This window comes from Nocardiopsis mwathae (assembly GCF_014201195.1).
GTDB classification, from domain to species: Bacteria; Actinomycetota; Actinomycetes; order Streptosporangiales; family Streptosporangiaceae; genus Nocardiopsis_C; species Nocardiopsis_C mwathae.
The window spans coordinates 3,102,095-3,217,437 of sequence record NZ_JACHDS010000001.1; the positions used below are offsets into that span (position 1 = coordinate 3,102,095).

At 72.5% G+C, this 115,343-nt stretch carries 80 protein-coding genes, 8 tRNA genes and 2 pseudogenes (2 of these 90 running past the window's edge); 46 read left to right on the top strand and 44 right to left on the bottom strand.

From position 1 onward, the window contains the following. The 4 genes from HNR23_RS13415 to HNR23_RS13430 form a co-directional block, all read left to right on the top strand. Nucleotides 1-645, top strand: the 3' portion of a protein-coding gene (locus HNR23_RS13415; protein WP_184075910.1) for an AAA family ATPase. Its footprint begins 2,373 nt before the window's first position; only the last 645 of its 3,018 coding nucleotides appear in the window; its start codon lies beyond the left edge, outside the window; the stop codon is at nt 643-645. Between the two features lie 139 nt (nt 646-784). Further along, entirely contained in the window at nt 785-1,396 is a 612-nt protein-coding gene (locus HNR23_RS13420) for a DUF4352 domain-containing protein (protein ID WP_184075911.1), read from the top strand. A 987-nt stretch (nt 1,397-2,383) separates the two neighbouring features. Beyond that, nucleotides 2,384-3,019 carry an AAA family ATPase gene (locus HNR23_RS13425; protein ID WP_343070551.1) on the top strand — a complete coding sequence of 212 codons (636 nt, stop codon included), beginning with the start codon at nt 2,384-2,386 and terminating at the stop codon, nt 3,017-3,019. Nucleotides 3,020-3,031: 12 nt separating this feature from the next. Then, nucleotides 3,032-3,451, top strand: coding sequence for a hypothetical protein (locus HNR23_RS13430; RefSeq protein WP_184075913.1), 420 nt, complete (start codon nt 3,032-3,034; stop codon nt 3,449-3,451). A gap of 132 nt (nt 3,452-3,583) precedes the next feature. Here the strand turns inward: HNR23_RS13430 and HNR23_RS13435 are convergent, their stop codons facing one another. From HNR23_RS13435 to HNR23_RS13455, 5 genes and pseudogenes are all read right to left on the bottom strand, one after another. Continuing rightward, nucleotides 3,584-4,501, bottom strand: coding sequence for a TIGR03621 family F420-dependent LLM class oxidoreductase (locus HNR23_RS13435; RefSeq protein ID WP_184075914.1), 918 nt, complete (start codon nt 4,499-4,501; stop codon nt 3,584-3,586). Between the two features lie 165 nt (nt 4,502-4,666). Then, complete coding sequence (locus tag HNR23_RS13440; RefSeq protein WP_184075915.1) at nt 4,667-6,715, bottom strand: cytochrome c oxidase assembly protein; 2,049 nt, start codon at nt 6,713-6,715, stop codon at nt 4,667-4,669. 291 nt (nt 6,716-7,006) lie between these two features. Next, a complete protein-coding gene (locus HNR23_RS13445) occupies nt 7,007-7,903 on the bottom strand; it encodes an ATP-binding cassette domain-containing protein (RefSeq protein ID WP_184075916.1) in 897 nt (298 codons plus the stop codon). Between the two features lie 64 nt (nt 7,904-7,967). Then, nucleotides 7,968-8,750, bottom strand: a pseudogene (locus HNR23_RS27635) (ABC transporter transmembrane domain-containing protein); the annotation flags it as partial. Then, on the bottom strand, nt 8,750-10,615 hold the full coding sequence (locus tag HNR23_RS13455) for an ABC transporter ATP-binding protein (protein ID WP_184075917.1): 1,866 nt from the start codon (nt 10,613-10,615) through the stop codon (nt 8,750-8,752). The gene HNR23_RS13455 and the pseudogene HNR23_RS27635, both read right to left, overlap by 1 nt. A 996-nt stretch (nt 10,616-11,611) precedes the next feature. Here HNR23_RS13455 and HNR23_RS13460 point away from each other — a divergent pair. Continuing rightward, nucleotides 11,612-12,913 (top strand): amidohydrolase family protein, encoded by a 1,302-nt coding sequence (locus tag HNR23_RS13460; RefSeq protein WP_184075918.1) that lies wholly within the window; start codon nt 11,612-11,614, stop codon nt 12,911-12,913. A 126-nt stretch (nt 12,914-13,039) separates the two neighbouring features. Further along, nucleotides 13,040-14,158 carry an alanine dehydrogenase gene (gene ald, locus HNR23_RS13465; RefSeq protein WP_184075919.1) on the top strand — a complete coding sequence of 373 codons (1,119 nt, stop codon included), beginning with the start codon at nt 13,040-13,042 and terminating at the stop codon, nt 14,156-14,158. Nucleotides 14,159-14,317: 159 nt separating this feature from the next. Here the strand turns inward: ald and HNR23_RS13470 are convergent, their stop codons facing one another. Continuing rightward, nucleotides 14,318-15,421: an IS630 family transposase gene (locus tag HNR23_RS13470; protein WP_184075920.1), complete on the bottom strand. Its 1,104-nt coding sequence runs from the start codon at nt 15,419-15,421 to the stop codon at nt 14,318-14,320. A gap of 263 nt (nt 15,422-15,684) precedes the next feature. Here HNR23_RS13470 and HNR23_RS13475 point away from each other — a divergent pair, with 263 nt between their 5' ends. Together HNR23_RS13475 and HNR23_RS13480 are read left to right on the top strand one after the other, a co-directional pair. Then, nucleotides 15,685-16,407, top strand: coding sequence for a class I SAM-dependent methyltransferase (locus HNR23_RS13475; protein ID WP_343070552.1), 723 nt, complete (start codon nt 15,685-15,687; stop codon nt 16,405-16,407). Nucleotides 16,408-16,538: 131 nt separating this feature from the next. Further along, the gene (locus HNR23_RS13480) at nt 16,539-17,702 is read left to right on the top strand and encodes an enolase C-terminal domain-like protein (protein ID WP_184075921.1); all 1,164 of its coding nucleotides are present in this window, start codon (nt 16,539-16,541) and stop codon (nt 17,700-17,702) included. Between the two features lie 197 nt (nt 17,703-17,899). Here HNR23_RS13480 and HNR23_RS13485 read toward each other — a convergent pair. Further along, nucleotides 17,900-18,325: pseudogene (locus HNR23_RS13485) on the bottom strand (Uma2 family endonuclease); the annotation flags it as partial. 211 nt (nt 18,326-18,536) lie between these two features. Between HNR23_RS13485 and HNR23_RS13490 the strand changes: the two are divergent. From HNR23_RS13490 to HNR23_RS13500, 3 genes are all read left to right on the top strand, one after another. Continuing rightward, complete coding sequence (locus tag HNR23_RS13490; protein ID WP_184075922.1) at nt 18,537-20,762, top strand: phosphodiester glycosidase family protein; 2,226 nt, start codon at nt 18,537-18,539, stop codon at nt 20,760-20,762. Between the two features lie 136 nt (nt 20,763-20,898). Further along, complete coding sequence (locus HNR23_RS13495; RefSeq protein WP_184075923.1) at nt 20,899-21,354, top strand: MaoC family dehydratase; 456 nt, start codon at nt 20,899-20,901, stop codon at nt 21,352-21,354. Nucleotides 21,355-21,696: 342 nt separating this feature from the next. Further along, on the top strand, nt 21,697-23,697 hold the full coding sequence (locus HNR23_RS13500) for an NAD(P)-binding protein (protein ID WP_246421739.1): 2,001 nt from the start codon (nt 21,697-21,699) through the stop codon (nt 23,695-23,697). Nucleotides 23,698-23,840: 143 nt separating this feature from the next. On the opposite strand, the gene HNR23_RS13505 is transcribed toward HNR23_RS13500, so the two are convergent. Further along, entirely contained in the window at nt 23,841-24,890 is a 1,050-nt protein-coding gene (locus HNR23_RS13505) for a class I SAM-dependent methyltransferase (RefSeq protein WP_184075924.1), read from the bottom strand. A 442-nt stretch (nt 24,891-25,332) separates the two neighbouring features. Between HNR23_RS13505 and HNR23_RS13510 the strand changes: the two genes are divergently transcribed. The 4 genes from HNR23_RS13510 (at nt 25,333) to HNR23_RS13525 (ending at nt 33,454) form a co-directional block, all read left to right on the top strand. Further along, the gene (locus HNR23_RS13510) at nt 25,333-27,132 is read left to right on the top strand and encodes a DUF2397 domain-containing protein (RefSeq protein ID WP_184075925.1); all 1,800 of its coding nucleotides are present in this window, start codon (nt 25,333-25,335) and stop codon (nt 27,130-27,132) included. Then, nucleotides 27,129-28,454, top strand: a complete 1,326-nt coding sequence (locus tag HNR23_RS13515) for a TIGR02678 family protein (RefSeq protein WP_184075926.1) — start codon at nt 27,129-27,131, stop codon at nt 28,452-28,454. The genes HNR23_RS13510 and HNR23_RS13515 overlap by 4 nt, the downstream gene beginning before the upstream one ends. A 43-nt stretch (nt 28,455-28,497) precedes the next feature. Beyond that, nucleotides 28,498-32,676 carry a TIGR02680 family protein gene (locus tag HNR23_RS13520; protein WP_184075927.1) on the top strand — a complete coding sequence of 1,393 codons (4,179 nt, stop codon included), beginning with the start codon at nt 28,498-28,500 and terminating at the stop codon, nt 32,674-32,676. A 160-nt stretch (nt 32,677-32,836) separates the two neighbouring features. Next, entirely contained in the window at nt 32,837-33,454 is a 618-nt protein-coding gene (locus HNR23_RS13525; RefSeq protein ID WP_184075928.1) for a superoxide dismutase, read from the top strand. 103 nt (nt 33,455-33,557) lie between these two features. Here the strand turns inward: HNR23_RS13525 and HNR23_RS13530 are convergent, their stop codons facing one another. After that, the gene (locus HNR23_RS13530; protein WP_184075929.1) at nt 33,558-34,232 is read right to left on the bottom strand and encodes an HAD hydrolase-like protein; all 675 of its coding nucleotides are present in this window, start codon (nt 34,230-34,232) and stop codon (nt 33,558-33,560) included. A 163-nt stretch (nt 34,233-34,395) separates the two neighbouring features. On the opposite strand from HNR23_RS13530, the gene HNR23_RS13535 reads away from it, so the two are divergent. Continuing rightward, the gene (locus HNR23_RS13535) at nt 34,396-36,396 is read left to right on the top strand and encodes a Xaa-Pro dipeptidyl-peptidase (protein ID WP_184075930.1); all 2,001 of its coding nucleotides are present in this window, start codon (nt 34,396-34,398) and stop codon (nt 36,394-36,396) included. Nucleotides 36,397-36,442: 46 nt separating this feature from the next. Here the strand turns inward: HNR23_RS13535 and HNR23_RS13540 are convergent, their stop codons facing one another. Further along, nucleotides 36,443-37,072, bottom strand: a complete 630-nt coding sequence (locus HNR23_RS13540) for a DUF4126 domain-containing protein (RefSeq protein WP_184075931.1) — start codon at nt 37,070-37,072, stop codon at nt 36,443-36,445. 129 nt (nt 37,073-37,201) lie between these two features. After that, the gene (locus HNR23_RS13545; protein WP_184075932.1) at nt 37,202-37,456 is read right to left on the bottom strand and encodes a DUF2630 family protein; all 255 of its coding nucleotides are present in this window, start codon (nt 37,454-37,456) and stop codon (nt 37,202-37,204) included. A gap of 277 nt (nt 37,457-37,733) precedes the next feature. Here HNR23_RS13545 and HNR23_RS13550 point away from each other — a divergent pair, with 277 nt between their 5' ends. Beyond that, nucleotides 37,734-38,021 carry a metal-sensitive transcriptional regulator gene (locus HNR23_RS13550; protein WP_184080287.1) on the top strand — a complete coding sequence of 96 codons (288 nt, stop codon included), beginning with the start codon at nt 37,734-37,736 and terminating at the stop codon, nt 38,019-38,021. Between the two features lie 98 nt (nt 38,022-38,119). Beyond that, nucleotides 38,120-38,326, top strand: coding sequence for a heavy-metal-associated domain-containing protein (locus HNR23_RS13555; RefSeq protein ID WP_184075933.1), 207 nt, complete (start codon nt 38,120-38,122; stop codon nt 38,324-38,326). 57 nt (nt 38,327-38,383) lie between these two features. On the opposite strand, the gene HNR23_RS13560 is transcribed toward HNR23_RS13555, so the two are convergent. After that, nucleotides 38,384-39,751 (bottom strand): NAD(P)/FAD-dependent oxidoreductase, encoded by a 1,368-nt coding sequence (locus HNR23_RS13560; protein ID WP_184075934.1) that lies wholly within the window; start codon nt 39,749-39,751, stop codon nt 38,384-38,386. 293 nt (nt 39,752-40,044) lie between these two features. On the opposite strand from HNR23_RS13560, the gene HNR23_RS13565 reads away from it, so the two are divergent. Continuing rightward, complete coding sequence (locus tag HNR23_RS13565) at nt 40,045-40,281, top strand: hypothetical protein (protein WP_184075935.1); 237 nt, start codon at nt 40,045-40,047, stop codon at nt 40,279-40,281. Nucleotides 40,282-40,293: 12 nt separating this feature from the next. On the opposite strand, the gene HNR23_RS13570 is transcribed toward HNR23_RS13565, so the two are convergent. Next, complete coding sequence (locus HNR23_RS13570; protein WP_184075936.1) at nt 40,294-40,866, bottom strand: SACE_7040 family transcriptional regulator; 573 nt, start codon at nt 40,864-40,866, stop codon at nt 40,294-40,296. 133 nt (nt 40,867-40,999) lie between these two features. Between HNR23_RS13570 and HNR23_RS13575 the strand changes: the two genes are divergently transcribed. The 3 genes from HNR23_RS13575 to HNR23_RS13585 are packed head-to-tail and all read left to right on the top strand — an operon-like array spanning nt 41,000 to nt 46,064. After that, entirely contained in the window at nt 41,000-42,625 is a 1,626-nt protein-coding gene (locus HNR23_RS13575; protein ID WP_221308111.1) for a carboxyl transferase domain-containing protein, read from the top strand. A 23-nt stretch (nt 42,626-42,648) separates the two neighbouring features. Next, nucleotides 42,649-44,895, top strand: a complete 2,247-nt coding sequence (locus tag HNR23_RS13580; RefSeq protein ID WP_184075937.1) for an ATP-binding protein — start codon at nt 42,649-42,651, stop codon at nt 44,893-44,895. Further along, nucleotides 44,892-46,064 (top strand): acyl-CoA dehydrogenase family protein, encoded by a 1,173-nt coding sequence (locus tag HNR23_RS13585; protein ID WP_184075938.1) that lies wholly within the window; start codon nt 44,892-44,894, stop codon nt 46,062-46,064. Before HNR23_RS13580 ends, HNR23_RS13585 begins: the two co-directional genes overlap by 4 nt. Nucleotides 46,065-46,138: 74 nt before the next feature. Here HNR23_RS13585 and HNR23_RS13590 read toward each other — a convergent pair whose 3' ends face one another. The 3 genes from HNR23_RS13590 to HNR23_RS13600 form a co-directional block, all read right to left on the bottom strand. Further along, nucleotides 46,139-46,912, bottom strand: coding sequence for a class I SAM-dependent methyltransferase (locus HNR23_RS13590; protein WP_184075939.1), 774 nt, complete (start codon nt 46,910-46,912; stop codon nt 46,139-46,141). Nucleotides 46,913-47,078: 166 nt separating this feature from the next. Next, the gene (locus HNR23_RS13595) at nt 47,079-47,981 is read right to left on the bottom strand and encodes an SDR family oxidoreductase (protein WP_184080291.1); all 903 of its coding nucleotides are present in this window, start codon (nt 47,979-47,981) and stop codon (nt 47,079-47,081) included. Between the two features lie 32 nt (nt 47,982-48,013). Continuing rightward, nucleotides 48,014-48,820 carry an SDR family oxidoreductase gene (locus HNR23_RS13600; RefSeq protein WP_343070553.1) on the bottom strand — a complete coding sequence of 269 codons (807 nt, stop codon included), beginning with the start codon at nt 48,818-48,820 and terminating at the stop codon, nt 48,014-48,016. A 132-nt stretch (nt 48,821-48,952) separates the two neighbouring features. Between HNR23_RS13600 and HNR23_RS13605 the strand changes: the two genes are divergently transcribed. From HNR23_RS13605 to HNR23_RS13620, 4 genes are all read left to right on the top strand, one after another. Next, nucleotides 48,953-49,768, top strand: coding sequence for an enoyl-CoA hydratase family protein (locus HNR23_RS13605; RefSeq protein ID WP_184075941.1), 816 nt, complete (start codon nt 48,953-48,955; stop codon nt 49,766-49,768). A gap of 47 nt (nt 49,769-49,815) precedes the next feature. Beyond that, nucleotides 49,816-50,661 carry a CoA transferase subunit A gene (locus HNR23_RS13610; protein WP_184080292.1) on the top strand — a complete coding sequence of 282 codons (846 nt, stop codon included), beginning with the start codon at nt 49,816-49,818 and terminating at the stop codon, nt 50,659-50,661. Between the two features lie 68 nt (nt 50,662-50,729). Further along, the gene (locus HNR23_RS13615) at nt 50,730-51,446 is read left to right on the top strand and encodes a CoA-transferase subunit beta (RefSeq protein ID WP_184075942.1); all 717 of its coding nucleotides are present in this window, start codon (nt 50,730-50,732) and stop codon (nt 51,444-51,446) included. Next, nucleotides 51,443-52,543, top strand: coding sequence for a nitronate monooxygenase (locus HNR23_RS13620; protein WP_184075943.1), 1,101 nt, complete (start codon nt 51,443-51,445; stop codon nt 52,541-52,543). The genes HNR23_RS13615 and HNR23_RS13620 overlap by 4 nt, the downstream gene beginning before the upstream one ends. A 972-nt stretch (nt 52,544-53,515) precedes the next feature. Here the strand turns inward: HNR23_RS13620 and HNR23_RS13625 are convergent. From HNR23_RS13625 to HNR23_RS13645, 5 genes are all read right to left on the bottom strand, one after another. Further along, complete coding sequence (locus HNR23_RS13625; RefSeq protein WP_184075944.1) at nt 53,516-54,670, bottom strand: acetyl-CoA C-acetyltransferase; 1,155 nt, start codon at nt 54,668-54,670, stop codon at nt 53,516-53,518. 141 nt (nt 54,671-54,811) lie between these two features. Further along, the gene (locus tag HNR23_RS13630) at nt 54,812-55,435 is read right to left on the bottom strand and encodes a TetR/AcrR family transcriptional regulator (protein WP_184075945.1); all 624 of its coding nucleotides are present in this window, start codon (nt 55,433-55,435) and stop codon (nt 54,812-54,814) included. Nucleotides 55,436-55,442: 7 nt separating this feature from the next. Continuing rightward, the gene (locus HNR23_RS13635) at nt 55,443-56,246 is read right to left on the bottom strand and encodes an SDR family oxidoreductase (RefSeq protein WP_184075946.1); all 804 of its coding nucleotides are present in this window, start codon (nt 56,244-56,246) and stop codon (nt 55,443-55,445) included. A gap of 60 nt (nt 56,247-56,306) precedes the next feature. Beyond that, nucleotides 56,307-56,492: a DUF397 domain-containing protein gene (locus HNR23_RS13640; protein WP_343070555.1), complete on the bottom strand. Its 186-nt coding sequence runs from the start codon at nt 56,490-56,492 to the stop codon at nt 56,307-56,309. Next, on the bottom strand, nt 56,492-57,286 hold the full coding sequence (locus HNR23_RS13645; protein ID WP_184075948.1) for a helix-turn-helix domain-containing protein: 795 nt from the start codon (nt 57,284-57,286) through the stop codon (nt 56,492-56,494). Before HNR23_RS13645 ends, HNR23_RS13640 begins: the two co-directional genes overlap by 1 nt. 235 nt (nt 57,287-57,521) lie before the next feature. On the opposite strand from HNR23_RS13645, the gene HNR23_RS13650 reads away from it, so the two are divergent. After that, complete coding sequence (locus HNR23_RS13650; protein WP_184075949.1) at nt 57,522-57,794, top strand: hypothetical protein; 273 nt, start codon at nt 57,522-57,524, stop codon at nt 57,792-57,794. A 139-nt stretch (nt 57,795-57,933) separates the two neighbouring features. On the opposite strand, the gene thrS is transcribed toward HNR23_RS13650, so the two are convergent. Next, nucleotides 57,934-59,907: a threonine--tRNA ligase gene (gene thrS, locus HNR23_RS13655; protein ID WP_184075950.1), complete on the bottom strand. Its 1,974-nt coding sequence runs from the start codon at nt 59,905-59,907 to the stop codon at nt 57,934-57,936. Between the two features lie 288 nt (nt 59,908-60,195). On the opposite strand from thrS, the gene HNR23_RS13660 reads away from it, so the two are divergent. Further along, nucleotides 60,196-61,404, top strand: a complete 1,209-nt coding sequence (locus HNR23_RS13660) for an FAD-dependent monooxygenase (protein ID WP_184075951.1) — start codon at nt 60,196-60,198, stop codon at nt 61,402-61,404. Between the two features lie 104 nt (nt 61,405-61,508). Here HNR23_RS13660 and HNR23_RS13665 read toward each other — a convergent pair whose 3' ends face one another. After that, nucleotides 61,509-61,679, bottom strand: a complete 171-nt coding sequence (locus HNR23_RS13665; protein WP_184075952.1) for a hypothetical protein — start codon at nt 61,677-61,679, stop codon at nt 61,509-61,511. Here HNR23_RS13665 and HNR23_RS13670 point away from each other — a divergent pair. Next, a complete protein-coding gene (locus tag HNR23_RS13670; RefSeq protein WP_394353774.1) occupies nt 61,672-61,929 on the top strand; it encodes a PGPGW domain-containing protein in 258 nt (85 codons plus the stop codon). The genes HNR23_RS13665 and HNR23_RS13670 overlap by 8 nt on opposite strands. Before the next feature lie 272 nt (nt 61,930-62,201). Here the strand turns inward: HNR23_RS13670 and HNR23_RS13675 are convergent. Then, nucleotides 62,202-62,275, bottom strand: a tRNA-Val gene (locus HNR23_RS13675). A gap of 446 nt (nt 62,276-62,721) precedes the next feature. Between HNR23_RS13675 and HNR23_RS13680 the strand changes: the two genes are divergently transcribed. Next, complete coding sequence (locus tag HNR23_RS13680; RefSeq protein ID WP_184075953.1) at nt 62,722-63,141, top strand: SsgA family sporulation/cell division regulator; 420 nt, start codon at nt 62,722-62,724, stop codon at nt 63,139-63,141. A 284-nt stretch (nt 63,142-63,425) separates the two neighbouring features. On the opposite strand, the gene HNR23_RS13685 is transcribed toward HNR23_RS13680, so the two are convergent. Next, nucleotides 63,426-64,268, bottom strand: a complete 843-nt coding sequence (locus HNR23_RS13685) for an aminotransferase class IV (protein WP_184075954.1) — start codon at nt 64,266-64,268, stop codon at nt 63,426-63,428. A gap of 420 nt (nt 64,269-64,688) precedes the next feature. On the opposite strand from HNR23_RS13685, the gene HNR23_RS13690 reads away from it, so the two are divergent. From HNR23_RS13690 to HNR23_RS13710, 5 genes are all read left to right on the top strand, one after another. Further along, complete coding sequence (locus HNR23_RS13690) at nt 64,689-65,120, top strand: roadblock/LC7 domain-containing protein (RefSeq protein ID WP_184075955.1); 432 nt, start codon at nt 64,689-64,691, stop codon at nt 65,118-65,120. A gap of 184 nt (nt 65,121-65,304) precedes the next feature. Beyond that, nucleotides 65,305-65,377, top strand: a tRNA-Gly gene (locus HNR23_RS13695). 44 nt (nt 65,378-65,421) lie between these two features. Next, nucleotides 65,422-65,494, top strand: a tRNA-Gly gene (locus HNR23_RS13700). 45 nt (nt 65,495-65,539) lie between these two features. Then, nucleotides 65,540-65,614, top strand: a tRNA-Cys gene (locus tag HNR23_RS13705). Nucleotides 65,615-65,626: 12 nt separating this feature from the next. After that, nucleotides 65,627-65,700, top strand: a tRNA-Val gene (locus tag HNR23_RS13710). Between the two features lie 98 nt (nt 65,701-65,798). On the opposite strand, the gene HNR23_RS13715 is transcribed toward HNR23_RS13710, so the two are convergent. After that, the gene (locus tag HNR23_RS13715) at nt 65,799-67,265 is read right to left on the bottom strand and encodes a potassium/proton antiporter (RefSeq protein WP_184075956.1); all 1,467 of its coding nucleotides are present in this window, start codon (nt 67,263-67,265) and stop codon (nt 65,799-65,801) included. A gap of 108 nt (nt 67,266-67,373) precedes the next feature. On the opposite strand from HNR23_RS13715, the gene HNR23_RS13720 reads away from it, so the two are divergent. Further along, a complete protein-coding gene (locus HNR23_RS13720; RefSeq protein WP_343070556.1) occupies nt 67,374-68,150 on the top strand; it encodes a universal stress protein in 777 nt (258 codons plus the stop codon). A 79-nt stretch (nt 68,151-68,229) separates the two neighbouring features. Next, complete coding sequence (locus HNR23_RS13725) at nt 68,230-69,057, top strand: alpha/beta fold hydrolase (protein ID WP_184075957.1); 828 nt, start codon at nt 68,230-68,232, stop codon at nt 69,055-69,057. Nucleotides 69,058-69,190: 133 nt separating this feature from the next. On the opposite strand, the gene HNR23_RS13730 is transcribed toward HNR23_RS13725, so the two are convergent. Next, nucleotides 69,191-69,562 (bottom strand): FKBP-type peptidyl-prolyl cis-trans isomerase, encoded by a 372-nt coding sequence (locus tag HNR23_RS13730; RefSeq protein ID WP_184075958.1) that lies wholly within the window; start codon nt 69,560-69,562, stop codon nt 69,191-69,193. Between the two features lie 129 nt (nt 69,563-69,691). Continuing rightward, nucleotides 69,692-70,885: a mannose-6-phosphate isomerase, class I gene (manA, locus tag HNR23_RS13735; protein WP_184080295.1), complete on the bottom strand. Its 1,194-nt coding sequence runs from the start codon at nt 70,883-70,885 to the stop codon at nt 69,692-69,694. Nucleotides 70,886-71,317: 432 nt separating this feature from the next. On the opposite strand from manA, the gene HNR23_RS13740 reads away from it, so the two are divergent. After that, nucleotides 71,318-72,691 carry a GntT/GntP/DsdX family permease gene (locus HNR23_RS13740; RefSeq protein ID WP_184075959.1) on the top strand — a complete coding sequence of 458 codons (1,374 nt, stop codon included), beginning with the start codon at nt 71,318-71,320 and terminating at the stop codon, nt 72,689-72,691. Here HNR23_RS13740 and HNR23_RS13745 read toward each other — a convergent pair. Continuing rightward, nucleotides 72,675-73,415, bottom strand: a complete 741-nt coding sequence (locus HNR23_RS13745; RefSeq protein WP_184075960.1) for a FadR/GntR family transcriptional regulator — start codon at nt 73,413-73,415, stop codon at nt 72,675-72,677. The two genes, HNR23_RS13740 and HNR23_RS13745, sit on opposite strands and share 17 nt — an antisense overlap. Nucleotides 73,416-73,553: 138 nt before the next feature. Here HNR23_RS13745 and HNR23_RS13750 point away from each other — a divergent pair, with 138 nt between their 5' ends. Then, the gene (locus tag HNR23_RS13750; protein WP_184075961.1) at nt 73,554-74,078 is read left to right on the top strand and encodes a gluconokinase, GntK/IdnK-type; all 525 of its coding nucleotides are present in this window, start codon (nt 73,554-73,556) and stop codon (nt 74,076-74,078) included. A 57-nt stretch (nt 74,079-74,135) separates the two neighbouring features. Here the strand turns inward: HNR23_RS13750 and HNR23_RS13755 are convergent, their stop codons facing one another. From HNR23_RS13755 to HNR23_RS13785, 7 genes are all read right to left on the bottom strand, one after another. Then, nucleotides 74,136-74,885, bottom strand: a complete 750-nt coding sequence (locus HNR23_RS13755; RefSeq protein ID WP_184075962.1) for an IclR family transcriptional regulator domain-containing protein — start codon at nt 74,883-74,885, stop codon at nt 74,136-74,138. A 217-nt stretch (nt 74,886-75,102) separates the two neighbouring features. Continuing rightward, nucleotides 75,103-75,798, bottom strand: coding sequence for a sarcosine oxidase subunit gamma (locus HNR23_RS13760; RefSeq protein WP_343070557.1), 696 nt, complete (start codon nt 75,796-75,798; stop codon nt 75,103-75,105). After that, the gene (locus HNR23_RS13765; protein ID WP_184075963.1) at nt 75,788-78,751 is read right to left on the bottom strand and encodes an FAD-dependent oxidoreductase; all 2,964 of its coding nucleotides are present in this window, start codon (nt 78,749-78,751) and stop codon (nt 75,788-75,790) included. The genes HNR23_RS13760 and HNR23_RS13765 overlap by 11 nt, the downstream gene beginning before the upstream one ends. After that, complete coding sequence (locus tag HNR23_RS13770) at nt 78,748-79,098, bottom strand: sarcosine oxidase subunit delta (RefSeq protein WP_184075964.1); 351 nt, start codon at nt 79,096-79,098, stop codon at nt 78,748-78,750. The genes HNR23_RS13765 and HNR23_RS13770 overlap by 4 nt, the downstream gene beginning before the upstream one ends. Nucleotides 79,099-79,206: 108 nt before the next feature. Further along, a complete protein-coding gene (locus HNR23_RS13775) occupies nt 79,207-80,409 on the bottom strand; it encodes a sarcosine oxidase subunit beta family protein (protein ID WP_184075965.1) in 1,203 nt (400 codons plus the stop codon). After that, nucleotides 80,406-82,889 carry a GcvT family protein gene (locus HNR23_RS13780; protein WP_184075966.1) on the bottom strand — a complete coding sequence of 828 codons (2,484 nt, stop codon included), beginning with the start codon at nt 82,887-82,889 and terminating at the stop codon, nt 80,406-80,408. The genes HNR23_RS13775 and HNR23_RS13780 overlap by 4 nt, the downstream gene beginning before the upstream one ends. 345 nt (nt 82,890-83,234) lie before the next feature. Continuing rightward, nucleotides 83,235-84,440 (bottom strand): glycine cleavage T C-terminal barrel domain-containing protein, encoded by a 1,206-nt coding sequence (locus HNR23_RS13785; protein ID WP_184075967.1) that lies wholly within the window; start codon nt 84,438-84,440, stop codon nt 83,235-83,237. A gap of 226 nt (nt 84,441-84,666) precedes the next feature. Between HNR23_RS13785 and HNR23_RS13790 the strand changes: the two genes are divergently transcribed. Beyond that, a complete protein-coding gene (locus HNR23_RS13790) occupies nt 84,667-85,044 on the top strand; it encodes a methylenetetrahydrofolate reductase C-terminal domain-containing protein (protein ID WP_184075968.1) in 378 nt (125 codons plus the stop codon). Nucleotides 85,045-85,184: 140 nt separating this feature from the next. Further along, nucleotides 85,185-86,123: a methylenetetrahydrofolate reductase gene (locus tag HNR23_RS13795; protein WP_184075969.1), complete on the top strand. Its 939-nt coding sequence runs from the start codon at nt 85,185-85,187 to the stop codon at nt 86,121-86,123. Between the two features lie 364 nt (nt 86,124-86,487). On the opposite strand, the gene HNR23_RS13800 is transcribed toward HNR23_RS13795, so the two are convergent. Next, nucleotides 86,488-87,039: a TetR family transcriptional regulator gene (locus HNR23_RS13800; protein WP_184075970.1), complete on the bottom strand. Its 552-nt coding sequence runs from the start codon at nt 87,037-87,039 to the stop codon at nt 86,488-86,490. A gap of 186 nt (nt 87,040-87,225) precedes the next feature. On the opposite strand from HNR23_RS13800, the gene HNR23_RS13805 reads away from it, so the two are divergent. After that, nucleotides 87,226-88,836 (top strand): MFS transporter, encoded by a 1,611-nt coding sequence (locus tag HNR23_RS13805; protein WP_184075971.1) that lies wholly within the window; start codon nt 87,226-87,228, stop codon nt 88,834-88,836. 266 nt (nt 88,837-89,102) lie between these two features. On the opposite strand, the gene HNR23_RS13810 is transcribed toward HNR23_RS13805, so the two are convergent. Further along, on the bottom strand, nt 89,103-90,311 hold the full coding sequence (locus HNR23_RS13810; RefSeq protein WP_184075972.1) for a molybdopterin molybdotransferase MoeA: 1,209 nt from the start codon (nt 90,309-90,311) through the stop codon (nt 89,103-89,105). A 234-nt stretch (nt 90,312-90,545) separates the two neighbouring features. Here HNR23_RS13810 and HNR23_RS13815 point away from each other — a divergent pair. From HNR23_RS13815 to HNR23_RS13830, 4 genes are all read left to right on the top strand, one after another. Then, nucleotides 90,546-90,618: transfer RNA gene (locus HNR23_RS13815), tRNA-Gly, on the top strand. 40 nt (nt 90,619-90,658) lie between these two features. Beyond that, nucleotides 90,659-90,732, top strand: a tRNA-Cys gene (locus HNR23_RS13820). A gap of 11 nt (nt 90,733-90,743) precedes the next feature. Next, nucleotides 90,744-90,820, top strand: a tRNA-Val gene (locus HNR23_RS13825). A 159-nt stretch (nt 90,821-90,979) separates the two neighbouring features. Then, on the top strand, nt 90,980-91,348 hold the full coding sequence (locus tag HNR23_RS13830; RefSeq protein WP_184075973.1) for a hypothetical protein: 369 nt from the start codon (nt 90,980-90,982) through the stop codon (nt 91,346-91,348). Nucleotides 91,349-91,384: 36 nt separating this feature from the next. Here the strand turns inward: HNR23_RS13830 and HNR23_RS13835 are convergent, their stop codons facing one another. From HNR23_RS13835 to HNR23_RS13860, 6 genes are all read right to left on the bottom strand, one after another. Beyond that, nucleotides 91,385-91,999, bottom strand: a complete 615-nt coding sequence (locus tag HNR23_RS13835; protein ID WP_184075974.1) for a hypothetical protein — start codon at nt 91,997-91,999, stop codon at nt 91,385-91,387. Nucleotides 92,000-92,089: 90 nt separating this feature from the next. Then, on the bottom strand, nt 92,090-98,410 hold the full coding sequence (locus tag HNR23_RS13840) for a type I polyketide synthase (RefSeq protein ID WP_184075975.1): 6,321 nt from the start codon (nt 98,408-98,410) through the stop codon (nt 92,090-92,092). Between the two features lie 83 nt (nt 98,411-98,493). Continuing rightward, entirely contained in the window at nt 98,494-101,811 is a 3,318-nt protein-coding gene (locus HNR23_RS13845; protein WP_184075976.1) for a type I polyketide synthase, read from the bottom strand. Between the two features lie 6 nt (nt 101,812-101,817). Further along, a complete protein-coding gene (locus HNR23_RS13850) occupies nt 101,818-111,240 on the bottom strand; it encodes a type I polyketide synthase (RefSeq protein ID WP_221308113.1) in 9,423 nt (3,140 codons plus the stop codon). Nucleotides 111,241-111,868: 628 nt separating this feature from the next. Beyond that, nucleotides 111,869-113,125 (bottom strand): styrene monooxygenase/indole monooxygenase family protein, encoded by a 1,257-nt coding sequence (locus HNR23_RS13855; protein WP_184075978.1) that lies wholly within the window; start codon nt 113,123-113,125, stop codon nt 111,869-111,871. A 716-nt stretch (nt 113,126-113,841) separates the two neighbouring features. Beyond that, nucleotides 113,842-115,343, bottom strand: the 3' portion of a protein-coding gene (locus HNR23_RS13860) for an endonuclease/exonuclease/phosphatase family protein (protein ID WP_184075979.1). 28 nt of this gene lie beyond the right edge of the window; only the last 1,502 of its 1,530 coding nucleotides appear in the window; the start codon falls outside the window, past its right edge; the stop codon is at nt 113,842-113,844.

Below are 115,343 nucleotides of genomic sequence, written 5' to 3' on the forward strand. Positions count from 1 at the left end.
CTCGCGCGGCGCGCCGCACGCCTGAGTGACCTGCGCACCGAGCTGGACCGCGGCCTATCCGGCTCCCGCCCGGCCCGGCACCGGCACGCGGTCGCCGAGGGGCTGGCCCGGCTGGCCGCCGGGACGTCCCAGGACAACCGGGAGAGCGTGCGGCTGTCGGCCTACGTGCTGGCGGCGCGGCTGGAGCGGGTGGTGGCCGCGGCCAACGACCGGTTGGCCACCATGTCGGGCGGCCGCTACGAACTCCGCCACACCGTCGACAAGTCCGCGGCCGACGGCCGCAAGCGCAACACCGGCGGCCTCGGCCTGCGCGTCCTCGACGCCTGGACCGGACAGGAACGCGACCCGGCGACCCTCTCCGGCGGCGAGACCTTCATCGCCTCCCTGGCGCTGGCCCTGGGCCTGGGCGACGTGGCGGCACAGGAGGCGGGCGGCGCCGACATCGACACCCTCTTCGTCGACGAGGGCTTCGGCAGCCTCGACGAGGACACCCTGGAAGAGGTCATGGAAGTCCTCGACTCGCTCCGCGACGGCGGCCGCGCCGTCGGCGTCGTCAGCCACGTCGCCGACCTGCGCGCCCGAATCACCACCCGCCTCAGGGTCGTCAAGTCCGCCACCGGCTCACACGTGGAACAGACGGGCTAAAGCACTCTTCGGCCCGACTGGTACGCGCTGGTCGAGGCCAGGGTCCCCGAGATGACCTCCGTAAGCCTCATGCGGCTCACCCCTCACACTGGGAACGATGGTGTTAACACGTGTGAGCCGACACCAAGGGAGGCTCGCCATGAAGAACACGTGGATCGTTGTCGCCATCGTCGCGGTCTTGTGCCTCGGCGTCGGGTTCGCCGCGGGCTGGTACTCCTTTCACTTCTACCTCGCCAAGAGTCTCCAGTCCGCCATCGAGGAGATCGACCCGGGAATGACCGATAAGGACTTCCTCCCCGACGACACCCACCCAGAGTCGGAGCCGAAACCCGAACCACGGCCGGAGGGCCCACCGAAGCCGGATTCGTCATCGGACGGCGTGTTCGACTACACCGTGACCGATGCCAAGCGCAGCGGCTCCTACAAGGACGATCCCTTCGGCACCAGCTACCATGCGACAGGCGAGTTCGTCATCCTGTCCGTCTCGGCGGACAACGTCAGCAACGCTCCCTCATCCCCCGCGGTCCGCACGGGCGAAGTCACCGGGTATGACGCGGACGGCAGGTCCTACACACCGTTCACGGAGCACTTCCCGTACATCGACGAGGTGAATCCCGGGATCAGCACGACATACCCGGTGGTGTTCGACGTCCCGAAGGGCACGGACATCGTGGTGCTCGAACTGTCGGCATACCAGGCACCGAGTATCGCGATCATCGACGCGAAGGCGAACGATCGAGTAAGTGGATGAGGCGTCTCACGGATTGGAGAAGCGACCCACGCGCCACCCTTTCCTACCCGATCCCGACTCGACACCTCGATGCGCGTCCCGACCTCGATGCCGCCGCCGGAATTCGAACCGTTCTCCCGAGATCATCGGAGGTAGGGGGTGGGAAAGCGCTGTCCGGTGGGTTTTCGGGTCCGGTGGGCGGTTGGGGGCGGGTGGACCGGTGGCTTCGGACCGGCCGGAAGTCCGGGGTTCCGCTTCGCGTGCAGCGGTTTCCGTGATCCGAGAACCCAGGGGCCTCCCCGAAGATGATCATGGTCTCGCATCTCATGGCGCCCGGTTCGCCCGATTTTTTCCCAGGGTCATCGAGGAAGACCCTTCGGGCCCACCCAGATCCCCAGATCCGGCCGCCCCTCACCCGCACACACCCGGCCATCGCCCAAGGAGAGCGCTCTCCCGCCCCCTCCTCCGTTGATCTCGGAGATATTGGGGTGAAAACCGCGCGCGAGGCCCCAATATCTCCGAGATCAACGAAGGTCAGGGCATCGGACCGCGTGGGGCGGGGGCGGCCGGGGGACACGTGGGGCGCCCTGCCCCTCCCCCTCGTCGCTGCCTCCCGGTACGGGGCGGGGGCCGAACTGCGGCGCCGGCTCCCGCCGTCGGCCCGGCCACGCGCCCACCCGCACGGCGACCGACCACCCCGATCCCCTACCTCCCTCGTCGCCGCTGCTCGTCTCCACAGGACACCCCGCACGAGATCGCGGACAGGGCTGCCCAGCGGACCTATGCCCGGCCCCTCGCGCGCCCGTGGTCGACAGGGCAGAGCCGCGGGCCGCTTCGGGCCTCGAAGAACCGCCCCGATGCGGACCGAGTGCACTGCTCGTTCTCACCCGCGTCTCGCCCGGCCTTTACGGCATTCCTATCCCCGCTGTGCACAACTTGCGCATGGCCATCATCGCTGTTCCGCCAGGTCCGCAAAGTCCGCCAGGTCCGCAAGGCGCGGCTCCCGGGGTGTCCACCGTGTGGCGGGGCGTTCCCCGTGTCGGGCCGCTTCGCTATCCGGAGCGTTCGCTGATCGTGCTGGGCGGCGTGCCCGGCGCGGGGAAGAGCACGTTGCTCCGCCGGCTCTATGGGCTGGAGGGCACCGAGACCCGCACGTCGGTCACACACGACGGCGTGCGGATCGTCGATTCGCAAGCGTCGCGCAACCGCCTCACTCCGTGGCTGCGACGGGTTCCCTATCCCGCGTGGCGGTGGGCGGTGCACCTGCTGCACGTCGCCCGCGTTCTCCTCGCTCTGCGCATGGGCGGTCCGGTCATCGTGCACGAGACGGCCACCCGAGGTCCGGTCCGGTGGCTGCTGGGGTGGTACTGCCGGCTGGTCGGCGTGGGCGTGCACCTGGTGCTCATCGACGTCTCACCCGATGAGGCGCTGAGCGGGCAGGAGGCGCGGCGGCGGCGGGTCAGTGCGCGCAGCAACCGGGCGCACACGCGGCGCTGGCGGCGGTTGCTCGCGGCGTGTGCGCGCGGGCCGGGGGCGGCGGTGCCCGGAGCGGTGTCGCTGGTGCTGGTGGACCGCGAGGGTGTGGCGCGGCTCAGCGGGATCGAGTTCACTGCGGCGCTGGTCGGGACCCCCCGCCGGGAGTGACAGAATGTCGGAGTGAATTCGCTGGTCAACATCGCTGTGTTCGGAGTCGTCGGGGCCGTCATGATGGCGGCTCTCATCGGGTTGCTGCTGGTCATCGGCGGTCGGGGCAAAGGGCGCGGGCCGCAGGCCGTGTTCGGGACGGTGTCGGTGGTCCTGCTCATCGCCGTTCCGGCTCTCGCGGCGGCGAATCTTCTGGGGACCGTTCCCGAAGCCGGCTTCGGCCAGGCGTTCCTCGTCGCGTTCGGGGTCGCGCTGGTCATCGGCGCCGTCAATATCGCCCTCTTGCCGGTGGTCGCGCGCCGCGCCGCCGCCGCGCAGGGCGAGGAGCTGGCCCCGGGCCTGCGCCTCTCCCCCGCACTGGCCGGCGGCGGGCTGCTGGTCTGCGCCGTGCTCGGGCTGATCGGGGCCGGGATCGGTACGCTGTTCGGCTGAACGGCTGAACGGCTGAACGGCTGAACGGCGGGACGGCGGGACGGCGGGACGGCTGAACGGCGGGACGCCGCGGCCGGACAGGCGGGCCGGGCGATCAGGTCGGCAGGCAGGCGTCGGGCGCTTCGCCGCAGGTCAGGTGGGTGCGGTCTCGCCGGTGAGTTCCCGGACGATCGGGATGACCTGCGCGAGGGTGTCGCGGTGGGGACCGTGGGTCGCGATGTAGCTGAAGCCGAACCGCTCGCGGTTGGCGATGAGCTCGCGGGCGATCTCCTCGACGGTTCCGACGAGCGCGTAGGGGCTGTCCAGGATCTCCGCGGCGGTCCGGGCACCGGGCGTGTCCAAGGTTCGGGCCAGTTCGTCGGCGGTCCGTTCGGCGTCGTCGGTGATGTGTACCGCCTGGACCAGCACGTTGGATTCGATGTCGTCCGCCCGAGGACCGGCCTGTTCGGCGACGAACTCGACGCGCCGCAGCGTCTCCTCGGTGTCGGCCACCCGGAACGTTCCCATCTTCCTGCCCGGAATCTGGGTGAGGCCGCCGTATCCGACGATGTCGGCGTGGCGGGCCGCCACGGCGAGGGTGCGCTCGCCGTGCGCCCCGATCAGCAGGGGCGGGCGGGGTGCCTGCAGGGGCCGCGGGCGCTCTCCCCCATCGGCGGAGAAGAGCCGGTCGAGCTCCTCCACGCTCCGTTCGAGCCGCGCGACGCGCTCGGCGTGCGGGCGCCATTCCATGCCCGCGGTGTCGAACTCCCACTTCATGTGGCCGCACCCCAGCCCGAGCTCCAGGCGCCCGCCGGAGAGGAGGTCCACGGTGGCGGCCTCGCGGGCGAGCATGTGGGGGTTCCAGAACTCGCTGTTGATGACGAGGGTGCCGACCCGCAGGCGTGTGGTGACCGCGGCGGCGGTCGCCAGCATGGCGAACGGGGCGGCGGAATAGAGGTGGTCGGGCGCGAGGACCGTGTCGAAGCCGAGGTCCTCGCTGGAACGGCAGAAGGCCGCCCAGTCCTCCACCTTCAACCGGCCGAAGTTCACACCGAAGCGAAAATTCCTCATGGGCCGCAGCCAACCGGAGTCCGCGGCTCATGACCAGTCGGTTTCGCCCTGAGCATGCGGATTCTGCTGCGGGCAGACGGGAACACGCGCGGTGCCGCGGGTCGGGCACGCGCGTCGGCCCGTCCCGGGCGGGTCGCCCGGGACGGGCCGGCCGCGATGGTCCGTCTAGCCCTGCTCCTTGGCGCGCTCGTTGAGGCGCTGCAGGTAGGCGTTGTAGGCGTCCATGTCGGCGTCGTCAGAGCCGTCGCGCTTGCTGTGCCGCTCACGGCGGCGCTCGGTGCGCTCCTCGTCCCGTGCCCACTGCACCATCATCGCCATGGTCACCAGCAGCGTGGGGATCTCACCCACGGCCCAGGCGATGCCGCCGCCCATGTACTGGTCGTCGACCTGCCCGTCGCTCCACGGCACGTCGAACTGGCCGTAGTAGTCCATGGCCAGCGGTTCGGACTGCATCATGATCGAGATGCCGAAGAACGCGTGCATGCCCATCGTGAGCAGCAGCAGAACGAAGCGCAGCAGGTAGGGGACCTTGCGGGGGGCCGGGTCCACGCCGACGACGATCCAGTAGAAGAGGAAGCCCGCCAGCAGGAAGTGCACGTTCATGAACAGGTGGCCCAGGTGGTCGCTCATGAGCTGTGGGAACAGCGGGGTGAAGTAGAGCGCGTAGGGGCTGATCACGAAGATGGACGTGGCCACCGCGGGGTGCGTGATGACCTTGGAGTACCGGCTGTTCAGGAACGCGTTGAGCCACTCGCGCGGGCCGCGGTCGCCGCGCCGCTCGGCCGGCTTCAGGGCGCGCAGGGCCAGCGTGACCGGTGCGCCGAGCACGAGCAGGATCGGGGTCAGCATGGACAGCACCATGTGCTGGATCATGTGCATGCTGAACAGCACCATGGCGTAGGTGCCGAGGCCGCTGAGCAGGGCCACGACGATCGTCAGCAGGCCGGCCGCCCAGGCGAGGCTGCGGGTCCAGGGCCAGTCGTCGCCGCGCCGCCGCAGGCGGACCACACCGGCCGCGTAGAGGCCGCCGAGGACCACCACGACCAGGACGAAGAACAGGTCGGGTCGCCAGAGCGTGAGCAGGGTGTCCAGGCTGATCGGCGGCGGCATGGGGAAACCGAGCAGGGCGAAGACCGGGTCCACCTCGGACTCGCGCGGGGGCGGCGGGGCGGTCCGGCTCAGCGCCACCGACAGGCCCATGACGGCCGCCATGATGGCGATCTCGACTCCGGCCAGGCGGGAGAAGAGGGCGCGGCCGCCGTTCTCGGCGATCCGGGGCACGGTCGCGCGGCGGTGCCACCACCCGATCGCGCCGAGCACGGCGAACAGGCCGACCTTGGTGAGGATCATCAGCCCGTAGGCGGTGGTGAAGAGCTCGGAGAGGCTGTAGAGGCGGCTGATCGCGCTGGCCAGGCCGCCGATGGCGACGCCGATGTAGGCCCACAGGGCCATGCGGCTGAACCGGGTGACGGCGGTGGGTACGTGCTCGGCGTCGGAGCGCAGTCCGTGGAAGGTGACGGCGGTGATTCCGCCGACCCACACCGCGACGGCGAGGACGTGCACGGCCAGGCCGGTCACGGCCAGCTCGTGGGCGCCGGCGGAGGACGAGTGGCCGGTGAGCGCCGGCGGCACGAGACCGGCGAGGGAGACCGCGACCAGGGCGAAGGCCCCGGTGGACGTGAGGACGGTGCGGCCGAACAGCGCGACGGCCGTTGCCAGCAGGATGACGAACATCAGGCCGATTCCCTGCGGGACCGACCCGGCGTAGCTGGTGAGCTCGTTGCCGAGGACCTCGCCGGGTGGCAGCCCCAGCAGGTCGGAGAGTTGGAAGACCAGCGTGGCGGCGGCGGCGACCGCCCAGATCAGGGCCGACCAGGAGGCCGCCCGCACGTATCCCTGGGCCTTCCCGCCCAGCATGCCCTTGGTGGCGGGAAGCAGGAACACCGCCAGGATCAGCAGCCCGACGGTGAGCGCCGCGGAGAGGTCCATGGTGATCTTGGACAGCGGCAGCCCCCAGCGCGTGAGCGCGCCCGGGTCGGGGAGCCCGGGGATGACCTGGGCGGTGACCGATCCTCCGGCGACCAGGGCGATGAGGAGGGCGATCAGGCAGGAGGCGACGGCGGCGACGGCGATGATCAGAGCCGTGTCGGCGCCGTTCGGCTGACGGTCCTTGCTCGGGGAACTACTGGTCTCGTGTGTGCCAGGGGGAGCCACGCGTGCCACTCCGTCGTGGTCGGGATCGCTGTTCTTTGCTGCTCGTGTGGTGGTGGCGCAGGACCGCGACCGCGAGGGCCGCGCCGGTGAGGAGACCGACGCCGCTCCACACCCACGAGGCGAGCCCCGCGGCGGTGTGGGCGGTGATGAGGCCGCTCAGTCCCAACACGGACACCACCTCGCCCTAGGGTACGCGTACTACTACAACGTGTCGGACATACCCGGCGTGCACGCCGTAGGGCGACGTGCGTACCGCGGGCACACCCCGATGATCCTGCATCCCCTGCGTTCCTAGACGGGAGGTTCCGCCAGGGCCGCGGGGCCCGCCTCCTCGATGACGCGCCCGGCGCGGACGACCAGGATCCGATCGGCCTTGCGCAGGGTCGGCGGCCGGTGGGAGACGATGATCGTCGTACGCCCGGTGGTGAGGGAGTCCAGGCCCTCCAGGATCCGGGCCTCGGTCAGCGGGTCGATGCCGGCCGTGGCCTCATCCAGGATCAGGACCGGCGCTTCCTGCAGGAACACCCGGGCCAGGGCGACGAGTCGACGCTGCCCCGGGGAGAGGTTGCGCCCGCCCTCGTCGACCGGGGTGTCCAAGCCTTGGGGCAGGCGGTCCGGCCAGTCGCCGTCCGCCACCGCACGGGCGGCCGCCTCGACCTCCGCGCGCCCGGCGCCCGGTCGCCCCCGGCCGATGTTGTCGGCGACGGTCCCGGAGAACAGGATGGGGGTCTGGGTGACCACCCCCAGGCAGCGCCGGTACTCCACCAGATCCAGGGTGCGCACGTCCTGCCCGTCGAACAGGACGCTGCCGTGCTGGAACTCGTAGGCGCGCGTGATGAGCCGGACCAGGCTGGACTTCCCGGCGCCCGTGGGCCCTACCAGCGCCACGGTCTCGCCCGCACCGATCCTGAGGCCGGCCCCGTCGAGTACCGGCCGCTCGGCGTCGTACCCGAACCGGACGTCGCGGAGTTCGATCTCGCCGCGCGTTCGGGTGCGGGACAGGGGACGGTGGTCGACCTGGCGTACCGAGGGTTCCCTGTCGATCAGCGCGAACACCCGCTCGCCCGCGGCCAGTCCCTGCTGCATCTGGCTCCAGAATGACGCGATGCCGGTGAGCGGCGACCAGAACAGCGCCAGGGCCTCCAGAAACAGCACCCACTCGCCCACCGTGACGCGGTCGGCGGCCACGCTGTGCCCCCCCCACGAAGACGACGGCGACGATGCCCAGCCCGGTCAACGAGATCAGCAGCGGAAAAATACCGCTGAACAGGCGGTTGAGCCGCACACTGGCCCGGAACCACCGGTGGTTGACTTCGTGGAGCCCGCTGAGCACGGCGCGCCGCCGACCATAGTTGCGCGTCACAGCGATGCCGCGAAGGGACTCTTGCACATACCCGTTGACATCGGCCAGCGCTCGCTGCTGCCCCCGCGAGGCGCTGCGGGCCGCGCGGCGGAACGCGAGGCTCACCACGACGATGACCGCCGCCACGAGCATGGTCAGCAAGGCCAGGGCAATGTTCATCACGAACAGGACCGCCATGAGGATCAGGATCATGAGAACCTGGCCCAGCAGGGTGAGCACGAGGGTGATGAGCGTCGCGAACGCCTGGGTGTCGTTGGTGACCCTGCTGACCACCACGCCGGTGGTCCGGGTGTCGAAGAAGGCCATGTCCTGCCGGATGGCGGCGTTGAACGCGTGCTGCCGCAGCTGGAGCACGACGTCGCCGACGAGCACCCCGGTGATGCGTTCCTGCAGGTAGGTGAAGATCCAGGCGATGACGCCCGTGATCAGCAGGGCACCGACCAGTAGGGCCACCAGGCTGTTTCCGTGCGCGTCCACGACCGAGTCAACGGTGTGGGCGAGCAGTACGGGCACTGCGCTGCCCGCGATCGCGGCGATGACCACGGCGGCCGTCACGAATGCCACCATGCGCCCCTTACCCCGGAAGTACGGGGTGATCCTTCGGGCCAGCTCCCTGTCGCTGTAGCGACGGTCGTAGTCGTCCGACTCGATGCCGTCGAGTAGGTGCGCCATCAGTGGGCCTCCTCCTGCGGGCACACCGCGCCATTGGCGGTCGGCCGCTGCCGGTCCTGGTACGGGGCGAAGATCCGGCGGTAGACGGCGCAGTTCCGGATGAGCTGGTCGTGAGTGCCCTGGCCGACGATCCGTCCGGCGTCCAGCACGAGGATGTGGTCGGCGGCACGGATGCGCGACAGCCGCGGGGTGACGAGGAACGTGGTGCGTCCGGCCGCTGCCTGGCGCATCGCGAGCTGCAGCTCGCGTTCGGTGCCGCTGTCGATCGCGCTGGTCGCGTCGTCCAGGGCGAGAATGCGCGGGTCGGCGGCGATGGCGCGGGCGATGGCCAGGCGCTGGCGCTGTCCGCCGGAGAGGTTGACCCCGCGTTCACCGACCACGGTGTCGTACCCGTGCTCGGTCGCCGCGATGAAGTCGTGCGCCTGGGCGGTGCGGGCCGCGGCCTCCAGCCGCTCCCGGTCGATCTCACCGTCCACCCCGAGGCTCAGGTTCTCGGCGATGGTCCGGGAGAAGAGCGTCACATCCTGCTCGATCATCGCGATCTGGGAGCGCAGGACCTCGGTGTCCCATTCGGCGGTGTCGACGCCGTCGACGAGGATCCGCCCGGTGTCGGGCGTGTAGGTGCGGTTCAGCAGGTGGAGCAGGGTGGACTTGCCGCTGCCCGTGGCACCCACCACGGCCACGGTCTGCCCAGGGGCGACTCGGAAGGAGACGTCGCGCAGGACCGGTCGCCCCGGGTCGTAGGAGAAGGTGACGTCCTCCATCGCGACCGCGCCCTCGATGCGCGCGGCGTACGAGCCGCCCTCGTGCTCCTCGCCGCTGCGGTCGTCGACGATCTCCATGATGCGCCGTGCGCCCGCCAGCCCCAGGTGGATGAGTCCCAAGCTGAAGGAGGCGAGCTGGGTGGGTGCGCGCAGGGTGCCCATGAGCCCCAGGACGGCCACGAGCTCGCCGATGGTGATGGCGCCCTCGCGGAGCAGGATCACCGAGTGCACGAGCGCACCCGCCGTGGCCAGGGAGAGGAGCAGGGGGAGGAACGACAGCGCCTGTGTGCGGGCCTGGCGCACCGCTGCGTCGCGGTAGGCGCGGGCCAGCTCGGTGAACCGGGTCCGCTCCTGATCGGCTGAGCCGGTCGACTCGACGACCTCCATGCCGGCGACGCTCTCACTGGCGTGCGCCGTCATGTCACCGAACCGCTCCCGGGTGAGGTCGGAGACGGGTTCCAGCCGTCGGCCGTGCTCGGCCAGCGCCACGGCGAACAGCACGACGAAGACGACCGGTGACAGCAGCAGCCGGGGCTCGATGATAGCGATGACGATGAGCGGCATGAGGATGTTGAGGCCCAGGTCGACGGCCATGTCGAACCCGGGTGACACCATCAGGTTCAGGGCCTCGGCGTCACCGGTGGACCGGGCGGACAGGTCGCCGGTCCGGCGCCGGTTGAAGTAACCCTGGCGCTTGCCGAGCAGGCTGGAGAAGACCTGGGCACGGGCGTCGCGTTCCAGGCCACTGGCGAAGGTCTCCAGGCAGTAGGTCGAGGCGATACCGCCTACGCCCCGGACCAGGACGATGGCCAGCAGGACGGCGACCACGGTGTGGAAGGCGGAGAAGTCAGGCCCCGTGCCGCCTTCGTTGATGATCGCGTCGAAGGCGAGTCCGGTGACGAGCGGGATCGCCGCGGTCAGTGCCTGCCAGACGATACTGCCACCGAGGTGGAGGGCGATGTACCGTCGGAAGGGCCACATCCGTCCGGCCAGCCAGCGCGGGACGCCGTCCCGGCCTGTGCCGCCGTTGCGGGGCCGATCGGCGTGGTCCGGTTCCGTTCGGTGGGGGTCCGCCCGGTTCGGGACGGGCTCGGCGGTCATGGGCTCCTCGTCTTCTTCCGGATTTCGTTCCGCGGACGGTTATCAGGGCGGGTTCCGACCTGTTCGGAGAATCCGTACAGCGCGGGAGGCGACCGGCCGAAAGAAGGATCCGATGGAATTCTTCGGATTCCTTTCTCTCGGGGGCCGCTCCACCTGTGGATTCCCGTTCGACCACATGCCGGACGATGCCCCCATAGGCGATCCTGGCCGCGCTGACCAGCAGGGACGAAACAGCTGGACCTCTGTTCGGCCAACGAGGTCCGGCCGGAGGGGGGCCGCCGGGGGCAGAGACGACGTGAATCATCGACACGCTCCGACGCCCACCGGCCCCACCGGATTCCGTTTTTCGCCGTACGGATCGGGAGTTTTTTCCGGGGCGCGCGGTTTTTCCTTCCGGCAGAATGGAAGGTACGTGTTTTTCGGGGAAAACGAAAGCCCCGGCGTCGAGCCGGAGCCGACCGCCCTGCGGCAGGCCGCGCCGACGGCGAGCCATGAGCCCGGGTCACCCTCGGCACATCGGCGCCGGGCCGTCAGGGGCGTGGCGGGTGTCGCGGAGTGCCGCAGGCGGGTCCGCAGGAACCGGGCCGCGCCTCGTGTCCACCGCACCGGGGCACGACCGGCGCCCTTTTCTTCGCCCGTCCTGCACGAGTATCCGGTTTTCTCCCCGCACGGCGCTCCATTAAGGCCATAATCAGGGTCCGCACCGGAAATCTCCGGCGAAGGCCTGGATGACTCGGAGTGGAAAGCGGACCTCACGGGTCACCGCATGATGTGGACAACGGCGCACGTCGGGGAGGGCGCACTGCCGAACGGCCGCGCGAGGACACGGGCCCGCGTTCACACGTGTGGACCGATCACGGCGTGCGGCGATCGGCGGATCCGCTCTCGGCGGGCACCCTGGCCGCAATTCTCTCGAATCGAAATCGGCATAGCGACAATTTCCACTCTTTCGGCACCTTTTCGCGACTGGGACACCGAACTACGGAGGGGACCCCAATGCCCCAGATCGACACCGTCATCCGCTCGCGCCGAGTGGTCACCCCCGAGGGGGTGCGGGCGGCGGCCGTCGGCATCAGCAGCGGGCGCATCGCCGCGCTGCTGGGCTACGACGCCCGTACCGACGTGCGGCACGAGATCGACCTGGGGCCGGTCGCGCTGCTACCCGGATGCGTCGACCTCGACGTCGCGGTCCAGTCGCCCGGCCAGCCGCTGCGCGCGGGCTACGAGCACACCACCGCGGCCGCCGTACGCGCCGGCGTGACCAGCATCGTCGTCACACCGGCGCCGGGCCGCCCGGCCATCACCGGGGTGTCGGCACTCAAGACCCACATGGCCGCGGCGGCCGCAACCGAGGTGAACGTGGCGTTCCTCGGCGGGATCACGCCCCGCAGCACCCCCGCCGACCTGGCCGACCTCCGTGGGGCCGGGGTGGTGGGCTTCCACTGTTCGCTGTCCGACGGCGGGGCTCCGGACATCTCGGCCGTGGACGAGGCCCTGCTCCGCAAGACCATGGTCGAGGTGGCCGCGATGGAGGCACCGCTGCTGGTCCACGCCGAGGACGCGGGCGAGCTGGCCGCGTCGCGCCGGTCGGGCCACCCGGGCGGCGGCCCGGCGGCCCCGCGGCCGCCCCGGGCCGAGCGGCGCGGCCTGGAGCGCGTCATCGCCGCCGCCCGCGTGACCGGAACCCGCACGCACATCTCCCCGTTCACCGCCGCCGAGTGCGCCGCGCTGCTGGCCGCCGCACGTGCCATCGGTGTCGCGGTCAGCGCGCACACCTGCCCGCACTATCTGTGCCTGCCCGCCGAGACGGTCCCGGCCGACTCCCCCGCCTTCCGGTGCCGGCCGCCGCTGCGCTCGGGCGCCAACCGCAACGCTCTGTGGAGCGCGCTGCTGACCGACGGCGACTCGGCGATCAGCACGATCGGCTCCGGCCACCGTCCCGGGACCGGGGTGGCGGCGATCCCGTGGACGCTGCCCGCGCTGTGGACCGCGGCGTCCCGGCGCGGCCGCGGCTTGGCCGACCTCGTCCGCTGGACCGCCACGGGCCCGGCGGAGGTGGCGGGTATGCGCTGGAAGGGCCAGATCGCGGCGGGGTATGACGCGGACCTGGTGGCGTTCGACACCGATGCCGAGCAGACCGTCCCCGTCGCCGACATCGGCCCCTACGCCGGGCGCCTCCTCACGGGCCGGGTGGAGCGGACCTGGGTCGCGGGGCGCACCGTGTTTCCGCGCTCCGCGCGCGAGGCGGGCGCCCGCCGAAATTCCCTCGGCGCCGCTGCGCTGCACGTCAACACGTGAGTCGACCCCGGCCACGCATTACACACTGTCAACAATATTTCGAATCGCTATCCATGTTGGAGATGGTTCGCCAACGTCGGACAGGTCACAGTGAGGGGGTAGCAATGACCACGCTAGGAGGACCAAGTGCGCGTCGGCGTGCCCCGCGAGATCAAGAACCACGAGTACCGAGTGGCCATCACCCCGGCCGGCGTCCACGAGCTGGTCACCCGCGGCCATGAGGTGGTCATCGAACGCGACGCCGGACTCGGCTCGTCCATCACCGACGAGGAGTTCACCGCCGCCGGAGCGCGGATCCTCGACAGCGCGGACGCCGTGTGGGCCGAGGGCGAGCTGATCCTGAAGGTCAAGGAGCCCATCGCCGAGGAGTACCACCGGATGCGGGAGGGCCAGACGCTCTTCACCTACCTGCACCTGGCCGCCTCCCGCGAGTGCACCGACGCGCTGCTGGAGCGCAAGGTCACCGGTATCGCCTATGAGACCGTGCAGCTGCGCGACGGCTCGCTGCCCCTGCTCGCCCCGATGTCGGAGGTCGCCGGGCGGCTGGCCCCCCAGGTCGGCGCCGCCACCCTGCAGCGCCCGAACGGCGGACGCGGCGTGCTGATGGGCGGGGTCCCGGGCGTGCGTCCGGCCAAGGTCACGGTCATCGGTGCCGGCGTGTCCGGAATGAACGCCACCCAGATCGCGGTGGGCATGGGCGCCGAGGTCACTCTGCTCGACCTGAACGTCGCCAAGCTGCGCCACGCCGACGAGCTCTACCAGGGCCGTGTGAAGACCGTCTCGTCCAACTCCCTGGAGCTGGAGCAGGCGGTTCTGGAGTCCGACATGGTCATCGGCGCGGTGCTGATCCCCGGCGCCAAGGCCCCCAAGCTCATCTCCAACGAGCTGGTCTCCCGGATGAAGCCGGGTGCGGTGCTGGTCGACATCGCCATCGACCAGGGCGGCTGCTTCGCCGACTCCCGTCCGACCACGCACGCCGACCCGACGTTCGCGGTGCACGACACCGTCTTCTACTGCGTCGCCAACATGCCGGGCGCCGTCCCCAACACCTCCACCTATGCGCTCACCAAGGACACGCTGCGCTACACCGTGGCGCTGGCGGGCAAGGGCTGGAAGCAGGCGCTGAACGACGACCCGGCGCTGGCCCTGGGTCTGAACACCTTCGACGGCGAGCTCACCAACGAGGCCGTTGCGGAGGCGCACGGCCTCAAGTCCCGCACGATCTCCGAGGTGCTGTCGGCCTAGGGCGTGTTTGGCGGATGCTTTCCTCCTGAGCGAGCGGCCGTCCGGGGCGGCGCTCGCAAGCCGCTGCACGAAGTCAATCCAGGTCGGCTTTGCGAGTGGAGTGGCGCAGCGAGCGTCGTTCCGGTGGCCGCGAGCCGGAAATGATCCGTCAAACACGCCCTAGTGTCGTGATTGGTTAGTTCGTTTGTTGATTTGTTGGCAGTAGAAGGCAAGGCTGTCGAGGATCTCCTCGGCGGTCTTGGTCCACACATATGGGCGGGGGTCCTCGTTCCAGGACGCGGCCCAGGCGCGGATGTCCTTTTCCAGGGCTTGGACGCTGCGGTGGGTGCCGCGGCGGATCAGCCGCTCGGTGATCTCGGCGAACCAGCGTTCGACCAGGTTCAGCCAGGACGAGCCGGTCGGGATGAAGTGGAGGTGGAACCGGGGGTGGCGCAGCAGCCACCTGCGGATCTCGGGTGTCTTGTGCGTTGCGTAGTTGTCCAGGACCAGGTGTACCTGCAGCTCGGCAGGGACCTCGCGGTCGATCTTGGCCAGGAACTTCTTGAACTCCGTGGCGCGGTGCCGGCGGTGGATGGAGGTGATCACCCGGCCGGTGGCGGTGTCCAGGGCTGCGAACAGGCTGGTCACTCCCGCGCGCACATAGTCATGGGTCGCGCGCTCGGGTGTGCCGGGCATCATCGGCAGGACCGGCTGGGTGCGGTTGAGGGCCTGGATCTGGGATTTCTCGTCCACGCACAGCGCGACCGCCCGTTCGGGAGGGTCCAGGTACAGGCCGACCACGTCGCGGACCTTGTCGATGAAGAACGGGTCGGTGGAGAGCTTGAACGACTCGGTGCGGTGGGGTTGCAGGCCGAAGGCGTTCCAGATCCGCCAGACCGCGTTCTGGGTGAGGCCGGTGTGCTTGGCCATGGAGCGTGTGGACCAGTGGGTGCCGTGGGCGGGCCTGGTCTCCAGGGTCGCGGCCACGACCGCCTCGACCTGGGCGTCGGTGACGGTGCGCGGCCGGCCCGGCCGTGGTTCGTCGGTCAGGCCCTCCAAGCGGTGCTCGGCGAAGCGCTGCCGCCACTTGGTCACCGTGGGCGCCGACACCCCCAGCTCGCGCCGCACTTGGGCGTTGGACATGCCCTGGGCGCAGGCGAGCACGATCCGCGCCCGCAGGGCCAGGTCCTGGGCGGTCTTGCGGCGTCTGACCCACCGCTGGAGCTCGGTGCGCTCGTCCTCGGACAGGTCCAGCGGTGGCGGTTTCGGTCCGGGAAGACTCATCCCACAACCATAAACGAACTAACCAATCAGGACACTAGCGTGCGCCCGGGGGTCGGCGCGGACGCGCCGACCCCCGGCACCGCGCGTACCGAGGAAACGCGGGTGGGGTGCGGGGAGGCCGGTCTCCCGGTACCCCACCCGCGCTTCCTCGCCTTTCCTCGGCTCAAGGTCTCCGCCCACTTCGGGGTTCCCCGCCCGCCCGGCCGTGTTCCGCCGCTACCGGGCCGTCACCGGTTCACCCGCGCCGCCGCGGGGGAAGGCTCGTGGATATCGAACCGGTCGCCCTGGGCGACGGCAGCCGTTCAGCGGAGAGTGGGGCGGGTAGCGCGATGGAGGAACGGGACACCGGGCGCCCGGACCCCGGCCGTGGGGAGCGGAAGAAGCACGGGGAGCGCAAGGAGCTGTGGACGGGCGAGATCCCCACCCGCAACCCTTTCGCCCGCCCCCAGGGGTTGCTCGGGACGCTGGCCGGATGGATCCTGGCGAGGGCCAACCGCCGGGCACAGGGGGAGGTGATGGACCTCCTCGACGTTCCGGAGGGGGCACACGTCCTGGAGGTCGGGCACGGCCCCGGTGTCCTCATCCAACTGCTCGCCGCCCGTCCCGATGTCACCGTGACGGGGGTGGACCCCTCCATCGAGATGGTGCGCATGGCGCAGCGGCGCAACGCGGCTGCGGTCCGGGAGGGCCGGGTGCGCATCCGCATCGGCGGCGCCGACTCGACCTGCATGGACAACGCGTCGGTGGACCTCGTGGTGTCGGTGAACACCGTGGCGCTGTGGCCCCGTCTCGACGAGGGCGTCGCCGAGTTCCACCGGGTGCTGCGGCCCGGAGGGCGCGCCGTCATCACCTGGCACTGGACCCCCGAGCGCTTCCGGCTGGCCCCGGACCAGTACGACGCGGTGGAGTCCGCGCTCCGGCACCGCTTCGGCACGGTCAAGCGGGAGCCGCTGCCCTCCTCCGTCGTGTTCATCGCCACCCGCTGAGGCCCGGAGCCGCCGGTGAGCCGCGCCCACCGGCGACATCCGAGGTGGTCGGGGTGGAGAAGACGGGATACCTTCGAGTGGAGGGCCATCCCCTCGACTGACTCCCGGATGCTTTTGGAGGCGGGGCGCGCGTGGCACGCACGGAACCGGCAACGGTCACACGGATCGCGAGCATCGACGCGACGCTGGTCCGGCTACCGCTGGCGCCCCCCAGATCGGAGGCCCGCACGGCCGAGGGCAGACCGCGCCGCGCCCCGCACGCGCTGGTCCGGGTGACCGACGACAACGGGCTGAGCGGCTGGGGAGAGATCCCGGCCGTCGGCCCCGACCGATGGCGGGCCTTGGTCGACGGCTTCGCCCCCGCGCTGCTGCGGCACTCCTGGATGCGTCCGACCGAGGCACCACTGGCCTGGGTGGACCTGCCGCACGCCCCGGAGGTGGCGTCCGGGCTCGATGTGGCCTGCTGGGACCTGTGGAGCCGGCAGCGCGGCACGCCCCTGTCCCACGCGCTGGGCGGCGACCGCACGGCGATCACGGCGGGCGTCACCCTCGGCCGCAGACCCTCGCCGGAGTCGCTGGTCCTGGAGGTCAACCGGCAGGTCGGCGCCGGGTTCCGCCGCATCCGCCTGGAGATCGAACCGGGCTGGGACCTGGAGCCGGTGCGGGCCGTTCAGGAGAGCTTCCCGTTCCTGGTGCTCCAGGTGACGGGGCGAGGACGCTACACCGAGGTCCCCGCCGACCTGGACGCCCTGCGCGCCCTGGACGACTACGGCCTGCTCACCATCGAGCAGCCCTTCGCCGCCGACGACCTGGCCGCGCACGCCCGGCTCCGCCGCGAACTGCGCACCCCGATCGCACTGGACACGTCGGTCGACTCGCTGGAGACGCTCGATGACGCCATCCGCCTGGAAGCGGCGAACGCCCTCAACCTCCGGGTCGCCCGCATGGGCGGGCTGACCCCGGCCCGACGCGCCCACGACCGCGCGGCCGACGCGGGGTGGGACGTGTGGTGCGGCGCCGACGGCGAATCCGGTGTCGGCCGCGCGGCCATCGTCGCGCTGGCCTCCCTACCGGGCATCAGCCTGCCCAGCGAGATGCCGGGCGCCGGCGGCCTGCACGCCCGCGACGTCGTGGTGCCGCCGGTGCGCGCACACGACGGCATCACCCCGATCCCGCTGACCCAGCCGGGCCTCGGCCACGACATCGACCCTCGCGCCCTGCGCGCGCTGGCGGTCCGATCGGTCACCCTCGACCACCAGGGCTCCCGACCGGCCGACGCGCAGAGCCTGGCCTGAAAAGACCAGGCCGGGAAACCTCGGCTCCCGCCGGCGATGGCCTGCTTCCATGGACCGTCGGCGATGAGCCAGTGCGGCACGAGCTTCACTGGGAACGGGAACTCGGTCTCAAAGAGGCTTTCTCCGAAGACCTGGCAGATTTCCCTGTACATCCCGTCCCTGATCCGCAGTTCATTGATCTCGATCTTGTCCGCCAAAGCATTGATGATCCAGTAGGACTCAACACCGAACTTCTCGTATTCCACGCGCTTGGCGATCATGTCGCGCGAGACACTCGACGGTGAGATGACCTCGATCGCGAGCAGCGGAGGCGCCGTGAAGTAGGGCTCTTCGTAGTCCTCCGTGCGGAATACGGACAGATCGGGAATCCGGTGGTGGGTTCTGTCGCCGTGAAAGTTCACCCCCGCACCCTGATAGACCTCGTAGCCATCGGGTGCGAGGTTCCCCACGTACAGGTGGAGCCGCTGCTCGACCCGCGCATGTCGAGCGGTCGGTGCGGGAGACACGTCAAGCCTCCCGTCGACCAGCTCGTAGCGTCTCCCGTCGTCGGGCATGCGCTGCAGGTCCTCCACGGTCAGGGGACGCCGCTGCGGCTCCGGGCCTCCAATGGTCATGACAGGCATACTGCCTCTTCGGTTGCATGAGAGCCACTGCCCCGAAGGCGCGGCTGGTTACCGGTGGGTTTTCGAGATAAGGATCGAAAGCGAGTTCGTAGGGACTGCCCGGAATTCGACCGCAGGCCGCGCGGCGTTCGGCTAGAGGCAGAGGGCGCATGGTTACACTCCGCTTCGGCGACACGACAGCAGGTGGTGTCCGCCGTTCGGAGGTCGTCCTGTGTCCAGCCGTTCCGGCACGGCGCGAGCGTTCCTGGCCGCGCTGGCCGTCCCCCTCTTCCTCGTCCTCCTCTCCCCCGCCGCGGTCGCCGGTGTCCTGGACGTCCCGGCCGCGGAGACGTCGCGCTCGCAGCCGGTGGCGCCTGGCGTCGTCCTCACCTCCACGGAAGTACCGGAAGGGTCCGACGGGGCCGCCACGCGCCAGCACTTCGGCGTGCTGAGCGCCGACCTCGGCGGCGGGGCGGCCGTGGGCTACGCCGACCCCGGTGCCGTCAGCGCCGCGGCCCCGCTGCCGCAGCTCATCCGGCCCCATGACAGCGCCGTGGCCGCCGTCAACGGGGACTACTTCGACATCACCGCCTCCTCCGCCCCGCTCGGCGCCGCCGTCCGAGACGGGCGGGTGGTGAAGTCGCCCACGGGGACCCACGAGAACGCCGCGGTGTTCACCGCCGATGGCACGGGGAGCATCGGCCGGGCGCGGTTCACCGGGACCGTCACGCTGGCCGGCGCGGCGGTTCCGCTCGACCGCCTGAACAGCCACGAGATCCCGGACGACGGTATCGGCGCGTTCACCTCGGACTGGGGCACCCACCCGCGGGAGCGCGCGACGCTGGGCGCCGACCGCGTCACCGAGCTGGAGGTCCGCGGCGGCACCGTGCGCGACGTCCGCGAGAAGCCCGGCGACGGTGCCATCGCGCCGGACACCACCGTGCTGGTCGGTGTGGACGCCGCAGCCGACCGGCTGGAGGAGGTCGGGGTGGGCGACGCGGTCGCGGTCGGCTACGGCCTCACCGCCGACGGTGTCCGGCCGCACACCGCGATCGGCGGGCGCCACGTGCTGCTGCGCGGCGGGCGGGTGACCGCCCCGGCCGGCGACACCTCCCGCCACCCGCGCACCGCCATCGGCTTCTCCGCCGACGGACGCCGGATGTTCCTGGCCACGGCCGACGGGCGAACGGCCGGCACGCCGGGCGTGACGCTGCGCGACATGGCCGGGCGGCTGCTGCGCGCCGGGGCGACCGACGCCCTCGAACTCGACGGCGGGGGCTCCTCGACGCTGCTGGCCCGCGAGCCCGGCGCCGCCGCGCCGACCGTGTGGAACCGCACGGGCGGCCTCTTCCGGGCCGTCCCCAACGGGCTGGTCGTGCTCGCCCCGCCGGGTTCCGGCAGGGTGCGCGGCGTGTGGGTCCGCCCACGCATCGAGTCGCGTCCGCCGCCCGGTTCGGCCGTGCCGCGCCAGGCCGACCCCCATCGCGTGTTCTCCGGGCTGCGGCGCGCCCTGACCGCCGCCACGCACGACGAGAACCACGGCCCGGTCCGCCACCCGCCGCGCCCGGAGAGCCTGCGCTGGTCGGCCTCTGGCGGCGCGGTCTCCGGCGGCCGGGACGTCCGCTACACCGCCGGTGCGCCCGGGGCGGCCACGGTCACCGCCCGCTGGGGCCCGGTGCACGGCGCGGTGGAGCTGGAGGTCCTGCCGGGCCCGGCACGTCTCGCGGCCGCGCCCGCGTCGCTCGCCTTCCCCGACGCCTCGGGGGCCGCCCGGATGGCGCTGACCGGCGTCGCTCCCGACGGGAGCCGCGCGCCGGTCGAGCCGGACGACGTCGTGCTCGACTTCGACCCGGAACTGGTGGACGTCGCGCCTCGGCCCGACGGAACGCTGCGCGTCGCACCCCGCACCGACCGCGGTGCCGGCGGGATCGCGGTCTCGGTCTCCGGGTCCCACGGCACCGTGCGGACCACGGTTCCGGTCCGGATCGGGACGGTGACCGAGCAGGTCGCCGGGTTCGACGACGCGGAGCGCTGGACGGCCTCCGCCGTGCGCGGGGAGGCGTCGGTCCGCGCGGTGCCCGACCGCTCGGGAGAGGGTCGCGCCCTGGCCCTCGCCTACGACTTCACCTCCGGCCAGGGCACCCGCGCCGCCTACGCCCACCCGCCCTCGCCCATCCGACTCGACAGGGAGGCGTTCGGTTTCGGTCTGCGGGTGCGCGGGGACGGCCGGGGTGCCCGAATCACCCTGTCGCTGGTCGACGCCGAGGGACGCGGCCACACCCTGCGCGGCCCGGAGGTCGACTGGACCGGCTGGCGGCGGGTGGAGTTCGACGTTCCACCGGCCGCGCATCCGCTGACCCTCACCCGGATCTACGCCTACGAGACGAGCCCGGAGCGCGCCTACGGCGGTGAGCTGGTGTTCGACGACCTGACGGCCGTACTCGCGGTGGAGGAGTGACCGACGGGGAGCAGACCATGACCCCGGTCACATACCGTACGGTCGGTCCGCGCTAGAGTCGGGCCGACGGCGTCCGCCGGCCGCCCGGCGGGTTCGCTCCGGCTTTTCCGTCCGACCGTGGGGAGCGCAGCAGAACATGCGGAAGTTCGCCGACATCTCCGAGCTCGTCGCCGCCGAGGGTGAGCACCTGGGGTACAGCGACTGGCTCACCGTCACCCAGGACCGGATCGACCGGTTCGCCGACGCCACCGGGGACCACCAGTGGATCCACGTCGACGCCGAGCGGGCCGCGCAGGGCCCCTTCGGCCGCACGATCGCACACGGCTACCTCACCCTGTCCCTGCTGGCCTACTTCGGCCCGCGCGTCTACACGCTGGAGCGGCCGCCGAAGATGGGCATCAACTACGGGCTGAACAAGGTGCGCTTCCTGCAGCCGGTGGCGGAGGGCGCGCGGGTGCGCGACGGGATCGAGCTGGCGGAGGCCAAGGAGACCGGCAAGGGGACCCTGCTGACGATGCGGCACGAGGTGGAGATCGAGGGCGGGCAGCGCCCCGCCCTCGTCGCCGAGGCACTGGTGCTGGTGGTTCCCTGAGGCGTGGCCCACTCCCCTAGCTGATCCACATCACCGCAGGTCAACGCGGCGTGTCGCGCCTCGGACACCGAGCGCGACCCGCCGATGATGATTCCCCCTCGATTAGCTAAACATCCGGCAAATCGCCACAAATCACCCCTTGGCGACGAACTAACCTCGTCGGGGTTCCGCGGCGTGTCCGCAGGCCGCGGACCGTTCCAAGACGTTTGCACCCCCGCCGCCCCGGCGTGTCAACACACGGCAAAGAGCCCGCAGCCCTCGGTTCGTCGTGTCGCCCCCCTGATGCCCCCCGTGTTCAGCTGGCCCCGGCGTGGGTGCACGGGGGAGATCAAAGGGGAGAACATGGCCGAGGAGCCGCGCTGTCCGGCCTCACGTGACCGCGAGCTGGGCATGGACGCGAACATCAGCCGACGCGACTTCTTCGACGGGGTCGCCGTGACCGCCGTCGCGGGAGCAGCGGTGACGGCACTCGCCGGATGCGCGCCCGGCGGCGACCGTCCGTGGGCCGCCAGCCCCGCCGTACCCGCGGCGGTACCCGACGGCGCCGACTACCCGCCGGACCTCACCGGCCTGCGCGGCAACACCCAGCAGGCGCTGAGTATCCCGCACGCCATCCGCGACAACCGGCTCGGCAGCGTGACCGACACCGCCCTCGTCGACGACACCGGGGAGCACTACGACCTGGTCGTCGTCGGCGCCGGGATCAGCGGTCTGGCCGCCGCCCACTTCTACCGCCGGCGCAACCCCGGGGCCAAGGTCCTCATCCTCGACAACCACGACGAGTTCGGCGGGCACGCGCGGCGCAACGAATTCCGCCCCGAGGGCCGCGACCAGGTCCTCATCGGGTACGGCGGCACCCAGGCCATCGACACCCCCTCGGCCTACAGCAAGGAGGCCATGGGGCTGCTTCGCGAGCTCGGGATCGACATCGAGAAGTTCGAGAAGTACTTCGACCAGAAGTTCTACGACAAGTTCAAGCTGGCCCAGGAGGGCGACAGCGTCTTCTTCCGGTACGAGGACTTCGGCCGCGACCACCTCGCCGTCCGCGCCAAGGGCATGTCCACCGAGGAGTGGCTGGCCGACGCCCCGCTGAGCGACGAGGGCCGCGCCGACATCATCACCCTGCTCGACGAACCCGAGGACTGGCTCCCCGGGCTGAGCGACGACGAGAAGAAGACCCGGCTCGCCGAGATCACCTACACCGACTACATCCGCGACATCGCCGGACTGGGCGAGGAGGCGGTCGACTTCTGCCGCTCGCTGACCAGCGACGAGTGGGCCGTGCCCGCCGCCGACTGGAGCGCGCTGGACGCGTGGGGCGACGGCTACCCCGGCTTCGACGGGCTCGGCCTCGACGACTCCCGGCCGCACCGCCTCAACTCCTACTCGGTGAGCCGCTTCTGGGGCCGCGACGACCCGTACATCTACCACTTCCCCGACGGCAACGCGAGCATCGTGCGGCTGCTGGTCCACCGCCTCATCCCCGCCTCCGTGCCGGGCGCCGATGAGCTCGACATGGACAGCGTCGTCCTCGCCGAATTCGACTACACCGAGCTCGACAAGCCGGAGAACGACGTCCGGCTGCGGCTGGCCTCGCCCTGCACCAACCTGCGGCACGACGGGGCGCCGGGATCCGCCGAGCGCGTGTTCGTGACCTACCACAGCACCGACGGCAAGCTGCACCGGGTGACCGGCGACCACGTCGTCATGGCGGCCTGGCACGTGATGGGCCAGTACCTCATGACGGAACTGCCCAGCACCCAGCGCCTGGCCATGAAGGACGCCTCCAAGCAGCCGCTGGTCTACGCCAACGTCCAGGTGCGCAACTGGCGGCCGTGGGTGGAACTGGGTATGCGGCACGTCCGCTTCTCCAGCGGCGACTGGGCCGTCGCCCAGCTCGACTACCCCGTCAGCATGGGCGGCTACAAGCACCCGCAGGACCCCGACGAGCCGATCATCATCCAGATGATCGGCGTGCCCTCCCCGGAGGGCATGGCCCCGGCGCAGGCCGCGATCTCGGCCCGGCACCGGATCCTGCACATCCCCTTCGAGGGCTATGAGCGCAGCATCCGCGAGGCGCTCAACCGCGCGCTCGGCGACGGCGGGTTCGACGCGAAGCGCGACATCGAGGCGATCACCGTGAACCGGTGGGGGCACGGGTACGCCAGGGAGTACGCGCGTCCGTTCGACCGGTTCTGGCCGGACGGCCCGACCCCGGCCGACACCGCCCGCCGGAAGCTCGGCCGCATCGTCATCGCCAACTCCGACGCGGCCCCCAACGCCTACACCGACACCGCCATCGACCAGGCACACCGCGCGGTCACCGAGCTCTTCGAGTCCTAAGGCATGCCCCGTGGATCGCGCCCGGGCGCAGAGCCCGGGCGTGCGGCCTGACGTGCGGCCTGACGTGCGGCCTGACGTGCGGCCTGACGTGCGCGCCGACGGGCCGACACCGCCCCGGCGGCGTCGGCCCGTCGGCGCGCAGGCTACAGCGGGGTCCGGGTGAAGACGCGGGCACCCTTCTCCACGGCCTCGGAGCGGCAGGACAGCTCGGGGAACGCGGCCAGCCAGCGGTCGCTGAGGTCGCGCTCGGAACGGCGCACGGTGTCGTCCAGGACGATGACCGCGTCCGCCGCGCAGTGCGGCAGCAGCGCCGGAACGGCCGGGTAGCGGGCCTGGGTGGCGGTGGCCTCGGGCGGGCCGTCCACGAACACCAGGCCGATCTCCTTGAGATCGGCCACCGCCTTGAGGTCGTACCAGGGCTGCGGCGCCGACGCGCCGACGCCGTTCGCCCCGGGGTCGGCGTCCGGCGCCCACTCGGTCAGCGGGGCGTGGCGGACGTCGACGATGGCGTCGAGACCGTGCGCGGCGACCAGCTCGCGGGACAGCTCGGCGTATCGTTCCTCGTGCTCCAGGGCGACCAGGCGGCCGGCACCCGCCTTCCGCAGCGCGTAGCCGAGCCAGACGCTGGACGATCCGCTGCCGCACTCGACCACCAGCTCCGGGCGGCGCTCGTCGATGAGGCGGACCAGCAGCCGCAGCACGTCGGGGGAGGCGGCCCAGCCGCGCAGCGGCGGCATGAACGGGCCGGGGCGCAGGTGGTCCCGCAGCTCCGTCCAGGCGACCTGCTGCTCGTAGTCGTTGCGGCCCTGTGTGTTGACGGTCCGGATGACGTCACGGGAGAGCGCGGGCAGGGTCTCCTCACGCAGCCGGGACAGCTCCCCCCGCACCGCCGCGAACGACGCGTCGGCCTCCTCCCGCTGGACCGCGACCGCCCGCAGGGTGTCGCCCGTGCGCCGGTGCACGCCGCTGATCTCCCGGCTCAGCACGTTCACCCGGCGGGCCAGCCTCCGCACCATCACCGCGACCGCGGCCACCGCCGCGGCGACGACGCCGAGCGCGGCCAGCACCAGCGCGGTCCCCGCCGTGAGCAGGCCCGCCGCGGCGAGCGTCCCCGCCGCGAGGGCGCCGAGCGCCCCCGCCGCGACCACGTAGCCCAGGAGCCGGGACCGCCGGAACCGCCGGAACCGCAGCATGAGACCTCCAGTGTGGACAGGCGCGTCCGCGCGGGACGGCCGAACGTCGGGGGGCCCCGCGTCGACGCCGCGGACACGCCCCAGGGGAGCGGTCCCGCCATCCGGCGAACGACTCGGCGCGGCGGGTACGCGGCCGACGGTAACCCACCGCGACGCCCGCCGAGCAGCCCGCACGGCCCCGGGAGGCGCTCCCGCGACGCAATTCCCCCCGTGTTCATCCGCCCCTCACCGGCGGGCCGCCACCGGTCCACCGTAACCGCGCGCCGCCACCCGCTCACCGCACCACACCGTGCGTTGTTCCGCGATGCCCCGGGGGGGGGAGTCGGTCGGGCGAAACGGCCATCCCCCGATGAGCGTCCGCGATCACTGTGCGGGGAGGGGCGGGGATCACCCGCCGGGGTGGCGCCGGCGGGGGCGCCGAAGCGCTAAGTTGGGGCGGGTCATGCTCAACGATGCCGACGCAGCGCCGCACGCCGCCGCAGGCCGGGACGGCGGGGCCGCCGAGCGCACGGGCACCGCCCACGGCGACGCCGCGGACCTGGACCGGCTGCGGCTCTACAGCTACCTCACCGCCCCCGAGCGCCGGACGTACCTGGCGGTCATGCGCCTGTTCACCTCGACCCTCCTCGCCGACCTCGGCGCCGGTGAGGTGGCGTCGGCACTCGCCGCGGCCGAGCGGCGGGGCGAGATCGAGGCGGGCGAGTCGCGCCTGGAGACCGTCGTGGACCGCCTGGAGCAGTTGGCCCGGTGGGGCAACCTGGTGCCCGGGCGCCGCGAACCCGCCGCGACCATCGCCGAGTTCACCCGCAGCCGCGTCCGCTACCAGGTCGCCAAGCTCGCCATGCGGGTGCAGCGGGACGTCGACGGCATGCTCACCGTCGCCGAGGGCGCCCGCGAGGTCTCGCGCGAGCTGCTGCCCGCCATCGAGCAGGGGCTCGCCGACATCCAGCGCACGCTCGGCGAGCTGCTGGCCGCCGAGCGCGGCCGCGGCCCCGAGGCCACCTCGGTGCGGACCCTGCGCGAGCACCTGGCCCAGCAGGTCACCACGCTCTTCCTGCAGCACGACGAGTTCGCCGCGGCGGTCCGCGACTTCTACGCCTACCTGGGCTCGGTGATCGCCCGCTACGACCTGGCCCCCGCCGAGATGTCGGGCTTCAAGCACATGCTGCTGGAGTACGTGGAGCTCATCGCCAAGGACGTGCTGCGCCACTCCGAGCCGATCGTGGAGCGGCTGGGCTCCCTCAACCGGCAGCGGGACCGGCTGCTGGGATCACTGGGCGCCGGCGAGCCGCTGACGCGCGGCTCCGGAGCCACCGTGCCGGACGGCTCCGACGCCGTGCTCGTGGCGCGCGAGACCCGCAGCGGGCAGACCGAGCTCATGGAGCGTTCGCCCGGTCGGCGCGTGGCCGACTGGGACGGGCTGACCGGCTGGTTCATCGGGCGCCCGGGGCGCCCCTCCGAGGTCGACGGGTTGCGCGACGCCACCAGCCGCGCCATCTCCGCCCTGCTCGGCAACGTCAAGCGCGTCACCGGAGCCGGCGGCGTGGACCCGGGCCGCCGGCGCGACCTGCTGACGCTGGCCGCCTGGTTCGACGCGGCGACGCCGGAGGCCGCACACGACCTCTATGCGGCGGTGTTCGGCCTGTTCGCCGCCCGCCACCTGGCCCTGGTCGGCGAGGAGGACGCCCCGGAGCCCGGCCGCACCTGGGCCGAGGGCGACCGTGTGGACGTCGAGGTCAATGTGCGGACCCGGGGCGAGCGCGCCCCCGCAGGCCAGCTGCCGCGCATCGGCGACGACCCGCTGGGCCGTGCCGAGCTGCTGGAGGAGGAGGACCGCCGCAAGCGGCGCCGGGACGCGGCCGTGCGCGAACTCGCCGCGGCCGTTCCCGACCTGGGTGCGGCCCGGCTGTCCGGGGACGCCCTGGAACTGGTCTGCGAGCTGCTGACCCTGGCCGGGGCTTCGCGCGACATGCCCACCGAGCCGGGCGGCGCGGGAGATCCGATCACCGGTCTCACCCTGCGACTGGAACCCCGGCCCGACGGTGGGGCCGCCCGGATCGGCTCGGTGTTCGGCACCCTGGAGCTGCACGGCGTCGACGTTCACCTGCAGGTCGGCGAGGCCCTGGAGGTCCGCGGAGACCCCGCCGGCCCGCCGGCCTCCCCGGCCGGGGATCGGGCGGTCCGGGACACGCCGGTGCGCGGGACCGCACACGAGGCGGCGGGCGAAGGGGCGCGAGGATGAGCCGCAGGGATCCGCTGGGGTCACCCGAGAAGGCCGCGTTCGGCGGGCTCGACGCCGTCGAGGCCGCCCAGGTGCGCCGTTGCGCCCGGGTGCTGCTGCGCCGCCCGCTGGTGCGCGCCGATGGGCCCGACGGCGACGCGCTCCCGGCGATGCGCCGCTACGCCGACCGGCTGCAGGCGCTGTTCGCCTCCTACCTGGGGTACCGGCTGGTGGTGGAACCGACGTTCGCCCGCCTCTACAAGACCGGCCGCACCCCCGACGGGGTACGCGGCGCGCACAAGCACAACGCCGCCCCCTTCACCCCGCGCGCCTACGCCTACCTGGCCCTGGTGCTGGCCGTCCTCACCGGGGGCGGCCGCCAGCTGCTGCTGTCGGGGCTGGTCTCCGACGTGCGCGCGGCGGGTGCCGAGGCCGGGCTGGATCTGGGCACGGGCATCGTGGACCGGCGGGCCCTCACCGCGGCCCTGCGGCTCCTCATCGACCTGGGGGTGCTGGCCGAGACCGACGGCAGCGTCGCGCCGTGGGCCGACGACGCCGCCCGCGAGGCGCTGCTCACCGTCGACCTGGAGCTGCTGGGCCACCTGGTCGCGGCTCCGCTGGGCCGCTACGCGTCGGCCGAGGCGCTGAGCGGAGCCGGGGACGCCGACGCGGAGGAGCGCCACCGCGTGCGCCGCCGCCTGGTCGAGGACCCGGTGGTGCTCGCGGCCGACCTCACCGCCGAGCAGTGGGACTGGCTGCGGACCAACCTGCGCTCCGAGGCGCACCTGCTGGAGGAGCTGGTCGGGCTGCGGCTGGAGGTGCGCTCGCAGGGCGTGCTGGCCGTCGACCCGGAGGGCTACCTCAGCGACCGGGTCTTCCCCGCGAGCGGCACGATCGCCCGCATCGCGCTGCTGGCCGCGGCCGAGCTGCTGGCCGCGGAGGCCCCGGAGACCGCCGACGCGGCGGGCGGTGACGCGGCGGCCCCCGGCGCAGCCGACGCACCCGGTGTCGCCGACGGCCCCTGGACCACGGTCTCCCACGACAGATTCGGCGCGGTCGTGGCCGCGGTGGTCGAGCGCTACCCGCAGGCCTGGTCGAAGGACGCCATTCGGGACTCCGGTCGGCTGGCCCGCTCGGTCGCCGATACGCTGGCCCAGTCCGGCCTGGCCCGGCGGCGCCCCGGCGGCCTGGTGCAGATCAGCCCGGCCGCCGCCCGCTACCGCCCGGTGCCCGACGGCCCGCCCGGTGCCGAGGCGGACGGCGCCCCGTCCCCCGGTGACGGCGAACGGGCCGCGGCGCCCCCCGCGGCCGACGACGCCCAGGACTCCCTGTTCAGCCTGTGACCCCCGCCCGGCGGGTACCCGACGATCGACTTTAAGGACCGATGTGAGCACCGGACAGGCCGCCGCCCGGCCCCGTGAGCGCTGGCAGCTGCACCGCGGCGGCGTGGTCAACATCTGGCAGTACCGCGACGAGGTCTTCGACCTGTCCGGCGGCCGGGTCATCTTCAAGGGCACCAACGGCTCGGGCAAGTCGCGGACGCTGGAGCTGCTGCTGCCGCTGTGCCTCGACGGCGACCTGCGCAACATGGGTTGCAAGGGCTTCGACACGGTCAGCATGAGCCGTCTCATGCTCGACGACTACGCGGAGAGCACGCTGCGGCTGGGCTACGCCTGGATCGAGTTGCGCCGCACCCGTGACGACGGCGCCGAGGAGTTCCTCACCTGCGGGGTCGGGGTCAAGGCGAGCGCGTCCAGCCGGCAGATCAGCGACTCCTGGCGGTTCATCACCCCGTTGCGGGTCGACAAGGACTTCGCGCTGATGGAGCAGGACCGCCCCATCACCCAGGCGCGGCTGCGCGAGCACATCGGCGAGGACTGCGTGGTGGGCTCCCAGGAGGCGTTCCAGCAGCGGGTGGCGGCCGCCGTCTACGGCATCACCGGCGGCAACCGCTACACCGACCTGCTGCACCTGCAGCGCACCCTGCGCAACCCCGACATCGGTCTCAAGGTGCTGCAGGGCCAGCTGGAGCAGCTGCTGTCCGACGCGCTGCCGCCCGTCGACCCCGATGTCATCGCGCGCACCGCCACCGGCCTGGACAACCTCGAAGGGGTCCGGCGCAACGTGGCGCGGCTGCGCCAGGCCGACTCCGCGCTGGACGAGTTCCTCACCGGCTACCGCGACTATGCGCGCGGTGTGCTGGCCGACCGTGCGCGTCGGCTGGCCACCGCGGAGAAGGGGCGGGAGCGGGCGACGGGCCGCCGCACCAAGCGGGACAAGGAGCGCGCCGCCGCCGAGGCGGACCTGCGCCAGGCCGAACAGGACCGCGACGCCGTCACCGAGCGGCTGGAGCAGGTGCAGACCGAGCTGGAGGCGCTGAAGGCCTCCCCCGCCTACAGCGCCCTGGGCGACCTGGAGGACAAGCAGGCCAACGTGGCCTCCCAGCGGCGGCATGTCGAGGCGGCGCTGGCCAATGCCGAGGGCCTGCGCGCAACCGAGGAGCAGTCCGTCGGCGCCATCGAGCGCGCCGCGGCGCTCGCCGTGCGCATCGGCGAGGGGGTGGCCTCGGGAGCCGCCGAGGCGCGCGAGTCGCTGGGCGCCATCGGCCTGCCCGCGGCGCTGGGCTCGCTACCGCCGCTCCACCCCGCCCTGGATCGCGCGGAGGAGGCCCGCAGGGTCCTGCTCTCCCCGGAACCCGACGCCCGCCCCGAGGCGCTGTACCGGGCCGCAGCCCCGGCCATCGACGCCGACTCGCTGCAGGACGGGGCCGCGCAGGCCGCCGAGGGCGTGGCCGCGGCGGCCGGTGCCGCCGAGGAGCGCGCCCCGCTGCTGACCGGCCTGCTCGCCCGGGCCGAGCGGCTGGTGGAGGACGACGCGCGGGTGGACCGGCTGGCCGAGCGCGCCGCGCACAGCGCCGAGGACGCCGCCGAGGCCGGGCACCGGGCGCGCGAGAGCGAGGAGCGGCTGCTGGCCCTGGCCGGGCAGTGGGCGCACGCGGTGCGGCGCTGGCACGACGAGGCACTGCCGACGGGTGACCGCCCCGCCGCGGGCGAGCTGCCGCCTGTGCCCGACGCCGACGATGTGGCCACCGACCCCGACGCGTTCCGCGACGCCCACCGCGAGGTGCGCGGGGCGCTGCAGCCGCGGGTGCGCGCGGTGCAGCACGCCGCCGTCACCGCCGAGCAGCGCCTGGCCGAGGCCGGCGCCGAGCGGGACCGGCTGCGGGCGGACCTGGCCGCGCTGCGGGAGGCCGCCGAGGTCGCGCCGCCCGACCCCGCCCTCACGACCGCCGCGCGCGACCGCTCCGCGGGCGCCCCCTTCTACCAGGTGGTCGACTTCCGCCCGGAGGTCGGGGCCGACCGGCGCGCCGCCCTGGAGGCGTCCCTGCACGCCTCCGGCCTGCTCAACGCGTGGCTGCCCGCCGACGGCGGACCACCGCCCGACGACGGCGGGCAGGACACCTGGGCGCAGCCCGGCGCCCCCGTCGACGGGCCGTCGCTGGCCGACCTGCTGCGCCCGGCGGTGGACGCCGACACCGACGCCCCCGCCGCCGCGGTGTCCGAGGAGGCGGTCGGCGCGCTGCTGCGCTCGGTGCCGCTGCTGGAGGCCGGGCACCCCGCCGACGCGCCGGGCGCCCCGGCGTTCGGCACCGACGGCCACTGGCGGGCCGGGGTGCTGCACGGCCGCCACACCAAGGCCGCGGCCGAGCACATCGGCGCCGGGGCGCGCGAGCAGGCGCGCCGCCGCCGCGTCGAGGAGCTGGAGGCCGAGCTGGCCGGGCTGGAGGAGCGGATCGCGCGGCTGCGGGAGTCGCTCGGCGGCGCCCAGCGGCTGGAACAGGCGTGGAACGCGTGCCTGGACTCCTTCCCCGACATCGCCGAGGTGCTGCGGGCGCACATCGAGACCCAGTCGCGGCGCGCGGCCGCGCGCCGCGCCATGTCCGATGCCGAGCAGGCCGAGGCCGAGCACGCCCAGGCCCGCGCGCGGCTGGGCGCCGAGCGCGCCGAGCACCGGCGGGCCTGCGCCGATCTGGGGGTCGGCGACGGGTGTGCGGAGCTGCGGGAGCTGTGCGAGCGCGCCCGCCGCGCCACCACCGCGCTGGCGGACGTCACCCGGATGCTGCGCCGGGACCTGCCCGAGGCGCTGCGATCGGTGGCGGCCGCCCAGGCCGACCACGAGCGGACCGCGCGCGCCCGGGAGAAGGCCGAGTCGGATGCCGCCGAGACGCACCGCGCCTACGCCGAGGCGCACACCGTCCTGGCCACGCTCCGCTCCAGCCTGGGGCGTGACGCCGATCAGGTCGGCGAGGACGTGCGGCGCCTCGGCGAGGAGCGGCAGCGGTTGCGCTCCCAGGCGCCCAAGGCGCAGTCGGAGGTGGAGGCCCGCATCAAGGCGCTGGCCGACGCCGAGGCGCGGGTGGAGGCCACCGAGCGCGAGGTGGGCGAGGCCGAGGGCACGGTCGCCGACGCCGAGGACGCGCTCACCGACGCCGCCGACGTCCCCGGCGTGTGGGAGGCGGCGACCGGGGCGGTGGAACCGCCGTTCGAGCGCCCCGGGCTGCGCGCGGCGCTCGCCGAGGCGCTGGCCGATGAGGAGGGCGCACCGGGCGACCCGGCGGCGCTGGAGCGGACCCTGATCTCGCGTATCCAGACGCTGCAGTCGGCGCTGGCCGGGACGCACGACGTGCAGGCCGACCGGGCCCACGGCATCCTCACGGTCGCGGTCAGCGACGAGTCGGGCACCGCGCCGGTGGCGGCGACGGCGCGGCTCACCGCCGCCCGGCTCGCCCAGGCCGAGGAGAACCTCACCGGCAGCGAGGAGCGCATCTTCGAGGAGTACCTGATCGGCGACATCGCCGAGGAGCTGCACCGCCAGATCGGCTCGGCCGAGTCGCTGACGCGCCGGATGAACACGGTGCTGGAGGGCGCCCACTCCAGCCAGGGCGTGCGGGTGGAGCTGTCCTGGGAGCCGGCACCGCACCTGGACCCGGCCGAGCGCTCGGCGTTCGCGCTGGCCAAGAAGTCGGTTGCGCGGCGCACCCCCGAGGAGAACGACCGGCTGCGCCGCGCCCTGATGGACCGGATCCGCGCCACCCGCGAGGAGGGGCGCAGCAGCGGCTACACCGAGGTGCTGGCCGGGGCGCTGGACTACCGGCAGTGGTACACCTACCGGGTGCGGATCCACGACACCGGGCCGGACGGCAGGCCGCGCGACCGCCGGGTGCGGCAGCTGTCCTCCGGGGAGACGCGCCTGGTCTCCTACGTGACGCTGTTCGCGGCGAGCGCCGCGTTCTACGACGCGCTGGAGACCGAGCTGGAGGGCCCGCTGCGGATGGTCCTGCTCGACGAGGCGTTCGAGCGCCTCGACGACCCCACGATCGCCCGGCTGCTGGAGCTGCTGGTGGACCTCGACATGGACTGGGCGATCACCTGGCCCTCAGGGTACGGTGTGTCGCCGAAGATCGACCGGATGCACATCTACGACATCCTCAAGCGCAAGGGCGCCTGGGGGGTCGCGTGCGCCCGCACCACGTGGAACGGCAGCGGGTTCGAGCGCGCGGCGTGAGGCCGAGGACGGCCGCGCCGGACGACGGCTCCCCGGGGTTTATTCCCGACCGGCGCTGTCGCGAGGGCGACACGGGATGACCGGGCCTTGTGCTGATAGCTTTTCAGGGGCGAGATCGATCGCCCGTACAGCCTAGAAACCGTCTTGGGAAGGTGCGCACATGTCCGCGCCATATTCGCTTCCGGAGCTTCCGTACGACTACGCGGCGCTTGAGCCGTGGATCTCCGGCCAGATCATGGAGCTTCACCACGACAAGCACCACGCGGCGTACGTCGGGGGCGCCAACACCGCGCTGGAGAAGCTGGCCGAGGCCCGTGACAAGGGCGACTTCGGCACGGTCAACATGCTTGAGAAGAACCTGGCCTTCAACCTGGCCGGGCACGTGAACCACACCGTCTTCTGGCCGAACCTGTCGCCGGACGGCGGCGACAAGCCCGAGGGCGAGCTGGGCGCGGCGATCGACGACGACTTCGGGTCGTTCGACGCGTTCCGCGCGCACTTCAGCGCCGTGGCCGGCGGCGTCCAGGGCTCCGGCTGGGCGATCCTGGCCTGGGACATCCTCGGCCAGAAGCTCATCATCGAGCAGCTCTACGACCACCAGGGCAACCTCGCGGCCGGGTCCTACCCGCTGCTCATGCTCGACATGTGGGAGCACGCGTTCTACCTGCAGTACAAGAACGTCAAGGCGGACTACGTCAAGGCGTTCTGGAACGTCGTCAACTGGGCGGACGTGCAGCGCCGCTTCGACGACGCCCGCAAGGTCCGGCTGGCCCCGTAGCAGGCGGCTGCGACCACGTGTAAGGGGCGGTGCCGCTGTGGCGGCACCGCCCCTTGCTTCCTCCGCCACCCTCCGTCGGTCTCGGGGCCGCCGGAGGGTGGGGTCAGGCACCCAGGAGTCGGACCGCCTCGGCGGGGGTGGACACGACGGGGTGGCCGGTGGCCTCCAGGCGCCGGCGGTTCATCAGCCCGCTCTCCACGAGGATCGCGCTGGCCCCGGCCGCGCGGGCGGCGCGCGCGTCGTCGTCGATGTCGCCGATGAGCACCACGCTCGCCGGGTCCGCGCCGAGCTCCTCCAGGTGCGCGGCGAGGTGGTCGGCCTTGGAGTCGCTCACGGTGCCGAAGCGCCGCCCGTCGACGCGCGCGAAGTGGCCGCCCAGGCCGCGCTCCGCGACCAGCTCGTTGACGTGTGCGTGCGAGGCCATGGACAGCAGAGACTGGGTTCCCCCGAACGCCGCCCACCGGTGCAGGACGTCGGGCACGCCCTCGGCGAGGCCGCAGCCGGGCACCTCGGACAGGTAGTGGCGGTCGTAGATCTCGTTGATACGCGGCCATTCACCGTCGGCGAAGGAGCGCTCCAGCAGCTCCTCGTAGCACTCGACCAGCGGCCGCCGGAAGACCGACCGCCAGTACTCCAGGTCGACCCGGGGACGCCCGAACTCCACGCACACCTGGTTGAGGGCCGCGAGGTTGGCGTGGTTGTCATCCAGGAGGGTCCCGTTCCAGTCCCAGACGATGTGCTTGATTCCGGTCAGACGTTCGAACGCGTTGTGAGCCACCCCTGCACTCTAAAGGTTTCCGGTGCTTGCATGATCCGCGTGCCGCCTCGATCGGATCCCGGTCATCTAGATGCAATGGAGACCCAAGGGTTGTCGGACGGTAACCGGAGTCCGGTGGGATGACGCCACCCCCGCTCTCCCCTCCAACTGAGGAAAAGCGAACATGCGATACCCCCACCGCATCACCGCCCGCGCGGGCTGCGTGGTCACCTCCGCGCTGGTCGTCTCGGGCCTCCTGGCCGTCCCGGCACAGGCCGACACCCACCCCCCGCTGATCGAGGACGGTCGCACCCAGCCGGTCTTCGACTACGCCGAGGCCGTCTACCACGAGGTCGATATCGAAACCGAGGCGGACAGCGACGGCGACGGCACACCCGACACCGTCCGGATGCGCATCATGCGCCCCAAAGAGACCGACGAGGGTCTGCGCGTCCCCACGATCATCGAGCCCAGCCCGTACTGGGCCGGGCTCAACAGCGTCGACTTCTACGACGTGGACCTCGACGACGAGGACGCCGGCACGGTGCCGCGCACCCGCGGCGGGGAGCGCGCCGGTGGCCTGGGCGACCTGGACGCCCCGGCCGACCCCGAGGAGCTGCGCCGCTCGCGCGCCGCCGGCGGCCCCGGCGTCAGCATGCCCAACTACTACGACAACTACTTCCTGCCGCGCGGCTACGCCGTCGCCCAGCTGGACAGCCTCGGCACCGGCGGATCCACCGGCTGCCCGACCTCGGGCGCGCACAACGAGACGCTGGGCGCGAAGGCCGCCGTCGACTGGCTCAACGGCCGCGCCACCGGCCGCGACCCCGAGGGCAACGAGGTCACGGCCGATGACTGGTCCACCGGGAACGTGGCGATGACCGGCATCTCCTACAACGGGACCCTGCCCGTCGCCGCCGCCACGACCGGAGTGGAGGGCTTGAAGGCGATCGTCCCGCAGGGCGCCATCTCCTCCTGGTACGAGTACTACCGGGAGAACGGCGGCGTCGTCGCCCCGGGCGGCTACCAGGGCGAGGACGCCGACATCCTGGCCGAGCTCGTCCACACGCGCGAGGACCGCGAGGCGTGCCGGCCGGTGCTCGACGCGATCACCGAGGAGCAGGACCGCCGCACCGGCGACTACAGCGCGTTCTGGGACGAGAGGAACTACCGCAACGACGTCGCCGACATCTCGGCCGGGGTGTTCCTGGCGCACGGTCTCAACGACTGGAACGTCAAGACCGACCAGGCGCTGCGGATGTGGCGGGAGCTCGGCGAGCACGGTGTGCCGCGCAAGCTGTGGCTGTACCAGGCCGGTCACGTCAACCCGATGAACCTGCGCATCGAGGAGTGGCTGGACCAGCTGCACGGCTGGTTCGACTACTGGCTCTACGACCTGGACAACGGGATCATGGACGGCCCCGCGGTGGACATCGAGAACGCCGACTTCGGCTGGTCGACGCAGGACGACTGGCCGCCGGCCGGGACCGCCCCGCTGCGGCTGCACATGAACGCGGCGGCCGAGGACGCCGACGGCGGTGCGGGCACGCTGGGCCGTGCCCCCGCACCGGGCCGGGACCAGCGGGAGTCGTTCACCGACGCCGGGCGGACCACCACCGCCGACGCGCTCGCCACCGACCCGGCGGCGGCCGGGAAGAACTCCCTGGTGTACCTGTCGGAGGAACTGGCCGACGACGTGAGGGTCAGCGGATTCCCGGAGGTCTCGCTGCGCGCGGCGATGGACGGCGCCTCCCCGTACCTCACCGCGCTGCTGGTGGACTACGGGACCGACACCCGGGCCACCGGCCCGGTCCGCTTCGACCGGGACGAGCGGGTCTGCTACGGCGAGGGCATCCCCGAGGACCCGGGGTGCACCTTCCGCAGCTACCCGGTGACCGCGACCAGTGACCACAAGATCGTCACCCGCGGCATCCTGGACGCCCGCAACCGCGCATCCATGGAGCGCCAGCTGCCGGTCGTCGGCGGCACCATGTACAGGTACTCCTGGGAGATGCAGGGCCAGGACTACGTGTTCAAGGCCGGGCACCGGATCGGCGTCGTGGTGATCTCCACCGACTACGACTACACGCTGCGCTACCCGGCCGGGACCGACGTCACCCTGGACACCGCGGCGGCCACGGTCACCCTGCCGGTCTCCCAGGGGCGGGACGGCTACCGGGGCTGAGCGGAAAAGGCGGCGGTGGGGCTCGGAGGGCGCGGCCTTCCCGGCCTCACCGCTCCCCGTCCGCCGGCGTGTCCGGGACGGTTCCGGCCCTCGTTCCATCCGCCCTGCCGCGGCGGCGCCGACGCCACAGCACCACCGCGCCCGCGACCGTCAGCGGCAGCACCACCAGGACGAGGATCGGCACGATGATGGCGAGCAGCGACATCACCGCGCTGCCGATGTCCTCGATCGCGCTGATGACCGGCCCGCCCGCGCCGAGGGTGAGGGTGTTGAGCAGCGGCCGCGCCAGCGACTTGAGGGTGTGGAACACCAGGGCGATGACGACGCCGCCGGCGATCGGCCACCAGGAGCCGTCGCCGGTGCTCGCGGCCGTGAGGTCGGCGGAGTCGACCGCCGCGGCCCCCGCCCCGAACGTGAGGCCGCCCGAGGTCGGCCGGACGAACGTCTGCACGATGTCGTTGACGCTGTCGACGACCGGGATCTTGTCGGCGACGAGCTCCAGCACGAGCAGCACACCGAGCACGCCCAGGGATGCCGGATGCTCCATCCACTGCCAGCCCGGACCGAGCGTCAGCAGGTCGGTGTAGCGGGCGATGAGCCCGACGGCCAGCAGTGGGATGTAGGCGTTCAGCCCGGCCGCCGACGCCAGACCGGTCCCCGTCAGCAACTCCAGCATCCGGCCTCTTCCCGCTCGTCTCCGCCCTCGTGTACCGGGGGCACACGTAGACAGACGCTCCGGACCGGCGGTCGGTTCCGGTACGGTTCCCCGCGGCGGCGCGGGCGCGGGAATCCGGCGGCGGGGCGGCTACTGGCGGTGCCGCCGGACCTCTCCGGCGGGGCGGGGCCGGGCGGTGTCGGGGTCCTGGCCGTACTCCTGCAGGGCCCGGCGGCGCCGAAGCAGGTCCCAGCACTGGTCGAGCGAGTCTTCGAGCTCCCGCATCCGGCTGCGCTCCTGCGGTGTCAGCCGGTGCTCGCTCTGCTCGCGGAGGTCGCGCTCCTCGGTGACCAGGTCGTTGATCCGCGCCAGGATCTCGCTCTCCCCGCCATTGGCATCACTCATGCGTCCCATGGTCGGGCAGCGGACCGCCCGCGGCAAGCGCCCCTCCTGCGTGTCCGGGCAGCTCAGATCGGGCGCCGGCGGCGGGACCCGGGCAGCCTCGGGCATTCGGGAGCACCCCGAAGGCCCCATATCGCCCCCAGAGGTCCGAAAAAGCACCGATACTTCAGGAGTGCCCCGGCGCGCACCCGCTGCGTGCGCATCGGGAAGAGCAGCGGCCGGAAATACCTTGAGGGGGTATAGGATGACGGACGAGCAGGAAGAGCAGGGGAAGACCGCCATGGAGACCTACGGCTACCACGACGACAAGCAGAGCCACATCAACCGGCTCCGCCGGATCGAAGGCCAGGTCCGGGGCCTGCAGCGGATGGTCGAGGACGACGCCTACTGCATCGACATCCTCACCCAGACGTCGGCGGTCAACAAGGCGCTGCGCTCGTTCGCCCTGTCCATGCTGGACGAGCACCTGAAGCACTGCGTCGCGCACGCCGTGGCCAACGGCGGCGAGGAGGCGGACACGAAGGTCCGCGAGGCGTCCGACGCGATCGCGCGCCTGGTCCGGTCCTGACCTCCCGGCACGGCACGCCCGCGGCCCCCTCCGCCGACCGCCCCCTGCCCCTCGGCCTCCTGCCCCCTCCTACCGACGAGAGAAAGGCAAGGACCCCCATGGCCGCCACAACGATCACCGTCAGCGGAATGACCTGCGGGCACTGCGAGAAGGCCGTGACCGAGGAGCTCGTCGCCCTCCCCGGGGTGACCTCCGTCAGCGTCGACCTGGAGAGCGGTCGCGTGTCCGTCGAGAGCGAGGCACCGCTGACCGACGATCAGCTGGCGGCCGCCATCGACGAGGCCGGCTACGAGATCGCCGGCTGACACGGCGCCTCCGGCCGCGCCCCTCCGGCGCGGCCGGAGGCGAGCAGCGGCTCCCTGTCAGCCTCCGGCCGCGGGGACGTCGAGCAGCCGCGCGCCCTGCCTGCGCGCCTCCTCCGGGCTGAGGTAGTGGTCGGCGGCCTGGTCGACGAAGGTCGAGGGAACCCCGTGGGCGAACCCCAGCCGGGCCACCTCGCCGCCGAGCGTCGCCCGGATCAGCCAGTTGGCCGCCACCCGGGCGCGGGCCGGAGCGGAGGGGATCGCCCACAGATGGTAGGCGCGGGTCACCGCGAAGGCCGGCAGGCCGGACATGTCGATGCCGAACGGGCGCGCCACGGCGTCCTTCCCGCTGAGGTCGACCACCAGGCCCATGTCCTCGTGGACGAACGGGCGCAGCGGCCGCCGCAGCAGCGAGGAGACCACGTTGTCGGCGGCGACCACGCCCTGGCGCTGCGCGTACTGGGCGGTGGGCGGGCAGATCGCGGTCTCGTCCGGCGAGTCGAGGTTCGGCACCGCGGCGGCGTCCCCGATCGCGAAGACCTCGGGGTGGTCGGGCGTGGCCAGGTCGGAGCCGACCCGCAGCTTCCCGCGCTCGGTGGGGGCGCCGATGGACTCCATGAGCGGGCTCGGCGCGGTCCCGGCCGTCCAGACGAGCGTGCGGCACGGCAGCACCCGGCCGTCGGTCAGCGTCACCTTGCTCTCGGTCACATTGCGGACGGAGACCCCCAGGGAGACCTCGATGTCGAGGTGCCGCAGCAGGTCGAGCGTCTCCTCACCCAGCTTGGGGCCCAGCTCGGGCAGCAGGCGCGGGGCGATGTCGACCAGGTGCCAGTGGATGGCCGAGCGCAGCTCAGGGTAGCGCACGGCGGCCTCCTCGGTGAGGCGGCGCAGCGAGGCGGCCGTCTCCACGCCGGTGTAGCCGCCGCCGACCACGATGAAGCGGCAGCGCTCCTCGCGTTCGGCCGGATCACGGCTGGCGTTGGCGAGCTCCAGCTGAGCGAGCACGTGGTCGCGCAGGACGACGGCCTCGGCGAGGTTCTTGTTGCCGAACCCGTGCTCGCTGAGGCCGGGGATGTCGAAGACCCGGGTGAGGCTGCCCGGCGCCAGGATGAGCCGGTCGTAGCGCTCGTAGCCGAGCTCGTCGGAGATCTTCCTGACCAGGACGACACGGTCGGCGGTGTCGACGCCGATCGCCGACCCGGGCACCATGCGGGTGCGGCCCAGCATGCGGTGCAGGGACACCGCGATCGACTGCGGCGTGAGCAGCCCGGAAGCCACCTGGGGCAGCAGCGGGCTGTAGAGCATGTAGTCGTTGGGCGCGACGAGCACGATGTCGGCCGCGCCTCGGGGAATCCGCCGCTCCAGTCGGCGCAGGGCGTGCAGTCCGGCGAATCCCGCACCGATCACCACGATGCGCGGTCGTGTCATGGTCGACCCCCCTTGTGGTCGGACGATTCCGTCCGCTGTGGTGAGGGCTGCCCGTATCCCCCGAGGTCAAACGTGCACCGGCGGTCTCGATCGGCGTGGCGGACCCGCCCGAGCGCCGTTTCCCGCGGGATCGGAGTCGATACGTGGACGCGATGTCCCCCGGGTTTCACCCGTCGACCATCGGGCACATCGGGCCAGGAGTACGCAGACCACCACACACCAGAACACCTTCGCCGAGCCCCGCCGGATCGCGGACGAGGTCGGCGGCCGCGGTGCACAGGAAGGGAGAGCACATGCGCGTTGTCTGGGGGCTCGCCCTGGCGATGCTCGCGGCGTTCGTGTTCATCGCGCTCAGGTCGGGCGCCACGGGGACGGAGGCGACCGACGGCATCGGCGGCACCGGCGGCACCGGCGTCGGCGGTACCGGGGACGGGGGCCCGCCGGTCGAGATGCCGGACCCCGGGTTCGTCGACCGGATCTCCGAGGCCCTCGACGGCATCGGCGACCTCCTGGACACTCCGCCCTCCTGACGGCGCCACACATCACCCCTCGGCGAGCAGCGCCGCGGTCCCCATGTGCAGCAGCAGTTCGGCCATCCGCTCTTCGGGGAGCTCGCCCGCACTGTGCGGAGTGGAGTTGAGCAGGCCGAACGTGGCGTGCACAGCGGCGCGCAGAACCTCCGGAGCGGCGGTCGGGCGGAGCAGGGCCAGCACGCTCACCCACTGCTCGACGTAGCCGCGCTGCAGCCGCCGGACGCGGCGGCGGTCCGGGGCCGGGACGTTGTCCAACTCGCGGTCGTGCACCGTGATGAGGGCGGGCTCGCGCAGCGCGAAGGCGATGTGCCCGCGCAGCAGCGCCTCCAGGGCCTCGCGCGGGCCATGGGCGGTGGCGGCGCGCTCGCGGCCGTCGGCGGCCAGTCGTTCGCTGATGTCCAGCAGCATCGCGGCCAGCAGCGCCTCCTTGCCCGGGAAGTGCCGGTAGAGGGCGGGGCCGCTGGTGCCCACCGCGCGCCCGAGGTCTTCGATGGACACACCGTGGAAGCCGCGCGCGGCGAACAGGTCGGCGGCGGCGTGCAGGATCTCGGCACGGCGCGCCCCCGCGGTCCGGTTCGCCATCGCCTCTCCCCCTCCCGGTGCGGGCCGGCCGGCCCCGACCGGCCGGTTCGATGTGACCCTGGACACCAACGTTAATGGTCACTAACATCGGCCATGTTAGCGACCATTAACACCTGCGGCCAGAGGGGACTCGATGAGCAGGGCACCCGTGCTCACCTCGGCGATCGACCCGAACAGCGCGGCCTTCGCCGCCAACGCCGAGGCCAACCGCTCCCTCGCCGCCGAGCTGCGCGAGCGGATCGCCGCCGCCGCGCTCGGCGGCCCGGAGAAGACGAGGATCCGGCACGTCGAGCGGGGCAAGCTGCTGCCGCGCGACCGGGTCGACGCGCTGCTCGACCCGGGCTCCCCCTTCCTCGAACTCTCCCCACTGGCCGCATACGGCCTGTACGGACCCGACGGCCGGGACGCGCCGGCGGCGGGGCTCATCACCGGGGTCGGCCGGGTGGCCGGGCGCGAGATCGTGGTGGTGGCCAACGACGCGACGGTCAAGGGCGGCAGCTACTACCCGATGACCGTCAAGAAGCACCTGCGCGCCCAGGAGGTCGCGCTGCACAACCGCCTGCCGTGCGTCTACCTCGCCGACTCCGGCGGGGCGTTCCTGCCGATGCAGGACGACGTGTTCCCCGACCGGGAGCACTTCGGCCGCATCTTCTACAACCAGGCCACCATGTCGCGGCTGGGCATCCCGCAGATCGCCGCGGTCCTCGGGTCCTGCACCGCCGGGGGCGCCTACGTCCCGGCGATGAGCGACGAGGCGGTGATCGTCCGCGACCAGGGCACCATCTTCCTCGGTGGGCCGCCGCTGGTGAAGGCGGCGACGGGCGAGGTCGTCACCGCCGAGGAGCTCGGCGGCGGCGCGGTCCACTCGCGCACCTCCGGTGTCACCGACCACCTGGCCGAGGACGACGCGCACGCGCTGGCGACCGTGCGGCGGATCGCCGCGACCTTCGGCCCGCGCCCCGAGCCGGCGTGGGAGCGGCGCGAGCCGCGCCCACCCGCCCTGGACCCCGAGGAGCTCTACGGGGTCGTTCCCGGCGACACCCGCACGCCCTACGACGTGCGGGAGGTCATCGGCCGCGTGGTCGACGGGAGCGCGTTCACCGAGTTCAAGGCCGAGTACGGGACGACACTGGTCACCGGGTTCGCGCACATCCACGGGCACCCGGTGGGAATCATCGCCAACAACGGCATCCTGTTCAGCGAGTCGGCGATGAAGGGCGCGCACTTCATCGAGCTGTGCGACCGGCGCCGCATCCCGCTGGTGTTCCTGCAGAACATCTCCGGGTTCATGGTGGGCCGCGACTACGAGGCCGGGGGCATCGCCAAGCACGGCGCCAAGATGGTCACCGCCGTGGCGTGTGCCCGGGTGCCCAAGTTCACCGTCGTCATCGGCGGTTCCTTCGGCGCCGGGAACTACAGCATGTGCGGGCGCGCGTACTCGCCCCGGTTCCTGTGGATGTGGCCGAACGCGCGGATCTCGGTCATGGGCGGCGAGCAGGCGGCGTCGGTGCTGGCCACGGTGCGGCGCGACCAGGTGGAGGCGCGCGGAGAGGAATGGCCGCCGGAGGCGGAGGAGGACTTCAAGGCGCCCATCCGCGAGCAGTACGAGCACCAGGGCGGCCCGTACTACTCGACGGCACGGCTGTGGGACGACGGCGTGATCGACCCGGTGGACACCCGAACGGTGCTCGGCCTGGCGCTGTCGGCAGCCCGGCACTCCCCGCTGGAGCCGGTCGGCTACGGCGTCTTCCGGATGTGAGGTGGCAGGTGACGGAGTCGAAGATGACGAACACCCGTGCGGCGACCGCCGCTCCGACGGTGCTGGTGGCCAACCGCGGCGAGATCGCGGTCCGCATCATGCGCACGCTGCGGCGGCTGGGGATGCGGTCGGTCGCGGTCTACAGCGACGGCGACCCCGACGCGCGGCATGTGCGGGCCGCCGACGAGGCGGTCCGGGTGGGCGGGGCGGGCCTCGCCGACAGCTACCTGAACGGGGCCGCCATCATCGACGCCGCCCTGGCGACCGGCGCGACCATGATCCACCCGGGGTACGGGTTCCTGTCGGAGAACGCGGGCTTCGCGCGGGCGTGCGGCAAGGCGGGGCTGGTCTTCGTCGGCCCGCCTCCGGAGGCCATCGAGGCGATGGGCGACAAGATCCGGGCGAAGGCCGCGGTCGCCGCCGCCGGGGTGCCGCTGCTGCCCGGGTTCGCCGAGGATGCGGGGGACCCGCTGTCGGACGAGGAGCTGCGGCGGGCGGCGGCGGAGGTCGGTTTCCCGCTGCTGATCAAGCCGTCGGCCGGGGGCGGCGGCAAGGGCATGCGACTGGTGCGCGCCGAGGACGAGCTGGCCGCCGCCGCGGCCGCGGCCCGGCGCGAGGCGGCCGCCGCGTTCGGCGACGCGACCCTGCTGGTCGAGCGGTTCGTGGAGCGGCCCCGGCACATCGAGGTGCAGGTGCTGGCCGACGCCCACGGCAACGTGGTCCACCTCGGCGAGCGCGAGTGCAGCCTGCAGCGGCGGCACCAGAAGATCGTGGAGGAGGCACCCTCTCCCCTGCTCACCGAGGAGCAGCGGGCGAAGATGGGCGCGGCCGCGGTGGCCGCCGCCACCGCCTGCGGCTATGTGGGGGCGGGGACGGTCGAGTTCATCGTCCGGGCGGCCGGTGGCGCCTACTCGTTCCTGGAGATGAACACCCGCCTCCAGGTCGAGCACCCGGTCACCGAGGCGGTCACCACCATCGGCGGACGCCGCGGCGTCGACCTGGTCGAGCTGCAGCTCCGTATCGCCCTCGGCGACCCCCTCCCCTTCTCCCAGACCGACATCGGCCTGTCCGGGCACGCCGTGGAGTCCCGCGTCTACGCCGAGGACCCCGCACTCGACTTCCTGCCGACCGGCGGCCGGGTCCTGCTCCTCGACGAACCCGAGGGCGAGCACGTCCGCGTCGACTCCGGCCTGGACGACGGTGCGGAGATCACCTCCGCCTACGACCCCATGCTGGCCAAGGTCATCACCTGGGCGCCCGATCGCACCGCGGCACTGGACCGGATGGACGGCGCGCTGGCCCGCTACACCCTGCTCGGCTGCGGCACCAACGTGGCGTTCCTGCGCCGCCTCCTGCGCCACCCCGACGTCGCGGCCGGGGGGCTGAGCACCGACCTGACCGAGCGCATCCGCCCCGAGCTGGTCCCCGACGCGGCCGACGCCGTCCCACCGGGCCTGTACGCGGCCGCCGCACTCGACCTGCAGCTCGGACTGGAACCCGCCGGCCCGCTCACGGACCGCTTCGACGTCCCCGACGGCTGGCGCGTGGGCGGCCCCGCCTGGACCACGTGGCGGCTGCGCGCGCCCCGCCACGACGCGGTCGCCGTGCTGGTCCGCCGCACCACCGCCCCCGACGCGCCTCCCTCCCCCGGCGCGTCCGTCGGCTACGAGGTGCGCGTGGGAGACGGCGAACCGGTGCCCGCCCGCGCCGCGCGGTCGGCCGACGGCCGGACTCTGACCGTCGACTTCGGCGGGCGCGCGGTCCGCTACGCGCGCGCCGTCGACGGCGCCGACCTGTGGCTCGGCCGAGAGGGGTCGGCCTGGCGGTTCCACGAGGAGCCCGCGTTCGCGGCCGTCCGCGAGGACGACACCGGCGGCGACGGCTCGCTGCGCAGCCCGATGCCGGGCACGGTGCTGTCCGTCCCGGTCGAGCAGGGGCAGCGGGTGACCGCCGGGACCCCGGTCGTCGTGGTCGAGGCGATGAAGATGGAGCACGCGGTCACCGCACCCATCGACGGCGTCGTCGCCCGCCTGGAGGTCGCACCGGGCCGCCCCGTGGCCATGGACATGCTTCTGGCCGTCATCACGGCGGACGGGGAGGAAGCCGACGGGCCGAACGCTCCGGCGGACGCGGCCGCTTCCCCGTCGGCGCCCCCGACCGCCCCGACTCCGCCGTCCGCGGAGGCGGCGGCCACCCGGCCGCGCTCCCCCGCACCCACCGACCGGCGCGACCCGCCGATTCCGCCGCCAACGAGGAGTGACCGACAGTGAGCACCACAGCCGACCGCGCCCACCGCCTCTCCCCCGAGCACGAGGAGCTGCGCAGCACCGTCGAGGCGTTCGCCCGCGACGAGGTCGCGCCGGTCATCGGCGACTACTACGAGCGCTGTGCGTTCCCCTACGACATCGTCGCCAAGATGGGCCGGATGGGCCTGTTCGGGCTGCCGTTCCCCGAAGAGTCCGGCGGCATGGGCGGCGACTACTTCGCGCTCTGCCTGGCGCTGGAGGAGCTCGCCCGCGCGGACTCCTCGGTCGCCATCACCCTGGAGGCCGCCGTGTCGCTCGGCGCGATGCCGATCCACCGCTTCGGCAGCGAGGACCAGAAGAAGACCTGGCTGCCCCGGCTGTGCTCGGGCGAGGCGCTCGGCGCGTTCGGGCTGACCGAGCCCGGCGGCGGCTCGGATGCGGGGGCCACCCGCACCACCGCGCGCCTCGTCGACGGCGAGTGGGTGATCAACGGGACCAAGTCGTTCATCACCAACTCCGGCACCGACATCACCGCGCTGGTCACGGTCACGGCCATCACCGGGGAGCGCCCCGACGGCCGCCCGGAGATCTCCGCGATCCTGGTGCCGTCCGGCACCCCGGGCTTCTCCATCGGGCAGAAATACTCGAAGGTGGGCTGGAACGCCTCCGACACCAACGAGCTCGTGTTCGACGACTGCCGCGTGCCCGAGGCCAACCTGGTGGGCGAGCGCGGCCGCGGCTACGCCCAGTTCCTGCGCATCCTCGACGAGGGGCGCATCGCGATCGCCGCGCTGTCGGTGGGGCTGGCCCAGGGGTGCGTGGACGAGAGCGTGCGCTACGCCGCCGAGCGGGAGGCGTTCGGCCGGCACATCGGGGAGTACCAGGCCATCCAGTTCAAGATCGCCGACATGGAGGCCCGCGCACACACCGCACGCCTGGCCTACTACGACGCGGCGGCGCGGATGCTGGCCGGTGAGCCCTTCAAGAAGGAGGCCGCCATCGCCAAGCTGGTGGCGTCCAACGCGGCCATGGACAACGCGCGGGACGCCACCCAGATCTTCGGCGGCTACGGCTTCATGAACGAGTACCCGGTGGGCCGCTTCTACCGGGACGCCAAGATCCTGGAGATCGGCGAGGGCACCAGCGAGGTCCAGAAGATGCTCATCGCCCGCGAACTGGGGCTTCCGGCTTGACCGTGCGCCGGTGCGGCCCACCCGCCGCACCGGCCACCACCGCCGCCACCGGGGCGTGTCCGGTGGATCAGGTCCTAGGCGTGCGTGGCGCGGATCTTGGACTGCCCGTGCGGCAGCCGCTCCCAGTCCGACATGAACCGGGCCTTCAGCCCGTGCTTCTCCGCCAGAGCGGTCAGGGTCCCGGTCCGGTAGTAGAAGTCCTCGCGCAGGACGTGGTGCTCCTTGCCCTCGGTGCGGTCGAAGGTGAAGTCGAACCACCCGTCGGCGGCCAGGATCCGCCCCACGTGCGCCAGGCACTCGTCGATCACCTCCAGCGGCGAGTGCGAGAACACGCTGTGGGCGTGTACGACCCGGAAGTGGGCGTCGGGCAGGAACGCGAAGCGGAGGTCGCGCACGGGCGCCAGGTGCGGCAACTTGGCCTGCAGCCCCTGGCGGGCCAGGGTCTCCTCGGCGGCGATGAGGATGTCGGGCGAGATGTCGATACCGTAGTAGTTGCCGGGGTCGAGGTAGTCGATGAACCGCCACCCCGCGCGCAGGTTCCCGCACCCGATGTCGAGCATCCGGTCCGGGGGCTTCAGGCCGTGGGAGACGAGGTAGTCGAACTGCATCTGCCCGAGCGCCAGCCAGCGCTCGTGGGTCGTGGATCCGACCGCGGCCTCCGGGCCGTCGGCGATGTCGTGCCTCATCACGGCCCGGTAGTAGGAGATGTGGTCGGGATGGCGCAACCGCAGCCACGTGTCGCGCCCGGCGCGCTTGAGGTAGCCCGGAATCCTGCCGGGGTTGCGCAGTGCGTAGCCCACCTTGTGACTCAACGCCGAGCGATCGGCGGCCACCTTCTTCCACTGCATGGCGATGGCGTCCTTCCGGTCACGGCACTCCGGTCATGGCACGACCGGTGACCCCCCATCCTGGGCCACCGGCGCAAGACCCGGTAACCGCAGCTCCGGACCTCATCAGCGTTTTCACCGGCCTTGAAGAGGTGCATGCACGGGGCGCCCCCGCGCCGGGGCGGCGTTACCCGCCGTAGACCGGTTCCGGGGCCTGCGCGCCGTCGAGCAGGGCCCGGACGGCCGGTGCGATGTCCGCGGGGGTCCACCGCGTGCCGCGGTCGACCGTCGGGCCGTGGCGGTACCCCTCCATGACGGTGATGCGGCCACCGACGGCCTCGAAGACGCCGCCGGTGACGTCCGCCGAGTCCGCCGACCCCAGCCAGACGACCAGGGGCGAGACGTGCGCCGGGTCCATGCGGTCGAAGCCGCCGTCCTCCGGAGCCGCCATGGTCTCGGCGAAGAGCCGCTCGGTCATGCGGGTGCGGGCGGCCGGTGCGATGGCGTTGGCGCGCACCCCGTAGCTGGCGAGCTCGGCCGCCGCCACCAGGGTCAGGGCCGCGATCCCGGCCTTGGCGGCCGCGTAGTTGGCCTGCCCGACACTGCCCAGGAGCCCGGCTCCCGAGGTCGTGTTGACGACGGACGCGGCCACGGAACGCCCCGCCTTCTTCTCGCTCCGCCAGTGGGCGGCGGCGTGCCTGAGCGGAAGGAAGTGGCCGGCCAGGTGGACCCGGACGACGGAGTCCCAGTCGTCCTCGGTCATGTTGACCAGCATCCGGTCGCGGAGGAAGCCCGCGTTGTTGACCAGCACGTCGAGCCTCCCGAACGCGTCGAGTGCGGCGCGCACGACCTCGGCCGCTCCCCGGTCCGCGGCGATGTCGCTCACCACTGCGACGGCTTCGCCGCCCAGGGCACGGATCTCCGCCGCCACGTCCTCGGCCGCCTGCCGCGAACCGCCGGTGCCGTCGCGTTCCACACCGAGGTCGTTGACCACGACCTTGGCTCCCTGACACGCGAACTCCAGGGCATGGGCCCGGCCGAGCCCGCGCCCGGCACCGGTGACGATGACGACCCTGTCCTCGCAGATCATGCGCTCTCCTCCCGCCATGGGTTCTCCTTCCGTCATGCGTCGTCCTCCCGCCATGCGTCGTCCCGCCGATCCGGCGGGGCACCCCCCGCGGTCGCCGTCGCCGCCGCGTCGAGGTAGGCGGGGCGCTCGCCTCCGCCGTGCAGCGGAAGTGCGGCCCCGCTCACGTAGGCGGCGGCCGGGGAGGCCAGGAAGACACAGGCGGCGCCGACGTCGGCGGGGTCGGCCAACCGTCCCAGCGGCACGGTCCGGGCCACGGCGGCGGCACCCGACGCGTCGCCGTAGTGCGCTGCGGCCGCCTCGGTGCGGACCATGCCGACGCGCACCGCGTTCACCCGCACCTTGGGCGCCCACTCCACGGCGAGCGAGACCGTCAGGTTCTCCAGGCCCGCCTTTGCCGCGGCGTAGGCGGCCGTTCCCGGGGACGGGCGGTGCCCGCTGACGCTGCCGATCATGATGATCGACCCGCCCCGGGGACGACGCTGTAGGACGCGGTTGGCGGCGCGGGACACGATCAGCGGGGCGATGAGGTTGAGCTCGATCACCTTGGCGTGCCGCCGCACATCGCTCTCGCCCACCGGCAGGTAGGGGGTACCGCCCGCGTTGTTGACGAGGACGTCGAGGTCGGGGATCCCGCCGATGAAGTCCTCGACGGCGTCGGCGTCGCGGACGTCGACGCGCTCGAAGCGCACACCCTCCGGCAGGGATTCCGGTTCCCTGCGGGCGCAGGCGACGACCTCGGCCCCCGCGGCGCGGAACGCGGCGGTGATGCCGAGTCCCACCCCGCGCGCACCACCGGTGACCACGACCGTCATCCCGCTGAGGCCGTCGGTGTCCGTCACGGTCCGCCTCCCGCCGCTCGCTCCCGCCCGGCACGGCTCCCGATTCATGTGGCCCGGTCGGGCCTCTGGATGGGGCTGTGGACGGCTGCTACGGTCTTAGTTCTAACAAACGTTTGGTGGAAGGGTAATGCCATGGCGGTCTCCACCACCATCCACCCTTCGGGAGTCTCCGAGGTCGTGGTCGACACTCCCCCGGTCAACGCCCTCTCCGTACGGGACTGGCACGACCTGGCCGACGCGGTCCGCCACTGCGGACGCGACCCCGCCGTCGGCGCCGTGGTCCTGCGCGCGAAGGGCCCCGGCTTCAACGCCGGCGTCGACATCAAGGAGATCCGGCGGAGCACCGGCCACGGTGCCCTGCTCGGCGCCAACCGCGGCTGCTACGCCGCCTTCGCCGCGGTCTACGACTGCGAGATCCCCGTCGTCGCCGCCGTCCACGGGTTCTGCCTGGGCGGCGGCGTGGGCCTGGCCGGAAACGCCGACATCGTCATCGCCGCCGAGGACGCCTATTTCGGCCTCCCGGAGGTCGACCGGGGCGCGCTGGGCGCCGCCACCCACCTCGCGCGCCTGGTGCCGCAGCACCTGGTGCGCGCCATGGTCTACACGTGCCGCACCGTGTCCGCCGCCGAGCTGCACGCGCACGGCTCGGTGCTGACGGTGGTACCGACCACCGGGCTGCGCGCCGAGGCCCTGGCCGTGGCCGACGAGATCGCCCAGAAGGATCCACAGGTCATCCGGCGGGCGAAGGAGGCGCTGAACGGAATCGATCCGGTGGACGTCAAGCGCGGGTACCGATTCGAGCAGGGGTTCACCTACGAGCTCACCCTGACCGGCGCGGGCGGCGCCCACCGCGACAGGTTCGCCGCCGGCGCCGTGGAGACCGCCGTGCCAGGGGCGACGGCCGAGGCAGAGCCCCCCGGCCCGACCCCGGAGGACCACCCCCGGTGAGCGCGGCGGACACGCCACCGGCCCCTCCGGGTGGCCGCGGCAAGGTCATGTCTCCCGACGAGGTGGCCGCCCGGCTCACCGACGGCATGACGATCGGCATCGGCGGCTGGGGCTCGCGGCGCAAACCGATGGCCCTGGTCCGGGCGATCTGCCGCACCCCCCTCCGCGACCTCACCGTCGTCTCCTGCGGCGGCCCGGACATCGGCCTGCTGTGCGCCTACGGCAAGGTGCGGCGCGTCGTCGCCCCTTTCGTCACCCTCGACTCGATCCCGCTGGACCCGTGGTTCCGCGCGGCCCGGCAGAGCGGGGACGGCGCCACGAGCATCGAGTTCACCGAGTACGACGAGGGCATGTTCATGTTCGGGCTCCTCGCGGCGGCCTACCGGCTGCCGTTCCTCCCCACGCCGGCCGGAACGGCCACCGACATCCTGCGGGTCAACCCCGGCCTGCGGACCATCCGCTCCCCCTACCGGACGGCAGGCGCCGAAGGAGGGGAGTTCGTCGCCATGCCCCCGCTGCCCCTGGACGCCGCGCTCGTCCACATGAACCGGGCCGACGTGCGCGGCAACGGCCAGTATCTCGGCCCCGACCCCTACCTCGACGACCTGTTCGCGAAGGCGGCCGACCGCTGCTACATGTCGTGCGAACGCCTCGTCCCGTCCTTCGACGGTCCGGTGCAGTCGCTGCTGGTCAGCCGCATGTTCGTGAACGGCGTGGCGGAGACCCCCCGCGGCGCGCACTTCACCTCCTGCGAACCCGACTACGGGCGCGACGAGGTCTTCCAGCGGCGGTACGCCGCGGCGGCCGGCGACCCCGCGGGGTGGCAGCGCTTCCGAAACCGCTACCTGGACGCGGACGAGCCCACCTACCAGCGGGAAGTGAAGCGCACGTGACCCCTTCCCTCCCCCCTGCCGCGGTTCCGCCCCCGTCCCCGCCCACCCCCTCACCCTCACGCGCGGAGATGTGCGCCGTCGCCTGCGCCGACGCCTGGCGCGGCGACGGCGAGACACTGGCCGCCGCCATGGGGACCTGCGCGATCCTCGGCTCCCGGCTGGCCCGGCTCACCTTCGCCCCCGGCCTGCTCACCACCGACGGCGGCGCGCTACTCACCCGCGGACCGCTGCCGCTGAACCGTCCCGCCGCCACCGCCTCCCACACGGCCGAGGGATGGCTCCCCTTCCGCGACCACCTGTGGCTGGTCCTGCACGGGCGCCGCCACGTCATGATGGGCGCGGCCCAGCTCGACCGGCACGGCCGCAGCAACATCTCCCGCATCGGCGACCGGGACCGGCCGGCCGCCCAGCTCCTCGGCGCGCGCGGGGCGCCCGGCAACACGATCCGCAACACGACCAGCTACTGGATCCCCCGCCACACCCGCCGCGTGTTCGTCGAGCGCGTCGACATGGTGACCGGGGCCGCCGCCACCGACGCCCACGACCTGCGCCGCGTCGTCACCGACCTGGGTGTTCTCGACTTCCAGGGGCCGGGGCACACACTGCGTCTGGTCTCGGTACACCCGGGCGTCACGGTCGAGGAGGTGCGCGACAACACCGGCTTCGACCTTCCCACCCCCGCCGACGGCGTCGGGCGGACCCGGGATCCGACCGACCATGAGCTGCACCTGCTGCGCGGCGTCCTCGACCCCGACGGCCTGCGCGAGCGCGAGGTCCGCGGGTGACCCCCCACCCGACCGCGGGCGCAGCGGCCCACGCCCCGCTGTCGACCGCGCTCACCGACCTGGTCGGCTGCCGCCACCCCATCGTCCAGACCGGCATGGGATGGGTCGCCGGACCGCGACTCGTCTCCGCCACCGCCAACGCCGGCGGGTTGGGCATCCTCGCCTCGGCCACGATGTCGCTGGAACGGCTGGCCGCAGCCATCGCCGAGGTCCGGGCACGCACCGGCGCCCCCTTCGGCGTCAACCTGCGAGCCGACGCGGCGGACGCGCCGGACCGCGTCGACCTGCTGATCCGGAAGCGCGTGCGGGTGGCCTCCTTCGCGCTGGCGCCTACCCCGGAGCTCATCGCCCGCCTCAAAGACGCCGGGATCGCCGTCATCCCGTCGGTCGGCGCTCCGCGGCACGCCCGGAAGGTCGCGGCGTGGGGCGCGGACGCCGTACTCGTACAGGGCGGTGAAGGCGGCGGGCACACCGGCCCGGTCCCCACCTCCGTCCTCCTCCCCCAGGTCGTCGACGCGGTCGACATCCCGGTGGTCGCGGCGGGCGGCTTCTTCGACGGTCGCGGCCTCGTCGCCGCGCTCGCCTACGGTGCCTCCGGCGTCGCGATGGGCACCCGCTTCCTGCTGACGTCGGACAGCCCGGTACCGGAGGAGGTGAAGCGGTTCTACCTCGACGCGACCGACACCGTGGTGACCCGGGAGGTGGACGGCGTGCCGCACCGCGTGCTGCGCACCGACCTCATCGACGCCCTCGAATCCACGGGCCGCCTCCGCCGGATCCCCCGCCTGCTCCACGCGGCCCGCAACGCCGCCGCGTTCCGCCGCGCCTCCGGCCTGTCCTGGCGGGACCTGCTGCGTGACGGCCTGGCCCTGCGGCACGCCAGGGGCCTGCCCTGGTCCCAGGTCCTGATGGCGGCCAACACCCCGATGCTGCTGCGGTGCGCCATGGTCGACGGCCGCACCGACCTGGGCGTCATGGCCTCCGGCCAGGTGGTCGGTGCCATCAACCACCCCGACGACCTGCCGTCGTGCGCCGAACTCATCGACCGGATCATGGCGGAGGCCCACGCGACCCTCGACCGCTTCGACCGGACGTGAGCGCGAGCGGGAGGCCGGCACCATCGCGACCGGCACGGGGAAGAGCGCAGCGGCACAGGCCCGCTGGGCAACCTTGTCGGTGGTCCCGCGCGGGGTGTCCTGTGGAGACGAGCAGCGGCGACGAGGGAGGTAGGGGAGATGGGGTGGCCGGTCGCCGTGCGGGTGGGCGCGTGGCCGGGGCGGAGGCGGGGGGGGCGGGAGCCGGCGCCGCAGTTCGGCCCCGGCCCCACGCGGTCCGATGCCCTGACCTTCGTTGATCTCGGAGATATCGGGGCCTCGCGCGCGGTTTTCACCCCGATATCTCCGAGATCAACGAAGGAGGGGCGGGAGAGCGCTCTCCTTGGGCGATGGCCGGGTGTGTGCGGGTGAGGGGCGGCCGGATCTGGGGATCTGGGTGGGCCCGAAGGGTCTTCACCGATGACCATGGGAAAAAATCGGGCGAACCGGGCGCCATGAGATGCGAGACCATGATCATCTCCGGGCAGGGCCCGGGGCTCCCGGATCGCGGAAACAGCTGCACGCGAAGCGGAACCCCGGACTTCCGGCCGGTCCGAAGCCACCGGTCCACCCGCCCCCAACCGCCCACCGGACCCGAAAACCCACCGGACACCGCTTTCCCACCCCCTACCTCCGATGATCTCGGGACTATCGACCTAATTCTCGCCGGTATTCGGTCGATAGTCCCGAGATCAACGAAGAGGGGACTGGTCAGGCCGGTTGCGGTACGGGGTGTGGGACGGGAGGGGCGCCCGCTCCCCTTCCTCCTCGTCGCTGCCTCCCCGTACGGAGCCGGGGCCGAGCTGCGGCGCTGGCTCCCGCCGCTGGCCCGGCCACACGCCCACCCGCACGACAACCGGCGACCCCAGGCCCCCTCGGCCGTCGGCGCCGCTTTTCCCGCAGAACATCCCGCACGAGACCGCCGAGAAGGCCGAGAAGGCCGAGAAGGCCGCCCAGCAGACCCCTCTTTCGGGTTCAGATCCGCTCGATGATGGTGACGTTGGCCTGGCCGCCGCCTTCGCACATGGTCTGGAGGCCGAAGCGGGCGCCGGTGCGTTCGAGTTCATGGAGAAGGGTGGTCATCAGGCGGGCGCCCGTGGCACCCAGAGGATGCCCGAGCGCGATGGCGCCGCCGTTCGGGTTGACGCGGGCCGGGTCGGCGCCGGTGTCCTTGATCCAGGCGAGTACGACCGGCGCGAACGCCTCGTTGACCTCCGCCACGTCGACGTCGTCGATTCGCAGACCGGCCCGCCGCAGGGCGTGGGCGGTGGCGGGGATCGGGGCCGACAGCATCCGCACCGGGTCCTCTCCTCGGGCGGAGAGGTGGTGGATACGGGCGCGAGGGGTGAGCCCGTGCTTTCGCACCGCCCGTTCTGAGGCGATCAGCAGCGCTGCGGCTCCGTCGGAGATCTGCGCGGCGAGCGCGGCGGTGAGACGTCCGCCTTCGGCGAGTGGGGGCAGCCCCGCCATTGCCTCGCGGGTCGTCGTGCGGCGCGGTCCCTCGTCGGCCGTGACGTCGCTGAGGGGGACGATCTCGCGGTCGAACCGGCCGGAGTCGATGGCGCGGATCGCCCGCTGGTGCGACGCCAGGGCGAACTCCTCCATGGCGTCGCGGGTGATGCCCCACTGTTCGGCGATCATCTCGGCGCCGCGGAACTGTGAGACCACCTGGGTGCCGTAGCGCCGCCGCCAGCCCTCCGAGCCGGCGAACGGTCCTTCGGCGAAGCCGAGGCCAACTCCTGCGGTCATCGCCGATCCAATGGGGATCTGCGACATGTTCTGCACGCCGCCCGCGACGACCAGGTCGGCGGTGCCCGACAGTACCGCTTGCGCCGCGAAGTGCACCGCCTGCTGCGACGATCCGCACTGCCGGTCGACGGTGACGCCCGGCACCTCCTCCGGGAACCCCGCGGCGAGCCAGCAGGTGCGGGCGATGTCCCCGGCCTGCGGGCCGATGGTGTCGACGCAGCCGAAGACGACGTCGTCGACAGCGGCCGGATCGGCCCCGGAGCAGTCGATGAGGGCGGTGAGGACGTGCGCGCCCAGGTCAGCGGGGTGGACGGCGGAGAGGGCGCCGCCCCGCTTGCCGACGGGCGATCGCACCGCCTCGATAATGAAGGCCTCGGACATCAGCGGACACTCTCCTCACACGCGTGCTGCCAGGGGGCGTCCGTTGATCTCGGGGATATCGACGTAATTCCAGCTGGAATTACGTCGATATCCCCGAGATCAACGGAGGAACCGGTGGGATCGCGGGTGAAACGCCGGTAGCTAGGAGGGCCCGGGCTGGATGCCCTCCAGGATCATCGTCAGGTACGTGCGGGCCACGGTGTCGGCGGTCAGCCGCCCGCCCGGCGTGTACCAGTTCGCGGCCACCCACACGGTGTCGCGGAGGAACCGGTAGGCCAGCGGGACGTCGAGGTCGGAGCGGAACGCTCCCTCGCGAACGCCGCGTTCCAGCAGCCCGACCCACATGTCGCGGAAGCGGACGTGGGACGCGTCGAGGTAGGCGAAACGCGGGCTCTGCCCCAGGTGCTTGGATTCGTTCTGGTAGAGGACGACGGCGGGGCGGTGGCGGTCGATGGCGGTGAAGGAGGCCGCGATGAGCGCTTCCAGGGCCTGCCTGGGGTCGTGCTTCTCCTGCAGGATCCGGTCGTAGGACTCCCACAGCTCGGTGAGGAAGGTGGAGAGGATCTCGTCGGCCATCGACTCCTTGGAGTCGAAGTGGTAGTAAAGGCTCCCGGCGAGCATGCCCGCCGCGTCGGCCACCTCCCGGATCGTCGTGGCCGCGTACCCGCGCTCGGCGAAGATGTCGGCGGCTATGCCGAGCAGCTCCGCCCTGCGCCGGGTCCGTGCTGCGGCCGTGCTGTCGGCGTCGCGTCGCCGTGGGCTCATCGCGTCTTCATGCTCTCTGGCTCGAAACCGAGACCACTTCCCCGGTCATGTAGGAGGAGTAGTCGCTGGCCAGGAAGACGATAACGTTCGCGATCTCCCAGGGTTCGGCTGACCGGCCGAATGCCTCCCGCGTGGCCAGTTCGGCGAGGAGTTCGTCGGAGGTCACCTTCACCAGGTGGGGGTGCATGGCGAGGCTGGGGGCGACCGCGTTGATCCGCACCCCGTGCGGCGCGGCTTCGAGCGCGGCGCACCTGGTCAGGGCCATGACGCCGGCTTTGGCGGCGGCGTAGTGGGACTGGCCGGCCTGCGCTCGCCAGCCGACGACCGACGCGTTGTTGACGATGACGCCGCCGCCGTTCGCGGACATGAGGCGAAGGGCGGCGCGGGTGCAGCGCATGGTGCCGGTGAGCGTGACATCGAGTACGCGGTTCCACTGGTCGTCGGTCATGTCGACGAGGTCGGCGGTGCCGCCGAGGCCTGCGTTGTTGACGGCGATGTCGACCCGGCCGAAGCGCGTGCGCGCGGCGTCGAACATGGCCGTGACCTGGTCATCGACCGTGACATCGCAGGGGGCCGCGGTGACGGCGTCCGGGCCGAAGTCGGCGGCGAGCCGGGCGTGGGTCTCCTTGAGGCGCTTCTCGTGGGCATCGCTGATGAGGACGCGGGCACCTTCGTCGAGCAGCCGGCGGGCCGTGGAGCCGCCGATCCCGGCCCCGGCCGCTGCGGTGACGACGGCCGTTCGGCCGCGTAACAGCCCATGCCCGGAACCCGGCGTCGGACCAGGGGTCTGCTCGGATGCGCTGTGCACCATGACCATCAGCCTACCAAACAGTTGTTAGGTAAACTGATCCTCCGAGCCCCTGATGAAGCTCTATAGGATCTCCTCGCGAGCCGCAGACAGGAACGCAGCAAACTCGCCTGCGGAGAATTCGAGCATCCCGTTTTCGCGGTACCAGGTGTCTCGGATGGCAGTGACCGATCCCTCTGCCACCTCAACGCAGTTCTGCCCCATCCCGCCGTCCGTGTAGCTGGACGTGTGCCATTTCATGGATCTCATCAGATTCTCTCTTCCAGGAATTGGATAGAAGCCGAGGGGCTCAGAGCTTCCGCTTGCACCATGTTGTAGGTGGTGCGGAGAAACTCGACACGTTCGGTGTTCGATTCTATGAACCCGCCCACGGCCGACTCCACGTGCGCGATAGACCGCCCATCGGGCAGACACATGACTCTGAACGGAGGACACAACCCTGGCGGCCACGCCACGGGCAGCGCCACCTGGAACCGGATCGTACCTTCCTCCCAGAGCTCGACTATCCGCTTCCTTTGGTGCTTTGTGATGCTTTCGTCGCCAATGACCAGTTCCACGGCCGGCTGCTCGACGATGAACCACAACAGAGGCCTGCTCCCCTTGACCACATCGAGCCGCTGCGTCCGACGCTGGACGATCTCTTCCACCTGCTCAGGCGTCCGGTGGACCTGACGTGCACTGATGAGTGTCCGCGCATAGTCGGGAGTCTGCAGCATGCCAGGGATGAGGCATGGCTGATACTCCAAGATCTGCCGCGCACGTCGCTCCTGAATCAGGACGTCGCGCCACCACGAAGGCTCACCACGCGTATCCCGGATCTCCTCCCAGAGGAACAGCAGCGCGCCTCCTGTGGCAAGCTCTGTGTCCAACCTTTCCGCTTGATCACCATTCGGCGTCCGAGTCCCCTTTTCGAATGCCCCGATGAGCTGGCGGCTCATCTGCGTCGCCCTACCTAGTTCTCCTTGTGTTTTCCCAGCTTGTTCGCGCCATCGCCGAAGTTCGGCACCCCAGCGCTTCCATGACCCGACTCCCTTGTCCTCCATGCTCCAAAAATGACACAAGGAGGACACAGGAAGCCACCTATTCCACCAAAGGATAGGAAGGTGTGGCTTCCATGGCAGATCAGCGCCCGCAGCCCGATGCTTAAGCCATGCCCAGCCGAAAGGGCAGGAAAAGGAGGCGGCGGACCATGATCCGCACCCGATTGAGGAACACGAACTCGGTGCGCCCCTATGTCACCGGGATGCACCTGCACAGCACCCGCTACCGGGGGCCGCGATGACCGGGACGCTCATCACGAAGAAGTCGGACATCCCCGCGTCCGGGCGGCTGGGGGTGTGGCAGGGAGGGGAATTCTCCTGGTACCCGCATGATGCGCACGAGGGCTACTACTACTGCCAGATCCTCGGCGACGGCGGCGACGTGGTCTGGCGGACCACATTCGACGGGCGATTCCTGCGGGAACTCATCATGTGGAAAGTCGAGCGGGGACTGTTCAGGCGCCGGTGCGAGCCGTTGCACACCACACAGCAGGTGACACGCGACCGGTAGTAGGCCTTCCCCTCCCCGGCATTTTCCCGGGTGTCCGGGGATCTCCCCTGAACGGATCGGGGATCTTCGTTCGGGGTCGAGATGAGGGGGCGCGCGGTTGGAGGCGCGCCCCCTCTTTCGATGTTCGGTGTCCTGCGGGCTACGTGCGCTCGCGGACGGCGGTGACGATTTCGGCGATGGCGTCGTCGACCGGCACGCCGTTGTTCTGGGAACCGTCGCGGTAGCGGAAGGACACGGCGCCCTTGCCGATGTCGTCGTCGCCGGCCAGGAGCATGAAGGGGACCTTCTGCTTCTGGGCGTTGCGGATCTTCTTCTGCATGCGGTCGTCGCTCGTGTCCACCTCGACGCGGACGCCCTCGGCGCGGAGCTTCTCGGCCACCTTCTCCAGGTGCGGGATGTGCTCGTCGGCGATCGGGATGCCGACCACCTGGACCGGGGCCAGCCAGGCCGGGAAGGCTCCGGCGTAGTGCTCCAGCAGGACCGCGAAGAAGCGTTCGATCGAGCCGAAGAGCGCGCGGTGGATCATCACCGGCCGCTGCCGGGTGCCGTCGGCCGCGGTGTACTCCAGCTCGAAGCGCTTGGGCTGCTGCAGGTCGACCTGGAGGGTGGACATCTGCCAGGTCCGGCCGATGGCGTCCTTGGCCTGCACCGAGATCTTCGGGCCGTAGTAGGCGGCGCCGCCCGGGTCCATGACCAGTTCGAGGTTCTGGCGCTCGGCCGCCTGGCGCAGGACCTCGGTGGCCTCCTCCCACTCCTCGGGCTCGCCGATGAACTTGTCGGACTCACCGCGGGTGGACAGCTCCAGGTAGAAGTCGCTGAGCCCGTAGTCGCGCAGCAGGTCCAGGACGAAGTCGAGCAGGGTGTCGAGCTCGCCCGGCATCTGCTCCTTGGTGCAGTAGATGTGCGAGTCGTCCTGGGTGAAGCCGCGCGCCCGGGTCAGGCCGTGCACCACGCCGGACTTCTCGTAGCGGTACACGGTGCCGAACTCGAACAGCCGCAGCGGCAGCTCGCGGTAGGAGCGCCCGCGCGCCTTGAAGATCAGGTTGTGCATGGGGCAGTTCATGGCCTTGAGGTAGTAGTCCTGGCCCTCGAACCGCATGGGGGGGAACATCGCCTCGTCGTAGTTGGGCAGGTGCCCCGACGTCTCGAACAGCTTGGCCTTGGTGATGTGCGGAGTGTTGACGAACTCGTAGCCCGCCTCCTCGTGGCGGCGCCGCGAGTACTGCTCCATCTCCTTGCGGATCACCCCGCCCTTGGGGTGGAACACCGCCAGGCCCGAGCCCAGCTCGTCGGGGAAGGAGAACAGGTCCAGCTCGGCTCCGAGGCGGCGGTGGTCACGCTTCTCGGCCTCCTCAAGGAAGGTCAGGTACGCCTTGAGCGCGTCCTTGCTCTCCCAGGCGGTTCCGTAGATGCGCTGCAGCTGCGGGTTGAGCTCGCTGCCCCGCCAATAGGCCGCCGCCGACCGCATCAGCTTGAACGCCGGGATGACCTTGGTGGTCGGCAGGTGCGGGCCGCGGCACAGGTCCTTCCAGCACAACTCGCCGGTGCGCGGGTTGACGTTGTCGTAGATGGTCAGCCCGTCGCCGCCGACCTCGACACCCGCGCCCTCGGCGGCCTCGCCCGCGCCGCCCTTCAGCCCGATCAGCTCCAGCTTGTAGGGCTCGGTGGACAGCTCGGCGCGCGCGTCCTCATCGCTGACCGCGCGGCGATCGAAGCGCTGGCCCTGCTTGATGATCTGCTGCATCTTCTTCTCGATGCTCTTCAGGTCGGCCGGGGTGAACGGCTCGGCCACGTCGAAGTCGTAGTAGAAGCCGTTCTCCACAGGCGGGCCGATGCCCAGCTTGGCCTCGGGGAACAGCTCCTGGACCGCCTGGGCGAGCACGTGCGCGGTGGAGTGCCGCAGGATGGCGCGGCCGTCCGCGGAGTCGATGGCGACGGGCTCGACGACGTCACCGTCGGCCAGCTCGTGGTAGAGGTCGCGCAGCTCGCCGTTGACGCGGACGGCGATCACGGTGCGCCCATCGGCGTCCAGCGCCTGCCCGGCCGTCGTTCGTGCGGCCACCACACGCTCGGTTCCATCGAGGGTGACACGCAGCTCAGGCACGGCAGACACAGTGACTCCTTCAGAGCACATCGGGGATGTTGCAAGACGTGAGTGGAAAATGTGCCGGAACGCTGCCGCGCGGGCCGCCTCGAAGCGGCCCGGGGACGGTCTCCGACCCCACCAATAGTACTTACTGCGATGGGGGATCCCACGAGTCCTTTTCCGCCTCCCGGGTCCCGCACCCGCCGCGCGGCCGGAGGAACCGCCCCGGGACGGGGTGCCATCGGGGCCGCGCCGGGGTATGGCAGAAGCCGGGGAGTGACACGGGGTGGGATCGCACGATTCTAGGGAGGTTCCGTGCGGATCGTGGTCGTGGGCGCCGGCATCGCGGGGGTGACGCTGGCGACCGCTCTGCGCGACAGCGGAGTCGAGACCGTCCTGCTGGAGCAGACACAGGACATCGCCCCGGTGGGCGGCGGACTGCAACTCGCCCCGAACGCCGCCCGCCCGCTGCTGCACCTGGGCCTGGGCCCGGATCTCGCGGAGGTCGGGGTGCGGCTGGAGAGCCGGGACATGCTCCACTGGGCCGACGGTGCCCTGGTGCACTCCACCCCCATGGGCTCCGAGTTCGAGAAGCGCTACGGCGCCCCCTTCTACACCCTGCTCCGCTCCGACCTGCACGGAATCCTGCTGGACGCGGCTCCCCCCGGTTGTGTGCGGCGGGGACGTTATGTCACCGATGTGCTGGAGAACAGCGACGTGGTGACGCTGCGGTGCGCCGACGGCCAGGAGGTCAACGGCGACGCCGCGATCGGAGCCGACGGCGTGCACTCCTTCATCCGGTCGCTGCTCAACGAGGAGCGGCCGCGTCCCGGCGGCCGGGTGATCTACCGGGGGCTGATCCGGGCCGACCGGCTCCCCCGGCGTCTCACCGAGCCCCGGATGCGGGTGTGGATGGGATCGGACCGGTACTTCTCCTGCTACCCGGTGTCGGGCGGGCGGACGATCAGCTTCAACGCGCTGATCCCGGCCCGGGGCAACCACCCGGAGTCGTGGACCGCGGCCGGGCGGATCGACGACGTCGGGCGCGCGCTGGGCGGCTGGCACGCCGACGTGCACACCCTGCTGGCCGCGGCCGAGTGGATCGGTGCGTGGGGGATGCAGGACCGCGCGACGGTCCCGGTGTGGCACTGCGAGCGCGTCGCGCTGATGGGCGACGCCGCCCACCCGACTCTGCCGTTCTTCGCGCAGGGCACCAACCTGGCGGTGGAGGACGCCGTCGTGCTCGCCGAGCGCCTGCGCCGGTCGACGGCGTTCACGGTGGGCGGGTCGCTGGCCGCCTACGCCGAGGTTCGCCGCCGACGGGTGGAGCAGGTGCACGGGAGCTTCCTGGCGGCGCTGCGCTCGCTTGCGCGTGCGGACAGCGAGGTGCGCCGCGAGATGCTCGCCGAGTCGGAGATGGCGACGGCGGACTGGATCTACGGTTACGACGCCGAGCGGGACGCCCCGGTGGCCGGCCCCCCGGTGGAGGGGGCATGGAGCTCCGGGGACGCCCGTCCGCCGTAGAGGGCGCGGTGTGACGGAGAGTACGGGATGTGTGGCTCGCTGATCCTTGGGTAAAAGATTCCGGTCCGCGCCCTCTGATCGAATGACCAGGTCAGCGGGGGCGGCTAGGGTGACCGCATGTCACCGAGTTCCCCGAGCACACTGACCGGAACGGCGGATCCGGCCCCGGCGACATCCCCCTCCCCTTCGGCTTCCCGGGTGGACGCGCCGCCGCGCCGGAGATCGCGGCGGTGGCGCAGATCGCGCGCCTGGGCGCGGATCTGGCGGATGCGCATGCACTCCCACCCCGCGCTGCGCTGGACCTGGCGGATCTCCGTCGGTGTCGTCGGCACGGTCGTGCTGATCGCCGGCATCATCATGTGCGTCACTCCCGGTCCCGGAATCGGCGGGATCCTGCTGGGGCTGGCGATTCTCGCGACCGAGTTCCGCTGGGCGCGCGGCCCGCTGCGGCGCGCCCGCCGCTGGGCGGTGAGCGCCGCGGACCGGGCGCTGGAGGCGAAGCGGCGGCATATGGGCCGCCGTTGAGGCACCTCCACCCCTTTTCAGAATTCGGTCGGCCTCTATCGCGAACACTGCACCGACCAGATCCGAACGGCCTGCCGGTCGGCCCGAAACCGCCGCCCGTACCGCCCACCGCACCGTCCTTCACTCCGCTGACCAGCGACGAAACCGCGTCGGCCGCCTGACGTACGGCGGAATCGGGCCCCGCATCCCCCGCCGTTCCGGGCAGAGCCGACCGAGCCGATACCCAACGAAAAAGGCCGACTCCCGGAGAATGGAGTCGGCCTCTCAGCAAGTGGGCGATACTGGACTCGAACCAGTGACCTCGTCGGTGTGAACGACGCGCTCTAGCCAACTGAGCTAATCGCCCTGCTGTGTTGGCCCCGCCTTGCCCTGCGGGGCGAACAAGTAAGACTTTAGCGCATTCGACGGGGTGGTTGACGCGCCTTCCGCTCCCCAGGAGGGGTCAGGCGCTGTGATCGACGTCTCAACGCGCGGTTCGCCGGGCGGCCCCAGAGCACGCACAACGTGAAACCCCCTCTGCGGCGGGGAGTCTGGATGCCGGGCGGGCACGGGGCACACCCCGACCCCCACCATGCGTGACGCGGGACACAGATCATCCGGAAATTCCTGGTTTCCCCAGCTCATTACAGTGGCGGAGGATCGGAGTAGCTGTGGCGACGATGCCCCCTCGCGATCCGAGCACGAAATCTTCTGAGGTTTTCCGCGTCATAGGTCTGGACCGGACGCGTTGGAGCGGGTGACGGCATACCGACCCGCACATCGCGGGGCCGGACGAGAAAAGGTACGGCGAACATGAACAGTAGCGGCACCACTGCCAGCGCCGAGCTGGGCCTGCGGCTCGTGGTCCCCGACCGCACGGCGGTCCCACTGGTCGCGCGGCTCGACTACACCGCCGATGACCCCTACGCCATCAAGGTGGCTTTCCACACGGGCGAGGACGAGCCCGTCGAGTGGATCTTCGCGCGCGAACTCCTGACGGTGGGCATCGTGCGCCCCGTCGGCGAGGGCGACGTGAAGGTCTGGCCCGCCCGCGGCGAGAGCGAGCGCACCATCAACATCGCGCTCTCCTCCCCGTTCGGACAGGCGGAGTTCGACGCCCCGGTCGCGCCGCTGGCGGAATTCCTGCACCGCACGTACGAGATCGTGCCTGCCGGCCAGGAGGGCGACTACATCGACCTGGACTCCGAGATCGAACGACACCTCTACTCCTGAGGCGTCGGTCGCGGCCACGCCGCGACCATTCACCTGACCCCGCCGGGTCTCCCGGACTGCACGGACCGTACGCGCAACCGACGGCAACCGGATCAGCACCCTCAGGACCCACCACGTCCGAAATCAGCAAGATACGGACAGGTTTCCGGTCGGTGGTTTACCCCCCGGCCAGGGACCGAAACCCGCGACGCGCGGGAATCGTAGAAAGATGCCGCGGCTCGTCGAGCCGCGGCATCTTTCTTCCGCGCCGATCAGAGACGGCGACCGACGTCCCGCACCGCAGGTCACGGGTCCAGGTCGGAGGCGGCGCGCTCGGTGAACACCTCCTGGACCTTGGCCGTCACCGGCCCCGGGGCAGCGGGGAGCACCCGGTCGCCGATCGCGCGGATCGGCTGCACGTCGCGGCCGGTGGAGGTCAGGAACGCCTCGGAGATGTCGGCCAACGCCGACATCGGCACGTCGGCCTCCTCACCCCCGGCCCACTCCAGGACCAGCTCGCGGGTGATCCCCGCCAGCGGTCCCGCGGACAGCGGCGGGGTGACCAGCCGCCCGTCGAGCACGACGAAGATGTTGCTGCCGGTCCCTTCGCACAGGTTCCCGGCGGTGTTGGCGAAGATCGCCTCTCCTCCCCCGCGCTCACGCGCGTACTCCAGCGCCATCACGTTCTCGGCGTAGGAGGTCGTCTTCATCCCCGCGAGCGCCCCGTTCTCGTTGCGGGTCCACGGAACCACCGCGACGTCGGTCACCGGCTCGGAGGGGCCCATCGGCCCGATGGCCACGACGCAGGTGAGCTCGCCCCCCGTCCGCTCGGACCCGAGCGGACCGGGCCCCCCGGTCACGGTGATGCGGATCCGGGAGGACGGCACGTCCGGGTTGGCGTCCAGCGCCTGGCGCACCCCGTCGGCGATGAGGTCGAGGTCGGGCTCGGCGAGTCCGATGCCCGTGGCCGAGCGGGCCAGCCGACGCAGGTGGCGGCTGAGGGCGAACGGCTCCCCACCGATTCCCTTCACCGTCTCGAACACACCGTCACCGACCGTGATCCCGTGGTCCAGCACCGGAATCCGGGCCTCGTCGGCGTCGACAACGCGCCCGCGGCCGAAACCGGCCCCGGCGATCCACACCCGCATCGTCCTCATCCCCCTCGCTGTGGCTGTATCCCTCATCGTGGCTGACCTTCTCAGCCCCGATCCTGCCACCTGCGCCGCGACACGCGCAGACCGCAGCCCGCCCGCGTCGCAGCGGTGCCGCGCGAGGCGGCTGTGCGCCGGGAGGCCGGGCACAAGTCCCGTGACCGACACCGGCCGTTTCCTTCTGGAGGGCGCTCACGGATGGATACGGTAACGACGCGGCCGGTCATCTCCACTTCCGTCCGCCGACGCGCCACACCGGCCGACCAGGAGAACCGGACACATGTGTTACGAATGGCTATCATCTGGGCAACGCTTATGGGAGCCCCGTATGCACGGAGCCTCTCGGTGGGCCATGTGTGGGCTGGTCCGGCCGCAGGCGCCGGGCGCCCACCCGGACGAACACAGATCAAGAGAGCTATGACCTCACAGAGCACCGCACCTGGCGAACTGAGCTGGTTGCTCGATGACCTGCTCACGCGCGCGCAAGGCACGCAGCATGCCATCGTGCTGTCGACCGACGGACTGCTGATGGCGTCATCCAGCAGACTCGACCGATCCGCCGCCGAACACCTCGCGGCCATCACCTCGGGACTGCACAGCCTGGCCGGGGGCGCCAGCAAGCAGTTCGGCGCCGGCGGCATCCGGCAGAGCATCATCGAGATGGACGAGGCCTTCCTGTTCGTCGCGGCCGCCGGAGAAGGCGCCTGCATGGCACTGGTCTCCGACACCGAGTGCGACGTCGGCGCCGTGGCCTTCGAGATGCACAAGGTGATCGAGCGGGTCGGCGAGTACCTGTCGGCACCGCCCCGCCCGGACATGCCCACCACACCCGCCCGGGTGGAGCGCTGACCCGCAGTGGTGACGCGCCCGCGGCGGCTCCCCGTGGCACGGCCCGTCCCGCGGGCGGGCCGTGCGCAGATCACGCCGCCCCGATGCGGATTCGATTTCGCGCACGCGCCGACATCCGCTAGAGTTCTAAACGCAGCGAGGGGGCAGCACCCCGGGGAATCCGGAGCCGCCGAACCTCCTCCGCGCGGACGTGGCTCAGCTGGTAGAGCATCACCTTGCCAAGGTGAGGGTCGCGGGTTCGAATCCCGTCGTCCGCTCGCAGTAAACACCATATGGTCGCGGGGTATCCGCCCCGTGGCACGCGGACGTGGCTCAGCTGGTAGAGCATCACCTTGCCAAGGTGAGGGTCGCGGGTTCGAATCCCGTCGTCCGCTCGGAGGATGGCCGCATGGGTTCACTCACGGGCCGGCGCGGTTCGCGGCGGAGTGGCCGAGTGGCTTAGGCAAGGGACTGCAAATCCCTGTACACGGGTTCGATTCCCGTCTCCGCCTCCACGCTTCGCATCGGCGCGGTTAGCTCAGTTGGTTAGAGCGCTACCTTGACACGGTAGAGGTCACAGGTTCGAATCCTGTATCGCGCACAGTTCGCATTCGGTGATGCCCTCCCCGTCGGCGGGGAGGGCATCACCGTTTTCCCGTTTTTCCCATCGCCCTCGCGCCGCTGCCCTGGACCGACCTCCTACTGCCGCGCCTCGCCCTTCGCCCACGCGGTGACGAGCTTGTTCGCGTCCGGGCGGCGCGGCATCGCGACGATGAGCAGGTCGCCCTCGCGCACCCGGGTATGCGGCGTGGGCGCCAGCATGTGGCTGCCGCGAACGACCGTGGTCACCAGTCCGTGCGGGGGGTTCAGGTCCGTCAGCCGCTGCCCGATGATGTACAGCCCCGGCGTCACGCGCACCTCGACGAGCTCGGTGTTGACGTCGCTGATGGGCACCTCCTCGGCCACGGGGGTCAGGGTGTGGTCGCCGTCGGTCAGCCCCAACCAGCGCGCGACCGTGCGGATACTCGCTCCTTGGACCGCCGCGGAGACCAGGACGATGAAGAAGACCACGTTGAAGATGAGCGCGCCGTCGGGGTGGTCGGCGACGAAGGGGAAGGTGGCCAGCACGATCGGCACCGCGCCGCGCAGGCCGACCCAGCTGACGAAGACGATCTCGCGCCGGCTGTAGCCGAACCACACGAGGCAGAGGGTGACGGCGACAGGGCGCGCCACGAGGACCAGGATCACGCTGATCGCGAGCGCGGGACCTGCCACGCCGGGCAGCTGGGAGGGGAAGACCAGCATCCCCAGCATCAGGAACAGCCCTACCTCGGCGGTGTTGGACAGCCCTTCGTGGAAGGTGCGGATGCCGCGGCGGTGCAGGGGCACGCGTGCCCCCACGAGCAGCCCGGTGATGTAGACGGCGAGGAAACCGGACGCCCCCAGCAGCGCGGCCAGACCGTAGGAGAGCGCCGCGATCCCCAGGGCGAGGACCGGGTAGACGCCCGCGGGACCGAGGTTGACCCGCGTCAGCAGCCAACTTCCGGCCAGACCGGTCAGGGCGCCCACGGCGATGCCGCCGCCCAGCTGCACGACGGCGAACAACGCCCAGTCGCCGGGGCCGGGAGCACCGTGCCACGTGGCGAGGAGCCCGACCGTGAGCATGATCGCGATCGGGTCGTTGGCACCCGACTCCACCTCCAGCAGCGACGCGATCCGACGCGGGAGAGGCGCTCGGCGCAGCATCGCGAAGACGGCGGCCGCGTCCGTCGAGGCGACCACCGCTCCGATCAGGAAGGCGGTGAGGGGTTGGACGTCCAGCAGCAGGTAGGTGCCCCCGCCCAGGACCACTGCGGTGATGACCACGGCGACGGTGGCCAGTAGGAATCCAGGTGCTGCGGCGCGCCGGATGTCGCCCGGTTTGGTGGTCAGTCCGCCCTCGAACAGGATGAGGAGGAGCCCGACGGTCCCTCCGATCTGGGCGATCTGCGGATCGTCGAGGGTGACCCAGCCCAGGCCGTCGTCGGCGATGAGCATGCCCAGCCCCAGGAAGAGCAGGAGGCCGGGCATGCGGATCCGGTTGGCGAACCCCGCGGCTAGGATGGCCGATATCAGCAGGAGTCCGGTTGCCAGAACCCATCCGTCAGCAGGCAGCTGAGCTGTCATTACCCCCCTTGGCAGGCGGTACGGTGCGTCGGAGGGAGTTTATCGGTGGCGCCTGAAAGGGGTTTCCGCCGCTTTCGACGGCGCGCCGCAGCGGTGGCCCCATCGACCGTGACCCGCCTTTTGGTGCCGCTGGACGGCTCCGCCGAGGCGCTGGCGGTGATCGGTCCGGCCCTGCGCATCGCCAGGACACTGCAGGTTCCCCTGGAACTCATGACGGTCCACGACCCCGTGCGGGGCGAGTGGGCCGCCGACATCGACGAGGTCGCCGCCGGCATCGCCTACGAGCACGTCGAGGTCTCCGTGGTCGGCACGGGATGGGCGGGCGATGTGATCGTCGGCCTGGTGGCCGACCAGCCCGGCACGGTGGTGTGCATGGCCACGCACAACCGGGACCGGCTGACGCGCATGGTCGTGGGGAGCGTGACCGAGCACGTGCTCCACCACGCCGCGGCCCCACTGCTGATGGTCGGCCCGGGTCACCTACCGGAGCCGGAGGACAGCGGCTACGACCGCGCCCTGGTGTGCCTCGACGGCGGACCGCGCGACGAGTTCGCCATCGCCGTGGCCGAATGCTGGGCCCGTCAGCTCAAGCTGGAGCTGGAGCTGGTCCACGTCACCGAGTCGTCCGGCGTCGACGGCGCGACGGCACGCCTGTCCCGGATCGCCGAGCGCCTCCAGGAGAGCGGCCGGGCGGCCGCTGCCACGGTCCTGACGGGGACGCACCCCGCCCAGCGGCTCACCGAGCTGATGGCCGAACGCCCCAAGACGCTGGCGGTGCTGGCCAGCCACGGCCGCGTGGGGCTGTCCCGGATCGTTCTCGGGAGCGTGAGCTCCAAGGTTCTGCAGGCCAGCCCGCTCCCCCTTCTGCTCACCCGGGCACCGTGACCGGTCGGGCACGGGGTCTCACGCCGGCCTGAGGACGGGTCGTATCGCTCGCCGGTCGCATCGGGTACATCTGATAGTCATGGACAGGACACGCATCGTCTACGAGCGCGGCGGCAGCGGGTCGCCGGTGGTGCTGCTGCACGGGCTGGGGCACCGGCGCCAGGCCTGGTACCCGGTGATGGGGCCGCTGATGGAGCGGCACGAGGTCTACGCGCTGGACCTGCCCGGGTTCGGGGACTCCCCGGCACCGGACGGGGGGCGCGCCTATGATGTGCCCTCGCTCGTGGAGGCGGTGCGGCGGATCTGCGCCGACCTCGGGCTGCGGCGGCCGCACCTGGTCGGCAACTCGCTGGGCGGCGCGATCGCGCTGGAGCTGGGTGCCGCGGGCGTGGCGGCGTCGGTGACGGCCCTGTCCCCCATCGGCTTCAACGGGCGGCCCGCCGGGGCCGGGGCGCGGGTGCTCGCCCGCGCCGCCCAGCTGGCGGCGTTCGTCCCGACGCCGATGCTGCAGGCCGCGGCCGACAGCCCGCCGGGGCGGGCACTGGCGCGGCGGATGCTGCGCGGTGAGGTGTCCGACCCGGCCGACCGCCACCTCGCCTTCGACGCGCGCGCGATCGCGGCCGGGTCGGCCTATGTGCGGCTGGCTCCGTACGCGGCCGCCTACACGTTCTCGGCTCCGGAGGTCCCCTGCCCGGTGACGGTCGCCTGGGGCGACCGCGACCGCCTGCTGCCGCCCAGCGGTGCCCGCCGCGCGCTGCGCAGGATTCCGCACGCGCGCCAGGTGGTGCTGCTGGGGTGCGGGCACATCCCGATGTCCGAGAGCCCCCGCATCGTGGCCGCGGAGATCCTGCGGACCATCGGCGACACCCGCTCCCGGGGCGGGTTCCTGTCTCCGCCTCTTCGTTGAACCAATAGATCTCGGGGATACGGTTCGAACTCCCGGCGAAATTCCCTCCGCTTCGCCGAGGTCAACGGATGAGGGGGTGGGCAGGGAGGGGGCTCCGGTCGCCGCCGGAGGCCCCGCTCCGCTCGCGGGTCGGTTACTTCACGCCGACCAGGTCGACGACGAAGACCAGGGTCTCGCCCGGCGCGATGGGGCCGATACCGCGGTCGCCGTAGCCGAGGTGCGGCGGGATGACCAGGCGTCGGCGGCCGCCGACGCGCATGCCCATGACGCCCTGCTCCCATCCGGCGATGACCTGTCCGGCGCCCAGCTCGAAGCGGAGCGGCGCGCCGCGGTTCCACGAGGCGTCGAACTCCTCGCCGGTGGAGTGGGACACGCCGACGTAGTGCACCTCGACCTCGGAGCCGTGCCCGGCCTGGGTGCCCTCCCCCACGGTGATGTCGGTGGTCTGCAGCTCCGCCGGGGGCGGGCCGTCGATGAAGTCGATCTCGGGACGCTCCAGTGCCATGTCGCTACTCCTGTCGGTGATCTTGAGACGAACACCCCAGGGTATCGGCGCGCGGAGCGGTGGGATGCGCTACGGGCCGCTGTTCGCCCACAGCACGGGGAAGAGCGCGAGAAGGGCCGTGCGGTCGGGTCAGTCGCCGGTGGTCGCGGCCACCAGGTGACCGCTGCCGCGCACGGTGATGCCACCGGTGTCGGCGGGGACGAACACGGATTCGCCGCGGTCCAGGGTTAGGCGCGTGCCGTGCGGGGTGTGCAGCTCGGCGGAGCCGTCCAGGGCGAGGACGATGGCGGGGACGCCCCCGGGAAGCCGGGAGTCGATGCGGCCGGGGCCGAGCACGGCGAGGGCGAACTCGCCGACGCCGGGCCGGAACTCGGTGTGCCCGTCGGTGCTGAGGGCGGGGCTGTAGGGGACGGGCAGGACGGAGAAGTCGACGACCTCCAGCAGCTCGGGGACGTCGACGTGCTTTCCGGTCAGGCCGGCGCGCAGCACGTTGTCCGAGCTCGCCATGACCTCGACGGCGGTGCCGCGCAGGTAGGCGTGGACGTTTCCGGCCGGGAGGAACAGCGCCTCGCCGGGCCGCAGGGTGATGCGGTTGAGCAGGAGCGCTGCCACGGCCCCGGGGTCACCGGGGTAGCGCCGCGCGAGTTCGATGACGGTGCCGCTGTGCCGTCCGGTGGCGATTCCGGCGGCGGCGCGCTCCTCGCACTCGGCGATGAAACCGCCGACGAGCCGTTCCCGGTCCGCGCACGGGAGGGTGAGAACGCGGGTGAGGGCGGCGCGCAGGGCGCGGTGCGGGTCGGGGGCGGACAGGTCGACGCGCAGTGCCCCGGCCAGCTCGCTGGTGAGCCCGTCGAGGTCGGCGCGGGCGTCGGCCGGGTCGCGGAACCCGCACAGCGCCTCGAAGGGTTCCAGGGCGAGCACGAGTTCGGGCTTGTGGTGGGGGTCGGGGTAGTTGCGGTGGTGCGCGTCCAGCGGGATACCGGCGGCTTCCTCGGCGGCGTACCCGGCGCGGGCGCGGGCGGCGTCGGGGTGGGCTTGCAGGGAGAGGGGGGCGTCGGCGGCGAGCACTTTGAGCAGGAAGGGCAGGCGTTCACCGAACCGGTCGACGGAGTGGGCGCCGAGGATGTCCTTGGGGGCGGAGGAGATGAGGTCGTCGAAGGTGGTCCGGCCGTCGGCGGTGCACAGCATGCTGGGGGCGCCGTGGTGGGCGCCGAGCCAGAGTTCGGCCTGTGGCCGCCCGTCGGGTTCCCGGCCGAGGAGCCGCGGGATGGCGACGGTCGATCCCCACGCGTACGGGCGTACTTGGTTGGTCAGCCTGTGCATCCGCTCTGTTCTTCCCATCCCCGCCTCGCTGGACCATCGGAGCCCACAGTCTCGTGGACGGGCCATCGCCGTGTCGGCAGCGGCACCGCCACCGGAGGGGGTGGTGCCTGCTCTACCACCACCGGTCCCGGCTGCGTGTTCCGGCGATGTTACTGACTGGTTTATCTGGAATCCCGTTCCGCTGTCCAGTTCATGGTGTCAGGGCGGGGGAGGCCGCGCCTCCCGGTCGGTCCGCCCGCACGGCGGTGGAGGCGGCTGATCTGCGGATAACAATTTCGAACGGGGCGGATCACACCGGTTCACAATGGTATTACCATTACTTCTCATGTGCCCCTGAGCACAGCGAACGCGCGTCGTCTCCCCCCGCCTGCGCGCCCCGTCCCTCGCTCCGACCGAGCCGTCCGCGGCCCGCGCCCTTCGGGAGGCAAGTACGTGGAAACCATCGAACCGGCCTACGGCACCGGGCCCCTGCTACTCATCGCCGCCGGGGCCGTGGCCGTCCTGCTCTTCCTCGTGATGCGGGTGCGCCTGCACGCCTTCGTCTCGCTGACGCTGGTCAGCCTGCTGGTGGCGGTGGCCACCCGGATCCCCGCCGACGAGATCGTGCCGACCCTGCTCGACGGCTTCGGCGGCACGCTCGCCGGAGTGGCCCTCCTCGTCGGCCTCGGCGTGATGATCGGCCGCCTGCTGGAGGTCACCGGGGGCGCCGCCGTCCTGGCCAACACGCTGATCCGGGCATTCGGCGAGAAGCGGGCGCCGCTCGCGCTCGGCGTGGCCTCGCTGCTCTTCGGCTTCCCGATCTTCTTCGATGCCGGGCTGATCGTGATGCTGCCGATCGTGTTCAGCGTCGCCCGCCGCCTGGGCGGATCGGTCCTGGTCTACGCGCTGCCCGTGGCCGGCGCGTTCGCCGTCATGCACGCCTTCGTCCCGCCGCACCCCGGGCCGGTGGCCGCCGCCGACCTGCTCGGCGCCGACATGGGCACCACCCTGGTCGTCGGGCTGCTGATCGCCGTCCCCACCTGGTACCTGGCCTCCTACCTGTTCGCGCTGTCCACCGGCCGGCGCTTCGAGCTCCCGGTACCCGACGACGTCCTGGGCGCGGGCGGTGCGCAGGACAACCCGCCCCGGCTGGGCACCGTCCTGGGCATCCTGCTGCTGCCGATGCTGCTGATCTTCTGCAACACCGGCCTGACGACGCTCGCCACCGTCGGGACCGTCGACGGCGACGCCGACTGGGTGCGCGTGCTGGTGCTCCTCGGCCAGACCCCTGTCGCGCTGCTGATCACCGCGATCACCGCCATGGTGGTGCTGGGCCGGGGCCGGCACCCGCGCGAGCGCATCGAGCAGATCAGCAACGAGGCGCTGGGGCCGGTGTGTTCGATCATCCTGATCACCGGCGCCGGCGGCATGTTCGGCGGGGTGCTGCGGGCCGGCGGCATCGGCGAGGCCCTGGCCACCAGCCTGGAGTCCACCGGGCTGCCGATCATCGTGGCGGCTTTCGTGGTCGCCACGGCGCTGCGGGTGGCGCAGGGCTCGGCCACGGTGGCACTGACCACCACCGCAGCGCTCGTGGCGCCCGCGGTCGCGGCGACGAGCGGGCTGTCCACCCTCGACCTGTCGCTGATCGTGATCGCGATCGCCTGCGGCTCCACGGTGCTCTCCCACGTCAACGACTCGGGGTTCTGGCTGGTCGGCCGGTTCCTCGGGATGGACGTGCGGACCACGCTGCGGACCTGGACGGTGATGGAGACGCTGATCGGCGTGGTCGGCTTCGGCTTCGCCTTCCTGCTCAGCCTGGTGGTGTAGCGCCCGGGTCGGCCTCGTCCAGGGCGGCGACGACCTCGCTGACGATCGCGTGCATGGCGGTCTCGGCGACGTCGGGCAGGCCGTCGCGGATGGCCGAGGCGACATGGGCGTGCAGGCGCAGGGCGTGCGGGCGGGGCCGGTGCGGCATCAGCCGGTAGGCGGTGCGGCCGGTGAGCACCTCGGCGACGACGTCGGACAGCCCGGCGAACATCTCATTGCCCGAGAGCCGCAGGATGCGCCGGTGGAACTCGATGTCGAGGTCGAGGAAGGCATCCAGGTCGCCGCGCTCGCCCGCCGCGGCCATCCGCCGGTTGACCTCGGCCAGCTCGGCGCGCTGCGCCCCGGTGGCGCGGCGGGCGGCGGCCGCGGCGGCGGGCGGTTCGATCGCGGCCCGCAGCTCGGTGAGTGAGCGCAGCTGCGCGATGCGGCCGGGGCCGGCCAGCCGCCAGCGGATGAGCCGGGGGTCGTAGACGCTCCACTCCTGCGGGGGGCGGACGCGGACACCGGTGCGGGGGCGGCTGACGACCAGCCGCATGGACTCCAGCACCCGCACCGCCTCGCGGGCCACGGTGCGCGACACCCCGTAGTCGCGCACCAGGCGTTCCAGGGTGAAGACCTGGCCGGGCTCGACATCTCCGGCCGCGATCGCCGGCCCCAGCTCCGCCAGCACGCGGTTGTGCAGGGTTCGGGCGGACGGGCCGCCGTGGTCGGCGTCGGCGCTCATGGGGCTCCTCGCTGCGGCCGGCCCCGGTCGTGGGCACCGGGGCGGCGGCCGTTCTGGTCCGAACTATTGATAACACTATTGGTACGGGGTGCGCGCGGACCCACATTCTCGCGCTCCCGCCGATCAGGGAGGGATTCCGTGCACTTCGTCGTCATGGGCGTATCAGGCAGCGGTAAGAGTACGGTCGCCCGGCAGGCCGCCGAGCGGCTGGGGCTTCCGTTCTCCGAGGCGGACGGCTTCCACCCCGCCGAGAACATCGCGAAGATGTCGGCGGGCGTGCCGCTGACCGACGAGGACCGGCGACCGTGGCTCGCCGCGCTCGCGGACTGGATCGCCGAGCACGAGCGCAGGGCCGAGCCGACCGTCATGGCCTGTTCGGCGCTCCGGCGCCGCTACCGGGACGTGCTGCGCACCGGGGCGCCCGACGTGCGCTTCATCCACCTGCACGGGTCGCGGGAGGTGCTGGCCCGGCGGCTGGCGGACCGCTCGGGCCACTTCATGCCGCCGGCACTGCTCGACTCCCAGCTGGCCACGCTGGAGCCGCTGGAGGGCGGCGAGGACGGCGTCACGCTGGACATCTCCTCGGCCGCGGAGGTGCTGGTCGAGCGCGTCGTCGGGATCATCGGCGCACGCCCGGGGTCGGTTCCGGATTCCTCCGGCTGAGGCGGGCCGCGTCGTCGAGGGATGAGCCGGTCGGGGGGCGGGGGGTGACGTGGTCGGTCAGGCCGTGGCCATATGGCCCATGCGGGCGGAGATCTCCTCAGCGGCCTTCAGGACCGTCTCCCCGATCGAGTCGAGGAGGCTCTCCTCCATCCGGTAGGAGGGCCCGGAGGCGCTGACCGCGGCGATGACCTCGCCGGTGAGGCCGCGGATGGGGGCGGCGACGGCGTTCAGGCCGACCTCCAGCTCCTCCACCGCGGTGGCGTAGCCGTGCCGCAGGATCGCCTCGAACTCCTCGCGCAGCGCGTCGGGGTCGGTGATGGTGCGCGGGGTGAGCTCCTCCAACCGCCCCCGCAGGATCCGCCGCTGGTCGGGGCGGCTCATGTGGGCGAGCAGCACCTTGCCGCTCGACGTGGAGTGCAGGGGGTTCTGCCGGCCGATCCAGTTCTGGCTGACCACCGCCGAGGAGCCGCGCACCTGGTCGATGTTGACGACCATGTCGCCGCTGGGGATGGCGATGTTGACGGTCTCGCCGAGGTCGGCGGCGAGGTCCTCGCACACCTGGCGGCTCTGCTGGGTGAGGTCGAGACCGGCGGCCATGGTTCCGGCCAGCCGGATGATGCCGAACCCGAGCTGGTACTTGCCGCGCAGCCCCGGCTGCTCCACCAGGCCGCGCCGCTCCAAGGCGCCGACCAGGCGAAAGGCCGTCGACTTATGGACGCCGAGCTCGGCGGCGATCTCCGTCACGCCGGCCTCACCGTGCTGGGCCAGTATCTCCAGGACGGTGATGGCGCGGTCCACCGATTGCACCGGCGCACCATCCTTACCGGAGGCCGTCCTGGCCGCCTCCACGTCACCACCCGACCCCCGCTCGGACCGTTCCCCTCGTGGTGTGTTCCGGTTCTTCACTGCGCGGTGGTCGTTGGAAGCCATGGTTCTACGATAGTGGGGAACCGGGAAGGCTCCCCGGACAGGCGCATCCGATGTGCCGTCGGCACAGTTCAGCGCGGGTTTTCGGACGGTGGCGTCAGCTCTGCCCCGCCATCCCTTCTTCCGACTCCATCGCCATGAGCAGCCGCCGGGCGAGGTGGTCGGCGTACGAGGCGCGCACCAGGATGCGGTAGATCGACACGCCGTCCTCCTGTCCCTCCCTCTCCCCTACCCCGTTTCCGGTGCGGTCGATCCCCGTGTGGTGAATGCCGACGGTGGTGGTGGCGAACAGGGTCCGGGCGTAGGAGCCGGGGCCGAAGACGCGCGGGTGCAGGTCCAGCGGGCAGCCCTGGGCGAGCACGTCGCGGGCGTGCGGCCCGCGCAGTTCCAGCACGGCGCGCTGCGCCGACACGTCGACGACACTGCCGCACACCGCGCCGTACTCCCCGCCCAGCGCCGCCCACAGCCCGGCCGAGAGCCCGCGCCCGGTGGCGGTTCCGTCGACGACCAGGTACCAGCCGGGGCCGCACCACAGCACGTAGGGGTGTCCGGAGCCCGTCGCGCGGCCGGCCGCGGGCAGGGCGCAGCCCAGGAACTCTCCGGCGAGGCGGGCCGCGGTCTGCTCCTCGTCGTCGTCCACGCGCAGCTCCACCTGGGCGAGGAACGGCAGCTCGCGCAGGAGCGCGGTGTCGGCGGACCCGGCCCGGAGGAGCCGGTCGGCCAGGTGAGCCGCTGGGCTGCGCGGCTCGGCGCGCGGGGCCGGGACTCCGGCCGTCATGGTCTCATCCGTCACGGCGCAGGCCCTCCTTGTCGTAGAACACCGGATCGGCCACGGTCACCGGGACGATCCGGTCCAGGTGCACGGCGTACAACCGCTCGCCGTGCCGCTCTCGGCCACCGCGCAGCAGGCCGAGGCCGAAGGTGCGGCCCAGCGCGGCGCTGTCGTAGGCGGAGGTGACACGGCCCTGGGTCGGTGCCGAGCGCGCGGCCGACCGCCGCGGCCCCGCGCCGGGCTCCTCGTCGGTGCCCCCCGGTGGCCCGGCCACCAGCTGCGCGCCCTCGGCGAGCAGGTGCCCGGTGTCGTCGGGCAGCAGCCCGACCAGCTGCTCCCGGTCCTCGCGCGCGGTGTCGGGGCGGCGCAGTGACCGCTTGCCGACGAAGTCCCGGCGCTTGGAGACCGCCCACCCCATGCCGAGGTCGAGGGGGGTGACGCTGCCGTCGGTCTCGTGGCCCACGACGATGAAGCCCTTCTCCGCCCGCAGCACGTGCATGGTCTCGGTGCCGTAGGGGGTGATGCCCAGGGGTTCTCCTGCCGCCATCACCGCGTCCCACACGGCCTGCCCGTACCACGCGTCGACATAGATCTCGAAGGTGAGCTCGCCGGTGAAGCTGACGCGCAGCACCCGGGCGGGCACCCCGGCCGCGGTGGTGTCGCGGAAGGCCATGAACGGGAAGCCGTCGGCCGAGGCGTCCAGGTCGGGGGCGAGGAGCCGCATGACCTCGCGCGAGTGCGGGCCGACCACGCTGATCGTGGCGAAGTGGTCGGTGGCGTGGGTGAGGTGCACGCACAGCTCCGGCCACTCCTCCTGGGCCCACTCCTCCAGCCAGGCCAGGACCGTCTCGGCGTTGCCGGAGGTGGTGGTGACCAGGTACCGGCTCTCGGACAGGCGCACGGCCACCCCGTCGTCGAGGACCATGCCATCGGCGCCGCACATGATCCCGTAGCGGCAGCGGCCGGGGCGCAGGGTGGAGAACGTGCCGGTGTAGACGCGGTCCAGGAACGTCCCGGCGTCGCGGCCGCTCACGATGATCTTGCCGAGAGTGGAGGCGTCGAGCACCGCCACGCCCTCACGGGCGGCGCGGCACTCGCGCAGCACGGCGGCGCGCATGTCCTCCTCGCCACGGGGGTAGTAGCGGGCGCGCCTCCACTGCCCGACGTCCTCGAACACCGCCCCGCGGGCCACGTGCCAGGCGTGCATGGGGGTGGTGCGGACCGGGGCGAGCAGGTCGCCGCGGTCCGGGCCGGCCAGTGCGGCGAACGGGACCGGCACGACGGGCGGGCGCTGCCGGGTGCCGCCGACCTCGTCCATGGACCGGCCGAGCCACTGGGAGACGATGCCGGTGGTCAGCACGCCGGAGGTGCGCCCCTGGTCGGGGCCGGTGCCGATGGTGGTGAAGCGCTTGATGTGCTCGATGGAGGTCATCCCGGCGTCGACGGCGGCGCGCAGGTCGGCGAGGGTGACATCGCGGTGCAGGTCGACGAACGCGGTCGCGGGGTCGGTGTGCGGGGCGGTGACGGCCCACAGCGGCATCGGGGGCGCACCGCCCGGCTCGGGGCGGGGGGTGTCCTCGGGGGTGCGCGCCTCGTGGTTGGCGGCGATGTCGGCGGGCCGCGGGGCGGGGACCGGAGTGTCGGCGCGCAGTGCCGCCAGTGCCGCGGCGCGGCCGGCGCGGTGTCCGGCGGCACGGGCGGAGCCGGGGTCGCGGCTCCCGGTGGCGGCGCCCGCGCAGTAGGTGCCCTCGGGTAGGGACCCGGGGAGGAACCCGGCGTGTTCGGGCGACCAGCGCGGCCGCAGCCCGGTGTGGGTGGCCAGTGCGATCGCGGGGTCGTGGCCGCCCGAGACGGCGAGCAGGTCGCAGGCGAGGTCCTGTCCCGGGCCGGTGGCGCGGCCACGGTCGTCGACGGGGGCCAGCGCGGCTCCGGCCAGCACTCCGCCGGCGGTGGCGGTGGTCGCGGTGACGGCGTGTGCGGTACGGACGTCGATGCCGCGCTCCCCCAGCGCCGCCATCGGGGCGCTGCCCGGCTCCGGGCGGGCGTCGGCGACGGCGGCCAGTTCGACCCCGGCGTCGTGCAGATCGACGGCGGCCCACAGTGCCTCGTCGTGGCATCCGGAGACGACGGCACGCTGTCCGGGCAGGACACCGTAGCGCCAGGCGTAGCGGGCGGCCGCGCCCGCGAGCATGACGCCGGGCCGGTCGTTGCCGGCGAAGGCGAACGGCCGCTCGGTGGCGCCGGTGGCCAGGACCGTGCGGCGGGTCCGGATCCTCCACAGCCGGTAGGTGACGGGGCGCCCGTTCGGCGAGCCCCCGCTGCCGGCGTGCCGGCGGAGGCGGCGCTGCAGGGCGATGAGCTCGCCGTGGTCGTAGAGGCCGGTGACGGTGGTGCGGGTGAGCACCCGCACCTCGGGGTGGGCGCCGAGTTCGGCGGCGGCCGCGTGGATCCAGTCGTCGGCCGGGGCGCCGTCGAGGGAGCGCCGGGATCCGAGCAGGTCGCCGCCGGGGTCGGGGCGGTCGTCGGCGAGGACGACCCGGGCGCCGGCGCGGGCGGCCGCCAGTGCGGCGGCGAGCCCGGCCGGTCCGGCGCCGACGACGAGGACGTCGCAGTGCGCCCAGGACTTGTCGGCGCGGGCGGGGTCGCGGTCCTGGGGCAGGCGGGCGTACCCGGCCAGTCCGGCGGCGCGCAGTCCGTCATGGACCTCGACGCGGGTGGCCTGCACCATGGCTTCGCCGGGGGTCGAGTCGACGCGGACATAGGCGCACGGTTCGGCGGTGTCGGCGGCGTAGACGCCCCGCGGGCGCGCGGCGGTGACGGAGGTGGCGACGGTGCGCACACCGGCCGCCAGCAGCGCGGCCGACAGCGGCTCCCCGGTTCGGGCCGCTAGTGGCCGACCGTCGAAGAGGACGGTGGCGTCGGGCGCCGCGGCCCCGGTGGGGTCGGCCCGGTCGGTGCGGCGCCGGCCGGTCATGCCCGCCTCCCCGGGGTCGTGGGTGCGGTGGCGGGGGACGACGGGTCGGCGCGCCCGCCGCCTCTGCCGGTGCCGGGGTCGGGCGCCTGGGTGGTGGCGGGGCCGGAGGCGGCGATGCGGTTGTCGACGGTGTCGCGCAGCACGTGGCACCATCGGCGGCAGCCGGAGGTGTGGAACCAGCGCTCGGCGAACCATCCCTCGGGGTTGTCCCGTACGAACAGGTAGTCGGCCCAGGCACGGTCGTCCAGGGCCCAGGGGTCCTGCGGGTGGGCGACGCCCGCCTGGCCGCCGTAGCGGAATTCGGCCTCGTCCCGGGGGCCGCACCAGGGGCAGGGGATGAGCAGCATCCGCGATTCCTCTCCCTCGTCGTGTCCGTGTCCGTGTCCGTATGTCTGCCGTCGTGCGCCGTCGGCGCCGTCCGTTCCGGGGGTCGGTGGGCTGCCCCGTGCCCCCTCTCAGTGCGCCACGGCCGCCGCACCGTGCTCGTCGACCAGGGCACCCGCGGCGAAGCGGTCGAGTCCGAAGGGCTCGGCCAGCGGGTGCGGTCGGTCGTTGGCGATGGTGTCGGCGAAGACGTGCCCCGCCCCCGGTGTGGCCTTGAACCCGCCGGTGCCCCACCCGCAGTTGAGGTACAGGCCTTCGTACGGTGTGCGGCCGATGATGGGCGAGGCGTCGGGGGTGACGTCGACGATGCCGCCCCAGGTGCGCAGCAGCTCGGCGTGCTCGAACACGGGGAAGAGCGCGACGGCCGCTGCGACCTGGTGCTCGATGGTGGCGAACGAGCCGCGCCGGCCGTAGCCGTTGTAGGCGTCGATCCCGGCCCCCAGGACCAGCTCGCCCTTGTCGGCCTGGCTGACGTAGACGTGCACGGTGTTGGACATGACGACCGTGTCGATGACGGGTTCCAGCAGCTGGGTGACCAGGGCCTGCAGCGGGTGGCTCTGCAGCGGCAGGCGCAGGCCCAGCCGGTCGGTCAGGACCGAGGTGTGCCCGGCGGCGCACAGCGCGACCCGGCCGGCGGCGATGGGGCCGCGGCCGGTCTCCACGCCGACGACGCGGTCGCCGCGCCGCTGGAAGCCGGTGACCTCGCAGTCCTCGATGAGGTGGACGCCGAGCGCGTCGGCCGCGGCGGCGAACGCCCAGGCCACCAGGTCGTGCTTGGCGATACCGGCGCGCGGCTGGTAGGTGGCGCCCAGCACGGGGTAGCGCAGGGCGGGGGTGATATCGATGATCGGGACGAGCTTCTTCACCTCCTCGGGGTCGAGCCACTCGGCGTCGATGCCGTTGAGCCGGTTGGCGTTGACGCGCCGCACCGACTCGCGGACGTCGTGGGTGGTGTGCGCGAGGTTGAGGACGCCGCGCTGGCTGAGCAGGACGGGGCGGCCGAGCTCCTCCTCCAGGCCCTCCCACAGGCCCAGGGCGTGCTCGTAGATGCCGGCACTGGCGTCCCACAGGTAGTTGGAGCGGATGATGGCGGTGTTGCGGGCCATGTTGCCGCCGGCCAGCCAGCCGCGCTCCAGCACGGCGACGTCGCGGATGCCGTGCTCGCGGGCGAGGTAGTAGGCGGTGGCCAGGCCGTGGCCGCCCGATCCGACGATGACGACGTCGTAGCCGGCCTCGGGCTCGCGTCGCCGCCACAGCGGTGCGTCACCGGTCATACGCGCAGCCTCGCCATCTCCGGGTCGAACAGCGGGTCGACGGCCACGTCGGCCGGGATGCGGCGGTCGAAGTAGCCGATCTCCAACCGGGTGCCGGGTTCGGCGCACGCGGCGGGCAGCCACGCGTAGGCGATCCCGGTGCCGATGGTGTGGCCGTAGGCGGCGCTGGTGACGTACCCGGCGGCGGTGCCCCCGTTCTCGGGCAGGTACACGGGCTCGCCGCCCATGACGGTGTCGGCGGGGTCGGGGGTGGTGGTCAGGCAGCACAGGCGGCGTGTCGCGGCGGCGGGGTCGCGTTCGGCCAGGGCCTCGCGGCCCAGGAAGTCGCCCTTGGCCATGCGCACGGCGAAGCCGAGGCCGGCCTCGTAGGGGTCGTGTTCGTCGGTCATGTCGGTGCCGAACGCCCGGTAGCCCTTCTCCAGCCGGAGGCTGTTGAACGCGCCGCGCCCGGCGGCGATCACGCCGTGCGCGCGCCCGGCCCGCCACAGCGTGTCCCAGAGGCGCAACCCCAGGTCGGGCGTGGTGTACAGCTCCCAGCCCAGTTCGCCGACGTAGGAGACGCGCATCGCCAGAGCCGGAACCTCGCCGACGTACATGCGCGCGCAGCGGAAGTAGCGCAGCCCGTCGTTGGAGAGGTCGTGGTCGGCCAGCGGCTGCAGCAGGTCGCGGGCGCGCGGCCCCCACAGCCCGATGCAGGTCGTGCGTGCGGTGATGTCCTGCACCCGGACGGTGCCGTCGGCGGGCAGGTGGCGGCGGAGCCAGTCGAGGTCGAGCGGGCTGTTGACGCCCAGCTGGTAGTGGTCCTCGGTGATCCGGGCCAGGGTGATGTCGCCGCGCAGCCGCCCGGTGTGGTCGAGCAGCAGGCAGTAGGCGACGAAGCCGGGGGCGCGGTCGGTGCGGCCGGTGGTCATCCGGCCGAGGAACGCCTCGGCGCCGGGGCCGGTCACCTCCAGGCGCATCAGCGAGGACATGTCGTACATCGCCACGCGCTCGCGGGTGATCTGCGCCTCGGCTCCGACGATGGGCGACCAGTAGCGCGAGGCCCACGGCCCGGGCGGGGTGATGCCGCGGCCGTCGAGCCGATCGGCGTTGGCCTCGTACCAGTGCGGACGCTCCCAGCCTCCCGCCTCCAGGAAGTAGGCGCCGAGCTCCTCCTGCCGGGGGTGGAAGGGGGCGAGGCGCAGCGGTCGGGGCTCCTCCATCGGCTGCAGCGGGTGCAGGGCGTCGTAGACCTCGACGAAGTTCTGGCAGTCGCGTTCGAGCAGGTAGGAGGGGGCGAGCTGGTGACGCTGGAACCGGTTGACGTCGCAGGCGTGCAGGTCGAAGGACGAGGTTCCGTCGACGATCCACTCGGCCACGGCGCGGGCGACCCCGGCGGAGTGGGTGATCCAGACGGCCTCGGCCACCCAGAACCCGGCGACGTCGGGGGACTCGCCCAGCAGCGGCATGTTGTCGGGGGTGAAGGAGAACAGCCCGTTGATCCCCTCGTCGACCTTGGTCTCGGCGAGGTCGGGCAGCAGGTCGAGGGTATCGGTCCAGGCCGGGTCGAAGTCGGCGGGGGTGAACGGCAGCTCCGAGGGCATCGTGTCGTCGGCGGCCGGCCCGGGGGCGCCGATGGCGTCGGGGTCGACGGGCATCGGCCGGTGGCCGTAGTAGCCGACGCCGACGCGGTCGAACCACTCCCTGTAGTACAGGTCGCGCTCCTGGTAGCGGAGGATCGGGTGGAGGGCCTCTGCGGGTGCCCCGGCGAGCGCGGGTACCGGGCCGGTCCAACCGAACTGGTGGGCCAGCGGGGTGAGCGGGAGGGTCATCCCGACCATCCGGGTGATGCGCGGCCCCCACATGCCGGCACAGCAGACGACCAGGTCGGCGGCGAGGCGCCCCTGGTCGGTGGCGACGCCGGTGACCCGGCCGGCGGCCGTCTCGACGTCCAGCACGCGGTGCCGGGGCAGGAAGCGCGCCCCGCGAAGGACGGCGGCCTCGCCCTGGGCGCGGGCGGCGCCCAGCGCTGAGGCAAGGCCGTCGGTGGGGGTGTACAGGCCGCCCAGTACACGTTCGGGGTGGACGAGTGGGTGGGCGGCGGCGCACTCGTTCGGGTCGAGCACCCGGGCCTCGATTCCCCAGGACCGGGCCCAGCCGCAGCGGCGGTGCAGTTCGTCGAGGCGTTCGGGGGCGGCGGCGAGCTCCAGCCCGCCGACGGGGGTGAAGCAGGGGCGGCCGTCGGCGGTGCGCAGCTCGCCGAACTTGCGCACGGTGTAGCGGGCGAAGTCGGACATGGTCTTGGCGGCGTTGGTCGCGAAGACCAGTCCGGGCGCGTGGGAGGTGGAGCCCCCGGTGCGGTACAGGTCGCCCTGGTCGACCACGGTGACGTCGGTGTATCCGCGCACGGTGAGCTCGTCGGCGAGCGCGCAGCCGACGATACCCGCGCCGATGATCACGATTCGGGGGACGGTCCGAGGGGCGGGACGAGGTGCGGCCATGGCAACCCTACCTTCACCGTCGGAGTTTCTTCAAGCGCAACGACCAGCGTGTTACGCAACAGGTTCTGACGCGCTCCCGGGCACTGTCAAGGGGCGCGGCCAGCGGCTTCTCGCGTGTCGCGATCCCGTCGGCACAGACCGTGCGAGAGCGCGTCGCCGCCCGTGCAAGGGGGGTTGCCCACGGCGCGGCCCCGTGGTGGCGGTGGCGCGCACCCGAACACGCGGTCCCGGACAGGCGCCCCACCGCGGCGGCGCACCGTGCGAGGGCGCGGGGACTTCACCCCGCGCCCCGCGGCCGACCGGCGGCCCGTCGCCTGAGCGCCGGCGGCGGGCACCCGGGCCGGCTCAGCCGGCGGCGAGCCGGTGCAGGTCCTGCTTGGGCACGTACTTCTTCGGGTCGATGAACGGCTTCTCCACGACCGTGGCGGGGACGGTGCCGCCCGGCCGGTCGACGGCCAGCTCGGTGCCCAGCGCCGCCAGTTCGATCGGCACCATGGCGAACCCGATGTTCTGCTCCAGCCGCGGTGAGAAGCAGGCGGAGGTGACCTTGCCGACCGGTTCCGCGCCGCCGGGCGCATAGACCGGGAAGGGGTCGATCATCGAGCCGTCGTTGAAGCTGCCCAGCGGCATGCCGCCGATCTCCACGCCGACGAGCTTGCGGCCGATTCCGTCGTCGCGGATTCTGCGCAGCGCCTCCTTGCCGATGAAGTCGGCCTCCTGCTTCAGGTCGACCATCCAGCTCACCTCGTAGCCGTAGCCCACCTCGAACGGGTTGGTGTCCAGCCCGATGTCGCAGCCCCAGGCGAGGATGCCGCCCTCGATCCGGCGGATGTGGCACGGCCCGATGACCTCGATGCCGTGCGGGGTCCCGGCCTCGATGACCTTGTCCCACAGCCGGACGCCGTCGCGCGAGGCGTTGCGCAGGTAGATCTCGAAGCCCAGTTCGGAGGTGTAGCCGGTGCGCGAGACGACCACGTCCATGCCGTCGAGCTCGAACTCGCGGCAGTAGTAGTAGCCGATGTCCAGGATCTCCTCGCCGAACAGGTCGACCATGACGTCGCGCGACTTGGGCCCCTGGACCTGCACCGGGCCGACGTCGGCCTCCCGGATCGTCACGTCCAGCCCGCTGTTGTAGGCCAGGCCCTGCGCCCACAGCAGGACATCGCTGTCGGCCAGGGACAGCCAGAAGTGGTTCTCACCGAGGCGCAGCAGGACCGGGTCGTTGATGATCCCGCCGTCGGGCGCGGTGATGAAGACGTACTTGCACTGCCCCACCCTGCACTTGGTGAGGTCGCGCGGGACGAGCATGTTCGTGAAGGTGAACGCGTCGGGACCGGTGATCTCGATCTGGCGTTCCACGCCGACATCCCAGAGGGTGACGCCGTTGAGCAGGTGCCAGTACTCGGCGACCGGGTCGCCGTAGTGGCGCGGGTGGTAGGTGTGGTTGTAGACGCTGTACTTGGCCACGCCGTGGCGGCGCGACGCGTAGAAGAACGGCGACTTCCTGATCCGCGAGTAGAGCAGGATCTCCGGGTTCTCGATGACGGCCATCGGTCCTCCAGCACTTGATACGCAACGAGGATCGCCATGCGCAACAGAGCGTCCCCCGCCGACGGTGCCGGTGTCAAGAGATCCAGAGACAGATGGTCTCTCTTGACGCAACGCGAATCCATTGACGCAACGAAACCGCCGGATTTAGCCTGTGGTCACGCGGCAGCGTTTCTCACTACGAGTGTAGTTGCACACTGTGCAACGGTCGAGGTATTGGGGTGGAGCCATGGCGCGCCTGCTCGCCACCATCGAACACGCCGTCAAGAAGCCGATCTGGGACTGCCGCATGTGCGGCCAGTGCGTCCTGCACGCCACGGGCCTCACATGCCCCATGACCTGCCCGAAGTCCCTACGTAACGGCCCCTGCGGAGGCGTGCGCGAGGACGGCGGCTGCGAGGTCGACCCGACCATGACCTGCGTCTGGCTCAAGGCCTACGACCGCTCGGAGAAGATGCCGGGCTCCTGGCGCGAGGAGTTCGACGACCTGCGGCCTCCCGTGGACAACCGTCTCCAGGGCACGTCCTCCTGGGCCAACCTGCTCAGCGGTCGCGACAAGGCCGTCCCGGCGGGCTGGCTCCCCGACGAACCGTCCCACGGGGGATAGGCACCGCGCCGAGCCCGGCCGGCGCGCCGACCGCACCACCCGCACCCGCCACGCGACGACCGCTCCCACGACCCCGACGGGCCGCCGCCGGCCCACCGGTCCGAACACCACGCATCAGGACGAACCGGAAGGAGCACAGGGTGCCCACCTTCGCCGACCTCATCGCCTCCTCGGAGCCGAGCCGCCCCGTGATCACCGCCGAGTGCCCCGTGCCGGACGGCGGCGGCCTGGCGGACATCGCGGCCCACGTCGCCCGGTTCGCCCCCTATGTGGACGCGGTCAACGCCACCGACAACCCGGCCGCGCACGCCCACGCCTCCAGCGTGGCCGTGGCCATCGCCCTGCGGCAGTACGGCGTCGAGCCGGTGCTGCAGCTGGTGTGCAGGGACAAGAACCGACTGGCGCTGGAGGCCGACATCGTGGGTGCGGCCCTGCACGGAGTCACCACCGTGTCCTGCCTGACCGGCGACGACGTCACGGCCGGGGACGAGCCCGAGGCGCGCCGGGTCTTCGACCTGGACGCGGTGCAGCTCATCCGGATGGCCGCCGGGCTGTCCCGGGGCCGCTACCTGTCCGGGCGCACGATCGACCCTGCGCCGCCCCTCCTGATCGGAGCGGTGGAGAACCCCGCGGCGCCGCCGCACGCCTACCGCGTCCGCCGCGCGCTGAAGAAGGCCGCGGCCGGGGCACGCTTCCTCCAGCTCCAGATCTGCTACCACCCCGACCGGCTCGCCGAGTTCACCCGTATCGGCGCCGCCACCGGTCTCACCCCCAAGGTCGCACTGCTGCCCAGCGTCGTCCTGGTGAAGGGTGCCCGGTCCCTGCGCTACATGAACGCCCACGTGCCCGGGGTGCACGTCCCCGACGAGGTGATCGACCGCGTCGCCGCCGCGTCCGACCCGCGTGAAGCCGCCTACCGGCTCGCCCTGGACCAGTCCGCGCACGCCCTCTCCCTCCCCGGTGTGCGCGGGCTGCACTTCATCGACTTCCGCCACGACGACTCACTCGCCCGCATCTGCTCCGACCTGGGCCTGCCCACGGTCCGCAGCGCCCCGGAGGGCAACGCGATGGCCGTGTGACCCCGAACCCCGGCCCGGCGGAGGAGCACAGGACCGCCGCTCACGCGCGGGCTGCGGGGCGCAAGCGCGCAGGCCCGCTGTGCGGCCTTGCCGGGGGTCGCCCGCAGGGTGTCCTGAGGAGACGAGCGGTAGCGACGAGGGAGGTGGGGCGCTGGGGTGGTCGTGCGTCCTGCGGGCAGGCGGGTGGCCGGGGCAGCGGTGGGAGCCGGCGCCGCGGTTCGGCTGGCTTCTCGGGTCCGGTGGGCTCCCCGAAGATGATCATGGGCTCGTATCTCATCGCGCCCGTTTCGCCCGATTCTTTTCCATGATCATCGAGGACAGCCGAGGGCACGGTGTTCGGACGCGGAGGCGGACGCGGCGGGGTTCAGCGATCCTTCCGGGAGGCCTCCGCCTGGGCGATGAGCCGGCCGGTGAGCCGGGTGAGCACCTCGGTGTCGGGTAGCGACAGCCCGGCGATGCTGGAGAGGTAGAGACCGTCGCCGACGAGGCGGATGGTCTCGGCGAGGACCGGGTCAGCGACCTCCTCGTGGAGGAGCCGGGACCACTCGTCGAAGAGCTGCCGGATGAGGCGCTCGGACTCCTCGGACATGCCCTCCTTGCTGCGCAGGGCCGCGATGATCGACCAATAGAGCTCGGCCTCCTCCCTGGACTGGGGCAGGGAGGTGCGCAGGAAGGTCCGGACGACCCCTTCGTCGCCCTCGGTGGCCTCGCGGAACTCGTCCTGCGCGCGGTCGGCCAGGCGTTCGACCAGCCCGGTCATCAGTGCGGCCTTGGACGGGAAATGGTAGAGCAGTCCGCCCTTGGACACCCCTGCGGCGGCGGCCACCGCCTCCAGGGTCACAGCGGCGTTGCCCTCTTCGATCAGGATGTCCTGCAGCGCGTCGAGGATGCGGTCACGCGTGGGAGATGCTTTCACGATTGACACTGTACCGGCTGGACGGTACTGTACCGTCTGGACGGTTCAAAGTAGGCAATCCCTATCAACGGATGCCCGCTCATCCCACGAAATTTCTGCGGGTGTCGCCGTCCTTTCCGATACCGCCGATCGGCGCACCGAGCGCACGGCGTCCACCGTGACCCATCGACCCGAACGAGAGTGAAAATGAGTTCCGCCGAAGCCAGGCCCACGACGCCCGGAAGCGGAGGCACCCCCAAGGCAGGCCCGCGTGGATGGGCCGCCCTCGCCGTACTGACACTCCCGGTCCTGCTGATCTCCGTCGACATGACGGTGCTCGGCTTCGCCGTCCCCCACCTGAGCGAGGACCTCTCCCCCACCGCGGGCCAGCTGCTGTGGATCGTCGACATCTACGGCTTCGTACTCGCCGGCCTGCTGGTCACGATGGGGTCGCTGGGCGACCGGATCGGCCGCCGCAGGCTGCTGATGATCGGCTCGGCGGGGTTCGGCGCCGCGTCGCTGCTCGCGGCCTTCGCGCCCACGCCCGAAATCCTGATCGCCGCCCGCGCACTGCTGGGCCTGGCGGGCGCCACGCTGATGCCGTCGACGCTGTCGCTGCTGCGCAACATCTTCCTCGACCCGCGCCAGCGCCTGCTGGCCATCGCGATCTGGGCGTCCGGGTTCTCCGCGGGCGCGGCGCTCGGCCCGATCATCGGTGGCTGGCTGCTGGAGCACTACTGGTGGGGCTCGGTCTTCCTGATCAACCTCCCGGTGATGGCGGTCACCCTGGTGACCGTCCCGCTGCTGGTGCGCGAGTCGCGCAACCCCACGCCGGGCCGACTGGACCTGGCCAGTGTCGCGCTGTCCATGGGCGCCATGCTCCCTGCCGTCTACGGCGTGAAGAAGCTGGCCGAGCACGGTCTCTCGGTCACCGCGGTCGGCGCCTTCGCGATCGGCGTGGCGCTGGGGGTCGCCTTCGTCCGCCGCCAGCTGAAGCTGGCCGACCCGCTGATCGACGTTCGCCTGTTCGCCGTCCGGAAGTTCAGCGTCGGCGTGGCCACGAACTTCATGCTCGTTTTCGCGATGGTCTCCTCGCTGTTCTTCCTCACCCAGTACCTGCAGCTGGTGCTGGGCATCAATCCGATGAACGCCGGGCTGCTGCTACTGCCGGGGCTGGTGCTGTCGGTGGTGCTGAGCTTCGTGGCCGTGGTGCTGGCGCGCCGGCTGAGCCTGCGCGCGATCATCGTCATCGCGCTGGCGTTCATCGCCGCCGGGTACCTGTCGCTGACGCAGGCGCCCACGCAGGGCGGCGCCCTCCTCGTCGTGGTCGCGTTCGCACTGATCTGCACGGGTGCCGGCCTCGCCGAGACGCTGACCAACGACGCGATCCTCTCCGCGGCCCCGCCCGCGCGCGCCGGGTCGGCGGCGGCCGTCTCGGAGACCGCCTACGAGCTGGGCGGCGCGCTCGGCGTCGCGCTCCTCGGAAGCGTGCTGACGGCGGTCTACCAGTTCCGCCTCGGTGACGTCGCCGGGGTCCCCGCCGACGCGATGGGCGCCGCGCGGGACACGCTGGGCGGCGCGGTGATCTCGGCGGAGAGCCTGCCGGGCGACACCGGCACGGCGCTCCTGGACGCCGCGCGGCTGGCCTTCACCGACGGTATGCACCTGACGAGCGTCATCGCCACGGTGCTGGTCATCGGCGCCGCCATCATGGCCTGGACGATGCTCCGCGAGCCCGCGAAGGCGTCGGCCGCGCCGGTCGGCACGGCTCCGGCCGGTGCCGAGGCGGAGCAGGACGAGCAGAAGGCGCGCTGCTAGGCGCACTGCCGGGCGGACGGAGGCGCGATGCCGCCGGGACGCCGGCGCAACCGCCCATGACCGAGCCGACCGGGGCCGGACCCAGGGGTAGTCCGGCCCCGGCGGCGCGGCGGCCTCCAGGAGAGGCCGATCACACATTCTGCGCTCTCGCCCCGGAACAGCGCCAGAGGTTGGGCGACATCCGCGGGAAATTCGGCCGCTGGTGGCCACGCGCCGTCGGCGGCCGCCGCCTTGTTCTCCAGGGGGTCCGGCGGACACGTGCGCCGTCAGCCGGCCGGCAGCCACACCAGACGCGCCGAGGATCCACGCCAGTCGGGCGGGATGACGGCGAAGGCGTCGGCCATCGCGGCTCCGCGCAGGCTTCCGGGGCGGTCGTGGCCCACGGGCCGGGCGACCCGCCCGCTCTCGACGCGGACCGCCACCAACCTGGTGTCCCGGTGGTGCGGGCGGACCTCCCCCTCCACGGGCAGAGCGGCCGGAAGCGCGGAATCCGAGCCCGGGTCCGGACGCCCCGCCGCCGCGGCGAGGAGCGGCGCGAGCAGAGTCAGTGCGGCCACCAGAGCGGCGTTGGGGTTGCCCGGCAACCCCACGACCACCGGCCCAGGGCTGGACGGCTCGCCCAAGTGGGCGAGGAGCTGCGGGTGGCCGGGGCGGCAGGCCACACCGTCGACGACCGGGGTGGCGCCCAGTGTGCCCAGGGCGTCGCGCAGGTGGTCGGCGGGCCCCTTGGAGGAGGCCCCGCACACGGCGATGACGTCGGCCTTGGTGTCGGCCGAGGAGCGCAGCGCGGCCAGCATGTCGCCGAACGTGTCGGCGACGCGGCCGACACCGACCACCTCGCCACCGGCCCACCGAACCAGGCCCGGAAGCACCGGCCCGATCGCGTCACGCACCCGTCCGTGCGCGGGGATGCCGGCGGCGGTGATCTCATCGCCGCTCACCAGTACGTCGACCGTCGGACGGCGCACCGGCAGCCGGTCGTGCCCCAGACTCGCGGCCAGCCCGGCGGTGGCCGGTGTGATGACCGCCCCTTCCGCCAGGACCGAGGCCCCGGGCCGGGTGTCCTCACCCGCCCACCGGACGTGGCGGCCCGGTTCGATCTCGCCGCGCACCCGCGTGGCGGCATCGTCACAGACGGCGCTCTCGTACGGCAGGACGGCCTCGGTGCCCCCGGGGACCGGCGCCCCGGTCGCGATCTCCACGGCCTCTCCCGGGCGCAGGTCCGGCGGCGGCTCCCCGCTCCCGGCCAGGAGGCGTCCCCGCACGACCCAGGGTCCGCGTCCGGCGACGGCGTAGCCGTCCATCGCGGCGGCGTCGTAGGCGGGGGTCCCGACGAGTGCGACGAGGTCGGCGGCGAGCGCCGCCCCGACGGCATCGTCCAGTGCCACCAGGCGCACGGCCGCCGGACAGCGCACACCCAGGTTCTGCGCGGCCGCACGCGCCGCCGTCCACGGCACCACCGCATCGCCCGCCATGGCGCCTCTCCACTTCCCGTTCCCGCTGACCTCGATGCCCACGTGTCTTTGTATATCCCCGCCGCTCCCGGCGGGCGGCGTCGGGACCACCTCCTACCCCGACAGGACCACGGCACACCGGCGCCGCGCACGGGTCGAACGGCCTCCGATTTGCCGTATGCCGACTTTCCGCTAAAGTTCTTACTGCGCCGAGGCGAAGGGGGCGGCGGAAACGCCCCCGAACCGAGGAAGCGCGCGGACGTGGCTCAGCTGGTAGAGCATCACCTTGCCAAGGTGAGGGTCGCGGGTTCGAATCCCGTCGTCCGCTCGGAGACACCAGGGGGAGATCGCTTCCCCACTCGGAGTCCGGTGGAGTGGCCGAGAGGCGAGGCAGCGGCCTGCAAAGCCGTCTACACGGGTTCAAATCCCGTCTCCACCTCCAGTTTCACTCTGGGGCGGTTAGCTCAGTTGGTTAGAGCGCTACCTTGACACGGTAGAGGTCACAGGTTCGAATCCTGTATCGCCCACCATCAGCGCGGCAGGCCCGGGGGATCTTCCCTCGGGCCTGCCGCGTTCTGCGCAGGGTGTGCGGGGTTCTCCCGGCGAGTATCCCCGCCCGAGGCCCCTGGCCGGGCGTCGGTACGGGAACGTCGGTACGGGAACACGGACGCGGAAAGGCGGATCGACGCGTGAGCGTGCGCAACCTCCCCCTCTACGGGGTGAGCGCCCTGGTGGTACTCGCCGCGTCCGGGTCGTGCGAGTCCTACTCGGGGACCAGCAGCTCGTCGTGCAGGAACGGCGACTGCACCGTCACCCTCAGCGGCACGGGCACCTCCGGTGACCTCCTGGAGCGCGGACCCACCGTGTACCAGTACCGCATCCTCCTGAACGAGGACGAGAGCGCCGACGTCAGGGTCCGACGGAAGACCTCGGGCCAGCGCGAGGATGAGGAGTCCTCATTGCGAGTGGGGGAAACGGCCGAGCTGCAGGGCTACACGGTCGAGTACGTCTCCCACACCGACGACACCGCCACCTTCGAATTCGCCCGCCGGCGCTGAACGCCGCGCTCATCCGCGCGCAGAGCCGCCGGGCTGTCAGAAGTGGACCGCGAGGCAGACGAGCCAGGTGTCGTCGTCTAGCGCCTCGATGTACTCCCCTGCCTGTCGGAAATAGTCTCCGACTGCCTCCACACCGCCCTCTGCCTCGTGCCGTTCTCCCTCCTGAGTGACCAGGGCGGTTCCGGTCACGGCCCGGCCCAGCCTCCAGGCGATCTGTTGTTGGAAAGCGTCACGGATGGTGGTCGAGGGCCCGGTCCTGTGTGGTGGCCTCAGGCCGTACACGTTCCTGCGCTCCGCGAGGAAGGCAGGCCACCGACGCCAGGCTTCCTCCAGTGCCGCTGCCCGTTCGCGTTCCAGATCGAGCAGGTGCTTGGGGCCGCCATCGCATGCCGCATATCCGGCCAACGGGCTGTCCTTGGGGAGGCCCAGCGGGTTCACCAGATCCTGGTGATGGACTGCCGGGCTCAGATAGCGACCGGACCAGTAGCCGCCGATCATCCATCCGTCGCACCGACTGGCCCTGGACCGGGTGTCGCCCTCCGACTCGGCGCATCCGACGTCGTAGACGAACGGACGCATGATCCGCTCCAGTTGCTGCTCCAGGTCCACACCGGTCTCTCGGCGGAAGGCGACGACCACTGGCTTGTACACGGTTCCCCCTCGACGGAACACTGCGATCACATGACGGAACAGGACGGTAGCGGCCCGTAGTGACAGTGCTTTTCGATCTCGGGGACAGGCTCACGCGCCGCTGTGCCGGGTGAGCCAGTCGTTCAGGGCGCGGGCGGTGGTCTCGGCGTGTTCTTCCATCATGGTGAGGTGGTCGCCGGGGACGTCGAGGGTGGCGTGGGGGAGGTGCCAGGCGAAGCGCCAGTCGGGGCCGCCGAGGGGTTCGCCCGACGGGCCGGTGACGGGGCTCTCCGGGCGGACGAGGAGGGTGGGGGCGGTGATGGGTTCCGGCTTCCAGGCGGAGAACATGCGGAGGTAGCCGCCCATCGCCGTCACTCGGGCGGTGTCCATCAGGCCGAGCCGCCGTTCCCGGTGGAGGACGGCCGTCTCGATGATGGGCAGTGTCGCCGGGGCGTCCGGGAGCGGCGTGTCGATCAGGACGACCGCCCGCGGGGCCACCCCCCGGGCCTCCAGCCGGGCGGCGACCGCGTGGGCGATCCAGCCACCGGATGAGCGGCCGACCAGGACGAAGGAACCGTCGCCGGTGGAGCCGACGACGTCGAGGGCGGCGCGCACCTGGGCCTCGATCGCGACGTCGGCGTCCGCCGGGAGCCGTTCGCCGGGGCGGAACCCCGGCTCGGGAAGGACGGTGACGTCGCGGACCCCGCGCAGGGGCGCGGCGAAGCGGGCGTACTCCTGGCTGCCCGAGATCATCACCAGCGACGCGAAGCACACCAGTGCGGGCCGGGCGTCGCCGCGCGCCAGGCGCACCGGGGCGGGTGCGCCGTCCGGGTCGCCGCCGGGGCCGAAGGTGGGGCGGACCTGGGCGGCGGCCTCGATCATCCGGATGCCTTCCCTGATCCGACCGAGGCGGCAGGTCTGTCGGAAGAGTTCCAGGAGACCGTCGGGGATGGCGGCGTCGCCCGGAGGGGTCCCCCCATCGGTGCGGGGGCGGCCGCCGGGCCGCGGCGCGGCCCGCCCCGGCGACCCGACGGCCTGCGTCAGTTCCGTTCGCAGGTACCGGGCGAGGTCGCGCGGGGTCGGGTAGGTGAAGATCAGCGCCGGGGGCAGCCGGAGACCTGACGCGGCGTTGAGCCGGTTGCGGAGCTCGACCGCCGTAAGGGAGTCGAATCCCGCTTCCAGGAACCCGCCGTCGGCCTCGATCCGGTCGGCGTCGGGGTGACCGAGGACGTCGGCGGCACATCCTCGGACGAGATCGGTGAGGTGCCGTTCGAGCTCGTCGTGGGACAGGAGGGCGACACGTTCACGCAGCGCCTTCGCGCCGCTGCCGGCGTCTCCGACGACCCTTCGGCGGGGCGCACGGACCAGCCCGCGGAAGAGTGGCGGAACGTCCCCCGTACGGGCGGCGCGTGCGCGCAGTCCGGGCAGATCCACGGGCAGCGGCACCATGTGCGGTGCCCCGCTTCGCAGGGCGGTGTCCAGGTGCGCCAACCCCTGCTCGGTCTCCAGCGGCGCGGCCATGCCCATGCGGGCCATCCGGTTCAGGTCGGTGGTGTCCAGGTGAACCGTCATCCCGGTCCGTTGGGCCCACAGCCCCCAGGACAGCGACGTGGCGGGCAGGCCGGACGCCCTCCGGTGGTGGGCCAAGGCGTCGAGGAAGGCGTTGGCGGCGGTGTAGTTCGCCTGGCCGGGAGCTCCCAGGAGCGCACCCGCGGAGGAGAACAGCACGAACGCGGCGAGGTCACGGTCGCGAGTGAGTTCGTGCAGGTTCCAGGCCGCGTCGATCTTCGGTCGTGTGACCCTGTCGATCCGGTCGGGCGTCAGTGAGGTGAGCACCCCGTCGTCGAGGACACCGGCGATGTGGACGACCGCGGTGAGGGTGTGCTCGCGCGGGATGGCGTCCAACACACGGGCGACCGAGGGACGGTGGGCGGCGTCGCAGGCGGCGAAGGTGACCTCGGCACCGAGAGCGGTCAGGTCGGCGGCGAGTTCGGTGGCCGCCGCGCTCCGTCCCCCGCTGCGGCCGAGCAGCAACAGCCGGCGGACCCCGTGTGTGGTGACCAGGTGGCGCGTGACCTCCTGACCGAGCGTTCCGGTGGCGCCGGTGACCAGGACCGTTCCGTCGGCCGGAAGGGCCGGTGGCTCGGCGCCGCCGGTCCGTGAGGGCGGGGAATCGGACCCCGCGCCCTGCGGTGCGTCCTCGCACCGCGCCGGACGGGCCAGACGGGGTGCCAGCATCCGTCCCTCGCGGATGGCGATCCCCGGTTCCCCACTGGCGACGGCACCTGCCAGGAAGGGCCACGCCCTCTCCGGCTCGTCCGCATCGACGATGACCAGTCGGCCGGGGTGCTCGGTCTGGGCCGTCCGTATCATGCCCCACAGCGGCGCGCGGGCCAGATCGCCGACGCCCTCGTTCGCGCGGGTCGCAACCGAACCGCCGGTGACGACGACCAGTCGGGTGTCCTCCAGCCGTTCGTCCTCCAGCCAGCGGTGCAGGACGTCCAGCATCGCGTGCAGGGCGGCACGCGCGCCTTCCGCGGTCCCGTACCGTGCGTCCTGCGTTGCAAGGCAGGGCAGGATCACGGTCTCGGGCACCGGCCCCCCTGCGTCGAGCGACGCTCTCAGGTCGGGCATGTCCCGGTAGACGGTGAGGGGTCGCCCGGCGGAGTCGCGGAACCCTGTGGGCCCGGAGTCGAGCAGGACCCATCGGCCGGTCGCGTCGGGGACCTGGGGCGCGGGCACCGGGTCCCAGGTCAGGACGTAGAGATCGTCGGCGGCCGTCGGGCCGGTGCCGACGAGGTCGTCGGCGCCCATCGGCCGCAGGGTCAGACCGCCGACCGACACCACGGGAACGCCCTCAGGGTCCGCGGCGGTCAGCGTGAACGTTCCCGGGCCGACGCAGGTCAGCCGCACCCGCAGTTCGGTGGCGCCGTCGGCGTGCAGGGTGACATCCGTCCAGGAGAACGGAATCGCGATGGCACCGCGCGTGAGATCGCCGTCGGCGAGGGCGAGGGCGTGCTGGGCCGCGTCCAGCAGAGCGGGGTGCAGTCCGAAGGCGGTGGCCTCGCCGTGGCGTGGGTCGGGCAGCCGCACCTCGGCATGGATGTCGACTCCGTCCCGCCAGGCCGCCCGCAACCCCTGGAAGGACGGGCCGTACTCGTAACCCGACGCCGCGAGCCGCTCATAGGCGCCGTCCAGGTCGATCCCGCGGGTGTCCGATGGCGGTCGGCTCGAAGGAGGAGCGGAAGGCGCGGCTTCCTTCGCGGTCAGTGCCCCTTCCGCGTGCCGGGTCCAGGGTGCCTCCGCGTCGCGGGACATCCGCGCGGGGCGCGAGTGGATGGCGATGGCGCGGCGGCCGGTGTCGTCGGCGGGGCCGATCGTGACCTGCACTGTGACGGCCTCGTCATCCGGGAGGGCCAGCGGGGTCTGGAGTGTCAGTTCGTCGAGGTGGGGTGTGTCATGGCGCTGGCCCGCGTAGAGCGCGAGGCCGACCATCGCGGTGCCCGGCAGCAGGACGGTGCCGTCCACGGCGTGGTCGGCCAGCCAGGGGTGACTGTGCAGCGAGATACGACCGGTGAACACGCTCCCTCCCGCGCCCGGGAGCGGGATCACGGTCCGCAGGAGGGGGTGATCGACCGGCGCCCCGCCATCGGCCGTGCCGCCGATCCGGTTCTCTTCGCCGTCGAGCCAGTAGTGGCGCCGCTGAAAGGCATAGGTCGGCAGCTCGACGGGCCGAGCGTCCGGGAACAACGGCGTCCAGTCGACGGGGGCTCCGCGCACGAACGCTTCCGCCGCGGACCCCAGGAAGCGGTCCCAGCCGCCGTCACCGCGGCGCAGCGTACCCACGGCCGCACCGGACGCGTCGGCCGCGGCCAGGATGTCCTCGATCGCGCCGGTAAGGACCGGGTGCGGGCTGGCCTCGATGAACAGGCCGTACCCGGCGCCGACCAGGGAGCCCACGGCCGCATCGAAGCGGACCGGGTTGCGCAGCGCCCGGTACCAGTAGTCGGCGCCGAGCGCGGTGTCCCCCAGCTTGGCACCGGTGAGCGTGGAGAAGAACGGAACCGCGGGCGCACGGGGGTCGAGCCCGGCGAGGACCGCGGCGACCTCTCCACGGACCTCCTCCACGAAGGGGGTGTGCGAGGCGTAGTCCACATCGATGCGATGCGCTCTCACACCCACCTTTCCGCAGTGGTCGACGAGCTCGTGTACCGCGGCGGGATCTCCCGCGGCGACCGTGGCGGCCGGGCCGTTGACCGCGGCGATGTGCAGGCGGCCCGGCCAGCCGTCGATGAGGCGGGTGGCGTCCGCTTCCGACAGTGCCAGGGAGACCATGCCGCCGGTTCCGGCCAGGGTGCCGACCGCGCGGCTGCGCAGCGCCACCACCCTGGCGGCGTCCTCCAGGCTCAGCGCTCCCGCCACGCTCGCCGCGGCGATCTCCCCCTGGGAGTGGCCGACCACCGCGGCCGGCCGCACGCCCAGCTCGCCCCAGGTACGGGCGAGGGAGACCATGATGGCCCACAGGGTCGGCTGCAGGACGTCCACACGTTCCGACGGTGGGGCTCCGGGCGCTTCGCGCACCGCGTCGAACAGGGACCACCCTGTGAACGGCTCCAGCGCCGCCGCGCACTGCTCCATGTGCCCGCGGAAGACGGTCGAGGTCGCCATCAGATCCACGGCCATCCCCGGCCACTGCGAACCCTGGCCGGGGAAAACGAACACCGGCTTGTCACCGGGGATGTCCGAGCAACGGCCCCGCACCACGTCGGCGGCTGCGGCATCGGCGGCGACCGCGTCCAGGCCGTCGACGAGCCCGTCGCGGCCGTCGGCCACGACCACGGCGCGATGCTCGAAGGCGGCGCGCGTCGTCACCGAGGACAGCGCACCGTCCGCGGTCGCCACCCGCGGATCGGCGTCCACCGCCTCTCTCAACCGCCGGGCCTGCGCACACAGCGCCTCCTCGCTCTTCGCCGACACCACCCACGGCAGGGCGCGGGGCGGGTGCCCCACCGGGCGGGAGGAGGCGACACCCGTGATCGCGGGCTCCTCGGGGGCCTCTTCCACGATGACGTGCGCGTTGGTGCCGCTCATTCCGAAGGAGGAGACCCCGGCGCGGCGCGGGCGCCCGTTGCGGGCCCACTCACGCCCCTCGGACAGCAACCGGACCGAACCCGAGGACCAGTCCACCTCCGGCGTCGGCGCATCCACATGCAACGTCGGCGGCAACACACCATGGCGCATCGCCATCAGCACCTTGATCACCCCACCGACCCCCGCCGCCGCCACCGCATGGCCGATATTGGACTTCAACGACCCCAACCACAGCGGATCATCCCCACCGTGCTCCCGCCCATAGGTCGCCAACAGCGCGTTCGCCTCGATCGGATCACCCAGCCGCGTACCCGTACCATGCGCCTCCACCGCATCCACATCCCCCGCCGACAACCCCGCATCGGCCAACGCGCGGCCGATCACCTTCTGCTGTGAGGTGCCGTTGGGTGCGGTCAGGCCGCTGCTGACGCCGTCGTGATTGATGGCCGTCCCCCGCACGACGCCCAGGATGCGACGTCCGTTGGCCCGCGCATCGGACAACCGCTCCAGCAGGAGCACCCCCACCCCCTCCGACCACCCCGTCCCGTCGGCCGCCGCGGCGAACGCCTTGCACCGGCCATCGGGCGCCAACCCCCGCTGACGGCTGAACGCGGTGAACGCCCCGGGAGCGGCCATGATCGTGGCGCCTCCGGCCAGGGCCAGGGAGCACTCCCCCGCACGCAGCGACCGCACCGCCAGGTGCAGTGCCACCAACGACGAGGAGCACGCGGTGTCGATCGTGACCGCGGGGCCCTCCAGCCCGAACGTGTGCGCGACGCGTCCCGCGGCGACGCTCGCCGCGTTACCCGTCAGCAGATGGGCGTCGACGCCGCCGGCCGCTTCGTGGAGACGTGGGCCGTAGTCCTGGGCGACCAGACCGACGAACACCCCCGTCCCCGACCCCCGCAGCGACGACGGGTCCACACCCCCGGACTCCACCGCCTCCCACGACGTCTCCAGCAGCAACCGCTGCTGCGGATCCATCGCCACCGCCTCACGCGGCGACACCCCGAAGAAGGCGGCGTCGAACTCCCCCGCACACTCGACGAACCCACCCTCCCGCGTATAGGACGTTCCGGCCGTTCGGGGGTCGGCGTCGAACAGCCCCGCAAGGTCCCAACCCCGGTCGGCGGGGAATGCCCCGACCGCGTCGACACCGCCCGACACCACGTCCCACAGACCCTCCGGCGACACCGCACCCCCCGGGAAGCGGCACCCCGCGCCCACCACCGCCACCGGCTCACCGGCCTTGTACAGCAGGCGGCGATTCTGCTCGCGGACCCGCCGCAGATCGGTGGTGACCTGCTTCAGTACGTCGCGGAGCTTGTCCTCGTTCGCCATCGCCGACCCTCGTCTCCCTTCGGACGTTGCCGTGTTCGTGCTGCGGTGATGCCAGGGTGCTGCGCCGTCGCGGTGGCCGACGGTCAGGAGATCCCGAACTCCTTGTCGATATAGGCGAGAAGTTCCTCGTCGGAGGCGTCGCGGAGGTCGTCGGCGGCGGAGGCGGAAGCCGCGCCCGCGGCCGGGGAGCCATCGGCGTCGATGCGGTCCACCAGCGCCCGCAGCCGCGTGACGGCGGTGCAGCGGACGGACTCGGGCAGGGCGTCGGTGACCAGGGCGGCTTCGATCCGCTCGACCTCGCGGAGTACGGATCCGCCCTCGGCCTCGGCGAACCGGTCGGCGAGGTGGCGGGTGAGGCCGGCGGGGGTGGGGTGGTCGAAGGCGACGGTGGTGGGCAGGTCCAGTCCGGTGGCCGCGCGAAGGCGGTCGCGGAGCCGCACGGCGCTCAGCGAGTCGCCTCCCGCGTCGAGGAATCCGCGGTGGTCGTCGATCTCGGCGGGGTCGGTGTGGCCGAGCACCGCGGCGGTCAGCGCGCGGACGGTGGTGAGGAGTTCCCGCTCGCGTTCGGCGGGGCCGAGGGCGGCGAAGTCGGGGGTCTTGGGGACGGGGGCCGGTGTGTTATCGGTGGCGCGGTTCGCCGTGGCGCCGGTGGCGTCGAGCCAGTAGTGGCGGCGCTGGAAGGCGTAGGTCGGCAGCTCGGTCCGCCGGGCACCGGGGAACAACGGCGCCCAGTCCACATCCACACCCGAGGTGTACGCCTCCGCCAACGCCCGCACCCACCGCTCGGGCTCGTCCTGGTCGGGATCCATGACGGGAACCAGTGCGGGTGTGTCCCGGCCGGTATGGGCCGCGACGGTTTCGGCGGCGAGCCCGGAGAGTTCGCGGCCCGGTCCGAGTTCGATGAAGGTGGTCACCCCCTCCTCCAGCAACCACCGCACACCGTCACCGAACCGCACCGCCGCGCGCGCCTGGCGCACCCAGTACCCCGCATCCCCCACCTCGTCCCCGCCCAACGACCGACCCGTCACGCCCGACACCACACCCAGCTCCAGCCGCCCCCACGACAGCCCCGCAGCGACCTCCCGAAGCTCCTCCAGCACGCCGTCCACACACGGCGAATGGAAGCCGCACCCCACACGCAACCGCCGCACCCGCGCCCCGCGGGCACGCCACTCCCGCTCGACCTCGCCCACACCCCGCTCGTCCCCCGACACCACCACCGACGACGGACCGTTCACCGCCGCCACCGCGACGTCCTCGCCCAGCGACCCCGCGACCTCCGCCTCCGACGCCCCCACCGCCACCATCGCGCCGCGGCCCACACTCCCCATCAACCGCCCCCGCGCCGCCACCAACCCACACGCATCGGCCAACGACAGCCCACCCGCGACGTGAACCGCCGCCAGCTCCCCCACCGAATGCCCCAGCAGGAAGTCGGGGCGCACCCCGAAGGACTCCAGCAACCGGAACAGCGCCACCTCCACCGCGAACAGCGCCGGCTGGGTGTACTGCGTCAGGTCCAGCAGCGCCGCGTCCCCCGACCTCTCCTCCGCGAACACCACATCGCGCAACGGCCGCCCCAGCGACCCCCCGAACCCCGCGCACACCTCATCGAACGCCTCCGCGAACACCGGCCATGCCCCATACAACCCACGCCCCATCCCCACACGCTGCGCCCCCTGACCGGCGAACAGGTAGGCGGTCTTGCCGGTGCCGCGCACGGCGCGGTCCTGCAGGGATACGGCTCCGGGGACGCCCTCGGCGAGTTCGTCCAGGCCGCGGAGGAAGTCGGAGCGCTCCCGGCCGACCACCGCCCCCCGGTGCTCCAGGTGGGCCCGCCCCGACGCCAGCGACCACCCCGTGTCCGCGACGTCGCAGCCGTCGGCGGCGAAGTCCCGCAGACGCGCGGCCTGCGCACGCAGTGCGGCGCCGCTGTGCCCGGAGATCGGCCAGACAAGCGTTCGGGGTGTCCCCGTGCTGCGCTGACGTGGAACGGGGACAGGCGCGGGGGCGTCGTCGGCGGGCGGTTCTTCGAGGACGGCGTGGGCATTGGTACCGCTGATCCCGAAGGAGGAGACCCCGGCGCGGCGCGGGCGCCCGTTGCGGGCCCACTCACGCCCCTCGGACAGCAACCGGACCGAACCCGAGGACCAGTCCACCTCCGGCGTCGGCGCATCCACATGCAACGTCGGCGGCAACACACCATGGCGCATCGCCATCAGCACCTTGATCACCCCACCGACCCCCGCCGCCGCCACCGCATGGCCGATATTGGACTTCAACGACCCCAACCACAGCGGATCATCCCCACCGTGCTCCCGCCCATAGGTCGCCAACAGCGCGTTCGCCTCGATCGGATCACCCAGCCGCGTACCCGTCCCATGCGCCTCCACCGCATCCACATCCCCCGCCGACAACCCCGCATCGGCCAACGCGGCGCGGATGACGCGCTCCTGCGCCGGGCCGCTGGGCGCGGTCAGCCCGTTGGAGGCGCCGTCCTGGTTGACGGCGGTGCCGCGCACGACGCCCAGGATGCGACGTCCGTTGGCCCGCGCATCGGACAACCGCTCCAGCAGGAGCACCCCCACCCCCTCCGACCACCCCGTCCCGTCGGCCGCCGCGGCGAACGCCTTGCACCGGCCGTCGGGCGCCAACCCCCGCTGACGGCTGAACTGGATGTACATGCCGGGCGTCGCCATGATCGTGGCGCCTCCGGCCAGGGCCAGGGAGCACTCCCCCGCACGCAGCGACCGCACCGCCAGGTGCAGTGCCACCAACGACGAGGAGCACGCGGTGTCGATCGTGACAGCCGGCCCCTGAAGCCCGAGGGTGTAGGCGATCCGGCCGGAGGCCACCCCCGCCATGCCGCCGGTGAGGGTCAGGTCGTCGAGTCCGGGCGGGGCGTCGGCGATGCGTGGGCCGTAGTCCTGGGCGACCAGACCGACGAACACCCCCGTCCCCGACCCCCGCAGCGACGACGGGTCCACACCCCCGGACTCCACCGCCTCCCACGACGTCTCCAGCAGCAACCGCTGCTGCGGATCCATCGCCACCGCCTCACGCGGCGACACCCCGAAGAAGGCGGCGTCGAACTCCCCCGCACACTCGACGAACCCACCCTCCCGCACATACGACGTCCCCGCCGCCTCCGCATCGCCGCTGAACAACCCCTCCAGATCCCATCCGCGGTCATCCGGAAACGCCCCGACCGCGTCGGCCCCCCGGGAGACGACCTCCCACAGCTCCTCCCCCGATGCGATCCCGCCGGGGAAGCGGCACCCCGCGCCCACCACCGCCACCGGCTCACCGGCCTTGTACAGCAGGCGGCGGTTCCGGTCGCGCAGGCGCTCGTTCTCCTTGAGCGCGGAGCGCAGGGCCTCGATCAGCTTGGTGTCGTCCATCGGTGGTCAGCCTCCGTGGCCGGCGGAGCCGGTGTGGTCGCGGTGGTCGTCCAGGGCGAGGTTCACGAGTTCCTCGGCCGCCATGGCGTCGATCGGGTCGTCGCTGTCGCGGGGCCGGGGGACGGCGCTGTCGGCAGGGTCGCCGGGGGTGCGGGCGAGATCCAGCAGGGCGTCGAGCAGACCGCTGGCGCGCAGGACGGCCGGCGGGATGCCGTCCAGTGCCCGCCGGGCCTCGTCGGTGGCGGTGTCGGGGGCGGTCGGCTGCGCGGGGGCGCCACCGCCCTGCCCTTCCTCGGGGCTCAGCCGGCCGGCCAGCCACCCGCTCAGGGCGCTGGGCGTGGGGTGGTCGAACAGCAGGCTGGAGGGGCCGCGGACACCGGTGGCGGCGGCCAGGCGGTTGCGCAGCTCCACGGAGGTCAAGGAGTCGAATCCGGCCTCGGAGAACGGCCGGTGCGGCGGGATGCCGGCGGTGCCGGAGTGCCCGAGGACCGCGGCGGCTTCGCGGCGCACGAGGTCGAGGAGGGCACGGCGCCGTTCGGCCGGGGGCACATCGGCGGCCCACGGTGCCCGGGCCGCCGGGGAGGTACGCGCCGCGGGACGGTCCGGGATCCGGAGCAGGCCGCGCAGCGGCGGGGGCGGCGGGACGGACGCCGCCACCGGCGAGGCGGTGTCGAGGTCGGCGGGCACCAGGTGCGGGCGGCCGAGCGACAGCGCCGCGTCGAACAGGGCCAGTCCCCGTTCGGTGGGCATCGGTGCCAGCCCGAGGCGGGCCAGCCGGGCGCGGTCGCCGTCGCCGAGGTGGCCGGTCATGCCGCTGGCCTGCTGCCACAGCCCCCACGCGAGGGACACCCCGGGGAGCCCGAGGGCGTGCCGGTGCCGGGCGAGCGCGTCCAGCGCGGTGTTGGCGGCTGCGTAGGCGCCCTGGCCGGGGCCGCCGAGGACTCCGATGGCGGAGGAGAACAGGACGAAGGCGGCGAGATCGCGGTCCCGGGTCAGCTCGTGCAGGTGCCACGCCGCATCCGCCTTAGCCCCCAGTGCCCGGTCGAGCGCCTCGGCGGTCATCGTCTCGGACGGGGCGTCCTCCAGGACCCCGGCGGCGTGCACCACCGTGGTCAGGGGGTGTTCTGCGGGGATGGCGTCGATCACGGCGGCCAGGGCGGAGCGGTCGGCGACGTCGCAGGCGGCCAAGGCCACGGTCGCGCCCAGGGCGGCCAGCTCGTCGCGCAGGCGCTCGGCGCCCGGGGCGTCCGGGCCGCGCCGCCCGGCCAACACAAGGTGGCGGACCCCATGCGCGGTCACCAGGTGGCGGGCGACCAGGGCGCCCAGGGTGCCGGTACCTCCGGTGATCAGGGCGGTGCCCTCGGGGTCGGCGGCCCGCGGCACGCTGAGGACGACCTTGCCGGTGTGTTCGGCGCGGCTCAGGTGGCGAAGCGCCTCCGGGGCGTGGCGCAGGTCCCAGACGGCGACCGGGGGCGCGTCGAGCCGGGCCTCCCGGAGGAGGCCGGTGACCTCCTCCAGGAGCGCCCTGACCCGGTCGTGCGGCAGTTCGAGCAGGTCGATCGGGTGGTAGGCGGTGCCGGGGTGGGCGGCCGCCACCTCGTCCGGGTCGCGCACGTCGGTTCGGCCCATCTCGACGAAGCGCCCGCCGGGGGCGAGCAGCCGCAGTGACGCGTCGGTGAGGTCCCCGGCGAGGGCGTTGAGGACGACGTCGACGCCCCGGCCGGATGTGACCTGGCGGAACCGCTCCTCGAACTCTGCCGTACGCGATGACGCGATGTGCTCGTCGTCCAGGCCCATGGCCCGCAGGACCGGCCACTTGGCGGGATGGGCGGTCGCGAAGACCTCGGCGCCCAGGTGCCGGGCGAGCCGCACGGCCGCGGTGCCGACTCCGCCGGTGGCCGCGTGGATGAGCACCGAATCGCCCTTGGTCACGGCCGCGACCTCGACCAGCGCGTGGTAGGCGGTCGCGTGGACGACGGGCACGGCTGCGGCCAGGGTGTCGGGCCACGCGTCGGGGACGGGCACCAGGCGGCGGTAGTCGGTCACCGCCGTCGGTCCGAACGCGCCGTCGAACAGGCCCATGACACGGTCGCCGGGGCGCAGCCCGGTGACGTCCGGGCCGATCTCGGTGACCACCCCGGCCGCCTCGCAGCCCATGGTGCCGCCACCGGGGTACAGGCCCACGGCGATGAGCACGTCGCGGAAGTTGAGCCCGGCGGCCCGTACGTCCACGCGCACCTCGGTGCGCCCCAGGGGCAGGTCGGTGACGGCGACCGGCGCCAGGTCGTCGACGCCGCCCGTGCCTCCGGCATCCAGCCGCCATCCGGGGGCGACGGAGAGCGGAGGCGCGGTGGAGTGGCGGGCCAGCCGCGGCACCCGGCCGCCTCCCCGGCGCACCGCGATCCGCGGCTCGCCGGTGCCCAACAGCGCGGTGAGCGCGGCCGGGGAGCGAAGGTCGCCGTCCACGTCGACCAGGACGAACCGGCCGGGGTGCTCCGATTGGGCGGCGGCCACGAGCCCCCACACCGCGGCCTGCCCGGGAGCGGGGACGTCACCGGGCACCGCCGCGGTACCGCCGCGGGTGACCACGGCCAGCGCGGTGTCGGCGAGGCGGGGGTCGGCCAGCCAGGCACGGATGGTTGCGCGCGCCCACTGCGCCGCCGCGTGTGTCCCGCCGACGGGGTGGGCGTCGGATCCGCCCGGTGCGATGGGGCACACCGCCAGGGCGACCCGCGGTGCCGGTATGCCGGCGTCGATGGCCCGCGCCAGGGCGGCGGCGTCGAGGAACTCCCCCGCACGTGCTCCCGGCAGGGGCGCGGTGCCGCCGAGGACGGCCACGCCCTCGTCCGAGCCGGTCTCGGGAACGGACAGGGGCTCCCAGTCGAGGTGGTAGAGGGAGCCGGTGCGGCGGCCCAGGGCACTCAGCCAGTCGGCCGGGGCCTCGCGCAGCTCCAGGTCGGTGGTGAGGACCGGCGCTCCGGCCGGGTCGGTGGCGCGGACGGCCACGGTGTCGGGGCCGGTGCGGCGGAGCCGGACGCGCAGCTCGCGCGCGCCGACGGCGTGCAGGCACATGTCGCTCCAGCGGAACGGGACCAGCAGACCGCGGTCCGCCGGCTCGTCCAGGAGCAGGGCGTGCAGCGCGGCGTCCAGGAGCGCGGGGTGCAGGCCGTAGTCGGCTGGCTCCCCTCCGGAGTCGTCGGGCAGGGCGATGTCGGCGAACAGGTCGGGGCCGTCGCGCCAGGCGGCGTGCAGCCCGCGGAACGCCGGCCCGTAGCCGTAGCCGCGCTCGGCGAGGCGCTCGTAGGCGCGGTCGAGGTCGACGGGGGCGGCTCCGGGGGGCGGCCAGGCGGCGGGCAGGGGCTCCGCGCAGGGCGTTCCGTCGGCCAGGAGACCGGTGGCGTTGCGCGTCCAGGGACCGTCGCCGTCGAGCCGGGAGTGCACGGTGAACGGGCGCTCCCCCTCGGCGCCGGGGTGGTCCACGGTGAGGCGGACCTGGACGGTGTCGTCGCCGGTGAGCGGAAGCGGTGCGGCCATGTCCAGTTCGCGCACCCGGCGCCGACCGACCCGGTCTCCTGCCCGCAGCGCCAGCTCGGCGAAGCCGGCCGCGGGGAACAGGGGGGTGCCGTCGACGGTGTGCTCGGCGAGCCAGGCGACGCGGTGCGGCGACAGCCCCGCGGTGAGGACGGTGCCGTCATCGGCGAGGTCCACGGCCGCGCCCAGCAGGGGGTGGTCCACCGCGTCCACGCCGAGGGAGGCCGCGTCGGGCGCCGCGGTGGCGGGCGGCAGCCAGTACCGCTCCCGCTGGAAGGGGTAGGTGGGCAGGTCGACCCGGCGGGCGCCGGGCCGGGCCACGACCGGGGTCCAGTCGACCGGGGCGCCGTGCACGAAGGCCTCCGCGGCCGAGGCCAGGAACCGGTCCCAGCCTCCTTCGTGGCGGCGCAGCGTGCCGACGGCGGCGCCGGGCGCGTCGGCGGCCCCCAGGGTGTCCTCGATGGCTCCGGTCAGCACCGGGTGCGGGCTGATCTCGATGAACAGGCCGTGCCCGGCGTCGACCAGGGTCCGGACGGCCGCCCCGAAGCGGACCGGGCTGCGCAGCGCCCGGTACCAGTAGTCGGCGTCGAGCGGGGTGTCGGTGAGCCGGTCACCGGTCAGGGTGGAGAAGAAGGGCACGGCGGGCTCCCGGGGGTCGAGCCCCGCGAGGGCGGTGGTGACCTCGTCGCGCACCTCCGCCACGAAGGGGGTGTGGGAGGCGTAGTCGACGCCGATGCGATGCGCCCGGATGCCGGCCGTGGCGCAGTGGTCCAGCAGCTCGTAGACGGCGACGGCCTCACCCGCGGCGACCGTGGCGTTCGGGCCGTTGACGGTGGCGATGTGGAGCCGCCCGCGCCACGGTTCCAGAAGGCCGGCGGCCTGCTGCTCCGGGAGCGCCAGCGAGACCATGCCTCCGGTGCCGGCCAGGGCACCCACCGCGCGGCTGCGCAGCGCCACGGTCTTCGCGGCGTCGTCGAGGCTCAGCGCGCCGGTGACGCAGGCCGCGGCGATCTCGCCCTGCGAGTGGCCCACGACCGCGGCGGGGCGGACGCCCAGCGCACCCCAGGTGTGGGCGAGGGAGACCATGACGGCCCACAGCGTCGGCTGGACCACGTCCACCCGGTCGGGGGGCGGCGCGCCGGGGGCGCGGCGCAACGCGTCGAACAGGGACCAGCCGGTGAACCGCTCCAGGGCCGCGGCACAGGCCTCCATACGCTCTCGGAAAACCGGCGAGGCGTCGAGCAGCTCCACGGCCATCCCCGGCCATTGCGCGCCCTGGCCCGGGAACACGAACACCGGATCGCAGACGGGGCCGAGGGCGCCGCGGCGCCGCACCACGGCGGCGCCTACGGTGTCTCCGTCGCCGCGGGCGGCGGCGTCCAGGCCGCGGGCGACACCGTCGCGGTCGGCGGCCAGGACCACGGCGCGGTGCTCGAAGGTGGCGCGGGTGGTGGCCAGGGACAGGGCGCCGTCGGCGCCCGCCACGGCCGGGTCGGTCTCCACCGCGTCGCGCAGCCGCCGGGCGTGCGCGCGCAGGGCGTCGTCGCTCTTGGCCGACAGCACCCACGGCAGCACGGCGCCCCGGCCGGCGGGGTGCGGGAGGGTGTGGGGCGGGACCGCTGCCGCGGCGGTGTCGTCCGGGCGTTCCAGCACCATGTGGGCGTTGGTTCCGCTGATGCCGAACGAGGAGACCGCGGCGCGCCGCGGCCGGCCGCGGTCGGCCCAGGGGGTGGGGGCGGTGAGCAGGGCGATGCCGCCCTGGGACCAGTCGGCGTGCGGTGTGGGCGCGTCGACGTGGAGGGTGGGCGGGAGGGCGGCGTCGCGCATCGCCATGACCATCTTGATCACGCCGCCGACCCCGGCCGCGGCCTGGGCGTGGCCGATGTTGGACTTCAGCGATCCCAGCCACAGCGGGTCGTCGGGACCGTGTTCGCGCCCATAGGTGGCCAGCAGCGCGTTGGCCTCGATCGGGTCGCCGAGCCGGGTTCCGGTGCCGTGCGCCTCCACGGCGTCGACGTCGGCGGCGCCGAGGCGGGCGTCGGCGAGCGCGGCGCGGATGACGCGTTCCTGTGCCGCCCCGCTGGGTGCGGTCAGCCCGTTGGACGCGCCGTCCTGGTTGACGGCGCTGCCGCGGATGAGCGCGAGGACACGGTGGCCGCGGCTGCGGGCCAGGGACAGGGGTTCCAGGAGCAGGACGCCGACCCCTTCGGCCCAGGCGGTGCCGTCGGCCGCGGCGGCGAACGCCTTGCAGCGGGCGTCGGGGGCCAGTCCCTGCTGGCGGCTGAACTCGGTGAACATGCCGGGGCCCGACATGACAGCGGCACCACCGGCCAGCGCGAGGTCGCAGGAGCCGCTGCGCAGGTCGCGGACGGCGAGGTGGAGGGCGACCAGCGAGGAGGAGCAGGCGGTGTCGACGGTGACGGCCGGCCCCTCCAGGCCGAGGGAGTAGGCCACACGGCCGGAGAGCACGCTGGCGGTGCCGCCGGTGAGCAGCAGCCCCTCCAGGTCGCGGGGGGCGTCGTGCAGCCGCGGGCCGTAGTCGGGGGACATCGCGCCGACGAACACGCCGGTGCGGCTGCCGTGCATGCTCGCGGGGTCGATCCCGGCGCGTTCGAGGGCCTCCCAGGAGGTCTCCAGCAGGAGCCGCTGCTGGGGGTCCATGGCCAGTGCCTCGCGGGGGCTGATCCCGAAGAATCCGGCGTCGAACTCGGTCGCCCGGTGCAGGAACCCGCCTTCGCGCACGGAGCTGTGGCCGTGGGTGCCGGAGTCGCCGCCGAACAGCCGGGAGAGGTCCCAGCCGCGGTCATGGGGGAAGGGGCCGATGGCGTCGACTCCACCGGTGACCAGGCGCCACAGGTCTTCTGGGCTGTCGGCGCCGCCGGGGTAGCGGCAGGCCATACCCACGATGGCGATCGGCTCGGCCGGGTCGGGGGCCGCAGGTGCGGGCACGAGCGGCGGGGGTGGCGCGGAGGTCGCGGAACGGGACGGCTCGGGTCGGGGTGCCGGGTCGGCGGGCGGGAGGCCGAAAGCGGTGGGGGCCGTGGACCGGTCGGGCCGTTGCGGCGGGGCCGACAGCCCGGCGATGCGGCGGGCGAGCACGGCCGGGGTGGGGTGGTCGAAGATCAGGGTGTCGGGCAGGGACACCTCGCTGACCTTGCGCAGGCGGGCCCCCAGCGCGGCGGAGTCGTGGGAGTCGAACCCGAGCTCGGTGAAGGTGAGTGCGGGGTCGATCGCCTCGGGGCCGGTGTGGCCCAGGAGGTCGGCCGCTGCGGTGCGGACGGTGGCGAGGGCGTGACGGTACCGCGCCTCTTCGGCGGCGGGGGTGTCGGAGGCGGTGGCCGGGGCGGGGTGGGCGGGGAGCGTCTGCTGCGGCGATTCCGGCACAGGTTCCGACGCCGCATCGGTGTGGTCCGGGGTGTCGTCGGTGGCGGACGGGTCCGGCCTCCGGGACAGCCAGTGCGGCTCGCGCTGGAAGGCGTAGGTGGGCAGGGTGGGCCTGGTCCGCGGATGACCGCCGCCGCGCGGCAGCAGCCGTGCCCAGTCGACCTCGACACCGCTGACGTGCAGTTCGCAGAGCGTTCGGACGATGTGTGCGGGAGACCCGCCGTCGGCCTCGCCCGCCGTGGCCCCGACGAGCGGGCCGGGCGGTGCGCCATCCCGAACCGGGCCGCTCTCGGCGGGCCCGCCGACGGCCAGGACCACCCCGGCCCCCAGGTCGTGCGGCGTGCGGCCCGCCGCTGCGGCGCGGGTGTCGGAGCCGCGGGCCGCGTCGGCGTGACCGAGCCAGTGATCGGCGGAGCACACCTCGGCGGTGGCGAGTCCGCCGGTCCGGGCGGACACCAGGGGGATCCGCGGCGGCCACGCGGCGCACCGGGCGGCGCTCCGCGCGAACTCCTCGGCGGCCGGGTCCGCCGCCCGGTCGGTGCCGGGGGGCACGCGGCCGAGCCGGGCCCGGGCGGCCACCAGCAGTCCGGCGTCGGCCAGTTCGAGCACACCGGCGACGTGCGCGGCGGTGATCTCCCCCAGGCCCTCGCCGGCGACCAGGCCGGGGCTCAGTCCCCATTCCTCGAACAGCCGGAAGAGCGCCACGTCCGCGGCGAACAGGGCGGGTTGGACGAACTCGCCACCGGGCGGCACACGGCCGTGCAGCACGGCGCGCACCGGGGGGCCGAGCCGGGGGCCGAGCGCAGCGCAGGCGCCGTCGAGGGCTCGCGCGAAGACCGGGAAGGCCTCGACGAGCCGCGGGTGGATGCGCGGCCTCCGGGTCGCGGCTCCGGTGAAGGCGACGGCCGGTACGGGGTCGGGCAGCGCGGTGCCGCGCACCACCTCGGGTGTGTCCGCGCCGTCGGCCAGGGCCGCCAGGCCGCGCAGGAAGCCCGCGCGGTCGGTGGCGACGACGGCCGCGCGTCGGCGGAACGCCGTGCGGGTGGTGGCCAGAGCGTGGGCCACCTCGCCTACGTCGGCGTCGGGGCGGCGCGCGATGTGGTCACGCAGCCGGGCGGCCTGGTCGCGCAGGGCCGCGGGGGTGGTGCCGGACACCGTCCAGGGCAGGGCGGTGCCCGAGGCGGTGCGGGGGTGCTCGGCGGCGGGGACCGGCGGCGGTTCGGCCAGCAGCAGGTGGCAGTTGGTCCCGCCCATGCCGAACGAGCTCACGCCCGCTACCAGCGGGCGGCCGGGTCGGGGCCAGGGCCCGGTGGCGGTCCGGACCCGCAGGTTCAGTTCGTCGAGGGGGATGCGCGGATTGGGCGCGGTGAAGTTGAGGCTGGCGGGGAGGCGCCGGTGGTGGATGCTGAGCGCGGTCTTGATCAGCCCGGCGATGCCCGCGGCCCCTTCGAGGTGGCCGATGTTGGTCTTGACGGAGCCGACCGCAAGGGGGTGGCCGCAGGCGCGCGCGGCGCCGTAGGCGGCGCCCAGGGCGGCTGCCTCGACGGGGTCCCCCACGGGAGTGCCGGTGCCGTGGAGTTCCACGTACTGTACGTCGGCGGGGTCGGTGCGCGCCTGGGCGCAGGCCCTGCGTGCCACGGCGGCCTGGGCGGCGCCGCTGGGCACGGTCAGGGAGTCGGTCGCCCCGTCGTTGTTGACGGCGCTGCCGCGGATCACGCAGTAGACGGGGTCGCCGTCGGCCAAGGCCTGGGCGAGCGGCTTGAGGACGACGGCGCCCCCGCCCTCGCCGCGCACGTAGCCGTTGGCGCGGGCGTCGAAGGTGTAGCAGCGGCCGTCGGGGGAGAGCGCACCGAACTTCCAGGTGGTGAGACCGCTGTCCGGAGCGAGTATGAGGTTGACCGCGCCGGCGATGGCCAGCTCGCAACCGCCACGGCGCAGGCTCTCGACCGCCATGTCCACGGCGACCAGGCCGGAGGCCTGTCCGGCGTCGACGGTCATGCTCGGGCCGTGCAGACCGAGGATGTGGGAGAGCCGGTTGGCGATGATGCCGTGGTCGAGGCCGGTGAGGGTGTGGCGGGTGATGGCGTCGGCGCCCTCGCGGTGCACGAGGGTGGCGTAGTCATGGGTGAACGCGCCGGTGAACACACCGGTGTCGGTGCCGCGAAGGACGGCCGGAACGATTCCGGCGTCCTCCAGGGCCTCCCATCCCAGCTCCAGCATGAGGCGCTGCTGGGGGTCCATGGCGGCGGCCTCATTCGGTGCGATGCGGAAGAACCCCGCGTCGAACGCGTCGACGCGGTCGAGGTAGCCTCCCCACCGGACCGGCGGCGTGCCCGCGGAGGCGCGCTCCGGGGGGATCTCGCGGACCGCGCTGCGGCCGTCGTCGAGCAGTCGCCAGAACTCCTCCGGGCCGTCCGCGCCCGGAAACCTGCAGGCGAGGCCGATGACGGCGACCTCCCCGCCTGGCTCCGCGCCGACCTCGAACCCGTGTGTCTCATAACCGTCCAGTCCCACGTCGATTCCCTCCCCCTCGCTGCTGACAGCCGTCGGCCCTCGCCCGCATTCCGATCCGGGAACTCGTGCATTACGCCCGTTTTCGGCACAGGACGCCGACATTGAACAATAGAGCTCCGTCCCGTCTGTTTTCCTACGGCAAAGGAAAGAGCATCGCCCCTCCACGGAACGAACATGTGCCCTTGCGCGCTCTTCGCGTCATTCGCCGATCCCGACGCGAGCCCGCGGGGTTACGCCGACGCGTCCGGAGAAACGGTTCGGAGCGTGGTTCGGCCCGCCGCGCCGGAGGCGCACAACCGATGGTCGGCGGAAGGGCGCGGGCGCCGGGATCGCGGCGACCACGGGGAGCGGTGCGCGGGATACGGGGATGAGAATGGGAGTCGGAACCATAAACGACGGGCGGCACAGGGCGCAACATAAATATCTCAGGCGGCGACATCCCAATGATCGTAACTCCCGCGCATATGCACGGCAATACGCAATTTCATTTCGGTTGCGGATGGCGACCGCGTGAGCATGGGATTACGGTCCCAATGGGGCGCATGTGACGCAGGATACACAGCGGCCCGGACGCTTCCGCAGAAGCACCCAGGCCGCGACCTGCGAATACGTAAACAGGAGGCATATTTCAGGATTCGTACTTGGCCGAAAGTTCGGCCAGGTAGGCACGCGCACCTTCAGGGTCATAAAGCCAGTCGCGGAAGCTGGATGGGTCGTTCCAGCCCTGGATCCAGCGGTCGCCCGCCTCCCGGTAGGTCGCCGCGGCGCCGAGGACCGCGTTGACGTGCTCCGGCGGCGGGGCCTCCCAGTAGTTGGAGACGGTGTCGGCCCACAGCTCGGCGTCGTAGCCGTAGAGCCAGAACCTCTCGAACATGCCGGAGAGGAACTCGGCGTCGAAGGGGCGGTCCCCGCGCTCCAGGATGCACTCCAGGTAGCTCTTGGCGCAGCGGGTGGAGTTGTTCCACCCCTGCCCTGCGAACGGGTCGGAGGTGATCACGACGTCGGCGATGCCCAGGACGTTGCCGCCTGAGGGGAGCCGGGCCACAGCCTTGCGCACCTGCGGAGTGAGGGTCTGGATGAGCGTGCTCCTGCCGTCGACGAGCTCGGCGTCGCGCACCCGCTCGTAGTACTCGGGGGTGTTGCGTCGCAGCAGGTCCACCATCCGCCGCCACAGCTCGTCCGGACGGGGCTTGTCGATCCAGGCGCCGATGGGGCCGGCGAGCTTGTCGGCGATGAACAGGGAGTGGCACGGGCCGTCGGCGGTGAGGATCGGGAACAGCCAGATGTTGCCGGCCTTGGCCGCCGAGCCGATCCAGCCGATGGACTCCGGGAATCCGGTGTCGTTGGCCACGTCGTAGATGTTGGCCTGCACGAGCATGCGGGGGCGGGCGCCGCTGAAACGGTCGGGGTCCGGCTCGAACAGCGCCCCCAGTTCCCCGTGGCCGACGGCGACGACCACGAGGTCGAACATGCGGGAGAAGTAGTCGAGGTCGCTGAGGGTCACGCCGTGGATGACGACCTTGCCCCCGCTGTCCTCGAAGTACTCCAGCCAGTCGGCCATCTTCACCCGCCGGTCGACCGAGACGGCATAGGTCCGGTCGGCGAAGGAGCCCGTCACGGTCATGGCGGCGGGCCCCGGCGCCGGGTAAGCGTGCAGCTTGGACGTCTCGATGTGCGGGGCCTGTGAACTCCAGAAGTCGATGTTGAGCTCGCGTTCGTACCCCAGCACGGTGGGATAGGTGAGCTGGGTGACCGCCGGCCGGCCCGTACGGATCTCCGTGGAGGTCTGGCCCGTGATCACCGTGACGTCGTACCCGTGGCTGAGCAGACCGTGAGCGAGGTGCAGGCCCGACTGGCCGGCACCGACGATAAGGATCTTGCGCATCGAAGAGACAACTTCCCGGGCGATGGATTCTGGGCACTGGTGCTGGGCCGGTCGGGGGATGCGGCCGACCCTGATCTGCGTCCCTCGGTCAGTCGACCGGTGCTACGGCGCTGGCCGAATGTTTGTACCTTAGGCACCATAGCGCCCGGGGAACGGCCACGTGCGTCGAATTCCACGATCGGGACGTCATCGCCGATCTCCCCCGCTTCGCGGATCTGTCCGGACGTACCCCTCCGGATATCCGCCGAAGTCGTTCAATGCCAAAATGACGGTGATTCCACCGGTTTCGCGCTCATTGGTGGACGATGTCGCTATTCGTGCCCGTCTGTCGCCAACCGGCGGCAACCCGAGGTCGGCGCATGCACCTCGCCTGCGCAGCGGCAGCACCGCGCCCGGGCGCCGGTCCCGTCGCCCGCTTCGGCGGGCGACGGGATCGTGCCGCCCGCTGAAGCGGGCCACCGGTGCGCACCGGAATCCGCCGCGGCAATACTCCGCACGGCGGCGGCGATCCGCGTTCCGCCCTTCTCCGCGTCGGGAGGCCGAGGGAATTCCCCCGGCCTCCCGACATCGGATCCTCAACCCACCCGAAAAGGGGATGCTTTTTCACACCCACCCGGAATTCGCATTTCACTCCGCACTATTAACGTATGCCACCCTGGGCGGAACGGCCATTCCCCGGGTGCAGCGGATGCCGAATTCGGCGATCCAGGTCGACTTCACCCGGACACCGTGAAACGGGTCAGTACCGCCGCATGGTCGGACGTCCACTCGTTTCCGGCGTGGTGCGGGACCGGACGAGGGTCACCCACCACGACGTCGCGCGACTCCCGGACGCTCAGCCCGCTCCCCGCCTGGTAGACGAAGTCGATCCGGTCCTGCGGCTCGGCCGGCCCGCTCGACCCCTCGTGGAACGGGTAGACCGGCGACCAGGTGACGCCGGGGGACGCGACCGGGTCGGGGTTGGCCGCGCGGTAGGTGTCGCGCAGCCCGGCCTCGGCCGGCAGCACCGATGTCGGCCAGGGCACGTCCGCATAACCGCAGTTCTTCTCCCGCAGCTCCTCGGTCCAGTCCAGGTGGGAGGGCGCGTTGAAATCGCCCAGCAGCAGGACCGGCACCTCGTCGGCCGCGGCCAGTTGGCCGGCCATCGCCTCCAGGGTGTCGGTGATCTGCCCGGTACGCCCCGAATCGGCCTCGCGCCGCAGGATGCGGTCGGTGTCCATCCGCTCGAAACACGCGTCGTAGGGGCCGTAGGGCGTGTAGCCCAGGTGCACGTTCCACACGTTGACCTGGGAGTCCTCGCCGTCGAGGGCCACCCGGACGCCCGCGGAGGCGTTCACCTCCCCGTACTCGGCCACGATGGGGTAGCGGCTGATGACGCCCAGGCTCCCCGAGCCCTGCCAGTGGTACCAGCCCAGCGCCTCGGCCAGCCGGGCCGCGTGCCGCCCCTGCGTCTCCTGCAGGCCGACGATGTCGGCGCCGCTCTCCAGCAGGAAGCGCAGCTGTTTGTCGTGGTAGCCCTCGACCTGGGTGCCACCGTGCCAGGTGTTGAAGCTGAGCGCGCCGAGCTCGTCGACGAGCGGCTGCCCGGAGCCCCGGACCGGGATGACGGCGGTCAGCCGCGCGGTGGAGCCGTCCGGCCCTGCCGCCTCGACGGTCACCCGCGCATCGCGCGCGGCACCGTCCGGTGTCCCGCTGACCGTGCCGTCCTCGGCGACGTCGATCCACTCGTCGCCGCCGACGCGGGTGAACACGGCGTCGGACGGGGTGACCAGACCGCCCAGCCGCGCCTCGTAGGGGTCGCCGACACGCGCGTTGCCCAGCGTGGCCTCGCCGACGGGGAAGGAGGTCCCGCCCTCGGGCCGGACCTGGAAGTCGACGGGCTCGGCCAGCCAGGCGTATCCGTCGCGGGCCAGGTAGAAGGCGGTGTAGGCGCCCGGCTCCAGGGAGGACGTGGAGAACTCCAGGGTTCCCTCGGCCTCCGGGGCGTACCGCCAGTCCAGGGAGGGGGCGACGTACTCCTCGTCGACCGGGCCGCCGCCGTCGGCGCTGTAGAGCCCGATCCAGTCGGTGCCGTGCGGCTCGGAGGTGGCGTAGTCGAACGCGATCGGCTCGCCCGAGACGACGGACTCCGCCGAGGCCGTCAGGGTGCCCTGGGTGTCCGCTGTGCCCACCGCGGCGGGGGCCGCGGTCAGGGCGAGTATGCCGACGGTGGTGACCG

Coding starts and splice junctions, on each gene's coding strand:
- HNR23_RS13540 (WP_184075931.1), bottom strand. CDS start 37,072: ATGCTGGAGTTGCTGACGGGGACCGGTCTGGCGTCGGCGGCCGGGCTG.
- HNR23_RS13855 (WP_184075978.1), bottom strand. CDS start 113,125: ATGCGCAAGATCCTTATCGTCGGTGCCGGCCAGTCGGGCCTGCACCTC.
- HNR23_RS13635 (WP_184075946.1), bottom strand. CDS start 56,246: ATGGTGCACAGCGCATCCGAGCAGACCCCTGGTCCGACGCCGGGTTCC.
- HNR23_RS13775 (WP_184075965.1), bottom strand. CDS start 80,409: ATGACCGGTGACGCACCGCTGTGGCGGCGACGCGAGCCCGAGGCCGGC.
- HNR23_RS13810 (WP_184075972.1), bottom strand. CDS start 90,311: ATGGCGGGCGATGCGGTGGTGCCGTGGACGGCGGCGCGTGCGGCCGCG.
- HNR23_RS13575 (WP_221308111.1), top strand. CDS start 41,000: ATGAGCAGGGCACCCGTGCTCACCTCGGCGATCGACCCGAACAGCGCG.
- HNR23_RS13625 (WP_184075944.1), bottom strand. CDS start 54,670: ATGTCCGAGGCCTTCATTATCGAGGCGGTGCGATCGCCCGTCGGCAAG.
- HNR23_RS13515 (WP_184075926.1), top strand. CDS start 27,129: ATGAGCCGCAGGGATCCGCTGGGGTCACCCGAGAAGGCCGCGTTCGGC.
- HNR23_RS13525 (WP_184075928.1), top strand. CDS start 32,837: ATGTCCGCGCCATATTCGCTTCCGGAGCTTCCGTACGACTACGCGGCG.
- HNR23_RS13645 (WP_184075948.1), bottom strand. CDS start 57,286: ATGGAGGACAAGGGAGTCGGGTCATGGAAGCGCTGGGGTGCCGAACTT.
- HNR23_RS13690 (WP_184075955.1), top strand. CDS start 64,689: ATGACCTCACAGAGCACCGCACCTGGCGAACTGAGCTGGTTGCTCGAT.
- HNR23_RS13555 (WP_184075933.1), top strand. CDS start 38,120: ATGGCCGCCACAACGATCACCGTCAGCGGAATGACCTGCGGGCACTGC.
- HNR23_RS13845 (WP_184075976.1), bottom strand. CDS start 101,811: ATGGACGACACCAAGCTGATCGAGGCCCTGCGCTCCGCGCTCAAGGAG.
- HNR23_RS13770 (WP_184075964.1), bottom strand. CDS start 79,098: ATGCTGCTCATCCCCTGCCCCTGGTGCGGCCCCCGGGACGAGGCCGAA.
- HNR23_RS13420 (WP_184075911.1), top strand. CDS start 785: ATGAAGAACACGTGGATCGTTGTCGCCATCGTCGCGGTCTTGTGCCTC.
- HNR23_RS13730 (WP_184075958.1), bottom strand. CDS start 69,562: ATGGCACTGGAGCGTCCCGAGATCGACTTCATCGACGGCCCGCCCCCG.
- HNR23_RS13460 (WP_184075918.1), top strand. CDS start 11,612: ATGCCCCAGATCGACACCGTCATCCGCTCGCGCCGAGTGGTCACCCCC.
- manA (WP_184080295.1), bottom strand. CDS start 70,885: ATGCACAGGCTGACCAACCAAGTACGCCCGTACGCGTGGGGATCGACC.
- HNR23_RS13570 (WP_184075936.1), bottom strand. CDS start 40,866: ATGGCGAACCGGACCGCGGGGGCGCGCCGTGCCGAGATCCTGCACGCC.
- HNR23_RS13545 (WP_184075932.1), bottom strand. CDS start 37,456: ATGAGTGATGCCAATGGCGGGGAGAGCGAGATCCTGGCGCGGATCAAC.
- HNR23_RS13745 (WP_184075960.1), bottom strand. CDS start 73,415: ATGAGCGCCGACGCCGACCACGGCGGCCCGTCCGCCCGAACCCTGCAC.
- HNR23_RS13610 (WP_184080292.1), top strand. CDS start 49,816: ATGTCTCCCGACGAGGTGGCCGCCCGGCTCACCGACGGCATGACGATC.
- HNR23_RS13790 (WP_184075968.1), top strand. CDS start 84,667: ATGGCGCGCCTGCTCGCCACCATCGAACACGCCGTCAAGAAGCCGATC.
- HNR23_RS13725 (WP_184075957.1), top strand. CDS start 68,230: ATGGACAGGACACGCATCGTCTACGAGCGCGGCGGCAGCGGGTCGCCG.
- HNR23_RS13780 (WP_184075966.1), bottom strand. CDS start 82,889: ATGGCCGCACCTCGTCCCGCCCCTCGGACCGTCCCCCGAATCGTGATC.
- HNR23_RS13640 (WP_343070555.1), bottom strand. CDS start 56,492: ATGAGATCCATGAAATGGCACACGTCCAGCTACACGGACGGCGGGATG.
- HNR23_RS13590 (WP_184075939.1), bottom strand. CDS start 46,912: ATGCAGTGGAAGAAGGTGGCCGCCGATCGCTCGGCGTTGAGTCACAAG.
- HNR23_RS13765 (WP_184075963.1), bottom strand. CDS start 78,751: ATGACCGGCCGGCGCCGCACCGACCGGGCCGACCCCACCGGGGCCGCG.
- HNR23_RS13785 (WP_184075967.1), bottom strand. CDS start 84,440: ATGGCCGTCATCGAGAACCCGGAGATCCTGCTCTACTCGCGGATCAGG.
- HNR23_RS13495 (WP_184075923.1), top strand. CDS start 20,899: ATGCGGAAGTTCGCCGACATCTCCGAGCTCGTCGCCGCCGAGGGTGAG.
- HNR23_RS13605 (WP_184075941.1), top strand. CDS start 48,953: ATGGCGGTCTCCACCACCATCCACCCTTCGGGAGTCTCCGAGGTCGTG.
- HNR23_RS13665 (WP_184075952.1), bottom strand. CDS start 61,679: ATGCGCATCCGCCAGATCCGCGCCCAGGCGCGCGATCTGCGCCACCGC.
- HNR23_RS13805 (WP_184075971.1), top strand. CDS start 87,226: ATGAGTTCCGCCGAAGCCAGGCCCACGACGCCCGGAAGCGGAGGCACC.
- HNR23_RS13560 (WP_184075934.1), bottom strand. CDS start 39,751: ATGACACGACCGCGCATCGTGGTGATCGGTGCGGGATTCGCCGGACTG.
- HNR23_RS13500 (WP_246421739.1), top strand. CDS start 21,697: ATGGCCGAGGAGCCGCGCTGTCCGGCCTCACGTGACCGCGAGCTGGGC.
- HNR23_RS13535 (WP_184075930.1), top strand. CDS start 34,396: ATGCGATACCCCCACCGCATCACCGCCCGCGCGGGCTGCGTGGTCACC.
- HNR23_RS13565 (WP_184075935.1), top strand. CDS start 40,045: ATGCGCGTTGTCTGGGGGCTCGCCCTGGCGATGCTCGCGGCGTTCGTG.
- HNR23_RS13580 (WP_184075937.1), top strand. CDS start 42,649: ATGACGAACACCCGTGCGGCGACCGCCGCTCCGACGGTGCTGGTGGCC.
- HNR23_RS13685 (WP_184075954.1), bottom strand. CDS start 64,268: ATGCGGGTGTGGATCGCCGGGGCCGGTTTCGGCCGCGGGCGCGTTGTC.
- HNR23_RS13840 (WP_184075975.1), bottom strand. CDS start 98,410: ATGGCGAACGAGGACAAGCTCCGCGACGTACTGAAGCAGGTCACCACC.
- HNR23_RS13595 (WP_184080291.1), bottom strand. CDS start 47,981: ATGATCTGCGAGGACAGGGTCGTCATCGTCACCGGTGCCGGGCGCGGG.
- HNR23_RS13630 (WP_184075945.1), bottom strand. CDS start 55,435: ATGAGCCCACGGCGACGCGACGCCGACAGCACGGCCGCAGCACGGACC.
- HNR23_RS13510 (WP_184075925.1), top strand. CDS start 25,333: ATGCTCAACGATGCCGACGCAGCGCCGCACGCCGCCGCAGGCCGGGAC.
- HNR23_RS13470 (WP_184075920.1), bottom strand. CDS start 15,421: ATGAGTCTTCCCGGACCGAAACCGCCACCGCTGGACCTGTCCGAGGAC.
- HNR23_RS13550 (WP_184080287.1), top strand. CDS start 37,734: ATGGAGACCTACGGCTACCACGACGACAAGCAGAGCCACATCAACCGG.
- HNR23_RS13680 (WP_184075953.1), top strand. CDS start 62,722: ATGAACAGTAGCGGCACCACTGCCAGCGCCGAGCTGGGCCTGCGGCTC.
- HNR23_RS13615 (WP_184075942.1), top strand. CDS start 50,730: ATGTGCGCCGTCGCCTGCGCCGACGCCTGGCGCGGCGACGGCGAGACA.
- HNR23_RS13715 (WP_184075956.1), bottom strand. CDS start 67,265: ATGACAGCTCAGCTGCCTGCTGACGGATGGGTTCTGGCAACCGGACTC.
- HNR23_RS13505 (WP_184075924.1), bottom strand. CDS start 24,890: ATGCTGCGGTTCCGGCGGTTCCGGCGGTCCCGGCTCCTGGGCTACGTG.
- HNR23_RS13455 (WP_184075917.1), bottom strand. CDS start 10,615: ATGACCGCCGAGCCCGTCCCGAACCGGGCGGACCCCCACCGAACGGAA.
- HNR23_RS13650 (WP_184075949.1), top strand. CDS start 57,522: ATGACCGGGACGCTCATCACGAAGAAGTCGGACATCCCCGCGTCCGGG.
- HNR23_RS13435 (WP_184075914.1), bottom strand. CDS start 4,501: ATGAGGAATTTTCGCTTCGGTGTGAACTTCGGCCGGTTGAAGGTGGAG.
- HNR23_RS13670 (WP_394353774.1), top strand. CDS start 61,672: ATGCGCATGCACTCCCACCCCGCGCTGCGCTGGACCTGGCGGATCTCC.